At 65.1% G+C, this 115,343-nt stretch carries 100 protein-coding genes and 1 pseudogene (2 of these 101 only partly in view); 35 read left to right on the top strand and 66 right to left on the bottom strand.

Annotated elements, in window-relative coordinates:
• From OG716_RS05895 to mobF, 3 genes are all read left to right on the top strand, one after another.
• On the top strand, positions 1-78 hold the end of the coding sequence (locus OG716_RS05895) for a tyrosine-type recombinase/integrase (RefSeq protein WP_405132932.1). Its footprint begins 2,415 nt before the window's first position; the window shows 78 of its 2,493 coding nt (coding positions 2,416-2,493); its start codon lies beyond the left edge, outside the window; it ends in the stop codon at positions 76-78.
• A gap of 23 nt (positions 79-101) precedes the next feature.
• Complete coding sequence (locus OG716_RS05890) at positions 102-383, top strand: hypothetical protein (RefSeq protein WP_405136678.1); 282 nt, start codon at positions 102-104, stop codon at positions 381-383.
• Between the two features lie 619 nt (positions 384-1,002).
• Positions 1,003-5,625 carry a MobF family relaxase gene (gene mobF, locus OG716_RS05885; protein ID WP_405136677.1) on the top strand — a complete coding sequence of 1,541 codons (4,623 nt, stop codon included), beginning with the start codon at positions 1,003-1,005 and terminating at the stop codon, positions 5,623-5,625.
• Between the two features lie 392 nt (positions 5,626-6,017).
• On the opposite strand, the gene OG716_RS05880 is transcribed toward mobF, so the two are convergent.
• The 8 genes from OG716_RS05880 to OG716_RS05845 are packed head-to-tail and all read right to left on the bottom strand — an operon-like array spanning position 6,018 to position 18,323.
• Positions 6,018-7,442, bottom strand: coding sequence for an aldehyde dehydrogenase family protein (locus OG716_RS05880; protein ID WP_405136676.1), 1,425 nt, complete (start codon positions 7,440-7,442; stop codon positions 6,018-6,020).
• Between the two features lies 1 nt (position 7,443).
• Complete coding sequence (locus tag OG716_RS05875; RefSeq protein ID WP_405136675.1) at positions 7,444-8,301, bottom strand: SDR family oxidoreductase; 858 nt, start codon at positions 8,299-8,301, stop codon at positions 7,444-7,446.
• 35 nt (positions 8,302-8,336) lie between these two features.
• Positions 8,337-10,049, bottom strand: a complete 1,713-nt coding sequence (locus tag OG716_RS05870) for a GMC oxidoreductase (protein WP_405136674.1) — start codon at positions 10,047-10,049, stop codon at positions 8,337-8,339.
• A complete protein-coding gene (locus tag OG716_RS05865) occupies positions 10,046-11,506 on the bottom strand; it encodes a flavin-containing monooxygenase (protein ID WP_405136673.1) in 1,461 nt (486 codons plus the stop codon). Before OG716_RS05865 ends, OG716_RS05870 begins: the two co-directional genes overlap by 4 nt.
• 2 nt (positions 11,507-11,508) lie before the next feature.
• Complete coding sequence (locus tag OG716_RS05860; protein WP_405136672.1) at positions 11,509-13,287, bottom strand: AMP-dependent synthetase/ligase; 1,779 nt, start codon at positions 13,285-13,287, stop codon at positions 11,509-11,511.
• The gene (locus tag OG716_RS05855; RefSeq protein ID WP_405136671.1) at positions 13,284-14,294 is read right to left on the bottom strand and encodes an alpha/beta hydrolase; all 1,011 of its coding nucleotides are present in this window, start codon (positions 14,292-14,294) and stop codon (positions 13,284-13,286) included. Before OG716_RS05855 ends, OG716_RS05860 begins: the two co-directional genes overlap by 4 nt.
• Before the next feature lie 38 nt (positions 14,295-14,332).
• Positions 14,333-15,478 (bottom strand): acyl-CoA dehydrogenase family protein, encoded by a 1,146-nt coding sequence (locus OG716_RS05850; protein WP_405136670.1) that lies wholly within the window; start codon positions 15,476-15,478, stop codon positions 14,333-14,335.
• A 13-nt stretch (positions 15,479-15,491) separates the two neighbouring features.
• Positions 15,492-18,323: a crotonase/enoyl-CoA hydratase family protein gene (locus OG716_RS05845; RefSeq protein ID WP_405136669.1), complete on the bottom strand. Its 2,832-nt coding sequence runs from the start codon at positions 18,321-18,323 to the stop codon at positions 15,492-15,494.
• A 102-nt stretch (positions 18,324-18,425) separates the two neighbouring features.
• Between OG716_RS05845 and OG716_RS05840 the strand changes: the two genes are divergently transcribed.
• On the top strand, positions 18,426-19,085 hold the full coding sequence (locus OG716_RS05840; RefSeq protein WP_405136668.1) for a TetR/AcrR family transcriptional regulator: 660 nt from the start codon (positions 18,426-18,428) through the stop codon (positions 19,083-19,085).
• Between the two features lie 750 nt (positions 19,086-19,835).
• Here the strand turns inward: OG716_RS05840 and OG716_RS05835 are convergent.
• Both OG716_RS05835 and OG716_RS05830 read right to left on the bottom strand, forming a co-directional pair.
• Positions 19,836-20,750, bottom strand: a complete 915-nt coding sequence (locus tag OG716_RS05835) for a tyrosine-type recombinase/integrase (RefSeq protein ID WP_405136667.1) — start codon at positions 20,748-20,750, stop codon at positions 19,836-19,838.
• 73 nt (positions 20,751-20,823) lie between these two features.
• Complete coding sequence (locus tag OG716_RS05830; protein ID WP_405136666.1) at positions 20,824-21,327, bottom strand: hypothetical protein; 504 nt, start codon at positions 21,325-21,327, stop codon at positions 20,824-20,826.
• Positions 21,328-21,606: 279 nt separating this feature from the next.
• Between OG716_RS05830 and OG716_RS05825 the strand changes: the two genes are divergently transcribed.
• Positions 21,607-22,767, top strand: coding sequence for an IS110 family transposase (locus OG716_RS05825; protein ID WP_405136665.1), 1,161 nt, complete (start codon positions 21,607-21,609; stop codon positions 22,765-22,767).
• A gap of 94 nt (positions 22,768-22,861) precedes the next feature.
• Here OG716_RS05825 and OG716_RS05820 read toward each other — a convergent pair whose 3' ends face one another.
• The 3 genes from OG716_RS05820 to OG716_RS05810 form a co-directional block, all read right to left on the bottom strand.
• Positions 22,862-23,911 (bottom strand): Gfo/Idh/MocA family oxidoreductase, encoded by a 1,050-nt coding sequence (locus tag OG716_RS05820; protein ID WP_405136664.1) that lies wholly within the window; start codon positions 23,909-23,911, stop codon positions 22,862-22,864.
• Between the two features lie 68 nt (positions 23,912-23,979).
• On the bottom strand, positions 23,980-24,909 hold the full coding sequence (locus OG716_RS05815) for an inositol monophosphatase family protein (RefSeq protein ID WP_405136663.1): 930 nt from the start codon (positions 24,907-24,909) through the stop codon (positions 23,980-23,982).
• 22 nt (positions 24,910-24,931) lie between these two features.
• On the bottom strand, positions 24,932-26,095 hold the full coding sequence (locus tag OG716_RS05810) for a helix-turn-helix domain-containing protein (RefSeq protein ID WP_405136662.1): 1,164 nt from the start codon (positions 26,093-26,095) through the stop codon (positions 24,932-24,934).
• Positions 26,096-26,793: 698 nt separating this feature from the next.
• Here OG716_RS05810 and OG716_RS05805 point away from each other — a divergent pair.
• The 4 genes from OG716_RS05805 to OG716_RS05790 all read left to right on the top strand — a co-directional run bounded on the left by OG716_RS05805 (position 26,794) and on the right by OG716_RS05790 (position 31,597).
• Complete coding sequence (locus OG716_RS05805) at positions 26,794-28,254, top strand: DinB family protein (protein ID WP_405136661.1); 1,461 nt, start codon at positions 26,794-26,796, stop codon at positions 28,252-28,254.
• A gap of 69 nt (positions 28,255-28,323) precedes the next feature.
• The gene (locus tag OG716_RS05800; RefSeq protein ID WP_405136660.1) at positions 28,324-29,751 is read left to right on the top strand and encodes a KamA family radical SAM protein; all 1,428 of its coding nucleotides are present in this window, start codon (positions 28,324-28,326) and stop codon (positions 29,749-29,751) included.
• A 23-nt stretch (positions 29,752-29,774) separates the two neighbouring features.
• On the top strand, positions 29,775-31,184 hold the full coding sequence (gene cysS / locus OG716_RS05795; protein WP_405136659.1) for a cysteine--tRNA ligase: 1,410 nt from the start codon (positions 29,775-29,777) through the stop codon (positions 31,182-31,184).
• Between the two features lie 233 nt (positions 31,185-31,417).
• Positions 31,418-31,597 carry a DUF6374 family protein gene (locus OG716_RS05790; RefSeq protein ID WP_405136658.1) on the top strand — a complete coding sequence of 60 codons (180 nt, stop codon included), beginning with the start codon at positions 31,418-31,420 and terminating at the stop codon, positions 31,595-31,597.
• Positions 31,598-31,671: 74 nt separating this feature from the next.
• Here the strand turns inward: OG716_RS05790 and OG716_RS05785 are convergent, their stop codons facing one another.
• Together OG716_RS05785 and OG716_RS05780 are read right to left on the bottom strand one after the other, a co-directional pair.
• Positions 31,672-31,866, bottom strand: coding sequence for a DUF397 domain-containing protein (locus OG716_RS05785; protein WP_405136657.1), 195 nt, complete (start codon positions 31,864-31,866; stop codon positions 31,672-31,674).
• Complete coding sequence (locus tag OG716_RS05780) at positions 31,853-32,761, bottom strand: helix-turn-helix domain-containing protein (RefSeq protein ID WP_405136656.1); 909 nt, start codon at positions 32,759-32,761, stop codon at positions 31,853-31,855. Before OG716_RS05780 ends, OG716_RS05785 begins: the two co-directional genes overlap by 14 nt.
• 617 nt (positions 32,762-33,378) lie before the next feature.
• Between OG716_RS05780 and OG716_RS05775 the strand changes: the two genes are divergently transcribed.
• Positions 33,379-33,633 (top strand): hypothetical protein, encoded by a 255-nt coding sequence (locus OG716_RS05775; protein WP_405136655.1) that lies wholly within the window; start codon positions 33,379-33,381, stop codon positions 33,631-33,633.
• A gap of 326 nt (positions 33,634-33,959) precedes the next feature.
• On the opposite strand, the gene OG716_RS05770 is transcribed toward OG716_RS05775, so the two are convergent.
• The 18 genes from OG716_RS05770 to OG716_RS05685 all read right to left on the bottom strand — a co-directional run bounded on the left by OG716_RS05770 (position 33,960) and on the right by OG716_RS05685 (position 56,008).
• Positions 33,960-35,267 (bottom strand): hypothetical protein, encoded by a 1,308-nt coding sequence (locus OG716_RS05770; RefSeq protein ID WP_405136654.1) that lies wholly within the window; start codon positions 35,265-35,267, stop codon positions 33,960-33,962.
• A gap of 18 nt (positions 35,268-35,285) precedes the next feature.
• A complete protein-coding gene (locus OG716_RS05765) occupies positions 35,286-36,878 on the bottom strand; it encodes a hypothetical protein (RefSeq protein WP_405136653.1) in 1,593 nt (530 codons plus the stop codon).
• Positions 36,797-38,176 carry a DUF1173 family protein gene (locus OG716_RS05760; RefSeq protein WP_405136652.1) on the bottom strand — a complete coding sequence of 460 codons (1,380 nt, stop codon included), beginning with the start codon at positions 38,174-38,176 and terminating at the stop codon, positions 36,797-36,799. The genes OG716_RS05765 and OG716_RS05760 overlap by 82 nt, the downstream gene beginning before the upstream one ends.
• Positions 38,177-38,181: 5 nt before the next feature.
• Entirely contained in the window at positions 38,182-38,628 is a 447-nt protein-coding gene (locus OG716_RS05755; RefSeq protein WP_405136651.1) for a hypothetical protein, read from the bottom strand.
• Positions 38,629-38,665: 37 nt separating this feature from the next.
• Positions 38,666-40,066, bottom strand: a complete 1,401-nt coding sequence (locus tag OG716_RS05750; protein WP_405136650.1) for a type IV secretory system conjugative DNA transfer family protein — start codon at positions 40,064-40,066, stop codon at positions 38,666-38,668.
• Positions 40,063-40,563 carry a hypothetical protein gene (locus tag OG716_RS05745; RefSeq protein ID WP_405136649.1) on the bottom strand — a complete coding sequence of 167 codons (501 nt, stop codon included), beginning with the start codon at positions 40,561-40,563 and terminating at the stop codon, positions 40,063-40,065. The genes OG716_RS05750 and OG716_RS05745 overlap by 4 nt, the downstream gene beginning before the upstream one ends.
• On the bottom strand, positions 40,560-42,068 hold the full coding sequence (locus OG716_RS05740; protein ID WP_405136648.1) for an ATP/GTP-binding protein: 1,509 nt from the start codon (positions 42,066-42,068) through the stop codon (positions 40,560-40,562). The genes OG716_RS05745 and OG716_RS05740 overlap by 4 nt, the downstream gene beginning before the upstream one ends.
• A gap of 11 nt (positions 42,069-42,079) precedes the next feature.
• Positions 42,080-43,654, bottom strand: a complete 1,575-nt coding sequence (locus tag OG716_RS05735; RefSeq protein ID WP_405136647.1) for a hypothetical protein — start codon at positions 43,652-43,654, stop codon at positions 42,080-42,082.
• Positions 43,651-45,855: a hypothetical protein gene (locus OG716_RS05730; protein ID WP_405136646.1), complete on the bottom strand. Its 2,205-nt coding sequence runs from the start codon at positions 45,853-45,855 to the stop codon at positions 43,651-43,653. Before OG716_RS05730 ends, OG716_RS05735 begins: the two co-directional genes overlap by 4 nt.
• Positions 45,856-45,869: 14 nt before the next feature.
• On the bottom strand, positions 45,870-46,622 hold the full coding sequence (locus OG716_RS05725; RefSeq protein ID WP_405136645.1) for a hypothetical protein: 753 nt from the start codon (positions 46,620-46,622) through the stop codon (positions 45,870-45,872).
• A 25-nt stretch (positions 46,623-46,647) separates the two neighbouring features.
• The gene (locus tag OG716_RS05720; protein ID WP_405136644.1) at positions 46,648-47,043 is read right to left on the bottom strand and encodes a hypothetical protein; all 396 of its coding nucleotides are present in this window, start codon (positions 47,041-47,043) and stop codon (positions 46,648-46,650) included.
• A gap of 33 nt (positions 47,044-47,076) precedes the next feature.
• The gene (locus tag OG716_RS05715; protein ID WP_405136643.1) at positions 47,077-48,453 is read right to left on the bottom strand and encodes a MinD/ParA family protein; all 1,377 of its coding nucleotides are present in this window, start codon (positions 48,451-48,453) and stop codon (positions 47,077-47,079) included.
• A gap of 153 nt (positions 48,454-48,606) precedes the next feature.
• Complete coding sequence (locus OG716_RS05710) at positions 48,607-49,824, bottom strand: peptidoglycan DD-metalloendopeptidase family protein (protein WP_405136642.1); 1,218 nt, start codon at positions 49,822-49,824, stop codon at positions 48,607-48,609.
• Positions 49,824-51,719, bottom strand: coding sequence for a cutinase family protein (locus OG716_RS05705; RefSeq protein ID WP_405136641.1), 1,896 nt, complete (start codon positions 51,717-51,719; stop codon positions 49,824-49,826). Before OG716_RS05705 ends, OG716_RS05710 begins: the two co-directional genes overlap by 1 nt.
• A gap of 621 nt (positions 51,720-52,340) precedes the next feature.
• Positions 52,341-52,517, bottom strand: coding sequence for a hypothetical protein (locus OG716_RS05700; RefSeq protein ID WP_405136640.1), 177 nt, complete (start codon positions 52,515-52,517; stop codon positions 52,341-52,343).
• A gap of 438 nt (positions 52,518-52,955) precedes the next feature.
• Positions 52,956-53,492, bottom strand: coding sequence for a hypothetical protein (locus OG716_RS05695; protein WP_405136639.1), 537 nt, complete (start codon positions 53,490-53,492; stop codon positions 52,956-52,958).
• Between the two features lie 134 nt (positions 53,493-53,626).
• Entirely contained in the window at positions 53,627-54,718 is a 1,092-nt protein-coding gene (locus tag OG716_RS05690; protein WP_405136638.1) for a GAF domain-containing protein, read from the bottom strand.
• A gap of 222 nt (positions 54,719-54,940) precedes the next feature.
• The gene (locus OG716_RS05685; protein WP_405136637.1) at positions 54,941-56,008 is read right to left on the bottom strand and encodes a GAF domain-containing protein; all 1,068 of its coding nucleotides are present in this window, start codon (positions 56,006-56,008) and stop codon (positions 54,941-54,943) included.
• Between the two features lie 142 nt (positions 56,009-56,150).
• Between OG716_RS05685 and OG716_RS05680 the strand changes: the two genes are divergently transcribed.
• The 3 genes from OG716_RS05680 to OG716_RS05670 are packed head-to-tail and all read left to right on the top strand — an operon-like array spanning position 56,151 to position 59,465.
• Entirely contained in the window at positions 56,151-57,047 is an 897-nt protein-coding gene (locus OG716_RS05680) for an alpha/beta hydrolase family esterase (RefSeq protein ID WP_405136636.1), read from the top strand.
• 42 nt (positions 57,048-57,089) lie between these two features.
• Positions 57,090-58,646, top strand: coding sequence for an AMP-binding protein (locus OG716_RS05675; RefSeq protein ID WP_405136635.1), 1,557 nt, complete (start codon positions 57,090-57,092; stop codon positions 58,644-58,646).
• A 9-nt stretch (positions 58,647-58,655) separates the two neighbouring features.
• A complete protein-coding gene (locus OG716_RS05670) occupies positions 58,656-59,465 on the top strand; it encodes an alpha/beta fold hydrolase (RefSeq protein ID WP_405136634.1) in 810 nt (269 codons plus the stop codon).
• A 58-nt stretch (positions 59,466-59,523) separates the two neighbouring features.
• Here OG716_RS05670 and OG716_RS05665 read toward each other — a convergent pair whose 3' ends face one another.
• Together OG716_RS05665 and OG716_RS05660 are read right to left on the bottom strand one after the other, a co-directional pair.
• Positions 59,524-60,123 (bottom strand): maleylpyruvate isomerase family mycothiol-dependent enzyme, encoded by a 600-nt coding sequence (locus OG716_RS05665; protein ID WP_405136633.1) that lies wholly within the window; start codon positions 60,121-60,123, stop codon positions 59,524-59,526.
• A gap of 702 nt (positions 60,124-60,825) precedes the next feature.
• Positions 60,826-61,554, bottom strand: coding sequence for a TetR/AcrR family transcriptional regulator (locus OG716_RS05660; RefSeq protein ID WP_405136632.1), 729 nt, complete (start codon positions 61,552-61,554; stop codon positions 60,826-60,828).
• A gap of 529 nt (positions 61,555-62,083) precedes the next feature.
• Between OG716_RS05660 and OG716_RS05655 the strand changes: the two genes are divergently transcribed.
• On the top strand, positions 62,084-63,535 hold the full coding sequence (locus tag OG716_RS05655) for a lipase family protein (RefSeq protein ID WP_405136631.1): 1,452 nt from the start codon (positions 62,084-62,086) through the stop codon (positions 63,533-63,535).
• Between the two features lie 127 nt (positions 63,536-63,662).
• Here the strand turns inward: OG716_RS05655 and OG716_RS05650 are convergent, their stop codons facing one another.
• Positions 63,663-64,610: a TIGR03619 family F420-dependent LLM class oxidoreductase gene (locus OG716_RS05650; RefSeq protein WP_405136630.1), complete on the bottom strand. Its 948-nt coding sequence runs from the start codon at positions 64,608-64,610 to the stop codon at positions 63,663-63,665.
• Positions 64,611-64,674: 64 nt separating this feature from the next.
• The gene (locus tag OG716_RS05645) at positions 64,675-65,358 is read right to left on the bottom strand and encodes a FadR/GntR family transcriptional regulator (protein WP_405136629.1); all 684 of its coding nucleotides are present in this window, start codon (positions 65,356-65,358) and stop codon (positions 64,675-64,677) included.
• A gap of 179 nt (positions 65,359-65,537) precedes the next feature.
• Between OG716_RS05645 and OG716_RS05640 the strand changes: the two genes are divergently transcribed.
• The 4 genes and pseudogenes from OG716_RS05640 (at position 65,538) to OG716_RS05625 (ending at position 68,984) form a co-directional block, all read left to right on the top strand.
• Positions 65,538-65,750, top strand: coding sequence for a hypothetical protein (locus OG716_RS05640; RefSeq protein WP_405136628.1), 213 nt, complete (start codon positions 65,538-65,540; stop codon positions 65,748-65,750).
• Positions 65,751-65,993: 243 nt separating this feature from the next.
• Positions 65,994-66,365, top strand: a pseudogene (locus OG716_RS05635) (hypothetical protein); the annotation flags it as partial.
• 804 nt (positions 66,366-67,169) lie between these two features.
• Positions 67,170-68,123: an alpha/beta hydrolase gene (locus OG716_RS05630; protein WP_405136627.1), complete on the top strand. Its 954-nt coding sequence runs from the start codon at positions 67,170-67,172 to the stop codon at positions 68,121-68,123.
• 21 nt (positions 68,124-68,144) lie between these two features.
• Positions 68,145-68,984 carry an alkylmercury lyase family protein gene (locus tag OG716_RS05625; RefSeq protein ID WP_405136626.1) on the top strand — a complete coding sequence of 280 codons (840 nt, stop codon included), beginning with the start codon at positions 68,145-68,147 and terminating at the stop codon, positions 68,982-68,984.
• Positions 68,985-69,203: 219 nt separating this feature from the next.
• On the opposite strand, the gene OG716_RS05620 is transcribed toward OG716_RS05625, so the two are convergent.
• The 3 genes from OG716_RS05620 to OG716_RS05610 form a co-directional block, all read right to left on the bottom strand.
• On the bottom strand, positions 69,204-70,172 hold the full coding sequence (locus OG716_RS05620; RefSeq protein WP_405136625.1) for an SDR family NAD(P)-dependent oxidoreductase: 969 nt from the start codon (positions 70,170-70,172) through the stop codon (positions 69,204-69,206).
• A 290-nt stretch (positions 70,173-70,462) separates the two neighbouring features.
• Positions 70,463-72,265 (bottom strand): hypothetical protein, encoded by a 1,803-nt coding sequence (locus OG716_RS05615; RefSeq protein WP_405136624.1) that lies wholly within the window; start codon positions 72,263-72,265, stop codon positions 70,463-70,465.
• Between the two features lie 77 nt (positions 72,266-72,342).
• The gene (locus tag OG716_RS05610) at positions 72,343-74,064 is read right to left on the bottom strand and encodes a hypothetical protein (RefSeq protein WP_405136623.1); all 1,722 of its coding nucleotides are present in this window, start codon (positions 74,062-74,064) and stop codon (positions 72,343-72,345) included.
• Between the two features lie 1,022 nt (positions 74,065-75,086).
• Between OG716_RS05610 and OG716_RS05605 the strand changes: the two genes are divergently transcribed.
• The 4 genes from OG716_RS05605 (at position 75,087) to OG716_RS05590 (ending at position 77,315) form a co-directional block, all read left to right on the top strand.
• Positions 75,087-75,371, top strand: a complete 285-nt coding sequence (locus tag OG716_RS05605; protein WP_405136622.1) for a WhiB family transcriptional regulator — start codon at positions 75,087-75,089, stop codon at positions 75,369-75,371.
• Entirely contained in the window at positions 75,358-75,780 is a 423-nt protein-coding gene (locus tag OG716_RS05600) for a helix-turn-helix domain-containing protein (RefSeq protein WP_405136621.1), read from the top strand. The genes OG716_RS05605 and OG716_RS05600 overlap by 14 nt, the downstream gene beginning before the upstream one ends.
• A gap of 415 nt (positions 75,781-76,195) precedes the next feature.
• Positions 76,196-76,477 carry a hypothetical protein gene (locus OG716_RS05595; RefSeq protein ID WP_405136620.1) on the top strand — a complete coding sequence of 94 codons (282 nt, stop codon included), beginning with the start codon at positions 76,196-76,198 and terminating at the stop codon, positions 76,475-76,477.
• Positions 76,478-76,544: 67 nt separating this feature from the next.
• Complete coding sequence (locus OG716_RS05590) at positions 76,545-77,315, top strand: GntR family transcriptional regulator (protein ID WP_405136619.1); 771 nt, start codon at positions 76,545-76,547, stop codon at positions 77,313-77,315.
• Between the two features lie 93 nt (positions 77,316-77,408).
• On the opposite strand, the gene OG716_RS05585 is transcribed toward OG716_RS05590, so the two are convergent.
• The 12 genes from OG716_RS05585 to OG716_RS05530 form a co-directional block, all read right to left on the bottom strand.
• Positions 77,409-77,786, bottom strand: a complete 378-nt coding sequence (locus OG716_RS05585; protein ID WP_405136618.1) for a hypothetical protein — start codon at positions 77,784-77,786, stop codon at positions 77,409-77,411.
• 127 nt (positions 77,787-77,913) lie between these two features.
• Entirely contained in the window at positions 77,914-78,882 is a 969-nt protein-coding gene (locus OG716_RS05580; protein WP_405136617.1) for an MlaD family protein, read from the bottom strand.
• The gene (locus OG716_RS05575; protein ID WP_405136616.1) at positions 78,879-79,952 is read right to left on the bottom strand and encodes an MlaD family protein; all 1,074 of its coding nucleotides are present in this window, start codon (positions 79,950-79,952) and stop codon (positions 78,879-78,881) included. The genes OG716_RS05580 and OG716_RS05575 overlap by 4 nt, the downstream gene beginning before the upstream one ends.
• Positions 79,949-81,049: an MlaD family protein gene (locus OG716_RS05570; RefSeq protein ID WP_405136615.1), complete on the bottom strand. Its 1,101-nt coding sequence runs from the start codon at positions 81,047-81,049 to the stop codon at positions 79,949-79,951. The genes OG716_RS05575 and OG716_RS05570 overlap by 4 nt, the downstream gene beginning before the upstream one ends.
• Positions 81,049-82,074, bottom strand: coding sequence for an MlaD family protein (locus OG716_RS05565; RefSeq protein ID WP_405136614.1), 1,026 nt, complete (start codon positions 82,072-82,074; stop codon positions 81,049-81,051). Before OG716_RS05565 ends, OG716_RS05570 begins: the two co-directional genes overlap by 1 nt.
• On the bottom strand, positions 82,062-83,075 hold the full coding sequence (locus OG716_RS05560; RefSeq protein ID WP_405136613.1) for an MlaD family protein: 1,014 nt from the start codon (positions 83,073-83,075) through the stop codon (positions 82,062-82,064). The genes OG716_RS05565 and OG716_RS05560 overlap by 13 nt, the downstream gene beginning before the upstream one ends.
• A complete protein-coding gene (locus OG716_RS05555) occupies positions 83,072-84,157 on the bottom strand; it encodes a mammalian cell entry protein (RefSeq protein WP_405136612.1) in 1,086 nt (361 codons plus the stop codon). The genes OG716_RS05560 and OG716_RS05555 overlap by 4 nt, the downstream gene beginning before the upstream one ends.
• Positions 84,121-84,984: an ABC transporter permease gene (locus OG716_RS05550; protein ID WP_405139551.1), complete on the bottom strand. Its 864-nt coding sequence runs from the start codon at positions 84,982-84,984 to the stop codon at positions 84,121-84,123. Before OG716_RS05550 ends, OG716_RS05555 begins: the two co-directional genes overlap by 37 nt.
• Positions 84,981-85,838 (bottom strand): MlaE family ABC transporter permease, encoded by an 858-nt coding sequence (locus OG716_RS05545; RefSeq protein WP_405136611.1) that lies wholly within the window; start codon positions 85,836-85,838, stop codon positions 84,981-84,983. The genes OG716_RS05550 and OG716_RS05545 overlap by 4 nt, the downstream gene beginning before the upstream one ends.
• Positions 85,835-85,978: a hypothetical protein gene (locus OG716_RS05540; RefSeq protein ID WP_405136610.1), complete on the bottom strand. Its 144-nt coding sequence runs from the start codon at positions 85,976-85,978 to the stop codon at positions 85,835-85,837. The genes OG716_RS05545 and OG716_RS05540 overlap by 4 nt, the downstream gene beginning before the upstream one ends.
• Complete coding sequence (locus tag OG716_RS05535; RefSeq protein WP_405136609.1) at positions 85,975-86,316, bottom strand: hypothetical protein; 342 nt, start codon at positions 86,314-86,316, stop codon at positions 85,975-85,977. Before OG716_RS05535 ends, OG716_RS05540 begins: the two co-directional genes overlap by 4 nt.
• Positions 86,317-86,338: 22 nt before the next feature.
• Complete coding sequence (locus tag OG716_RS05530; protein WP_405136608.1) at positions 86,339-87,736, bottom strand: ABC1 kinase family protein; 1,398 nt, start codon at positions 87,734-87,736, stop codon at positions 86,339-86,341.
• A 188-nt stretch (positions 87,737-87,924) separates the two neighbouring features.
• On the opposite strand from OG716_RS05530, the gene OG716_RS05525 reads away from it, so the two are divergent.
• From OG716_RS05525 to OG716_RS05500, 6 genes are all read left to right on the top strand, one after another.
• Positions 87,925-88,719: a methyltransferase domain-containing protein gene (locus tag OG716_RS05525; protein ID WP_405136607.1), complete on the top strand. Its 795-nt coding sequence runs from the start codon at positions 87,925-87,927 to the stop codon at positions 88,717-88,719.
• 130 nt (positions 88,720-88,849) lie between these two features.
• A complete protein-coding gene (locus OG716_RS05520) occupies positions 88,850-89,434 on the top strand; it encodes a hypothetical protein (RefSeq protein ID WP_405136606.1) in 585 nt (194 codons plus the stop codon).
• Positions 89,435-89,924: 490 nt separating this feature from the next.
• The gene (locus OG716_RS05515; protein WP_405136605.1) at positions 89,925-90,728 is read left to right on the top strand and encodes a hypothetical protein; all 804 of its coding nucleotides are present in this window, start codon (positions 89,925-89,927) and stop codon (positions 90,726-90,728) included.
• A gap of 46 nt (positions 90,729-90,774) precedes the next feature.
• Positions 90,775-92,367, top strand: a complete 1,593-nt coding sequence (locus tag OG716_RS05510) for a flavin-containing monooxygenase (RefSeq protein ID WP_405136604.1) — start codon at positions 90,775-90,777, stop codon at positions 92,365-92,367.
• 74 nt (positions 92,368-92,441) lie between these two features.
• Entirely contained in the window at positions 92,442-94,046 is a 1,605-nt protein-coding gene (locus tag OG716_RS05505; protein WP_405136603.1) for a flavin-containing monooxygenase, read from the top strand.
• A 103-nt stretch (positions 94,047-94,149) separates the two neighbouring features.
• Complete coding sequence (locus OG716_RS05500) at positions 94,150-95,055, top strand: SDR family NAD(P)-dependent oxidoreductase (RefSeq protein WP_405136602.1); 906 nt, start codon at positions 94,150-94,152, stop codon at positions 95,053-95,055.
• A 20-nt stretch (positions 95,056-95,075) separates the two neighbouring features.
• Here the strand turns inward: OG716_RS05500 and OG716_RS05495 are convergent, their stop codons facing one another.
• The 5 genes from OG716_RS05495 to OG716_RS05475 all read right to left on the bottom strand — a co-directional run bounded on the left by OG716_RS05495 (position 95,076) and on the right by OG716_RS05475 (position 99,538).
• Entirely contained in the window at positions 95,076-95,729 is a 654-nt protein-coding gene (locus OG716_RS05495) for a TetR/AcrR family transcriptional regulator (protein WP_405136601.1), read from the bottom strand.
• 103 nt (positions 95,730-95,832) lie between these two features.
• The gene (locus OG716_RS05490) at positions 95,833-97,200 is read right to left on the bottom strand and encodes an ABC1 kinase family protein (RefSeq protein WP_405136600.1); all 1,368 of its coding nucleotides are present in this window, start codon (positions 97,198-97,200) and stop codon (positions 95,833-95,835) included.
• 22 nt (positions 97,201-97,222) lie between these two features.
• Positions 97,223-98,173: a hypothetical protein gene (locus OG716_RS05485; protein WP_405136599.1), complete on the bottom strand. Its 951-nt coding sequence runs from the start codon at positions 98,171-98,173 to the stop codon at positions 97,223-97,225.
• Positions 98,174-98,179: 6 nt separating this feature from the next.
• The gene (locus OG716_RS05480) at positions 98,180-98,395 is read right to left on the bottom strand and encodes a hypothetical protein (protein WP_405136598.1); all 216 of its coding nucleotides are present in this window, start codon (positions 98,393-98,395) and stop codon (positions 98,180-98,182) included.
• Positions 98,396-98,479: 84 nt separating this feature from the next.
• Positions 98,480-99,538, bottom strand: a complete 1,059-nt coding sequence (locus OG716_RS05475) for an alpha/beta hydrolase (RefSeq protein ID WP_405136597.1) — start codon at positions 99,536-99,538, stop codon at positions 98,480-98,482.
• A gap of 142 nt (positions 99,539-99,680) precedes the next feature.
• Here OG716_RS05475 and OG716_RS05470 point away from each other — a divergent pair, with 142 nt between their 5' ends.
• Positions 99,681-100,328, top strand: a complete 648-nt coding sequence (locus OG716_RS05470; protein ID WP_405136596.1) for a TetR/AcrR family transcriptional regulator — start codon at positions 99,681-99,683, stop codon at positions 100,326-100,328.
• 183 nt (positions 100,329-100,511) lie between these two features.
• Here OG716_RS05470 and OG716_RS05465 read toward each other — a convergent pair whose 3' ends face one another.
• From OG716_RS05465 to OG716_RS05455, 3 genes are read right to left on the bottom strand one after another with little or no spacing between them, the layout of a single operon-like run.
• A complete protein-coding gene (locus OG716_RS05465) occupies positions 100,512-102,053 on the bottom strand; it encodes a flavin-containing monooxygenase (RefSeq protein WP_405136595.1) in 1,542 nt (513 codons plus the stop codon).
• A complete protein-coding gene (locus tag OG716_RS05460) occupies positions 102,050-102,928 on the bottom strand; it encodes an SDR family NAD(P)-dependent oxidoreductase (RefSeq protein WP_405136594.1) in 879 nt (292 codons plus the stop codon). Before OG716_RS05460 ends, OG716_RS05465 begins: the two co-directional genes overlap by 4 nt.
• Positions 102,925-103,782 carry an SDR family NAD(P)-dependent oxidoreductase gene (locus OG716_RS05455; RefSeq protein ID WP_405136593.1) on the bottom strand — a complete coding sequence of 286 codons (858 nt, stop codon included), beginning with the start codon at positions 103,780-103,782 and terminating at the stop codon, positions 102,925-102,927. Before OG716_RS05455 ends, OG716_RS05460 begins: the two co-directional genes overlap by 4 nt.
• 191 nt (positions 103,783-103,973) lie before the next feature.
• Here OG716_RS05455 and OG716_RS05450 point away from each other — a divergent pair, with 191 nt between their 5' ends.
• The 4 genes from OG716_RS05450 to OG716_RS05435 all read left to right on the top strand — a co-directional run bounded on the left by OG716_RS05450 (position 103,974) and on the right by OG716_RS05435 (position 107,070).
• Positions 103,974-105,032, top strand: coding sequence for an alpha/beta hydrolase (locus tag OG716_RS05450; protein ID WP_405139549.1), 1,059 nt, complete (start codon positions 103,974-103,976; stop codon positions 105,030-105,032).
• The gene (locus OG716_RS05445; RefSeq protein ID WP_405136592.1) at positions 105,029-105,808 is read left to right on the top strand and encodes an NADPH-dependent F420 reductase; all 780 of its coding nucleotides are present in this window, start codon (positions 105,029-105,031) and stop codon (positions 105,806-105,808) included. Before OG716_RS05450 ends, OG716_RS05445 begins: the two co-directional genes overlap by 4 nt.
• A gap of 72 nt (positions 105,809-105,880) precedes the next feature.
• Positions 105,881-106,330 carry a nitroreductase family deazaflavin-dependent oxidoreductase gene (locus OG716_RS05440; protein WP_405136591.1) on the top strand — a complete coding sequence of 150 codons (450 nt, stop codon included), beginning with the start codon at positions 105,881-105,883 and terminating at the stop codon, positions 106,328-106,330.
• Between the two features lie 14 nt (positions 106,331-106,344).
• Complete coding sequence (locus OG716_RS05435) at positions 106,345-107,070, top strand: DJ-1/PfpI family protein (RefSeq protein WP_405136590.1); 726 nt, start codon at positions 106,345-106,347, stop codon at positions 107,068-107,070.
• 86 nt (positions 107,071-107,156) lie between these two features.
• Here the strand turns inward: OG716_RS05435 and OG716_RS05430 are convergent, their stop codons facing one another.
• Both OG716_RS05430 and OG716_RS05425 read right to left on the bottom strand, forming a co-directional pair.
• On the bottom strand, positions 107,157-108,767 hold the full coding sequence (locus tag OG716_RS05430; RefSeq protein WP_405136589.1) for a flavin-containing monooxygenase: 1,611 nt from the start codon (positions 108,765-108,767) through the stop codon (positions 107,157-107,159).
• Positions 108,768-108,772: 5 nt separating this feature from the next.
• Positions 108,773-109,405, bottom strand: coding sequence for an SRPBCC family protein (locus OG716_RS05425; RefSeq protein ID WP_405136588.1), 633 nt, complete (start codon positions 109,403-109,405; stop codon positions 108,773-108,775).
• Positions 109,406-109,715: 310 nt separating this feature from the next.
• On the opposite strand from OG716_RS05425, the gene OG716_RS05420 reads away from it, so the two are divergent.
• A complete protein-coding gene (locus OG716_RS05420; RefSeq protein WP_405136587.1) occupies positions 109,716-110,381 on the top strand; it encodes a TetR/AcrR family transcriptional regulator in 666 nt (221 codons plus the stop codon).
• A gap of 50 nt (positions 110,382-110,431) precedes the next feature.
• A complete protein-coding gene (locus tag OG716_RS05415; RefSeq protein WP_405136586.1) occupies positions 110,432-111,847 on the top strand; it encodes an ABC1 kinase family protein in 1,416 nt (471 codons plus the stop codon).
• A 32-nt stretch (positions 111,848-111,879) separates the two neighbouring features.
• On the opposite strand, the gene OG716_RS05410 is transcribed toward OG716_RS05415, so the two are convergent.
• From OG716_RS05410 to OG716_RS05395, 4 genes are all read right to left on the bottom strand, one after another.
• On the bottom strand, positions 111,880-112,548 hold the full coding sequence (locus OG716_RS05410; protein WP_405136585.1) for a response regulator: 669 nt from the start codon (positions 112,546-112,548) through the stop codon (positions 111,880-111,882).
• A complete protein-coding gene (locus tag OG716_RS05405; protein WP_405136584.1) occupies positions 112,545-113,711 on the bottom strand; it encodes a sensor histidine kinase in 1,167 nt (388 codons plus the stop codon). The genes OG716_RS05410 and OG716_RS05405 overlap by 4 nt, the downstream gene beginning before the upstream one ends.
• Positions 113,712-113,857: 146 nt before the next feature.
• A complete protein-coding gene (locus tag OG716_RS05400) occupies positions 113,858-114,196 on the bottom strand; it encodes a hypothetical protein (protein WP_405136583.1) in 339 nt (112 codons plus the stop codon).
• 251 nt (positions 114,197-114,447) lie between these two features.
• A protein-coding gene (locus OG716_RS05395; RefSeq protein WP_405139547.1) for an alpha/beta fold hydrolase crosses the window boundary here: on the bottom strand, positions 114,448-115,343 show its 3' portion. 1 nt of this gene lie beyond the right edge of the window; 896 of the gene's 897 nt are visible here — the last part of the coding sequence; the start codon is cut by the window's right edge — 2 of its three bases fall inside, at positions 115,342-115,343; the stop codon is at positions 114,448-114,450.

Here is a 115,343-nt window from a genome sequence, read left to right as displayed (position 1 = left end):
GAACTCGGCATGCCCAGCTTTCACGTCGCCGCCACCAACTCCATCGACCCCGACAATCACCCACCGCCCAGCAGCTGAACGCTCGCAACCAAGTTCAGACAATGTTGTTGTGGTGGGTGTTTCCGTTCCTCGCCCGCCTGGTCGGATTCTTCATCATTTTCAACTCACTACTCGCGATCGTCCTGACCCCCGCCCGAGCGATCCCCGCCCGGTTGCCCTGGCTCGCTCTGGGTTTCCTCGTGTGGCTCGTCGGGCAATGGGCGTGGGCATTCAAGCACGGGTTCTGGGACTCGCGGGTGGCGCTGCGCGTGTTCAGTCTGCCGGGACTGCGCCGCGCCATCCCGCGCTTCACACTCGTCCACTTCGACGCCAACTCCCGTTGAGGAGACCGGTCTTTCGTTGACGGTCTCCGGGGAGCCGGACCCCTGGCGCAGGTGCAGAAGTCGCCGCACCCGCGCCGGGCTCAGCCCCGTGATCTCACACAACTGCGCCTCCGCCATTCCTCGCCCGTGCAGCCGCCGCAGTGCGGCTGCCGCGCCCGTTTCGGCTTCGGCCTCACTGTGTCGGTAGCGCGCATCCACTGCCGCGATCGCGGCATCTCGCCGTTGCGCCGCTCGTTCCCATCGGCTGTGCTGCTTGCGGAATTCCGTCAGATCGGTTTCGTTCTCCCGCAACGCACATGCCTGCTCGGCCATCAGCCGCGCTGTCACCTCCCGCGCCCACTTGCGCGCATTCGGCTTCTCTGCCATCTCACACCATCCCTTCCTGTCCAGCCGCCCGGCGGCCCGGACCTTGCGCTTTCACGCATTCAACCTTCTTCCATAATCCTCATCTCCACTTCCCAAGATTCCATCTCCACACCATTACCTGCAACCTTCCAATTCCCATTCCATCAGATCCCATATGGGTTCTTTTATCCATTTCTACACACCTCTTGCATTTTCAATGCTACTCACGGGTAATGTCTTATGTAGTGCGGTTTTTCGCGCTACTTTCGATGAGATGATGACCCTTCACCGCTTACACGCCGGAGACGGCTACGAGTACCTGACCAGGCAAGTGGCCAGCGGAGATCGCCTGCGCGACCGCACCCGCGACCTCACCGACTATTACACCGAGCACGGCACTCCACCCGGAATATGGATGGGCCGGGGCGCGACCGAACTCGGCCTGTCGGGAATGGTGACCGAGGCGCAGATGAAAGCGCTCTTCGGCGAGGGTTTGAATCCGGACGCCGATACCATCATTGCCACTGCAATAGCGGACGGAAAGACCGTGAAGCAAGCCATCGAGGCCGCGCAGATCGGCCGAATGTTCTACGAATTCTCCACCGAACCCTCACCGATTCGCGACATTCTCGACCGCAAATTGGCCGAGTTCACTTTCGTGCAGCGGCGGCGCCCGGACTGGGACGAGCGCACGATCCTGCACACCGACGCCGCCCGCGAACACCTCACCACCGTGCTCGGCCGCGCTCCCAGACGCGCCGAAATCGACCACGCACTCGCCGCCGAGAAAGCCGAGACCCGCAAGGCGGTGGCCGGGTTCGACAACGTGTTCACCCCGCAGAAGTCCATCAGCATCCTGTGGGGACTCGGGTCGCATGCGGTGCGCCGCGAAATCTGGCAATGCCATATCGAGGCCGTGCGGGAGGTCCTGGAATTCGCCGAATCCCGGTACGCGGTGACCCGCCGCGGCGCGAACGGGGTCAGGCAGATCGATGCGACCGGGCTGATCATCGCCGCGTTCACCCACTTCGACAATCGCGCCGGGGACATGAATCCCCACACGCATGCGGTGATTTCGGGAAAGGTTCTCGGCTCCGACGGCAAGTGGTCGGCGCTGGATGCGCGCGCGTTGTACGCGGCGACAGTGTCGCTCTCGTGCCGCTACAACGCGACCATCGTCGGGAAATTGAAGCGGCGCATGGGGTTACGGTTCGAGGAACGCACCCGCGGCCGAGGCAAACAACCTGTCCTGGAAGTGGTCGGTGTCGGCGAGGAGATGGTCGCCGAATTCTCCCGTCGCGAGGACATTCTCGTGCGCTTCGAGGACCTCGTCGCCGACTACCGCAGCAGCCACGGTTGCACCCCGAGCAAGGTCACCCAGTACAAGCTCGCCCAGCAGGCCACTCTGCAAACCCGTGCGGGCAAACCATTGCCGAAGGCGCTGCGGCAGATGATCGGCGAATGGGATGCCCGGTTCCGCTGTGTGTTCGGCCGCGGGCGCGGTGGGCAACAGTTCGTCGAGGACCTGTTGTGGGCTCACAACCATCCCGACGCACCCCGACCGTTCGATCCCGACGACGCCATCGTGCAGATCGGTATCGGGCTCGGTGGTGTCGCCGAACTGCTCACCGCCACACCACTACAGCTGCAGCAAGCAATCACTAACCAACTCAGCCGATACCAATTCGGCACACCCCAGGCTATCGCTGACGCGGCCCGAACTCTGTCGGCGCGGCTGACTTGCGACCCTGAGGAGGCGCTGCTCGACCGCATCGACGCCACATGCCTCGCACGGCGTCGCGCAGTCTACGACCCGGCGGCGATCGCGGTCGAGGTCACTGACACAGTGGGACGGCGCCGCGCGACCTGGACCGAAGCCAATATCCGCTCTGCCGTCGAAGACCGGGTCGGGCTGTGTGATTTCGGCAGCGACACCGCGCATCGCGCGGCCGTGGAAGCGATCACCGTCGCTGTGCGTGATCACCATTCGATTCTCCTGACCATCGATCCCGATCCGGTTCCCGCCGCCATGGCCCGCGCCTCGGGGGAAAGTATTTTCACCGCCACCGGCACTGCCCGCTGGACCAGCCGGGCTGTCCTGGATGCGGAAACCCGACTCCTGGAGGCCGCCCGCACCCCGAGCACCGTCGCTGTTCCCGCCCGAAAAGTCGACGCGGCGATCGCACGAATCCAACGCGGTGGTGGACGTGTTCTCAATCCGGGGCAGCGCGCCATCGCGCGTCATCTGTGCACGGCCGCAACGAAATTAGCGGTCGCGATCGGACCCGCCGGCAGCGGCAAAACCACCGCGATGAAGGCCGTCGCCACAGTGTGGCGTGCTAGCGGGCGTGATGTTATCGCCCTGGCGCCGTCAGCGTCGGCGGCCCGGGAACTGTCGGCCAGTCTCGGCGTTCCGGCCCGGACCATCCACAAACTCCTCGCCCAAGCCAGCTACGGTGTGCCGACCGGGATCACTCCTGGCGCAATGCTTCTCATCGACGAGGCCGCCATGGCCGCCACCTTCGACCTCGATGACCTGCTCGCCCTGGCCGACACCCACGGCGCGGTCATCCGCGGCGTCGGCGACCCCGAACAACTCTCTGCGGTCGAATCCGGTGGCATCATCCGCACCATCGCCCGCGACACCCGCTCACCCACACTCACGGAGTTGGTGCGCTTTGCCGATCCCGAGGAAGCCGAAGCAACCCTGGCAATGCGGGCGGGAAACGCGCAGAAAGCATGGGAGTTCTACGACAGCCATGGTCGCGTCACCCACGGCCTCAACGACGAACTTCGCACCGCGATCCTGTCCGCTCACTTGGCCGATACCGACGCCGGAATCTCCTCGGTCATGATCGCCGCGACCTTACTGGACGTCTCCGCGCTCAATACGGCCGCCCAAGCAGCCCACCTCACCGCCGGCCGGGTACGCACAGACGGCGGCCGAATATTATTGTCCGACAGACACACCGGGTACCTCGGCGACACCGTCGTCACCCGCCTCAACAACACCCGCCTCAAGGTCATCGGCGGGCACCGCCAAGGCACCGGAGTCGACAACGGCGACCTCTGGCACATCGGCCGGATCCACATCGACGGCTCGATCACCGTCACCGGCATCGGCCATCACGGACACCTCACCCTGCCACCGGACTACATCGCCGAGCACGTCGAACTCGGCTACGCCAGCACCATCCATCGCTCCCAAGGCATCACCGTCCGCCACGCCTACACCCTGCTCAACGACACCCTCGGCCGCGCCTTGGCCTACGTCGGCCTGACCCGCGGCACCGACCTCAACCAACTCTTCCTCGCCACCGACGCCCTCATCGATATCTCCGGCGACCAGCAACCCGACGACCCGGGGGAACCCTTCCGCTGCTTCGCCCGTGTCCTGGCCCGCGAGGACGACAACCGCTCCGCGACCGACATCATGCGCGAAGAACAAACCGCCGCCGACCACCGTATTCGCGTCAACTACCAGCACGCCTACCAACTCCTGGCCGATGCACGCGCCGAACATCTACTCAACCGAGCACTCCCCGCCGTGTTCCTCCACGAGGCCAAAAACTCGCCGAACTACCAAGATCTGCTCGACACCATCGCACTCGCCGACGCCCACCACCTCGACACCAGCGCACTCGTCACCGCCATCGCTACCAACAACCTCGAAGACCTCGGCGAATCACTGGTCACCGCCCGCGACACCGCCGCCCTACTACGCTCCCGCGCCGACCGCTGGATCCAACAACACCTCTCACCCGTACCCAACCCGATCACCATTGCCCCTGTCGAAACCCTCACCACGACAGACTTTTCCGCTATCACGAACCTCATCGCACGACTCAACGCTCTGCCGATCCTGACCACGCCTGCAGCAAAACGCTTCCGCGCCTTGCGCGATGCCCCCTACCCAAGCCCGTTCCTGCCAGTGCCCAGACCATGGCGCGGCATGGACACCGCACTGCGCAACTACGCACACGAACTTCGGCGAAGGCTCCTCGGCCCGAACGCCGACACCACCCTCCCCGACACCGAAAATCGTCAGAACGTGCCGCCTGCCTCGCCCGACAATCTCCCGAATTCCGACGAAATCCAGCGCCCGGATCTTCCCAGTAGTGTCCCCCGGCATGCCGAAACTCTCGCTGCAACAGATAGTTACGACTCAATCGCGTTCATAGCACGGCTCAACGCCGTTGAAACTCTCACCATCGAACTAGTGCCCCTAGCGGAAGCCGATACCGATCGCCGGCCTCCATCAGTCAGCGCGGAACGGCTGGCGCGCATGCACTCCGACTACCACGACTATGTCAAACAACTCGCCGACACCCACACCGATCGCGCGCTCTATCTCGCGATGCCTGCGGTTCTCTACCGGCTAGCGGTCAACTCCCGACACTGGAATGCCCTGCTGGACACCATCGCTCTCGCCGACGCCTACCAACTCGACACCAACACATTGATCGCAGCCATTGCCACCGACAACTACAACGACCTGGGCGCTTCCCTGCTTCTCGCCGGCGATCCCGCACGCGAGCTACGCGACCGCGCCGACATATGGATCCACCACCGTCTACCTCACTCCGAACCCACCCACGCAGCCGTATTCCGTGCCCTCACCGACAGCCCCTACCCCGACCAGTTCAGGCCGATCCCCGACTATCCCGGCCGCGATGAACAACTCGCCGATTTCGCCAGCGAACTCCGCACACGAATCGACACCGCACAATCGCATCACCGCACCCCAACCACAACATCCACGACCACACCCCCGCCCCCCACCGCGCTCCCGGCCACACCGCCGCCACGTTCACCGGCCCCCCGAAAGACGGCCGCGACCACGCGCCGCCGCATCAAACCTGCCTCACCCGGGAGACCGCATCGCCTCGGCATGTGAAGCCCACGAACCCAGAGCGGAGCATCTTGGAGGGCTTACCTATTCTGAACTGGCACTTTTCTCCTTCTGAACTGGCAATTTTCGCCAACGCAACCCATTTACTCTTCCCAATTTCCACCGTTTCGGCTGGATCACCTGTACGGGCGTCAACCGCGATCCGGCTGCCCCGGCTCGGACACAGCAGTCCGACTTGCGACCTCTTGGTTATGAGCCAACGAGGACCCGTCCCGCGCCGTCCCGCCGTGTTCGCCGGAACCCGTTCTGTGCTGGTCAACGGGGTTCCATTCGTCCGCCGTGTCCGCCGCGTGCCACCCGGCCCGGTGGATTTCGCCGTGTCCGGTTGCCGAATCCGTTGCCAATCAGAACGGATTCGGCGTGCTGACGGTGCCGGGTTATCCGAGTCGACGACGGCCTGTGGCCGCTAGGGCGCGTAGGAGTCGGCCGACGAGTTCGGTGCGCTTGCGGGTGTAGGGATACCAGAGCAGATGACGCTGGTAGGAGACGGAGACGCGGGGTTTGGTGACTGTTTGGGGGCGGGTGTATTTGAGGATGCCGGCCGCGCCGCCGAGGCGACCGCCCATGCCTGAGTTCTTCCAGCCGTCCATGGGTGCGGTGAAGTAGAAGATGTTGGCGTGGGCGTCATTGATGTTGACCGCGCCGGCTTCCAGTCGGGCCGCGAGGTGTGCGCCGTGGCGGCGGTCGCTGGTCCAAATGCTCGCGGACAGGCCGTAATCGGTCGCGTTGGCCGCTGCGACGGCTTCGTCCTCGGAGGAGACGCGAATGACGGGGATCAGCGGGCCGAAGGTTTCCGCACACACGCAGGCCATGGTGGAGTCGACCTCGGCCAGGACAGTGGGCTCGATCCAGCGGCGTTCAGGGTCGGTGCCACCGCCGACCATTACGCGCGCACCCGCTGCCCTGGCGTCGTCGAGCTGGCCTGATACCAGTGCGAATTGGTCCTCGGTGACCAGCGGGCCGACATCGCTGTCGCGGCGCAGGCCGCGGACGTGGGCGGTGAGTTTGGCGAGGAATTCGTCGTGCACGGTGTCAAGGACGTAGACGCGTTCGACGGAGGTGCACATCTGCCCAGCGTTGGCCAGGGCGCCCCAGGCGATGCCGCGGGCGGCGTGGTCGAGGTCTGCGTCGGCGAGCACGATGGCCGGGTCCTTGCCGCCGAGCTCGAGCCCGTAGGGGATCAGGCGCTCGCCGCAGCGCTGGGCGATTTTGCGGCCGACCTCGGTGGAGCCGGTGAATTGGATGTAGTCGGCCTCTTCGACCAGCGCTCGACCGGCGTCGTCGCCCTCGGCGATCACCGAGAAGACCGGTGGCGCACCTATTTCGGCCCATCCTTCGACGGCCGCCCGGACCGCGCCGGGGGTGGCGGGCGCGGGTTTGACGACCACCGCGGCACCCGCGAGCAAGGCCGGAATGGAGTCCATCAGGGACAGGCCCAGCGGGAAGTTCCACGGCGTGATGACCGCGACCACCGGGTAGGGACGATGGGTGACGGTGACGCGTTTGGCGCGGTTGAGCAGGTTCGGTGGTGCGGGATGGTTTGGGCGGAGATATTTTTCGGCGTTGCGGGCGTAGTACTTGATGATGTCCACCGGCACTGCGAATTCGATTTTGGCTTCCACCAAGGGTTTTCCGCCCTCGGAGGCGAGTATTTCGGTGATGCGGTCGGCGTTGTCGAGGAGCCAGTCCGCGTAGCGTCGCACCCAGCGGACCCGGCCGCGTACGCCGAGTGCTTCCCAGTCCGGTTGTGCGGCACGCAGTTCGGCGACGTGCTTGGGCACGTCGAGGGTATCCGGTGTCATGTCAGCCCTTCCTGTTCTCGGCGCGGCGCAAGTAGTCGGCGCGTGCGGTGGTATCGGCGGAGAGGATCACGTCGTGTGCGCCGAGCAGGTGTGAGAGCCGGTTGCGCAGTTCCTCCGGGAGCGGGGCGAGTATGGCGGCCGCGATGCTGCTGCGCGTGGGTACGACTCGGCGGCCACCACGACCACTGGCGACGGCGGTGACGATGGCGCGGGAGACATCGTCGGGTTCGATGAAGGCGATCTTGCGGCTGAGCCAGTTGGGGGCCAGGCCTTCGATGAGTTCGGTGTTGACGAAGCTGGGACAGATGGTGGTGACCGCGACCCCGGCGGGGGCGAGTTCCTGGTGCAGGGCGGTGCCGAGCCCGACGACGGCGTGTTTGGTGGCGCAGTAGGTCGCCACTCCCGGCGAGCCGATCAATCCGGCCACGGAGGCGATGTTCACGATGTGCCCGCGGCGCTGGTCGCTGAAGCGCCGGCCCGCCAGTTTGGAACCGATGAGTACGCCGCGCACGTTGATATCGAGTTGCCGGTCGGACACCTCGAGAGGTTCGTCGAGAAACGGCCCGGTGGGCATGATTCCGGCATTGTTGACCAGGACGTCAAGCCCGCCCAGGTCGGTTTCGGCGGCGTCGAGGAACCGCTGGAACGAGTCCGGGTCGGTGACGTCCAGCGCGAGGCCCACGGCGCGACCGCCGGTGTGTTCGGCGAGTTCGGCCGCGGTCTTCGCCACCAGTGTGCGGTCGATGTCGCCGAGTGCGACCGTGGCGCCGCTGTGCAGGAATGCCTGCGCGGTGGCGCGGCCGATGCCGCGGGCCGCGCCGGTGATGGCGACCTTGCGGCCGGTGAGGTCGAGGTTCATGTGCGGGTTTCTCCTCCTGCGTGGGAACAACGCGGTCACTGGGCCTGCGGCTGTTGGGTTTTCGCCTCCGTGAGCACTGTCAGCGGTAGCAGTCGCAGCGCGCCGGGGGCGGCGGCGGGGACGACGGGCAGCTGCGGCGCGGTGGGTTCGATACGCCGATATGGTTGGCCGAGTGCGGGTCTGGGGTCGGGCTGTCCGTTGTTCGGCCACAGGGCGCAGGCGCGTTCGGACATGGCGGTGATGGTCAGCGAGGGGTTCACGCCGAGGTTGGCCGAGACCGCGGAGCCGTCGATGACGTGCAGGCCCGGGTAGCCGTGGATGCGGTGGTACGGGTCGATGACGCTCTCGTTCGACGCGTCGCCCATCGGGCAGCCGCCGATGTAGTGCGCGGTGGAGGGGACGTTGAACACGTCCATGACCATGCCGAAGGCGTCGCCCTCGATCTTGTCGGCGTAGAGGCGATTGGCCTTGTGGCCCATAGGTATCCAGGTCGGGTTGGTTTCGCCTTCGCCTTGGCGGGTGGAGAGCCGGTAACCGAACAGGCCCTTCTTGCCGAAGGAGGTCAGTGAATTGTCCAGTGACTGCATGACCAGCAGGATCACCGAGCGCTCGGATGCCCGGCGGATGTTGATCGAACGCAGCAGTCGCAGCGGGTGTGCGAGCACCAGCAGCAGGAACCGCAGCCAGCGCAGCGGGCCGCCGTCGATCATCGGGGTGGTCATGGGGAACAGCGCGTTCTGTCCCTTGCCGTAGTGGCAGACCTCGATGTGGGTGTTGGGTTCGGGGTGGATCGAGGAGGTGATGGCCACGCCCTGTGCGAAGTCGGTTCGGCTGCGGCTGGTCGCGGTCAGGACCGCTTCGGAGTTGGTGCGGGTCAGCTCGCCCAGTCGTGGTGAGAGTGCGGGTAGGCGTCCGGTGTCGCGCAGCTTGTGCAGCAGCTGGTGGGTGCCGCGCGCGGCGGCGGAGAACACCACCTGTTCGGCGGTGAAGTCGGTGCGCTGCTTGCGAATCAGGGCGCCGGAGCGTTGCGTGGTGACCGCGTATCCGCCGCCGGACAGGGGGCGCAGGTCGGTGACCGTGGTCATCGGATGCACCTGTGCCCCGGCCTGCTCGGCCAGGTACAGGTAGTTGGTCGTGGTGGTGTTCTTGGCTCCGTGAGGGCAGCCGGTCATGCAGTTGGCGCAGTGGATACAGCCGGTGCGCTCGGGACCGGCGCCGCCGAAGTAGGGGTCCGGCACGGTCTTTCCGGGTTCGCCGAAGAACACCCCGACATTGGTCGGGTGGAAGGTGTCCGCCACGCCCAGTTCGACGGCGACCTCGCGCAGCGCTTCGTCGGCCGGGGTCATGCGGGGATTGGCTGCCACGCCGAGCATGCGTTTGGCTTGGTCGTAGTAGGGGTCGAGTTCGTCGTGCCAGTCGGTGATGTGCGCCCAAGACGGATCGCTGTAGAAGTTGGGCAGCGGCTCGTACAGGGTGTTGCCGTAGATGAGTGATCCGCCGCCGACGCCCGCGCCGCTGAAGAGGGTGACCTTGCCGAGCAGGCTGATGCGCTGTGTGCCGGTGAGCCCGAGTCGCGGCATCCAGATCGATTTGCGCAGATTCCAATTGGACTTCGGATAGTCCGAACCGCTCCAGCGGCGGCCGGATTCGAGGACTCCGACCCGATATCCCTTCTCGGTCAGCCGGAGTGCGGTGACGCTGCCGCCGAATCCGGAGCCGATGACCAGCACGTCGTAGTCGAATTTCATGATGCTCCTAGCGAGACGATGCGGTAGTCGCCGGGGTCGGGGTGGCGGGTGCGGCGGGAGTATTCCGAGACCAGGCCGGGCCAATTGGTGGAGACCCGGCCGCTCTCGGCGCGGTACCAGCTGGCGCAGGAGGTCCAGGCGCTGCGGTCGAGACGCTGCTGGATCTCGGTGTCGTAGCGCTGTTCGACCTCGGTGCGAACGTCCAGGTATCGGCGCGGATGGGTGTCGAGGTATTCGACCAGCCGGCGGATGTAGCGGGCTTGGCGCTCGTGCATGTAGATGATCGATCCCGCGCCGATATTGGTGTTGGGCCCGTACATCAGGAACATATTCGGGAACCCGGGCACGCTCATGCCCAGATACGCTCGGGCTCCCTCGGACCAGTTCTCCCGCAGGTCGCGTCCGCCGAGACCGGTGACCTTGATGGGGGCCAGGAACTCCTGGGCGGTGAAGCCGGTGCCGTAGACGATGACGTCGGCGTCGTGGTGCACGCCGTCGGCGGTGCGGACTCCGGTCGCGGTGATCTCGGCGATGCGGCCGGTTTCCACGTGCACGTTGGGCTGGGTCAACGCGGGAAAGTAGTTGTTGGAGAACAGCGCCCGTTTGCATCCGGGCGCGTAGTCGGGGGTGAGTTTCGCGCGCAGGGCCGGGTCCGGCACCTGTTTGCGCAGATGCCCGAGCGCGACTCGCTCCCCCGCCCGCGCGATGGCCTTGTTGCCGAGGATCCCGAGGGTGGAGATCTCGAAGAACGACCAGAACCCGAATCGTTCGGCCTTCTGCACGGCCGGAACCAACCGGAACAGGCGGTGCTGCCATGTCCGGTAGGTCGTATCCGGCTTCGGCGCTATGTAGGGTGCCGATCGTTGAAAGAGGGTCAGCCGCTGCACATCCGGCTGAATCTGCGGAGCGAACTGGATGGCGCTCGCGCCCGTGCCGATCACCGCGACGCGCTTGCCGCGCAGGTCGATATCGTGCCGCCAGCGCGCCGAATGGAAGGCGCTGCCGGTGAAGTTGTCCCGGCCCGGAATGTTCGGAATCGAAGGCCGCGACAACTGGCCGACCGCGGGCACGAAAACGTCGGCCTCGTAACGTATTCCGGTATTGGTGTCCACTGCCCACCGGCCGTTGCCGGTGTCGAAGGCCGCGGCGGTCACCTCGGTGCCGAACCGGATGTGCGGGCGCAGCCCGTACTCGTCGACGATCTCGCGGATGTAGCGCAGGATGTCGGCTTGCCGCGAAAACCGTCTGGGCCATTCGAGATTCGGCGCGAAGGAATAGGAGTAGTACGGGGAGGGGATATCGCAGCCCGCACCGGGATAGGTGTTGTCGCGCCATACCCCGCCCACCTCGTCGGCCTGTTCGAGGATGGTGAAGTCCTCAAGTCCGGCGCGTTTGAGTTCCAGTGCCATCGCCAGGCCGCCGAAGCCGGTGCCGATGATCAGAACCGAGGTTGCCATGGTCATTTCCCGCTGTAGAGGGCGGCAATGTCATGGGCGTACTTCTCGGCGATGGGCTTGCGTTTGAGCTTCATGGTCGGCGTCAACTCAGCGCTTCCCGGCTCCCACGTCACCGGCAGCACCGTGAACTTCTTGACCTGCTCGACCCGCGCCAGCTTCGTATTCGCCTCGCGCACACCGGCATCGATGGCCGCGATGACGCCGGGATCGGCAGCCAGCACCGCAGGGGCCGGATTCAGGCCGTGCCGGTCGGCGTAGGCCGCGGCGGTATCCGGTTCGAGGGTGATGAGGGCGGTGACGTAGGGCTTGTTGTCGCCGATGGCCACGACCGAGCCGACCAGCGGGCACGCGACCTTGACCAGACCCTCGATCTTGCTGGGCGACATGTTCTTTCCGCCCGAGTTGATGATGAGTTCCTTCTTGCGGTCCACGATGCTCACGTAGCCGTCGGCGTCGATGGTGGCGATATCGCCGGTGTGCATCCAGCCGTCGGCGTCGACGGCCTCGGCGGTCTTGACCGGATCGTTGCGGTACCCCTTCATCACGATGGGGCCGCGGACCAGCAGCTCACCATCGTCGGCGAGCGCGACCTGCACGCCCAGTCCCGGCGTGCCGACCGTACCGAGGCGCATCTTGCCGCGCCGGTTGATGGTTGCGATCGCGGACAGCTCCGACATGCCGAACACCTCGCTGATCGGCAATCCGAGGCCGAGAACGAACTCGTGTGCCTCGCGTGCGATGGGTGCGGCCCCGGTGGCGCCGGCGATGAGCTGGTCCAGGCCGAGCGTGGCGCGAATCCTGGACAGCACCAGCCGATCTGCCACCAGGTACTGTGCTGCCAGCAGCGGTGAGACGCTGCCGCCGGTGGTCTCCGCGCGTGCCTTGTCGCGGCCGATGGCCACGGCCCAGTTGCCCAGGGTCTTCTTGATCGGACTCGGCTCGGCGGCCAGCTGCGCGTCGATCGCGGATTTGATCTTGTACCAGATCTGCGGCACGGCTACGAACGCCGTCGGCCGCACATCGGTCAGCGCGGTGACGATCTCTCTCGGGTTCGCCAGATCGGTGACCACACTGCCGTCCACCATCGGGAAGTAATGGCAGGCCCAGCGGTTGACGATGTGCGCGTCCGGCAGATACGACACCAGGCGATGGCCGATACCGGGCGTGACGACCTCACGCGCACCGTCGATATTGGCCACGATGTTCGCGTGCGTCAACTCGACGCCCTTCGGGGTGCCCGTGGTGCCGGAGGTGTAGATCATGGTCAGCACGTCCGATGCTTCGACCGCACGCCAGGACGCCTCGAAATCGAAGTCCGGCAGCGGATTGCGCTCGACCTGCGCCAGTGTCGCCGCCTCGGGAGCCGAGCCGTCCACGAGCACCACGTGCTCGACCGGTCCGCCCGCCGCCATCGCAGCGGTGAGCTGCGGCAGGAACTGGGGTTCGGTGATCACCACCCGGCTGCCGGCATTGCCCAGCAGGTAGGCGATGGTCTCGGGCGGGTTGGTGTTGTAGATCGAGAACGGCACCGCACCCAGGTGCATGGCCGCGGCGTCCACCAGATGGAATTCGGGCCGGTTGGTGAGCATCAGCGCGACGGTGTCGCCGTGTCCGACACCGAGATTCGCCAGTCCGGCGGCGATGGACTCCACTCGCCGGGCGTACTCGCCCCACGTGATGGATTGCCCGTCACCGGGTGTGCGCAGCGCGACTCGATCGCGCAGGCGGATCGCGGTGCGCTGGAAGGCTTCACACAGCGTGCTCGCGGCGGGTTCGGTCATGACAGACTCCTTCGAGTCGACGGGGCGGAGGCGCCCGCCAGGTTGTTCAGGAAGACGGTGGTCTCGGCGAACGCGGCCCGCGCTTCGGGCAGCATCGCGGCGAAGGCCTGGAACACGTGCACCTGCCGCCGCCACAACTGCAGCTCGGCCGAAACGCCTTGGGCCCCCAGCCGATTCGCCATCTGCATATTGGCCTCGCGGAGCGGCTCCTCCGCGCCGACCTGCAGCAGGACCGGCGGTAGTCCGCGCAGATCCAGCTCCAGCGGACGCACCTGTGCGGGCAGCTGCTCCTCGGTGCGCAGCAGGCGCACGGAACGACCGGCGAACCGCAAGGAGAAGAAGGCGTCGATCGGGGCGCGACGCGGATGCCGGTGGGTCAGGTCCAGCCAGGCCGACTGCGCCAGGGCCGCCGACGGCATCGCCAGTCCGGCATCGCGGGCGGTGGCGAGGGTGCCGAACATGAGGTTGCCGCCCGCCGAGTCGCCGGAGGTGACAAGGCGTTGCGGCGCGGTGTGTTCCAGCGCCCAGCGGTAGACGTTCAGGCAGTCCGCGCTCATATGGTCCACGTCGGCGTGCGGCGGATGCCGGTAGTCGAACAACACCACCTCGGCGCGGGCCGCGACCGACAGGCGCAGCGCGAAATCCCGGTACATGTCCGGGTTACCGAAGACGAATCCGCCACCGTGGAAATGCAGGACGGTGCGTTCGGGTGCCTCGATCGCCGGTGCCCGCACGATGAGCGCCGGTATTCCGGCGATCGTGGTGGTGCGGAAGTGTTCTCGCGTTCGCCGTCCGTGTAGCCGTCCGGCGGCGCGACCGGCGCGGGCGGCGATGCGGTCCACGGTGGCCAGCCCGCGCGGGGTGTGTGGCCAGCGGTCGGCGACCGGGCGCAGGGCGGCGCGTGTGAGCCCCGCCAAGCCGTAGGATTGCCAGCTCGTCCGGGGGAATTCCACGATCACGGGCGCGACCGGCCTCGGTGCCGCGGCGCTGCTGGGGGGTGGTGTCATCTTCCTTCTGCTCCGTTGCAGTCGTCGACGAGTGGGTCTCAGGCGGTGTAGCCGAAGATCTTGGCTGCGAGGTCGGACAGGACTTCGCTGGCACCGCCGCCGATTCCGGTGATGCGCGCATCGCGGTAGTGCCGTTCCACTTCGCTCTCGCGCATGTAGCCCATGCCGCCGTGCAGCTGGACCGCCTCGTCGACCACGTACTTGCAGGCGTCCACGGCCGCGTTCTTGGCCAGGCACACCTCCCCGATAACCTGCTCCCCCGCGGCGTAGCGGGCCGCGACGTGGCGGGTGTAGGTGCGGGCGAGCTCGACGCGCTGGCGCATCTCGACCAGCTTGTGTTGCACCACTTGCCGTTTGATCAGCGGCTTGCCGAAGGTGGCGCGCGCCCGGGTGTAGTCCACGGTGAGGTCCAGGGCGCGTGCGGCGATGCCGTAGGCGTGCACGGCCACGCCGAGTCGCTCGGCGGCGAACTGCCGCATGAGCTGCGCGAAGCCGCCGTTCTCGGGCCCGATCAGATTGCGGGCGGGCACCCGGCAGTCGGTGAAGGTCAGCTCGGCGGTGTCCGAGCAGCGCCAGCCCATCTTGTCGAGGGTGCGCGAGACCGCGAATCCCGTTGTGTCGGTGTCGATCACGAGCAGGCTGATGCCGGCGTATCCCGCGTCGCCGGTGCGCACCGCGGTGGTGACGAAGTCCGCGCGGGTACCGGAGGTAATGAAGGTTTTGGCGCCGTTGACCACATAGTGGTCGCCGTCGCGGACCGCGGTGGTGCGCAGGGCGGCCACATCGGAGCCCGCTTCGGGTTCGGTGACGCCGAGCGAGCCGATCTTCTCCCCCGCGGCGGTAGGCCGCACGTAACGGTCGATCAGATACTCGTCGCCGGAGGCGACCATGTGCGGGGTGGCGATGCCGAGGGTGAACAGCGCCGACTGCGCGCCCGAGGAGCCGCCGGCTTCGAACCAGGCCTCGGTGGCCACGACGACGTCGAGGATGTCGCCGCCCTGTCCGCCCATCTCCTCGGGGATGCCGATGCCGAGCAGACCGGCGTCGGCGGCTGTGCGATGCAGCTCACGCGGCAGCGCGCCCGCGCTCTCCCAGTCCTGCAGGTGCGGGTAGACCTCTTTGTCGACGAAGCGGTGCACGGTGTCGCGCAGCAGCTTCCGTTCGGGGGTGTCGAATTCGTTCATGGGTGTGGTGTCCTTACCGTCCGTGCCATACGGGGGCGCGCTTCTCGGCGAATGCGCGCACGCCCTCCGCGGCGTCTTCGGAAAACAATGCGAGGGAAGCGATGTCGTGCTGGCGGGTGAAAGCCTCGGCGCTGCTCCAGTCGGTGGTCTCATCGATGATCTGCTTGCTCGCCAGCAGGCTCAGCGGCGCGTTCTCGCCGATGCGCGCGGCGAGTTCCAGCGCTGCCGCCAGTGCTGCGCCGGGTTCGGTGAGCACGTTCACCAGCCCGAATTCCGCGAGCCGGGTCGCGGGCAGGGGATCGCCGGTCAGCGCCAGCTGCATCGCGATATTGCGCGGCAACCGCTCCCGCAACCGGTACACACCGCCCCCGGCGGCCACCAGACCGCGCTTGGGCTCGGGAATGCCGAACTGCGAATCACGTGCCGCGACAATGAGATCCGCGGCCAGCGCGATCTCGCAACCACCGGCCAGGGCCGGGCCCTCCACGGCGGCGATCAATGGTTTGCGCGGTGGCCGTCCCGCGATACCCAGCGGCCCTCGACCTTCGGTCATAGGCACTTCACCCCGCGCGGCGGCCTTGAGATCCATTCCGGCGCTGAAGTATCCGCCCGCGCCGGTCACGATGGCGACCTGCGCGGTCGGGTCGGCGTCGAAGGCATCGAGGGCACGCTCCAACGCGGTGGCCATGGCAAGATTCACCGCGTTGCGAACCTGCGGCCGGTTCAGCGTGATGATCGTGACCGGGCCACGCCGTTCCACCAGGACCGGAGCGGGCGGCGGTGCGGGCAGATCCACCGAATCGGTTCCCGTGAAAGTGATGTCATCGCCGTCGACGGTCACCGGGAGTCCCAAGGCGTCACCCTCGATCAGTTTCCCCAGGACCGCCTGCTGCGTGGTGCGCACCAGCACCCGCGCGCCATCGGAGGCGATGAGGCTGACGATCGCCGCCTCCGGGTCACCGGCCCGGTCGTACGGCAAGGTGTACGCCTCGATGACTGCCGGACCCTGATAGCCGGTGCGTGCCGGGCGCGATGGGGGGTTCTGCACGATCGGGGCCAGATGGGCGTACGGACGGGCAGGTGGGAACGCGGAGTAGACGCCGATCGCGTGCTTGGTGGCGTACCAGCCCAGAGAGGTGGTGAGACCATAGGTTTCAGGATTCTCGCGCAGCCGCTGCACCATGGTGGCGACGGCGTGGCTGCCGTAGTTGTTGCCCGGCCCACCCCCGAAGGTCAGACCACCGGTCACTGTCAGCGGTCGATCGGGGTCGTCAGCGGATAGCCCCAGTTCGTGAGCGGCGATCTGCACCGCCGCCGGGAAGCAGGCGTACAGATCCACCGGTCCGATCTGATCGACGGTGATCCCGGCGTGCCCGAGCACCGCGTCGCCGAGCGTGCGCACCGCCGGTGACTCCGCCAGGGCCGCGCGCTCGGAAACGAACCATTCGTCGTGGCCGGACGCCCCCGCGTGCACGAAGACCCACTTCTCCTGCGGGATACCGGCAGCCTCGGCGGCCGCCGCGCTGCACAGGATGAGCCCGCTGGCCATGTCGACCTGCAAGTTCGCACACAGCAGCTTGGTGTAGGGCGCGGAGATCATGCGGTTATCCGTAGCCGGGGTGATCAGCTCGTCCGCGCCGAACTCCTTGGGCAGCCACGCATTCGGATTTTCCGCGGCCACCGCCGAGAAGCCCGACCACAGTTCGCCGACCGCCCGCAGATGCTCCTTGGGCGCGCGGCGCAGTCGATGCCGCACGGCCGATTCCAGCAGTCCGTACATGTAGATCGGCACGCCCAGCCCGACGGCGGTTTCGGCGTCGTTGTTGGCGGCCTTGTCCACGCCGATAGTCCGGGTCGGCGACACCTGCGAATCTTGTTCGGGCCAGAGGACTTCGGTGCTCGCCCGGCGCGCGGCGGCAAGCGTCGCTCCCGCTTCCGCACCGGTGAGCAACACGATCTCGTAGTCGCCGTCGGCGACGGCCTGCGCCGCGACGTTCACCAGTAACTGGCCACCATCACCGCCGAAGGGACTGGACTGCACCGTCTCCGCGTGCATCGCGCCGATCTCCGCGGCGACCAGTGCGCCCAGATCGCGGTACTGCCAGGAGGTGCACGCGACCGCGAACACCGCATCCGCGGCAGCCAATAGGTCGGCCTCGGCACCGGCATCGACGGCGGCCCGGCGCAGCGCGGCCACCGCCAGCGTCGACGGATCCTCCAGTGCCGCATCCGGTTCGCGCCGCACGATCTGCCCCGCCCCCACCAGCACCGGCGTGTTCGGCGGCAACAGCGTTCCGGAAGCCTTGTGCAGCACCGGTTTCCCGGCCCGGTGAGGGGTGTCGGCACCGGCCGCCGCCAGCGCGTCGGGCAGACCGTCGAGCGAGCGTTGCACCTCCTCGCCCAGACTCCGTGCCAGCGATGCCCCGAGCGGGCCCGCCACCGGCTCACCGGAAATCCCGGCGTCGAAACGCGCGGTCGCCCCCTCCGCGTCCGCGCGTACGCCGAGCCGGAAGCCCAGTGTCATACCCATCGGGCCCACGCCGTGCAGTTCCAGGACGCGATCGCTCACCGCGATCACGGTCCAGTCGACGTCGGCCGGAATTCCCATGAAGCTGACCCGCTCGGCGAACGCCATCCCCGGAAGCGCCCCCGCCGGCGCTTCGCCACGGAAGCCCCCGTGCAACGTCAGCCACTCACCGAACCGACCCGGATCGGTGAGGTATGCCGCGACGGTCTCGGCGGCGACATCCATCCGCACACTCGCGTGCACGTGCTTGGCGAACTCCGTCGAGAACAGTGCCGCACCGCCCTCGGCCTGCGCGTCCGTCGTGCCGGAACCACTCACGGTGACAATCACCTCTCGTCGTCGAGATGAGACTACTAGTCCATCATTAGTCTCGAATGAGATTATTAGACCGATAGTCGTCTCACGTGTCAAGATGTGCGTGTGACGAGACCAGGCGCACCGCTGTCCAACCTGCTCACCCGCGCGGTGAGCCACGTCCTGCGCGCCGGATCCGCCACCACCGACCGGGACGATCAGGTCTTGGACGCGGCTCTGACCGTCCTGGCCCGCCGCGGCACCCGAGAAGCCACCATGGACGAGGTCGCCGCGGAATCAGGCGTCGGGCGCGCCACACTTTTCCGCCGCTTCGGCGGCAAGGATCAACTGTTCGAACGCGCTCTCGCCCGCGAATTCGCCCGGCTCCTGGACACTCTCGCCGAGCGCTTCCAGACCGTCACCGACCCCGCCGACCAAGTCGTCGAAGCCTTCGCCGCCTGCCTGCACCTGATGGATCACCCCCTGTTCGCCACCGACGACCCCCACCGCCGCGGCGAACTCATCCAAGCGCTCGGCCACGGCGACCCGTCACCGATGAGTCTGGCCCACAAGGCATTCCGCGCGAATATCGCGCACGCACAAGCCACCGGGACCCTCCCACCCGGCGACCCCGACCTCCAAGCCGACGCGCTCATCCACCTCGCGCTCGGCTATCTGGCCGTCCCCAGCCTCACCATCGACCTCACCGACCCCGCCGCCGTAGAACGCCTGGCGCGCACCGCCATCGCCCCCATACTCACCGGCTCAGCACTCCCCATCGAATGATGCGTGCCACCCCATAGATTCACACCGACACGACGGCGGCCAGCCAGTGTCCAGCCTCAACCATAACCACTACCCACAGACGGCTTCGCGTGATCGCCGGGTCGGCACCCCAGCGATCGCACGGTCCCACCGCGTCCCGCTCGATCCACCAAGAATCACCTGGTACCAAAGCATTTCACAGTTTTCACGCGCCGAGCGGGCGCAGGCATGTCGGGAAGTTGCCAAAACCGGTGCCAAGAACCTCGACAAAAGATGAGGGCGGTCCTGAGACCTACTGGTCAGGACCGCCCTCGTTTGTAGCGGGGACAGGATTTGAACCTGCGACCTCTGGGTTATGAGCCAACGGGAAACAGTCCTGCACGTACCTAGACGTACCGCCCTGTCCCATCTGTGCAGGTCAATGCGATTCCAGTCGTCCGTAGCGTCCGGCTGGTCCCGCCCGGTCCGATGGGTTACGCCCCGTCGTGATGCCAAATTTGATGCCAAATCCCTACCAGTGACCAGCGCTTTCGCAAATTGCGACGGCACCCGACCAATCGTCGCGACCGCTCGCTGTGTGTCTTCGCCATCGCAACACAGACCGGCGGGACGCCTATCGCGGCTATCCACGGCGCGGCGGAATTCGGTGCCGTACAGGCCCTACACACGGCAGGAAACCGGGCCTATACCTACGGGTCGGCACCCGGCGGCAGGGCAGGTGGGCTCGATCGCTGGACGCTGACATCGCCTATCGGCCAATTCGTTGAGATGTCATGTTGCCGAGGCCATGTAGGCCGCGAGGATGTAGTTCGGGTGCCGATCGAGGTTAGTGCGGGCACGGTCGTAACGCATCGTGGTCCGCGGGTCCGCGTGCCTGGCTGCGATCTGCACGTCACGCAGGTCGACGCCGGCGTCGAGCATGGTGGTGACGAAGGTGTGCCGCAGCATATGCGGATGCATGTGCGGCAGCCGCACAATCGACGCCTCCGAGAGGCGCCGCAACCGGCGGGTGGCGCAGTGACGGTCCATGCGGCGGCCGCGCCGGTTCAGCAGGATCGGGCCGCGCACCCGGCCGTCGATGGCACGGTCGATCGCCCTGCCGACAGCGGGCGGCAACGGCACGAGTGCGATCTTCGAGCCTTTGCCGATGGTGTGCAGGACCCGGTGGCCGTGTTCCTCACCAAGATCGGTGGCATCGCAACGACAGGTTTCGCTGATCCGCAGCCCGAGCAGGCCGAGCATCGCGACCAGGGCGAAGTCTGCGGGGTTGTCGGAGTCACGGGCAGCGCACAGCAGTGCCTCGAACTGCAGATGCGAAAGCCCCAGCGTCGGTGACTCGTTCGACACCCGCGGGCGGCGCACGTACTCGGCGGGTGAGCGCTCCAGAAGATCGTCGATGACGCAGGTGCGGTAGAAGCCCGCGACCACGGCCAGGCGCCGGGCGACCGTGGCGGGTTTGAAGCGGCGGATCTCCTGCATCCACCGCATGTACCGTTCGACCTCGGCGCGGGTGACGGCCAGCGGAGTGAGGTGGTGCTCGCTGCACCAGCAGAAGTACAGGCGCAGATCAGATTTGGTGTGGATGCGTGAGACTGCGGAGAAGCGGGCGAGGTAGGCGAGGGTCGCCAGTCGGAGCACGAGGTCGTCACCGGCGAAGGTGACATCGAGGTCAGAGGTGGGAGCCATCTCTCACGATGCCCCGTCCCAGGCGAACCGCCAGAGCAGAACGCGCGGGTCGCGGCATGACCGGAAGTCTTCGCTAGTCGTCTGCTGCCACGATAAGCGTGAGCACTCGATCCGCTTGATCGATCGCTACTAGTTCATGAAAGCCGTCGACGCCCACAACCCAACCCCAGTCATGCTGGGCATCAGGGCGAAGGTCGGGCAGTTGAAACAACTCCGGTGCCTCCAACAACGGAAACACTTGCGTGTCCAACTCGGCTTGAACCTCCCCGGACACCGGCACTCCAGCATTGTCCGCCCAGTCCTGCAACAAGGTCCGTGCCGACGAGGAGTTGATAGACCGGAAGGTATCTGCCGTGATGCACTCCACCCGGTACGGTCCGTGCAGCGTGTGGAGGCCTTGGGTTTCGAAGGCGGACGCGAAGTGGTCGCGGTAACGCGGATGTGCGACAAGCGCGGACAGCAGCTCCGAGACCGGCCGCGCTGAGTCAATCCGGAACCTCTTCAGGCTCACCCAACGGTAGGTGCCCCGATCCAGCAACACCAACCGCCCGGTGTCGAAGGTAAGCGCGCTGTCCATGCCGTGAGCTTGCCATGGTGAACGATCCCGTCCCGGGAGGCGTGATCCTGAACTCGGCTACTTAGCATTGGCCTCAGGACCAGTTCCCGGCCAGGATCGGGTCCAGGTGCCCGGTGGGCCGCTCTCTAATCGGCTGCCCGCCTGCAAGTTGACGTGGCTCTCTAATGGCTTGCAGCCCACCGGGTGCCGTGCGGGGCGTGGCTGAAAAGGGGCGTGCCCTGGCTCGAAGTAGCAGTGCCTTCCCGCACGATACCTACCCGGTTCGACGGAAGGACACCGATGACCGTCATCATCGGCATGGACCCTCACAAACGCTCGGCCACCATCGAGGTCATCGATGCCGCGGCAAAGATTCTGGCCATCGGCCGCTACGACACCGACGCCGCCGGTTTCGCCGAAATGCTCACCGCGGTAGAACGTTTCCCGGACCGGGTATGGGCGATCGAAGGCTGCAACGGCATCGGCCGCCACCTCGCCCACCGCTTGGTTCACGACGGAGAAGTCGTCATCGATGTGCCGGCGAAACTGTCGGCGCAGGTACGGGTGTTCGCCACCGGTAACGGCCGCAAGACCGATCCGGTCGACGCGCATTCAGTGGCATTGGCCGCGTTGCGGGCACCGAATCTACGTCGTGTGCAGGCTGATTCAGAGCTGGAGGCGTTGAGGATGCTGGTCGATCGTCGTGAGGAACTCGGCCGAGCCCGTGCAGTGGCGGTCAACCGGATCCATCGACTGCTGCTCGAGCTGGTGCCCGGCGGGGCCAAACGGTGGCTGTCCGCGCGCCAGGCCCGGGCCATGGCCGAGGAGGTGGTCGCCGGCGATCCCGCGACGCGGATGCGGTTGCGGGTGGTGTTGGAGTTGATCTCCGATATGGAGGTCGTCGATGCCCGGATCAAGGTTGCGAACAAAGAGCTACGCGAGTCGGTCACCGCGACCGGCTCCACGCTGATGGAACTGCCCGGGATCGGCCCCGCCGGCGCGGCCCGCCTGCTCGCCGAGGTGGGCGATATTCGCCGTTTCGCCACCCGAGATCGGTTCGCGTCCTGGAACGGCACCGCGCCCTTGGATGCCTCGTCAGGCGACCAGAAGCGCCACAGGCTCTCTCGCACCGGAAACCGCAAGATCAATCGGGTGTTGCACATCATGGCGGTCGTTCAACAGTGCGGTTACGGCGGCGGCCGCGTATACGTCAAGAAACGCAAAGCCGAAGGCAAAACCCAGAAGGAAGCACTGCGAGCCCTGAAACGGCGCCTGTCCAACACCGTCTACAACCGGATGGTCGCCGACCAGCGGCGACGGGAGAAGGCAAGCCCGGGAGGGCAATCGGGGGCGTCTGCTGACTCCTGCGCGACCGGTTCGACCCCGCATACCGGCCCTTCGGACAAGCCACAACCCGGACCCACCATCTATCAGTTTAGCGAATGCCAAACTCCCTCTTGACGCTAAAGGGGCGCCATGAGCGCGCACTTGAGCGGACTAGAGCCAGCCGGGCAGGTACAGCTAGCTATGCCTTACCGAGGCGTGTCAGCCGCTTTCACTGCCCGGTTACGGTTCGATCGGCGGCCCTGAATCCCTGCTCCAGAACCCTGAGTGTCTCGAGCGCGTCGTGAGGATCGACGGGAACTGGCGTGCCATCGTCTAGGGCGGCGGCCATCGCGCGATAGAACGCGGGGTAATCGCCAGGCTCGGTGGGAATCCGATCGCTATCGCCGTCGGTCCCCAATCGGCCCCAACAGTCGGGTTCGACCGCACCCCAGCGATGTCCGCCATTGGGGCGTCGGCCAGCGCGCAGAGCGGCTTCTTGTGGATCAGTTCCGTGTAGGACAAAAGCGCCTTCGGATCCCAGAACACGGAACCGGGGACCGATCTGTGCTGATACTGCACTCATCCACAAATGAGACCGGACACCTCCGGTGTGGGTGAGGGCAAGGAACGCGTCGTCATCGGCCTGCACCCCGGCACGTCGGCGGTCGAGTTCGCAGTAGACCTCGGTGACCAGGCCGAACAGGGTCAGCGCTTGGTCTACGAGGTGGCTTCCGAGGTCGTAGAGGTATCCGGCGCCGTCGGCGGCTGCGCCGAGCTCGCGCCAGCCGCCTTTGCCCACTGGTCGCCACCGCTCGATCCGCGACTCGAACCGTCGTACTTCTCCCAAGCGGCCGTTCGCGATCAAGGTTTGGACGGTGCGGAAGTCGCCGTCCCACCGTCGGTTCTGGAACACCGACAACGCCACCCCACGCCGGTCGGCGGCGGCGATGACCTGCTCGGCCTCGGCCGAGGTGACGGTGAACGGCTTGTCCACCACGACCGGTATCCCGGCCTCGATCGCCGCCAGTGCGATCGAGGCATGGCTGCGATTGGGTGTAGCGATCACCACAAGATCGATTCCCGAGGGATCGGCGAACAGCTGCTCGGCTGAGGCGAGGACGCGTACCCCTGGATGTTCCCGGCGCGCCTGTTCGGCGCGTTCGGCCGACGAGGTGACTACCACGTCCAACCGCATGCGTTGTTCGGCGGCGATCAGTGGTGCATGGAACACTGCTCCGGCCAGCCCGTATCCCACCACTGCCACTCGAAGTTCCGCCATCTCACTCCCCTTGACACCGAAGATCCGGCCTTCCGCAGCTGCGGTCCGGCTATGCCGGGAACTGTGATTCACGCACGCAATGTGGACTGGATTTCGCGAGCCAGGTTGCGGTTTCCGGCGGCAATGAATTTCTGACGTGTGTTCATGGCTTTGTTGATGTCGGACATCGAGTTCAAACGGTAGTCCAGTGGGATATCTCTGCCGTCGAGGTCGGTCACGATGCCGCCTGCGGCGTGCAGGATGTAGTGCCCTGGCGAGAGGTCCCAGATGGCGAAGCCTTTGGCGAATTCGATCATGGCATCGGAGAATCCGGCCGCTACGTGACATAAGCCGATCGATCCGAAATCGACTCCGATGCGTCCGTTCGCTTTTCCGCCCTCGGCCGTGGCGCTCAACGCTTTCAGAAATTCTTGCTGTTGGGCCAAGGGCTGGAATCGTTGCGCAGGTCGCATGAGGTAGTTGGTGACCAATGCGTCGGGCAGTGAGGCGTGCGATGGTCGGTCGAGAGCGTGCCGGGCTCCGTCTGCGGTGATCATGTGTGCTCGGTCGTTTCCTGCTTCGTCCATCGCGGCGAGGTAGATCTGGATGTGGTGGAAGATGTCGCCGACCACCGCAACCACGGGCCGGGCGAAAGTACGTGAGTAGATCAGGACGTGGGTGTAACCGTAGAGGCCGCGTACGGCCAGCTCGCTGGTGTCCAGGGGGTCGACCAGCACGCACAGGTCGGGGTTAGGGTCCGGGCCGATGACCTCGGGGTCGGCTTCCTCGGAGGCGTAGACGAATGAGGGGATCTTTTGTGCCAGTAGCTCTTTGTAGCGGTGGTGCATCCACAGGTCGTAGTCGGACAGGAAGTTGTCGCTGTGGCGCAGGTTCTCGTTCTCTGCTCGGTGACCGGTCAGGGCGGCGTCGATGAGGCGGGGGCGGATTTCGGTGATCATCTCGCGCACCAGGTCGGCGATGTGGTGTGCGAGTTCGGTGTTCGTTGCCCCAGTGGTCATTCCGGGTCACCTTTCGACTGTGTCATCGCAGCTCCATAGGGGGTTCGATTCCCGGCGGGTTCATGGTGGCGGCGATGAAGATGGCCTCGAAACCGGCGGCTCGCATGATTTTCGCACCGGTCAGGTCGTCGAAGCTTTCCACCGTCAGGCCACGGCTCTTGGTCATTGCACCGAATACCGCGAAGTACAGTTCGGCGTTCGGGTATCTCACACGCAGCTGACGGGCGAGGTAGCCGACGACGTCGGCGTGTTTGACCTCGAAATCGCAGATAACGATCGTCGGGGTGGCCGGTGCGTCAGGGAAGAAGGAGGCGTCATCGAGGTCGATGCCGTCGCGGATCTTGTTGCAGCGCAGGTAACCGATCTTGCAGCGCGAGAACCGCGATGATGCCATGAAGGTTGCCATGACGAGGCCGGCCTCGTTCACACCGAAGCACACATCGACATCGAGGCGTCGTCCCACATTCTTGATCTGGACCGAAAGCTGCTCCAGCCCGTACCCGAACGTCTCCCACGTCAGATCCAACAGCTGGCCTGGACGTGGGTTGGGTAGGGCGAAGACACAGATATCGGGATTGCCATGTTCGACGGTCGGCACCGACAGTACGAACTCCTCGCCTACCTGACCGGTCGATCTGCCCGACGGGGTTGCGAGCAGTCCATGAGAGGTTGCGGTCGTTCTCGGCGGCCGGTACGCAGACTCGGGCTGGGAGCCGAGGGTGAACTGTTTGAGGGACAGTTGGTCCTCGATCGGTAGGCGTTCGTAGGCTTCGGCGATGAGCTCGGTGGGCGAAATATTCTCTTCGGCCACGCCGAAGGGGCCCCGGCCGTACGCGGCGCACAGGATCAAGATGCTCGATAACGAGGGCGGTGAGCCGCGCCCGCGCCCGCGGGCCCAGGTTTCCCAGGCGTTGATGGAGGTGCCCCCGAGGCTGGTCTGGTTGCCGGTACTCTCGTTGTACCTCTCAGCGGCCTGATCCTGCGACAGGCCGGCGGCGTATCGGTATGCCTGCAGACTCGGCACATCCTGGTACAGGGCCATCAACTCCGTCGCTGCGCGCGTGACCGACCCCAGGGTGGTCCAGAGCTTCTTGCCGACGGCGGCCATCTCCCGGCCCCGTGCCTGCGGAGTCGGGGGCTGGATCATCTGCGCGCTCGTATTCGACTGCCCCGATGAAGCTTCCACGGCACCCACTCCTGCACACCCGGAACCTGCACGGCCCTCAGATTACCCATCGCGATGGGCAAGACCGGCGCTTACGCGAAAACTGCAGGTCAGAGTAGCCCAAGAATCCGACGGCTGTCGCACTGTCAGGCAGGTGTCAGGGGCCGGTGCGAATGCGACGGTTGGTGAACACCAAACAACTCACCCGAAAACCAGTGCAGGAGATGACATCCCATCCGGAGGTGGCATGTGAACGACAACGGACGACGCCTGATTCCCCGCCGAGCACGCTCGCAGGACAGGCACGTCGAGGTGGAAGCGATCTTGCGCGATGCCAGCCGCGCGGACCCCGGCACGTTGGCCGACATCATCAGCGAGCTACGAACGCAACCCGGGAATGCGGGAACTCAAGCCGAAATCGACGGCGTGATAGCCCGATTCCGTGCAGCGCACCCCGAACGGCGCACAGGAAACGAACCCACCGCCGTCACAGGACCCGGAGAAGGCAGCGGAGACGAGCCGCCACAACACCGTTGAACGAAATCACCAAGAGATTCTCGAATCTTTCCCGAATTCCCTTGCCCTGGTATGCAACTGGTGAATAGACAAGCGACGGCACGCAAGGCGCTCGATCGGTCGCACTCGAAGGAGATGAGACCGGTCGATTCCGGCCACTGGACAGCGTCCGCAAACGGACTCACGCCGAATGGATTAGTAAATTGATAGTTCAATGGGCAAATCAACACGATTTTCACACGCTATTGAAGCGATCCGAGGTCGAAGACAAGCCGATTCTTCTGGATTTGCACTCATCGGAATGCTCGGGCTGCCTATGTCACGATCGAAATATCTACTCCGATCCCGACGTTGCCCGCGACATCGCCGAGCACACCTTCCCGGTTCGGGTAGTCACCACCGCTCCGGACCAGGCGGCCACGGACATCATCAATAACCACATCTACATCTGGTCACCGACCATCCAGTTGCTCGCCCCCGACCAGACGCGATACCACGAATGGAACGGGGCACCGCGGCGCACGCGGTTGTCCGTCGGCTACCAGACCGTCTTCCACGACACCCCTGGTCATCTCACGCCGGAGAGCTTCAAAGCTCAGTTGCTCGTCGGACGGGGCAAAGCGGCGCTGCGGAAGAAGAAGCACGGCGAGGCAATCAGGCTCTTCGACGAGGCGATCACGCGCCACTCCACCGATCGCGTCACGGTGGATGAAGCCACACGGTGGCGCAAAGTCGCCCGCAACGGCGGCGTGATCGAATCAACGTGGGACCGTCATCGTCAGGTGACAACGTCTCCCCTCGCGATCGCTGTGGAGCGCTTCGCCCAGACGGTCGCCACGGTGCCCGACGAACTTCTGATGAAGGACTGGGTAGGAAAACCTGGGGCCGGCGACTGGCAGTGGTACTCGGACTGTTTGCGTGAAGTTGTCCTTCAGGGCTATCAGGAACTGTGCGATTTCGCGGTCACCGCCGAGCGTGAACGGGCAAAGCACGGACCACAATTCACCGACACGTACCGGCTGCTGGGCCAGCACCGGTTCGCGTACCGCGAATTCCAGTCGCTGTTCGTCGGTGTCCCGGACGCGTTGCTGGATAACACACCACTGCGTTCCGAGCGCTCCATCCGTGAAAACCTCGCCCACGTGGTCATGGCGGAATGGTGGGCCTACCGGCCTCAGATCTTGCACGCCTTGGATCGAGGCCGCAAAGGGCTACCGCCACAAGCGGTTCCGGCTGCGGACACTGTTGCCCAGCACGGTGAACCGCCGGGCAACCACGAAAGTCTGCACGAGCTGCTGGCGCTGTATGAGCGCGTTCATCTGCGCAACACGCAGGACTACTCCGCCATCACCCACGATGAACTCGGAATCCGTTCCGCATGGTGGGAACTGGGCCCCGTCGAGCTGCGCTTCCGACTCCAGCGCTACATCTGGCACCCCCGCGACCATGCCGTGTCGATCGACAAGATTCTCGACGCTTCCGGACACAGGCACACGGCCAACCACCGCTTCGCCTCACGGTTGTTCAGCGGATTGGGAACGGCCGAAGCCGCACTGATCGGTGCCGACGGATTCTTCACCGACCAGATCGACTCTCTCGCAATCACCATCAATCAACGCGCCGACGAAGCTGCCCGGCTGCTCAACCAGGTCACCGATAGCTGACACCGGTCGCAGCCAAGCGCCACCAGCGACGGACACGTGCCTACCCCAGCGAAAGCACTGCGAGGACCAATGCCTCCCGATCTGCTCCAGCCCTACTCCTACCGACGGCGAATCACGCAGGAGCCCGACCACCGGCGATTTCCTGGCTGGCGTAAAACGACTGAGCGGGAGTGGAATTCGCCGCAGTGGCAACGAGCCCATTGCCTCAAGAGCCTCGGTCAACTCCGCGATGTCACCGCGGACCTTGTCAGCGACTCCTTCTTCGAGGATCTGGCACGTGATCAACGCGAGCACGCCACCATGTCGATGCTGATCACCCCGCACATGGTCAACACGATCGCCGCCGAGGCCCCGGTCAGTGGACCTGGGAGTCTCACCGATGCCTTCCGCCGAGATCCGGTCCGACGCTACATGCTGCCGATATTCTCCGACCGGCAGACCGATTTCGTGTCCCATCCTCGTGCTGAACGGGACTCGCTGCACGAGCGTGATATGTGGGCGGTCGAGGGCTTGACCCACCGGTATCCGACCAAGGTGCTGGCCGAGGTGGTATCCACCTGTCCGCAGTACTGCGGACACTGCACACGGATGGATCTGGTCGGCACCTCCACCGCGCAGATCAGCAAGGCCGGTTTCACGCTCAAACCACAAGCGCGACTCGATGCGATGCTCACCTATCTGCGAGCGACACCGACCGTGCGGGACGTGGTGGTCTCTGGCGGAGACCTCGCCAACATGCCATGGCCGCGGGTCGAAGCATTCATAAACGAGCTGCTGGAGATCGATTCCATCCGCGACATTCGCCTTGCGAGCAAGGCGCTGATCGGCCTGCCCCAGCACTGGGCCGACGAACAGATCCTCTCGGGTATCGCACGATTGGCTGTCACCGCGCACCTTCGCGGAGTCCAGCTGTCCCTGCACACTCACGCCAACGCCGCCCAGCAGATCACCCCGAGCGTGTGTGCTGCGGCCCGCCGCCTCTTGGAAGCAGGGTTACGGGACATTCGCAATCAGGCAGTGCTGCTGCGATCGGTCAACGACAGCGCGCAGGCTCTGCTCGATCTGTCCTTCGCGTTGCTCGACCAAGCCGCGGTGATGCCCTACTACATCTACATGTGCGACATGATCCCGTTCAGCGAGCACTGGCGAACCTCGGTAGCCCAGGCGCAGGCCCTGCAACTGGACATCATGGGCTATCTCCCAGGCTTCGCAACCCCGCGGATCGTGTGTGACGTGCCCTTCGTCGGCAAACGATGGGTGCACCAGCCGTGCTACTACGACCGGATACGGGGAATTTCGTACTGGTCCAAGAACTATCGCACCATGGCAGAAGCCGATGACTCCGAGGCGTTGACCCGTCTGCACGAGTTCTACGACCCACTCGACACGCTGCCACCGGAAGGCCGCCGATGGTGGGCGGGCGACCATGACGACGGCCGGGTTTCCGTACCCGGGAACACGATTCGGCATTCACCGATGGCAGCGACGGACCGGTGATAGCACCGGTAACATCCTCGGCCATGACGCTGCGCCTGTTCGACACCGTGACGCGGACCCTGCGCGATTTCACCCCGATCATCCCTGGCCGTGCGTCGGTGTATCTCTGCGGCGCCACCGTGCAGGGCGAACCGCATATCGGGCATGTGCGCTGCGGGGTCGCCTTCGATGTGCTGCGACGGTGGTTGCAGGCAGGCGACTACGAGGTTGCCTTCGTGCGCAACGTCACCGACGTCAACGACAAGATTCTGGACAAAGCCGCCGCCGCCGGACGCCCCTGGTGGGAATGGGCCACCACCTATGAACGTGCCTTCGACCGCGCCTATGACGAACTCGGTGTACTGCGCCCGTCCGTGCAGCCCCGTGCGACCGAGCACATCACCCAGATGATCGAGCTGATGGCGCGACTCATCGATGCCGGCCACGCCTACTCCGCCTGTGGCAACGTGTATTTCGACGTTCGCAGCTATGCCGATTACGGCTTGCTGTCCGGGCACAAGCTCGACGACGTGCAGCAAGGCGAGAGCGCCGGTATGGGCAAACACGATCCACGCGACTTCACGCTCTGGAAGGCAGCGAAACCCGGTGAGCCGACATGGCCGTCGCCCTGGGGACCGGGACGACCCGGCTGGCATGTGGAATGCTCCGCGATGGCCACCACATACCTCGGTGCCGAATTCGACATCCACTGCGGTGGAATCGATCTGATATTCCCCCACCACGAGAACGAGATCGCCCAATCCCGAGCCGCCGGCGACGGTTTCGCCCGCTACTGGCTCCACAACGGGTGGGTAAGCCTGGGCGGAGAAAAGATGTCGAAATCACTGGGCAACGTCCTCTCGGTACCCAACATGCTCACCCGAGTGCGCGCAGTGGAACTTCGCTACTACCTCGGCAGCGCGCACTACCGCTCCATGCTCGAATACTCCGAGCAAGCACTCGACGATGCCGCCACCGCCTACCGACGGCTGGAAACCTTCGTGCACAAGGTCCGCGACATCGCAGGAGACGTGCCACTGGGTAAATGGACCGGCGCGTTCGCCGTTGCGCTGGACGACGATCTCTCAATACCCAAGGCATTGGCCGAGATACACAACCTGGCAACCGAAGGCAACAAGGCACTCGACAGCAACGACACTGCCGCGGCCATCGACATCGCCGCACAGGTGCGCAGGATGCTCGACATTCTCGGGGTAGACCCCTTGGACCCGCATTGGGACCGACGCGGAGCCGACAACGTCGACATCACCAGTCATGCACTCGAGGTACTGGTTGCCGCCCAACTCGAGCAACGCGACACCGCTCGCGCCGCCAAGGACTGGCTCGCCGCAGATGCAGTGCGAGACCGTCTGGTCGCTGCTGGTATCGGCGTGACCGACACACCCGACGGTGCGAAATGGACACTTCACCCGGATCAGGATGATCGCAAATGAACGCAGCGCCTCACGGCGCGTACGGCTGGGTTGGTAAATCCGTTGAGAGGCAACCGGACTCTGCTGGGTCACGCGATACGCGGCCCGGCGGCAAGGCGATGCCAGGAGCTGTTCCATCAGGGGTTGGCGATCCAGGATCGCCCAGCGGGTGCCCTAGTCCGATCAAGACAGGTTGATTGAAACAGGGACCATTCGGTTCGAACATAGGTTCGACTCGAGATAGTCTCTCGGCCATGCCTGAACTGATGCCTCGCGACTGGGCCACAATAAACCTGGAACGGGTCCGCAACCAACTTCTCGATGCTGCAGCCTTCGGCAAATACCTCACTCCCGAGCAACTCGAGAATGCCGCTGGGAAGATCAATGAGGGGCTGCGGGTCTTCCTCAGGCTATCGACCGACGGAAGCGACTAGGACTCAAGCCAAAGCGACCCACCCCAGATACGTGGGGGGCGGGTCCTTTTGGCGGTCGACGGTTATGGCCGGCGTCAGTGCTTCCAGATACCGTTCGCGAGGAAGCTGTTCCACTGCTCTGGGGTGAAGAACAACTCTGGCCCACCAGGGTTCTTCGAGTCGCGCACTCCGACCGCATCGCCAGCATGGCAAACCTCGACACACTGAGCGCCGCCCTCGCTGTAGGTGCTTTTGATCCACTTCGCCTCGGACAGATCAATGTTCGCCACGCTCGTACTCCTTCGCCACCTGCCGCAGCAGGTTCCTGCTTTCTACCTCACCGAGGCATGTACCCCGGATGGCCGCGGCCAGCTCACTGTAGAGCCGAATTTCCTCGGGCTTCTCGAGGTAGACGTCCTGAGCCGCTCCCCCTTCTATGAATACCACCGGAGGCTCGACCGGCTCATTCCTCGCAGTGCGACCGAAGTCCAGAATGATAAACGAGCCGTGAGGAATTCCCCAGGTGAGGCCGGCGCGGAAGGGCTGGATTCGGATCGCGATATTGGGCCGCTTCGATACCTCGGCCAACTGCCGCAGCGCGACGGCCATGGTGTCCGGTCCTCCTATCATGCGGTAGAGCACCGATGCGTGCAGCAGCACGTCCAGTTCGACAGGGTTGGTCCTGCGGGTGATGAGCGCTTGCCGCTTGAGCCGGTGCTCGACGCGACGGTCGATTTCTTCGGGGTTGGTGAACGAGGGGAAAGCATTGATGATCGCCCGGGCATAGTCGGCCGTTTGAAGCAGTCCAGGGATGTGCTGATCGTGGCAGGTAGTCAGCCTGCGAGCCGCCGCTTCCAGGCCGACGTACATGTTGAAGGCGGTACCGTACAGGCCGCCGTAGACGTGATGCCAGCTCTTCGCTCTTGCTTGTGCGGCGAGGTCGACCGCAGCCTGAGTCTCGTCTCCCCCCACGTCGTACACACTGCACAGCGCCGCGACGTCTTGCCTTCGAACCTTCTGAATCTGTCCGGTCTCGATGCGCTGGAGCACAGCTCGCGACAGGTCGACCAATTTGGCGGCCTCGGAGATGGTGAATCCAGCGGCTTCTCGACGTTCGCGAAGAAACCGGCCGAGCTGGCGGCGCGGCAGTGTTGACGAGGGTCCATCATCTTCAGTGCTGGTCACAGGGCTCTCCTGGAAATCGAGTCACGTCGGAACGAAAAGCGAGTCGGGGTCTGCCTCACAAGCGAGTTCTGTCCTGCGGTTCTAGAGCAATCATAATCGGGTTCTCGTTTTCGCTGGTCTCTATCCAGCACCGGTGATGTGCTTTTAAGGACAGTCGAGATGAGAGCCACCAGGTACACACGACATCACCATTCGGCCGATCCCCGACCCTCCCGGTTCGATCGAAGCGAACCTCCGATTAGCGCATAGCACCAGAGAAAGACACCGGTGCCGAGGCCAAGCATCTCAGTACCGGGTGGAAGATCCGCAACCAGCTCTCTGGCCCAGAGGGGGAAACGAAATGCTCTGGTTAGCAATAGGTTTCGCAGTACTTGCACTGTTCGCCTTGCACTCCGCTCGGCAAGAGCGGCTTGCGGCCGAGCGCCACCGAAGCACTCATAGGCTGACCTACCTCGACGGTAGCGGCTACGTCGAAGTGCCGCGGCTTGCCGGTGTCCACGGACGCCACCGCCCCAGCCACCTCCGAGAGGTGGTGAAGCACTGACCGGCGATCCTAAGCCCCCGAGCACAGACGACCCATAGACCAAGACGAGAACCAGATAGCAAGGAGTAGGCCCGTGGAATTCTACGGTCCGCGCTTACAAAGACTCGAAGACTGCCACGTCCGCGATCACGATATCGAGATGACCGCCGCTGAGGCACTGGAAGCCATCATCATTCATCGAGAGTGCCTTCCGTCCGAGTGCAGTCGGCAGGTCGAGGCCACTCGAATCATCGGAGTTGAAGTGGATCAGTACGTCGATGACGCGAAGGTCATCCCACTCAGGACCCGGCATTTCAAGGTGGTGGGCCATGGCAGCTGCGATCCGTAATCGGCATCCAGCACCCACGCACCGGTCGATGACCCTCGCTGAGGCCAGGGCCGGATTGCACAGTCACGCTTGTTGCGACAAGGCATGCGAGGCAAGGCAGTACTACAACAAGGCGGTCAGAGAGATCGCCCGAGGGCCATCCCTGGGGTGGAACGTCTGGACTCACCCGAGAGGCACCTGAAGGCCTTCCCAGCTTCGTAGCCACAAGGCCCGGCCCGGATGACCGGAGACCCTTCTCCGCCCCTTGGTACTCGGACCCGACACCGCCGCTGATTGTTCTGACCAAACTGCCACCTGCTTGTGCGAGTCCGTGAACTCACCCACCTCTAGTGCCGAAGTGTGCGCGGCCGCGCCACCGCGGTGGGCTGACGAGTCATCGCACGCCGACGCTCTTGTGCAGCGGCTCTTGCTTTTTCGCGGGCACTCTCGACCAATTTCCTACGGTGATCGATCGAGGGAACGCTAGCTTCCGGTTTCGTTGCTGACCCACCGCGTTCGGCTGACGCTGGCCCCTGCCTGGTGCCAGATTCGTTGGCTACGTCCGAACTTTGGGCTCCATCCGATGAGCCGTGTGTTCTGGACTCGCCGCTGGCGCTGCGGACCTCCTCACCGTACTTGCGGTGCGCTGGTTCAACACTGCCCGGTTGGACCGCCGATCGCTGATAGCGCGGATCGCAGTCGAAGCACAGTCTTTTGCTTCCGGATCCGGGAGCGAGTTGACGGTATTCGCTGCAGCCTTCGCACCACCCATTGAGATCGGGAGTTTGATTGGCGCGCAGGGTTGTTCGACGGTCCGGATCTGGGCTGGTGTGGTCTTTCACCCAGGCGGTGATGATCGGCCGGGCACTTTCGTCGGCGTAGCGCCATTCCTGGCGGAAGATGCCACGGTCGCCGGTGGGAAAGTGTTCGGCCACGAAGTCGAGCCGAGCATGTACCTGGTCGGTGAGGGTGTGGCCCGGGGAGAGTTCTGGAAGACCCGGCCGGCCCAGACTGCGGCATTCACCGCAGAGGCCGTCGTCGCCGAGTCCGGCGCGGACACGATCGGTGTGCCGGTCGATGGCTGCGCGTTCGAGTCTGCACGAGACACACAGCGTGGTCGGCACATGGGTGAGAGCTTCGGCGTCGTAGTCGCGACGGCCGACAATCGGCTCCTCACGAGCTATACCCGGGTCGTCACGTTCGCCCTTGGCCAGGGAATCTTCATAGTCCTCGATGATCTTTTTGTTGGGGTTGCGGCGCCTGTTCTGCGGTGCGACGCGTTTGTCCGGGTCGATGTCCTGGCGGACTTTGCTCGCTCGCGGGACGATCGGTCCGTTATCTGCCCTCTGGGATGGGGATTCGGGAATGTGTTGGTGTTCTTCGGATTTCGGCGCGCAGGCTTCGATGAGCGGCCGGAATGGTTCGTTGTTGCGCCAGAGGTTTCGCAGTTTCGTGACCGCGACGGTGTGGGTTTTGAATCGCAGGGTATTGGCGATCTCGACGACCATGGCCCATGTCGCGTCGTCTGTGGTGGCTTGGAGTTGGCGCAGTTGTTGTTTGGCTGCCCGCAGGTCCTTGGCTTCGACCAGGCTGCGGATCGCGTGGATGGCGTTCGCCTCAGCGGGGTCTCTGGGTGCTGGGGTTGGGTTGCTCATCGCGTCCTCCTTCCTCGGTCACAGCCCTCGCCGGTGTGGTCGTCCGCCTGGTTTCGGTGGCTGCAGGCGCTTCGTGCGCGGTTCCTTGGCCGGTTGTGCTGGGGGCGTGGGCTTTTCACTATCGGGCGTGTGCAGGGTGATCCGGTTGGCGTCGCGACTTATCGCGGTGCCGGTCCGTAGCTGTGTGGGGGTGTGTTCGATGGACGGTTGGTGCCGATGCATCGTGTAGGGGCTGCCGACGCGGATGGCGTCGTGGAGCTCACGCACAGTGGCAAGGTCCCGGTGCAACGAGGTCAACTCGCTGTCGAACGTGCGTAGCTCGCTGACGATCGATTCCGGGATCGAGGCATCGGGTGTGGGCGAGGGGTCTGATGCAGCCACGAATGCGGCGGTGCTGTCCAACAATTCCTCGCATGAGGAATACGGGGTCGGCGGGGTGTCGTAGAGCAGTGTTCGGCCGTCTGCGCTGGTGTGGGCGTGCTGGATGTACCACTGGTTGTCGTCGAATCCGATCTCGGTGACGTGGCCGGTTTGTGCGGGATCGGGGTAGGTGAGTGTGAGGCCGCCGCGGGTGAGGTCGTCGAGCCGGTGCTGGGCCTGGTCGAGGGCTTCGTCGAGCCAGGTGCTGGTGCGTGGCGCAGTGTCCCAATCGATGTCGTTGTGGCGAATGTCGTTCCGGATGTCGGCGAGGCGGTATTCGACGGTGTCGTGCCGCTCTTCTCCGGGATCCAGTCCTTCGCTGTGAGGGAGTCCGGCCCGGTCGGCGTAGTCGACGATGTCGGTGTAGAGGTCGTCGGCGCGCAGGTAGTGTTCGAATCGGCGGCCCACTGCCCACGGGTTGGCGTGCTCGGTGAGGGTGTCGCGGTAGGCGTCGCACAGCACCTCGTAGCGCAGGTCGTCGAGCCAGGACTGTGCGTGGGGGTCGACGGGAATTGCTGCGGTGCCGAGCAATTGGTCGAGGTGGCGTAGTTGGTCGCCGAGTTCCCGGGCGGTCAGGCCGGTACCGGTCATGAGGGGTCGTGCCGCGGCCCCGCTGAGTGGGTCGGGTCCGGTGATGGTGATGTCGACACCGGTCTCGGGCGGGGTGGCTGCGGCTTGGTCGATGAGCCAGCGGCGTGCGGTCGACCAACTCGGCAGCGATCGCCACGTCGTGGTGCTGCCTGTGGAGCGGTAGCTGGTCAGATACCCGTAGACGAAGTCGACATGATCTGGGGCACCCGGATCGTTGAAGAGGCCGAGGTCAGTGCGTCGCGCTTCGGCCAGTTCCCCTGCCAGCAGCAGGTTTCGGACCTGGATAGGGGTGGCGAGATCGGTGCTGCCGGTGCGTTCGTAGTCCGCTGCGATGCTGTCGAGCATCAGTTGCGTGGTTTCCGGGTTCTGTTCCCAGCGTTGCGCCGCGGTGATCAGGTGATCCCAGTGGTCTTTCCAGGGGCTCGGGGCGGCCCGCCAGCGGTCGGTGAGGAGGTTGGCCTGTTGGGTGAGCTGCTGTTGTTCGGGTTCGGAGACGATCGCCCAGCTCTGCATCCCGGTCAGCTGGTGGTATTGGCGGAAATCCTCGTGCAGGGCGTGTTCGTCGAATGGTCGGTCGGGTGCGGGCTGGGTGTCGGGCATGGTGGTGCCTCCTGGGTGGGTGCCTGGTCGGGTGCCTCCTGGGCGTTCTCGCGTGGGCTCGGGGTCCGGGCGGGTCCGGTTCTGCGGGTGTGGCTGACGGTCGTGGGGATGGCGGGGATGGGGTCGACGGAGGTGTTCCAGATCCATTGCTTCAGAGGAAGATTCGCATCTGTGAGAGCGGGTGGTCCGGAGGTGGCGCCGGTGGTGAGGTAGCAGGCGGTGGGTGGGTCGGTGTCGGTGAGGACCAGTGACGCCAGGGGGCTGGTGACGGGCTGGTTGTAGCGCAGGGATTTGGTGAATCGGCGGCCGTGGCCGACCAGTGCGCTGATCAGGGTGTGCTCGAAGACAGATTCGAACGGGATCCAGTCCGTACTGACGCTCATCAGGGCGATGCGGTCCGCGATGGCGACACCGGCGGCGGTGACGCCGAAGGTGAGCAGGGCGATCAGCTTGGAGTCCGGAATCCCCTGGCGCAGTGCGAGTTCGGTGGCGAAGGTGCGGCGCAGGTGGGTGAGGGTGTCGGGTTCGATCATGAACGGACAGTCGGGGGCGTGTTTGATGAGCAGCTTGTGTCGTCCGAATCGGGCCGGGGCGATGTCCTTGACTTCGCCGAGTGCGAGCATGAGCTCGCGGTGCTTGCCGGGACCGAGCAGTGGCGCGAATGCGGCAGTGCGGCGTGCGGCGATGTCGGCTTTCTGCGCGAGGGTGAACGGTTCGGGCAGCCAGAGCAGTTCCGGCAGCTCACGCGATCTCGTTGTCTTCGTCTGCGTGGCCAGGAGTATGTGTCGCCGGATGGCGGGCCAGTTGCGCCGTCCCGCCATGGCAGGTACCCAGCGGACGAATCCGGCTTCGTCCCACAGGAAGTGGAGAAGGGCACGCAACGTCAACCTGTTGCCGTCCACGTCCGCACTCCCGCTGTCCGGAGCGAGATCGGTGGATTCGCTCCTGCGCCGTGACGAGTTTCGGGTCAGGGGGAAGCTCAGCGTGAGGCGGGTGAGTCCAGTGCTGGGTTGTTCGCGGATCGCGGTGCCGAGCAGTGCTGCCAGGCCGGTCAACTCGGCGGGCGGGGTGTAGGAGGAGCATGCCGGGGCGTGGTGGGGTCCGGTTCCGGGCATGCGTTTGAGCACATACCGTCCGCCGATACGGGCGACGTACATATCGACTCCCCCGGTTTCGCTTGCGCTGCACAAGCATCGCGGGCGCCGACGGGGGCTGCGGTGAAAGGCGGCGAGTAGTGGTTGCAGGTAGTCGTCGCCGACGCGGGCCCGGTCGATGAGCTGATCGTCGATCGCGTACATCTGCCCTACCCCTGTGTGCCCGAGGCTGTGCCGAGTGGCGGCGCGTGGGTGTCGATTTCGGCGGCGACGTACTCCTCGACTCCGGCATGCACAGGCTGCGGGTGGTTCTGGTAGCGGCAGTGATGGGGACGGCAGGCACTGAAATCGCTAATCCGAGTGAGGCGTTCGATCACCGGCCACAGCCATTGGCTGTGCCAGGCCGTCATGTCCTCACGGGGCAGGTCGGTGGTGACGGGGTCGCACCAGTACGCGGCGGTGTGCGCGGCCATCAGGGCGGTGAGTTCTTCGACGATGCCGTCGTGGCGGTACCAGCAGGCCGGTACGCGGGAGCCGAGCTGGTAGCGGTGGCGCAACCAGTCCACCCAGTCCAGAAGTTCGGCCCACAACCGGGCGGCGCCGCGCTGATCGATCTCACGCCAGCAATAGCGACAGGGCTGCAGCGGCGCTGGCACCGGACTACTCAAGACCGGCTTAGGTTGTGCCAGTGGGCTATTCATCGCAGATCCCTTCTTGCTTGTTCCGCGACGGGCTGATCTGGTGATGTGTCGGAGGTGGGCGGCGTCCGGCGACGATGTCGTCGAAGGCGCGAGTGGAGGTGGTCACGCTCTCGCGCCAGGTCCGGTGTTCCCACACGCTAGGCAGGCGTAGCAGCATGGCGGGGGCGTTGCGGTAGATCAGCAGTGCGTGGTCGGTGCCTAGTTCGCGGATTTCGTCGGTGCGTAGCACGGTGTCGTCGTGCAGGGTGTAGCTGCGTGATCCTTCGTGCAGGCTCGCTTCCCAGCGGCGGCGTTCGCCGATCAGCCGCGAGAGGGCGGAAAGTTCTTCGACGCCGCGCAGGCCGGGCAGGATGAGCATGGCGGGCGCGGATTGGGCGAGGACTCTGCCGCCTTCGGCGCCCCAGCGCAGTTCGTTCTGGTCCTGGTTGTGAGCGAACGCCCACACGGTGATGCCCTTGCCGCCCGAATCGGTCATGATCTGTGGCAGGTCGGGAATCGGTGCGACATTGTTCATTTCATCCAGCACCAACCGCACCGGCGGATCCAGGCGCTTGCCCGGCATCAACTGTGAAGCGCGATCGGCGACATGATGGACCTCGGAGGCCAGGGCCGCGACGAACGGTGCCATCGACCGGGAAGTACCGCGGGAGACGAGATACAGCGTGTTCGCTCCCCCGAGCACGAATTCGCCGACATCGAACGACTGCTCGACCGGTACATCGACTGCTGCTAGCAGTGTTGGGGAGGCCAGGGGCTCGAGCAGCCGAGATGCGGCGGCCAGAACGTCGTCGCTGGATTCGCTTGCCGAGGAAATGATTTGGTCGAGTTCGCTGGCCCAGTCGGGCAGTGTGTCGGCGAGGATGTCGACCGGGGTGTGGTTGGTGCGTGCCGAGACCCACACGCGGACTTCGCGAATCGAGAGCCCGCGCAGCGCGGCAGCGTGCAGGCAGCAGCGCAGCATGGTGGCGGCCTTCTGCTCGAAGTAGGCACCGTTGCGGGTGCCTTCCAAGGGCATGGCGCGGGCGAGGGCGTCGGCGCGGCGGATCGCGGTGTCGGGGTCGGTGCAGCCGGTCAGGATCGACCAGGCGAGGCTGTCGGGCCACCCAGTCAGGTGCTCGGGGTCGAACACCGCCACCCGCCCGCGCGAAGCCCGGTCCATGAGAGTGGCGGCGACCAAGTCGGCTTTGGTGGTCGTGGCCAGGACGAAGCCGGGTGCGTCGATGACGCGCTGCCAGGCCACCCGCCAGGTTTTGCCGGCGCCGGTGGGGCCGTGCACGATCACGCCGTCACGGTGCTGCAACCACACGTGCCGGCGCGGCTGCCCGATCAAGGCACCGACATCCACCGCCAACGGCGACTGCTTCGTTTGCCCCTGCTGTGCAAGCCTTTTCACCGCCGCCGCCTGGGCGGAGATAGCCTTCGACGGACCGGGTGCTGCTTGGCCAGCTGGGGATATTCGTAGGCGGCCTTGTGCGCGGCGGAGCGCTCGTCGAGTCCGAGGTGGTTCAGGTCCGCCGAGCCGGCGAGCCCGTCGCGGTGCCGGCGGCGCAGGCGGGCGTCGATTTCGCTGCCCACCATGGCGATCACCGTCCACCACAGGCCGGCGACCAGGCCGATACACAGCCACGTCAGCCAGGCAGGACCAGGTCTCGGGTCACTGGGCCACGCGGTAGCGGGATCGGCAGGCCGTGCCACCAGCCCGACTAGTGTCGCCGACATCTGTTCTGGCGCAACGATTCCGAATCCATGCCCTACGAGAACTCCGGAGAGCGCGCCGCCGCCGAATACCCCGACCACGACGGTGGCGAGAACGTAGAGCGCCAGTGTCATCCCGGCGGGCAGGATCGGTTCACGCCGCACCGGGCGTGGAATCGCGCGTCCCGCGTTCATGACGGTTCGCCTTGCTGCTCATCGTCTTCGGCGTTTGTGCGGGCGAGCGTGCGCAGCGACAGGATGTCCGGGTCTCCGGTGATGGCCGCGTCGGTGTCGGTGAGTGCCGCCTCGAACGGGGACCGGATATGGGTGATCAGGATCGGGTCCCGGGAGCCGATCTTGACCAGCGCCTGCCCGCGCCCGAGCCGCATCAACGTTTCTTCGGTCCCGGGCGGCAGCCGGTACAGGCGCGCGGTTTCGACCGCGTCGTCGGCGCGGGCTTGGCCGAACAACACGACGATCGAGGCTTCGGCCATCAAGGATCGCGCGGGGGAATCGGCGGGCGTGTCGGCGGGGTGGTGGAATGCCGACACGGTCGACAGTGCCAGTCCCCGAGAGAGTTTCAGATTCGACCGGAAGACTTCACCGGTGGAGCCGACCGCGACATGCCAGCCTTCCTCGACAACCAGGATGGTCTGCTCGTGCGCGGCCGAGCGGGCGGCGAGCTTGTTGGCCAGCCAGGTGTTCGCGGTGGTCATCACCACCCGCAATGCGGGCCCCTCGGTCGGCAGCGCGGACAGGTCCATATGGACCAGCGCGTGGGTGTCCAGGGCGTCGCGTACTGCGGGGCTGGTGGGTGCGTCGACCAGCCCGCGCAGGTCGCGGTCGGCCAGACGCAGCAGAGCCAAGCCGGGTTCCAGGCCCCATTCCAGGGCGCGTGCGCTCCAGCGATCCCCGAGGTCATGCCCGTCGTCGGGGTTCGGATCGAGTAGGCGCATCGCCAGTTCCCGGATGATCGGGTCGCGGCCGTGTGCGCGGGCGTCGGCGTTGACCAGTCCCAGGCCCGTGCCGACGGCGGCTTTTTCTTTCTCGTCGAGGGGGCGGCCCATGGCGTCGGTGAGCACGGCCAGTACCAGGGCTTCCTGTCCGGCGGGCACGACACCGTCGAGGCCGCCGTGGTGTTCCCCGCCCGTGCTGATGGCCGGATCGAGGAGATTCAGTCGGGCACCGGCGCCGCCGACTTTGAATCGGATGCTTTCTGCGCCAAGGGCTTCGGCCAAGGGGGTGTATTCGCCGCGTCCGGCTTGGGGCTTCTTGTCCAGGATGACGACTTGGCGGCCGGCGACGAGTTGGCGTAGGACGCAGACGGTTTTGATCCAGGAGGATTTGCCGCGTCCGATGTCGCCGATGACGCAGACGTTGATGCCGGAGGTTTCGTCGCCGTAGGCGGCGAAGGCGTCGACGATCTCGAGTTCCTGGGAAATGGTGTTGAGTCCGGCCAGCACCCCGTCTTGGCGGACGCGACGGCGGCTGGTGGCCAGATTCCAGGCCTCGGCTTGCCGGGTGGTGGTCCAGGCGCCCTCGTTGCGTGGCTCGTACCAGCCGTACCGGTCCAGCCACCGTGTGCGCCGCGGCGCACGCCGCCGCGATGGCGGTTCAGCGTTCTCCGCCAGGCTCTTGGCAGCGGTTGGGCTGTCCTGTACGGACGACGTTCGGGCGACGCTTGGCTGGTGTCGCAGCATGGGGGCACCTCCTACCGGGTGTGTGGGGTGGCCGCGAGTCCTCGGGCCAGGGGCAGGGTGGTGAAGACGGCGACGTCGTGATCGCCTACACACCAGTCGATTTCGGTGATCGCGGATTCGTTCGCGGCTTCGGTGACGCGCAGGCAGGCGCGGTCGAGGTCGTCGAGGTCGCGGCCGGTGACAGCGATGCTGGCGGTGTAGATGGCGCCGTGGTGTCCGGTACCGGGCATGAGGTCCTGGCGGCGGCGTTCAGAGGCGTCGGCGAGGACTTCGGTGGAGCCGTCGTCGAGTTTGCCCTTCTGCTGTTCCTTGGCCTTGCGCGCCTGATCGGCGGTGACGTCGCCCTTGGTGGCCGCGCGGGCACGATGGGCGGGAACGAAATCCAACCGGACGCTCAGGGTGCGGATGGTGGGCATCGGGGCGATGTCGTCGTCGCCGGGATCTGCCTCGACTCCGGTCAGCAGCGGGGCCAGCCACAGCGGACCGAGCGCAACGGGTTCGATCACCCGCGGGGGGATGTGTCCCACGCGGGTGCGCCAGTGCCCTTGCGGCCCGATCGCGACGCAGTCGGGGCCGCCGACGTAACTGGGCCAGCAGCTCGCCCAGGTGGCATCGCGGTGCCGGTCGATCTTGTAGCTGGCATCGAGCAACGCCCGGATGACCGCGCACACTCTGCGCTCGCCGAGCACATCGACCCGCCCCATGCCGGCCATCGCCAATAGTCGTGTGGCACGTTCGGTTTCGTCCCGCACGACTTGGGCGATGCCGCCGCCGATCGGGGCGTTCTTGTTGCGGGCGAGCCGGGCGGTTTCAGCCATGAACGCCTCGGTCTGCGGGAATCGCAGCACGAGGAAGGACCGGTGTTCCTCCGCGAGCGGTGTAAGGGTGTCGATGAGGGTGCCGTAGGACTGCACTGCCGGAAGCAACCGCGCATCACGCAATCGGGCGACCCGGGCATGGGCCCACCGGGTGTGGCGGGTCATATCGTGGGGGATGCTGCGGTGCAGCAACTGCAGGCCGCGCACGTGGGAGCTGGTGCGGGCCATCTGTGCCAGGAACGTCCCGAACGCCATCGACATTGCCGCGTAGGCGGCATCACCGCGGAGCCCGTCGGCGATCCCGTCGACGGCGATGACCACCGAATAGTACGGGCGCTCACCAGGATTGGCGGTCCGCAGAATGAACATATCGTCCAGGCCGGTGCCGGCGACCGGCAACGGTGCGGTATTGCCCAGCGGCGGCGGGAATTCCCAGCCCGGATCCAAGGCCGGGTCCCCGCACGCGGGGTCGCCGGGGTTGCGGTAGACGTGCTCACCGCGGCGACGGCGGGTCCAGGTGCGCAGATCGTGGGCGCGCCGCGATGCCCAGGAGGGTTTGTCGCGCCATTCCATCGTCGCTGCGAACACGCCGATCAGCCATCCGAGGGCGGTCGCGATGGCCCATGCCTGTCCGCCGCCGAGGATGTAGATCGCCAGTGCGGCACCGATACTCAGCGCCCAAGCGGTCAAGACGGGGCGTGAGAGTCCGAGCCAGCTGCGGCGGGCGATCTCGCCGCCGAGAATGCTGGTGCGCATCCCGGTACTCATTCGCCGCTCCCAGACTCGGCCTCACCGGGTGCGGCTTCGGCGGTACTGCGGGCTTTGTTCAACGCCCCTGATGCGGCTTGCGCCGCAATCGGTGTCGCGACCATCGCCGTTTTGCCCAGTGCACCTCCGACCGAGCCCAAAGCGCCCACCGAGGCGCGCGCGGCCGACCTGCCACGGCCGGACTTGGACCCAGCATTCGAACTCAAAGTTCCGGAGAACCGGGCGGCAGTAGGCGAGCCGGGCGAGCCGTCCCCACCACCGCTGCTGCTGCGCGGGCTACTTGACCCTGTCTCACCGGAACCATCGCGACCACCGCCGGTAGGCCGTCCGCCGCCTCCACCAGCACCGCCGCTTGCACCGTCACCGGCTGCTCGTTGCCCACTGGCTTCTTGTTGTCCACCGGCTTTCCCGCCTCCGGGGCTGCGGCGGCCGGTCCACCACATCGCAGTGCCGGCGCCGCCGACCGCGCCGGCCATGAGCGACCCCGATTGGCCGAATCCTGCGGCGTCCGAACGTGAAGGCAGCAATGGTGCGTAGCGCAGCAACGTCCACGGCGCCAGCCCGACGATGAGGAAGGCGACGACGACCAGGCAGAGCTGTCCGAGGGTGCCGAGCTGTTGTTGATCTCCCCCGCTGCCGGTCAAGGCGGAGTTCAACAGTCCGGTCATGGTGGCCAGCAGCAGAAAGAGCAGGGGTTTGGAGAACACGATCGCGATGAACAACAGCACCGGGCGCAGCGCCTTCTTGCGCCAGTTCGGGTGCACCCACATCCCGAACCCGATCCCGGAGGCCACGGCCAGCATCGGCAGGGCGACCTGGTGCATGAGCAGTCCGAAGAACACTGCCAGCGCCCCTGCGATCAACAGCAGGAACAAGATCAGCCCGACCAGCACCCCGCCCGCCAAGTTGCTCGCGGTGAGTTTTCCGGTGAAGGTCTGCAGGTTGGTGATCATCTGCCCCCTGTCCGGCCCGGAGCTGCGGGTGATCGCGTCGGAGGCGTCGTTGGCCAGACTCACCAGCAGGGTCGCGAACATCGGGGCGAAGAGCATCAGCAGCACCCCGGCGGGCATGTAGCCGAACAGGTCGGCGCTGATGGTCTTGAGGGTTTCGCCTTTCGCGGCGGCGCGCCAGAGCGCGAGCAGGGTCATCGCGCCCATGACGATCACCCCGATGCCGGTGCTCAGGGCGTACCAGTGCAGGAACCAGTCCGCGGTGGGGTCGAACTTGCCGACGCTGTCCAGTCCGTCCAGGACCTGTGAACTCAATTGCACGGCACTGTCTTTGGAGGAGTTGGCCCAGTCGTCGATGACACTTTGGGGGTTGTCGACGAATCGCAGCGTTGCCGCTCCGGCTTTCCACAACCATCCGAATCCCGACACTATCGCCGCACCCGCGGCGAAGTTCGCGCCGACTGCCGTGTCCACAGCTTTCTCGATCGTGTCGGTGAGGCTGGTGTTCTTGTCGAGCCAGTTGGCGGTGCCGCCGAAGAGCTTGCCGACCGCGCGATTCCAGATCAGGCAGGCGGTTTGATCGCCGGTGGCTGGGTCGGAGTTGGCGCAGTTGACGAAGTAGGCGTGTGTGCAATAGGCGAATCCGACGTGGCAGGGGTCGCTCCACACCTGGTCGGGGACTTTCTGACCGCCGAGCTGTGCGCGGATAGCGCTCAAGGATTGATCATCGGGGTGGGTGGCCCAGTCGAAGCCCCAGGCGTTGCCCGCCGACGATCCCGTCCAGCGTTTCAGGTCATCGGCACATGTGGGTGCCGGCATTCGGTAGGCGGGGTCTCCGGAGGGAAACACCTTGGGCAGCATGTTTTTCGGAGGTTCCGTGTGTTGGCTGATGATCGTTAGTGCTTCGGACTGTCTGCCGGTGACCGGGACGTCGGCCCCTAATAATTGAGCTTTCTGTGTGTCGTCGGCGGTCCAATACATCAGCCGGTCTTCGGCCGGCATCACCGCATTCACATACGCGCCGACGTCGCCTCCGCGGTTGGCGCAGGTGCCGGAGAACCACGCTGCTTCGAATTCGTCGGTGTTGGCGACGAATTGACGCAGATCCGCAGGGAACCCGTCCGGCAGCGATCCGGCCGAGGCCGGTGTTGTGGTATTCGGGTCGGCAGCGGCGATCCCTACCGAATGCAGGCACGCGGTGAATATGGCTGTCGCGGTGAAGATTACGGTGGCGAATCGTCGTAGAGGCATGACCTGTCCACCCCCTAGTTGATGTAGAAGCTGTAGTAACCAGACTCGAGGGCCCCGCTCAGCGGGGACTGCGCGCCGGGCGCCACGCTCTGCTCGGGTGTCGGGCCGGTCTGGGAGGTGAGTTCTTTCACCTTCCAGTCACCGGCTTCCCACACCAGCGACACACTGTGGGTGGCCCACGCGGTGATCACCGAGACCGGATCACCTTCGCTGATCGAGGACCGGGACACCGCGACCGTCCACACACTCACTTGCGCAGCCGACGGGGAGAACTCCACGATCGACACGGCCGCCGGAACGAGATTGACCACATCACGTCCGGGAGTGCGGTCCGCGCCGATGCCCAGCGAACGCCGCAAACCCGGGCCAGGATCGCGGGCGATGACGGCGTGCTCGACCGCGGACATCGGGATGCGTCCTTGGCCGGCCTGGGTCAGGGCCTGCACGGTGTTCACCGCCGCGGTTTCCGCGCCCGCCCGGTCGTGGGCGTATCCGACCGCGACACCGCCGGTGGTCGCGGTCGGGCCATGCGCGACCCGGATTGTCATCGCCGGGTCGTGGCCGCCCGAAGAGCTCGACCCACACGACTCCACAGCGAAAAGTACTGCGGCAGTGGCGCAGACCGCTGCCAGAGCTGCGATCAGCCACCGGCGCAGCGGCGTCCGGGCCCGGCGTGGGATGGTGGCCGGACTGTCCGAAGATGGTGGTGCGCTCGTCGCGGTATCTGGGGAGAGTTCGGCGAAGCGTGGGCCGTGGGTGCTTTTCACTGCGACCTCCTCAGGAAGGGGCGGTTCATCCGCCGACGACGAACAGAACGGTGGCCACGAGCGGGGAGGCGAGTCCGACCAGGCCGAGGGACACCAGGGCGTCTTGGAGGTCTTCACTGCCTTCGGCGAGATCGTTGGTGTAGCCGCGGGACTTGGCGCGTTTGACCTTGAACGCCCCGACGATCACCCGCACCGACGCACCGATCACCACCAACGCCCACAGGAACGCCACGATCCGCTTCCACGAGGAATCCAACGCGCCGTCAAAGAGCCCGAAGTCCGGCTTGATCCCGCCCAACGGGTTGGTGATCTGCGCGGACGCCGACGGAGCAGCCCAGACGACCACCACGGCGCCTGCCAGAGCCGATCCCACGCTCCGGCAAGCCCTAACTCCCAGCAGGACAATATGTTTCGTTTCCATAGCCGTTCACCTCATTTATGTTCGGATCGGTTCTCACCAGCCCGGGTCGAGGTCCTCGACCAGGGCGGGAGAGGCGGGAGCGCGGACGGTTCGACTACGCGAGAGCTGACCTTCATGCAGCGCATACGCCAGCAGCCGCTGATGAGTCGTCTCGTCGGCACCTGCCGCCCAGCGGGCATCGGGAACGAACCGGGTTTCCATCGGAAGGTGACGGGCGGCAAGGGTTTCCGCGACGCTGTCGGCCACCATGGCAGCGACTTCGGTCCAGGCACGCACCGACGGGCGGCCCAGTCTGCTGACGACGATGCGCTCGCCGCTGGCCAGTACCGGGTCGAACGGCACCGGCACGACACGCGTAATTCCCGCGGCCGCCAAGGTGTCCGCGACCTCCGTCTGCACAGGGCCATCACCGCACAGGGCGATCACCGCGCGGGCGGCGAGGTCTTCGTGACCGTCTTCGGCGATGCCGTCGAGCAAGCGCAGCGCGGACACGATCACATCCCGGCGCCCGATGACCGGCACCACCAACTGGGTGGCGTTGGCCACTGCCCACCGGAACCCCTCGGCGCGATCATTGTTGCCGGTATCGGCAACCACTATTTCGCGGTGGCGCCGCAACACTGCCAGGATCGCCGCGCATTCGTCGCGGCCGATGCACACGCTGCCGCCGGGCGTTTGGTCCGAGGCCAGGATCTCATCGAGGGTGGGCTGGCGTTGCAGGAACCGGGCCAGCCCGGAGGCGTCGGCGTTGGCCGTGCACAGTTCATGGGCGTGGCTCAGGACATCCCACACGGTATGGTCACTCGGGCAGCAAGCTGCGCGCGAGGCCAGACTTCCGCATGCTTCGTGGGCGTCCCAGGCCACGACCCGGCCCCCGCGATGCCGACCGAACAGCGCCGATAACAACACTGCCGCGGGAGTTTTGCCGCTGCCGCCTTTGGGATTGGCGACCAGCACGACCGGGGTGCCGGGCAGTGGCTGGCGGATGCGTTCCACCGCTTGCCGATACGCCACCTCCTCCCCACGCCGCGGGGGCCGCACCCGCAATCCGAAGGCGTTGACGCGCCCGCGCCACCCCCACCGGGCGGGGTCGGTATGCACGCCCGCCGCGGGTTTAAGCAGCATCGCCAGCCGTGCTTCCCGCACGGCCGCGACCTCGTCTGCGGACGGCTCCCCCGGTCCGGCCAGATTCTCCTCGCCGACGCCGTAGGGGTCGGGGTCGTCCTGCGCCAGCGCCACAGCATCCTCACTCTGCGCCGAGCCCACGTCGCTGTCTGTGTCCTCCCTGATTCCTCGGTTGCCGTCGTCGCTGCCAATCCGCAGTCGCTGCCGGCGCAGGTCCACCGGTTGTTCGGCGGTGTAGTCGTCACGTTCGACGGTGTCAGCACTCGTCTCGAGGTCGTTGTCCATCACGGCGCTCCCTTCCCAGTTTCTGTGCTGGCGTGTCTGTTTCGATGCCGCCCGCGAAGTCACGTAGCAGTGTGTGGACGAAGCACTCGCAGGCCATCGGCGATCGGATGGATGTCCAGCAGATATCGCGGGCGCCGGTATTCGGCTCGGCGTTCACGACGAGCCGCCCAGCGCCGCAGCGTATTTAGCGGCCAGTGCGGGGATGGCTTTCACGTAGTTCACGGTTTGCGAGTTCTGGCACACTCCCCCGGCTGCGAAAGTGCCTGCGGGGCCGCAGTTGTACATGCTCAGCCACAACTCGGTCAGGTCACCGTGCAAAGTTCCTTGCGCCAGACCAGTTTTCGCACTCTGCGCCAGGTCGCAGTCGTATTTCGCCTGCGACATCACCGCATCCGGAATCGAGGTGACGTCGGCATACCCCTTGCCTTCGACATCGATGCCGTAGTTCGCCCATGTTCCGGGCATGAACTGCGCCGGTCCCCGCGCACCGTCCGGTGACACTGCCTCGGTGTTGAACCCCGACTCCTGCTCCTCCTGACCGGCCAACAAAGGCCCGGTCACTTCCACGCAGGTGGTGGCCGCCTGGCGGATCCACGGTTCGAATGCCGCAGGCACAGAACCGGTCCGCAGGTCCCGGCCGCCGCCTATGCCGCTCGCGACGACCGGCATACATCCTGCGGAGAATCCAGCCGCTAGTGCGACACCGAATCTCGCTCGCGATGTCCTCGCGCCGCCCGTCGTCTTCACGACGCCCGTCGCATCGGCGGGCGTCGTAGTCGCGACTTGCTGCACCACCGCATCGGAGCTGTCGATCGCGGCGCCATGTTGCGCCAGCCACGGCACGGGGTCGATCTGATGACTGCCCTGCAGCCGTCCGCCCGGCACCACCTCGAAGTGCACGTGCGGGCCCGTGGCCTCACCGTTGCTGCCCACCGCACCGATGCGCTGCCCTGCCTGCACTTGTTGTCCGACAGTGACGTTCACGCCGTCGTCGAACATGTGCCCGTACACCGTCGAGAGCACACTGCCGTCGATCTGGGTGTCGATGATGATCCAGTTCCCGAACCCGTCGGCCGGGCCGGCCGCGGTCACCGTGCCGTCGGTGGCTGCCAGGATCGCGGTGCCCGCCGCGGCGGCCAGATCCACACCCTGATGTATTCCTCCGTCGCGTGGCCCGAAGGGCGAGGACAAGGTATAGGTTCCCGCTGGCAGCGGCACGACGACTTGCGCGCCCGTATGTGGTTGCGTGCGTGGCACATCCGGTAGGCAGCCCTGCTGAATGGGTGTGCGGTCCCCGGACCCGAGCAGCAGCGCCGCGCCGGCGATCGCGAGGGCGGCGACCGGGACGAGGACCACGGCCAGCGCGCCCATCAGACCACTCCGACGACGTGGCGGATGCGGTTGCTGAACCAGTCGCTGAGCCACTGCACCGCGGTACGACCGTCGGAATCCACGACGTAGTGGTCGTAGCTCTCGTGCACGCCCGAGGTCAGGAACGACACCGCGTCCGCGCCTTCGGACAGCAACTTCGAGAGCGCATCAATGCCGTCTCCGCTGGTCGTGCCGCTCTTGGTGGTGAGCGATTTCGACAAGCCGCTCAGATCGGTTGTGCTCTGCTCGCCCCCGGTCGAGGTCGACTGTCCTGTCAGGGTGTTCAGTGCCAGCGTGGCGAATCCAAGCGCGGTGGGTACGAAGTCGAGCAGGCGGGCACCGACTGCGAGCAGATCGCCTCCGCTGCTGATGGTTTGGGCCAGCGCCCACACCTTGTCCTGCAGCTGGCCGAACTGCTGTGCCAGCTGCGCCACATCGAGATTGGCCAATACACCGACGATCGCCGAGACGATTTGGGCGGTGCCGCTCGGATCCGGGATCATCGCGATCAGTCGGGAGGCGGTGTGTAGATCAACCCCGGCGGCCATCTTCACCAGCGGCTGGAACAGGTTGTTCAGCTGTCCGAACAGCTCGTGCAGCCCGTTCACCTTGGCGCCGGTGTCCATGGCCGGATTCGCGAGCAGCCCGATCATCCGGCCCAGCGTGTCCGCCAGGGTGGGGACGTTCTGCGCGAACGACAATCCGTTTTCCACGACGTTCACCAACTGGTTGACAATGACCGTGGGCTTGAGCACCGCAAGTACCTGCGCGGCCTGCGACGCCAGATCGGAGGAGGACGAGGACAGCGAATCCGTCAGTGGCGCTATGGCATTCGTGGCTGTCTTCGCGGCCTGCGCTCGGTCGGTCTCGTTGTTGGTCTTCCCGCTCTGTGTGCTGAGATCCGACAGCGCGTCCACTGCTTTGCTGACGTCGGAACGTCGCACCCCGTCGAGAACGGACCCGGCGAGTTTGTCCGCGGAGCCCTCCGGTGCATCCGAGAGCTTCTTCTGTGCGTCGGGGGTATCGGAGACCCAAGTGCTCAGATCGGAGAGGGGCTGAAGGGTTTTCGCCGCATCCGAGGCAGTGGTGCTCAGGGCGGACGAGTCCGTGCCGGTGGTCGCCTGGGTACCCAGACGGGTGAGGGTCGCGGGCAGATCAGCGATCTTGTCAGCCGACAGATCGGTCGAGAGCGCGTGCCCCAAGTCGTCCTGCTGGCTCGTACCGCTACTGCCGGTGCCCATTGAGTCGCTGGACTGGGTCAGGGCCCGTCCGATGCCGGCGGTGATCGGGTCTTCGCTCGAGTTCGTGGCGCAGTATTTGTCTTTGGTGGCACAGATTTCCGCGGTCACCGCCGACAAAGCACAGAACCCGCTCGCACGAGTGCCGGCGATGCCTTGCCCGTCGACGGTGGGACCGATCAATTTGCCGCCCGCAGTGCCCTGCTTCGGATCGGCCACCAGTCCCACGCCGAGCACCCGATCAGCGGTGAGCGGATCCCCATTGCATCCGATCGAGGCGGCGACGTCTCCCATCGCGTCGGCGCCCTGGCTGTAGCCGGCCAGGACGAATTTCGTTGCAGGACAGGCACTTGCGATATCGCCGACGACCCGCCGGACGGCCGCGACGCCGGTAGCCTTGCTGTCGCTGTAGGCCATGCCGTCGAACGCCTCGGCGGCGTACGCGGGGAACCGATATTGGAACTGGGAGCCGAACTGCTGTGCCAACGCCGTTGCCACCGGCGCGAACAAGCCCACAGCCTGGGTTTCGTCAGCGCCCGCGTGCGTTTCCCAGGTCCCTGGTAGGAACACACCTGTCACGGCCGGGCAGCCCGATGCCTCCACCGCTGACGGGGAGGCGTCCGCCATCGCGGTGCCCGAAGCGGCAGTCGCGGTCATCGCCGTCGCGCAAGCCGTAATCACCACCAGACCAGCGCAATAGCCCGATGCCCCCCGACCTCGGCGGTTGTCACGGATTCGCCGGTTCCTACCGGCGCCGGTCATCACCGGTTCCCCTGGGATTCTTTGCGGGCTCGCACCCATTCATCGACCACCGATGCTTCCAGCAGCAGCGGGGAATTCGCGGCATCACTGTTCTTCCACGCCCGCGAATACAGCGAGTGTCCCTGTGTCCGCAGGTGCCTGATCCGGTCCGGGGAATGTCCGGTCCGCTCACTTATCTGACGAATATTCAGCAATCGGTCACGGCACACGCGACCACAGCGACCACACGGATTTTCTGCCACGGAAACCTCCAATCCAACCGCCGAATTGCCAGTTCTGATACGAAGGGCACGAAGCCCTGGAGTACGGCGTATCGTTACTGGATTCGGCATGACTCAGCCGGTCCCAAAGCGCTGCGATTCGAACTACATGTGCTGAATCGGTCAGAGCTGTCGGGACTGTATTGATGATGAATGCCAGAAATCGCTTCGATTGGATCGCAACATGATGCAATCGAATAGCGACGACTAGACGGTCGAACTGCGAGTTTGCATATCCGCAGCGACCAGAGCTTCGCTATTCCTGATCGAGCATCCGGCGATGGCGAACACGCCGCCGCAGTCGCAGCTCGTCGTCCAGCATCTTGTCGTAGAGCCGCTCGAATCGTTCGTCAAGCGCCTCGTCCCATACCAGGACCGTCCGGCGCTCACCAGGCCGATGCGAACGCCGACAGGCGTGATCGAGGATCTTCATCTCACCCACTCCCTTTCGATCCGACGGAACCTCACCGAAATACGCGGAAGCCCATATTCGGAAAGCGCCAGAATCGCAAGGCCATACCAGGCTGTCCCAGGGCCCGAAGGCACCGATACTCAATCGATTGGTCGAGGTATGTGGGACGTCCGGCTTGTCATCCGGTTCCGCATAGCGGGTGCCGGGAATCTCTCAAAAGAGAGGTATGCATTAAATGTAACCGATGTCACATAGTTGCGCAAGGTTTTCCTCGACTACGGATCACAAATTCTGGCATCGAGAAACAGAACTAATGGCAGGTATGGGCATTTGATGTTCAGAGGTGGGCAATGGTGTCAGGCATTGCAGTCACATGAGTCTTCAAAACCCAGTCGGCCATTGTTGCGGAATTGGCCCACATGGACGGGGACGATCGGGTTGCTCGACATCATCCAGGATTCAGTGCCATGGATCCCAGCCCAATAGGGCTGTGATCTCGACATAGTCCACAGCCAGCTGTTCCATCCGAGACCACACCGGCGGCGGCCAACCAGATTCCTCGTGCTCGGCAGCACAGGTTCGAGCACGATCGAGGTCGATCCCCTCGCCGCCGATTTGGGCGGAACGCCGATCGGCCAGTTGCGGGTTGCTGTCCCTGTTGGCTTCGGCGGCCGCCCAGTGCGCGATCAGTTCCTGCAGCTGCCACTGCTGCTCCCAGCCGGCGCGATAGAGCTCGAATTCCTCATCGCTCATAGCATTCCGGCACCCGGGTTGCAGCAACTGGAGCCTGGCATCGAAGGAGGTGATGCGTTGCATGGCCGCCGCAGCGGATGTCTGGTTGTTCCAGCCCGCGGGATCGTATGGCCGAGTTCGATAGTGGTCCAGGGCAGACTGCGCGGCCCGCAACGCTGCACCAGCAGCATAGGTCCGGTCGAGCGGCACACCATCGATAACCGCCGGGGATCGGTCTTCGAGCCGGTAGACGTTATCTTTCATGACAGCCTCCTTCATCGATGTGCTCCGAATCCCTTCTCGTTGAACAGTTCTCGCCCAGCGCGGCCGAAGAGTGCGCCTCGGAAGGCTCCGCAACTGCGGGTAGGCAGCGCATGCGCGCTCGCAGGTCACCGGCGTCAGGCGGCTTCATCGGAAATCCCTTGACACCGAGCACATTCGTCGATAACAGATGCCGGCATCGGTGGAACGATCGCGATGTCCGCGATCACCTGAGGCTGATCGCCGGTGACGATTCGGGTCCAGCGCGAATCCAGGTGAATCCAGTCATCGGCCTGATCGAATCGGATCCGGGCACGCACCCTGGCGGTAGTCGAAGTGCCAGCAAGCATTTCGAGACCTGCGGCGACGATGCAAGCCTGGTCTTCCGGGTGCAGCAGGGGGCGATGGTGCACCCATCCTGCGATCCGGTCATGGTCGTTGGCAACCCAATCATGAATGATTAGCCCATTCAGATCGATGAGAGCCAAGGCGTGGCCGGGCGGTATCGGAACATGCCGCAGCGCACTGGAATACATGTCGGGAGCCACCGGTGGTTCGACATCGGTAATGTCACACACGACGGCACGGACCTTGCGGCCGATTCCGATACCGGAGGCGCGGGCAGCGAGGTGAAGCTTGTGCACAGTACCGTCATCGAAAGTCCTTGTGGCACAACCGACCCATTCATCAATCGGATTGTCTACGCTGAGCAGGGCGAGGAAATCGGACCGATCGTCGAAGCGATCGAAGTACGACAACATCTCCGGCAACATCAGTCGCTCCACCTGCTGGTCGTCGAGCAACAACGAACGCGCAGAAGCAGACGCGGACACCACGACCGTGGCATCCCACTCCACGATGCCAATGTTCGGAAGTGGCGGCAGTCCTTCATCAGCGTCACCTGCCCAGAGGGCAATCGCGCGGACGTGTCCGTACGGGCCGAGGACCGGGCTGGCGACGATACTGATCGATGCTCCACACGCCAGCTTCAATTGGTCACCGGTGACACGACGACTCGCCACGCATTGTTCGATGAGCGGCGGCAGCCGCCGTGCGATCGCTAGGTTCGCCACGATCGTGACGCGGTTGAGGTTGGCGAACCGGCGCGGATGAGGGCCGTCCACAACTACTGTGACGTCGTTGGTGTCGCCGAGTCTTTCCACCACCACCCAGCGCTTCGGCGAGTGCGTGCCGTTGGGATGGGAACATCCGGCAAGGTGCGGGGGCATGTCCGCCGGCGATACGAGCTGCGGAGTCCCGTCGCCCGATAAGCGCGGGGATGTAGTCATATCCGAGTTCGGGGCCGGTGATGCCCCTACCGGGATCTCAACCATCAGAACCACCTCCAGGACGCATTCAGCTGCGCGCATGCGCAGGCACCTAGCGACGCGGAGACGGCTGGCTTCACATCTCGCGTAACTCCCTGGAGGGAGTGCATTTTGTAGCGTAGATCACATCTGCACTGTCCGCAACGACTCAGCTATCCGCCCCACTGGCAAGTCACCAGCAGGTCGAATGAGCGACGTGAAGAACCTTGGCGATCCTTCCGCACCAGGAAAACCCGAAGGTAGAGGCACGGTGTAGATCTCGATCGGCAGCCAATCACGGTCGACCGTGAGCAGTCGAACGACGCTGTGAGCTCCCATTACTTTGCCTGTTGCCAGGTCCGCCATCATGCTCAGAAAGATCGCTTTGTCGTCGGGATGGACCAGATGCGTTGTCGCAAGGTTCCACTCACCGTGGCTCGTCGACGCGACCGTATCCCCTGACACTGGGTGGTGACGCCAGGCGATCTGCGGAAGTGGGGGCGTCAGCCACTCGATGATCTGCATGAGCCGCATATCGATCAATGCGGTGGTGCCGCCGAGCAACGCCACGGTCGCGTCGTTGTGGTAGGTGGGGAGCACGAGGCCGGGGTCGCGTTCATGTTCGACTTGCAGTAGAAGTCCACGCAGCCGATGCGGCGCGTGATATCGAAAGCAGCCTGCTACCCGTGCTGTGCGGGCATCGTCGGCGGTGAGGATCTGGATCGGACCTTGCCACTCGGTGCCCGGCTGTGGGTCGATAGCGGCGGTGATCAGCTGATCTCGGCGTTCGCACTCGATGATCCGGGACAGGAACCAGGCACCGTGCAGCAAATTGTGACTGGCCGGGAGCACCGATCCCCCTGCGCCAGCGCTGATCAGCGTCCACAACTGCCCATCCCAAACGAACGCGTCCACCTGCGGTGGATCCAGGAGCTCGGCCCCGTCGTCGCCAGCCCAGAGCTGCACGGCGAGGGTGCGCCCGTCCAACCCGTTGATCGGATTGGCCACCGCACTGTGCGCCGTGCCGCGAATAGTGATCGACCTGGTGCACGATGCATGAGTCTCGATTGCTCGCACGATCACTGTATGAGCAAGGTTCGCAAGGGAATTGGGGCGCACCGCCCGGTAGAGGGAACGCCACCGCGCCGCGCCCTCCTCGGGCACGTACCGCAGCAGTGCCTCGGGTTCGGCGGCGTCGATGAGATACCACATCTGATCCTTCCCTTCGATGTCGGGACGGCCAGTACCTACCACTGCCTGGCTTGCGCGCCAGCAAGATCAAGTTTAGTGACTATCGGTGCATCGTCAGCGATATCGCTGACATCCGACGTCGTGGCCAGCAACAATCGAGTCCGTGGATGATCCGCAGAAGCTGGCTACGAACGTCATCGTTGACCGATACGTCGTCGATCATGGAGGGCGCCGGCGCACCTCGACAGTGGTGTTTCCACGAAATCCGGTCGACAGTCCAGCGCTCGTCTTGGTGTTGCACGGGTTTCTCCAGACCGGGGATTCGATGCGCGAGTTCAGCACCCGGGCCTTCGATGCCCTGGCAGCCCGCGGACACGCTGTCGTCGCGTATCCGGATGCTGTCGGCCGCGAATGGAACGGCGCCCGGAAGGCGGTCATGCTGTCGGCAACGGCAAAAACCATCGATGACGTGGGATTTCTACGCCGATTGGTCGAGGATCTGGCCGACCAGCACGTGATCGACCGACAGCGGGTCTTCGCTGTCGGATATTCGCTCGGCGGCCAGATGACGATTCGGCTCCTGCACGATGCACCGGATGTACTCGCGGGCGCGGTACTGATCGGCTGCAACCTGCCCGCACCCGAAAACCGCTCGGTCTCGGATCAGCCGGGCAGGGCCGTACCTTTGCTCTCCATCCACGGGACCGCGGACCCGCTGGCACCGTACGAGGGCGGCCGAGTCAGCTTTCGCGGGCTGTTCCCCAAAGGAGTTCATCTGTCTGCCCTCGACACCGCGCAGTACTTCGCAGCCCGCAACGGCATCGACACTCCCCCGGCCGTTCAGTGGCTCGACCCCGACCGCCCGTCACGCACCACGGTCCGACGAACGGACTACACACATGCAGACCGGCCACCGGTCAGCCTCTACACGATCATCGACGGCGGTCACCAAATCCCAGGCGCCTCACAAGGCCCACGGTTCCTGTACGGCAAACCCAGCGACAACCCCGTCACGGTCGAGACCATGTCCACGTTCTTCGGATTGTTCCAAGATCGCTGAAGGTGCGCGCCAGTTCACACCGAGGATGGCAGACTTCGGGATATGAGCGAGGCGACTACAGCGTCGGACCCGATCATCACCTGTGGCGCTCGGACACGACGCCAATCAGAGACGCACCGGCGTGCCGGGAGACTCGCCGCCGCACTCGCCGATGCCGGAGTCGGTGCGGGTCAGCGCATCGCGATCATGGCCCGCAACGACATCGAGTTCCTCGAGGTCTCCCTCGCCGCCGCTACCTGCGGCGCGAACCCGGTGCCGATCAATACGCGGTGGCAGGCACCGGAAGTCGCGCACGTACTCACCGACGCCGACGTCCGAATGGTGTTCGCCCACACCGAATTCGTGCCCATCATCGAGAAGGCAGCCGAATCGGCAAATGCCAGTCCGGTCATCGTCGAGATCGCGATGCCGGAAGAACTGACGCGCGAGACCAGCGTTGGCGGATCATCGAATCAGCCGACTGGGCGGCACGCACTGTTCGAGGAATGGATCGACGCCACCAGCGAACCGCTGGGGTGGGTCGAGGGCGCGATCGCCGATTCCATGGGACTGATCTACACCTCCGGTACCACCGGACGCCCGAAAGGTGTACTGCGCCATCGCATGACACCACAGCAGTTGCTCTCGATCGCCGGCGCGACCGCACAAAGGATGGGACTGACACCCAGCGGCCAGATGCTGGTCGCCGGACCGCTTTATCACACCAGCCCCAACGCAGTGGCATTGTTGGCGTTGCGCATGGGCACCAACATCACCATAATGCCGCGCTGGAACAGCGAGCAATTCCTAAAGCTGGTGCACCAGAACCGAATTCAACACGCCAAGACCGTCCCGACGATGCTCTCGCGACTGCTGTCCCTTCCCTCGGGTACGCGAGCCCGCTATGACGTCACCTGCCTGACCCACCTCATCCATTCGGCCGCGCCCTGCCCGCCTGCAGTGAAACGAGCCGCCATCGACTGGTTCGGCGCGGCGCTGTGGGAGTTCTACGGCTGCAGCGAATCCGGTGCCATCACCTGGACCAGCAGCGCCGACTGGCTCGAACACCCTGGGACCGTCGGCCGCCCATTGGACGGTGCCGCCGTCGTCATCACCGACGAGCACGGCACCGAATTGCCACCGGGCCGGATCGGGCGGGTATTCATCAAAAGCGCCGACTACTGGCCCGATTTCGACTACCTCAACCAGTTAGCCCCGAAGACCACACCTCTGCCGGGCATGATCACCGTGGGTGACCTCGGTTACCTCGACACCGACGGATACCTCTATCTGACCGGACGCGCCAGCGAGGTGATCATCGCCGGTGGAGTGAACATCTACCCCGCCGAGATCGAGGCAGCGATCAGCGCCCTCTCTCAGGTGGAGGATGTCGCAGTCTTCGGAATAGCTCACTCTGGTGATCTCGGTGAGCAAGTCGCCGCGCACATCATCGCCCGGCCCGGCACGAAGCTCGACGAAACGATTATTCGTACCGAACTCGCGGGAGAACTCGCCGACTACAAGGTCCCGACACTCATCCGCGTTGTCGACGATTTGCCCCGCGACGACTCGGGCAAGGTATACAAGCGCCAGCTGCGTGCCCTCTACGAGCGTCGATAGAGTCCGCGCATGCCGACCATCGACGTCAACGGCATCACCCTCGCCTACACCGACACCGGAGCACCGCCTGGGCGGCCGCAGGCACAGACCATCGTCTTCGGGCACGGAACGCTGTTCGGCGGATGGATGTTTCGGCAACAAATCGACGCCCTGCGCGATCGCTTCCGCTGCATCGCCATCGACTGGCGCGCACATGGAGATACCCCAGCACCTCGCACGGGCTACGACATGGACACCCTCACCGCCGACGCAGCCGCGTTGATCACCACGCTCGAAACCTCCCCCGTCCACTGGGTGGGGCTATCCAGCGGTGGATTCATCGGACAGCGCTTGGCCATTCGGCACAGCGACCTTCTACGGTCCCTGGTCCTGATCGACACCTGTGCCATTGCCGCATCCACACGCGTGATACGCCGAAATACGCTACAGGCCAGCCTCTTCCGTATCATGGGACCCCGAATACTGCGACACACCATCGCACCGCTTATGTTCAGTCCCGCCTACCTCTCCCGCACGGAAGGCAAAGCGGCAGTCGACGAATGGCTCGATCGACTCGGCCAATGCAGTCAGCGTGGCATAGCGCAGGCGATGCGCGCCGCGATGATCCGCCCCTCCGTAGAAGGCGAGCTCAATCGCATCACCCTGCCTACCCTTGTCGTCGTCGGCGCGAACGACGCGATGACACCACCCCGACTCGCACGGCAAATGGCCAACTTGATCCCAAGCGCCCAGCTAGAGGAGATCCCCGGTTCAGGTCACTGCTCGGTACTCGAACAGCCGTCGGACATAACGCGCGCACTCGAGCAGTTTCTTCAATAATCCAAGTTAGATCTACTGACCCTCGACTTCACCGTTCGTCACGGCGAGCGGACCCCGGTTATGAGCCGCTTACCCGTCCACGCAGAATTTGCACGCCCGCGCCTTCGAGATCGTCGAGTGCCACCGACCGCCGGGCCAAAGCCAGGACTATCGCCTCACCTGGACCGCGGACGGCAGGCCCGTCACCGTGGTGCCAGTCGACATCGGTCGCGCTGAAACGCAACCCGCGCATGCGCGGACCAGGACGCAGGAACGGGTCGGGATGATCGAGCACCATACGCAGCCGCGCCGGTGCTATCGAACGGGCCAGACCGAGCGGCCTGCGAATGTCCTGGTGATGAATCATCGTGTCGGCCAGCACGATTCGTGGTGCGAGCCGGGAGCCGATACCACCGGCAATCGTGGTTTCGAAGGCGGCGATGAGGTCGGGGATCGTCATCTCCCGTCCGCGTCGCACATAGCCCGCGTTGATGCGGTCGCTCGACCCACCCGCGCGCAGGATCTCCACGGCGTACTTCAGCGGCGGAGTCGATTCGTAGAGCAGATGGGCGACAACATCACGAACCTGCCAACCGCGGCATAGTGATTCAGTGCTCCATTGCTCGGGCGTGAGGGTACGCAGCAGATCGGCGATCTCTTCCCGTTCCTGCATGACCATCGTGCGAGCGTTCCCTGACATGACACTCATCTCTGTCGGTACGGTGCAATTGAAGTGGGAATAGCGGGATGAACGGCTGGCTACCACTTGAACATCGGGAGCGCGTCGGCTCGGCGGAACACCTCCGGATACCGGCTGCGACTTGCACGGATCACGAGGTGTTCATCGACCACGAGCACGGGCAGCCGAGGCTCGACCCGACGCACGACCTCAACCCGGTGACTATCCATCACAAAGATCCCGGCCGCTCGCGGCGAGCGCTGTAACTGCACGCATTGACCATCGTCGACTCCATCCAGATGCCGCATCTTCCATCCTGGATATGCAGGATATCTGAATATGGCCACAATTCCGAGCTACACCAGCCCAGAATCGATCGCCGCCCGCATCTCTCGAACGAATGGACGCCGGTGTGCAATCCGGTCCGGTCAGCATCGGTGTGCCCACTCCGACTTCACACATTGCGATGGGTGCTGTTCATCGCCGGAGTGGCGATGGTCGGGTTTTCGCGGCCGCACTCGTGACTGTGGCCTTGGTCTACAAATTCATGGTCGACGAGAGCCAGGGATCAGCGGGGCCGCGAGGCAAACGAATAGAGCTGCGGCCGAGTCGAACTCGGGGAGTTGCAGTTTGCGCCGAATGTTGTACTGGATCACCGGGTGTCGCAAACTCACACGAGTGGGCGATATCTGCGACGGCACCTCAACTGCCCACTGTGCTCTGGTATCCCATTCCCGTCATGACTGTCGCAATATGGCTGTCGTACAGAGCGTCTACGTCTACGACCAGTGCTGACAAACTTCCGAACACTTCCGCTGAGACGAACCCCAGGATGGACGCCCACGCGTTCGCGATGATGCCGATGACGGCGGTGTCGAATTCAGCGTCCCCCGGAACCATCGAAGCGAGCAGCGGTCCTGCCGATATGGCGTGTACCGAAGTTCGCGCCGGGTCCGCGATGCCGGCGCCGACCGCCGCGAGGTAGGCGGCCCCCAATACCGCCACCACCCGCGCGGCCGCCGGGCCGGTCTGCTCTGGTTGCGCCTGGTATCCCGGGAGTGGCGTTCCGGAAATCAGAGCGTAGTCCGCAGGGTGCTGTAATGCCCACTCGCGCACCGCGATACACACCGCCCGCCATTGCGCGGCGGGGTCGGAATCGTGTTTCGATCGTGCGGACTCCATGGCATCCGCCTTGGAGTTGTAAGCGTCCACGCACAGCGCGGTGATCAGGTCGGCCTGGCTGTCGAAGTAGCGGAACAGCGCGGCAGAGGCCATCCGCATCTCGCGCGCGATTCCCCGTAGCGACAAGCCGCCCGTCCCCGCGGTGGCCAACTGCCGACGGGCAAGTGCCTTGATCTCGGCGACCGTGGCGGCCCGTCGCTCTTCTCGCCTGGTGGGTCGTACGTTTCCCTCCGGCATCGGCACAGACATTGCTATGGCACCTTCCGTCCAGCCGAGGCAGCGGACGCATCGCGCACCCCACGGCAAATGCGATCGGCGATCACTTTGTGAACGATCATAACGGCAGGGCTCACCATCAGGTCGATTGAGGCTGACTTCGAACCGAAGACGCTACGTGTGCACCTGGGATATCCCATGCGGGAGATGCCGCACCGCGTAGTGGGCACCTTTCCGGTCCTCCCGCCGGCCCGCAACCTGCGGCGGGTACGGACTTGTCGGCACTACCCGTCGCGGACGAGTACCCCGCCCCGACACGTTCCGGCTCCCCACCCCCGGCATCGCTCGCGACTGGAAGCGCAAAGGCCTCGGCCCTATTTCCGATTCCACTTGTGCAGGTGGCAACCGAGAACCCGACGTTAAGAAGTGGTCGCTATCCAAATAGCATCATTATGTGCATACTGACACAATCCATCCTGCGCTGATGCTGCCCGCTAGAGCAACGGTGTGGATACAACACCGCGGCCGCATCCATCAACGCAATCGAAGAGGACCCCAAGAAATGATCAGTCCCGCAGGATCGCCTGCTGTACAAGAAGCCGCCCCGAGGCCGCATCCGACGTGGACGCGCGCCTTCTTCAGCGGCGTGCTACTGATTGCCGCAGCAGCAATTGTCCCCGGATCGATTGCGGCCCATGCAGATCCGGCAACACCGCCGGTCGCAGTCCAGCCACCGCTGCCGTTCCCGATCCCTCCCCTGCCGCCGGAGCTGGATCCCGGCTTCTACCGGCCGGCACAGTCCGTGGTCGACAGCAAAGCCCCTGGCGAGATCATCGCGGCACGCCAGGTGCATCTGGGGTACCTTTCGGCGCTGCCGATCAATGTGGACGCGTGGCAGTTGTCGTTCCGCTCGACCAACACCCGCGGCGAGGCCATTCCGGCCGTCACGACGGTGATGCGGCCGCATGCGGCGAGCAACGGACCACGTCCCCTGCTGTCGTACGCCTCCGCTGAGGACTCCCTCGGGCAGTACTGCAAGCCGTCCTATCTCAGTCAGGTCGCCTCAGTCGGGTCGCTGGCCGGCGCCGGTGAGACATCGAGTCTGTTCGTGGTACCCCTGGCCGCCGCCGAAATGGGCTGGGGTGTCGTGATCAGCGATACCGAAGGCCCCGACGAAGCGTTCGGCGCCGGACCGCTCGAAGGACACATCACCCTCGACGGAATCCGCGCCGCCGAGAATTTCGAGCCCATGGCGCTCGACGGTGCCCAGACACAAGTGGGCCTGATGGGATACTCGGGCGGCGCGCTGGCGGCCGGGCACGCGGCCGAACTTCATCAGAGCTACGCGCCCGAGCTGAATATCGTCGGCGTAGCCGAAGGCGGCGTCCCGGCCGACGTCGGTGCCGCATTGAAAATGGCCAGCGGCAATGCCGGGGCGGGAATCGTGTTCGCGGGTGCGATCGGGGCCAGCCGTGAATATCCAGAGTTGGCGGACTTTCTCAACCAAAACCTGTCTCTGGCCGGGCACGCGCTCGTGACCGTCAAACAGAATCTCTGCCAGATCTACACCGCGGCAGCGGTGCCGTTCGTGAATATCAACGGACTGTTCACCATTCCCGATGCACTCGATGATCCCCGCGCCGCCGCCGTCATGGACAAGATCGCGATGGGCCACGCGGTTCCCGATATGCCGCTGTTCATAGCGCAGTCGAATCCCGACTGGCTGGTGCCGGTGGGACCGGTCAACAAACTCGTCGATACCTACTGCGCCGACCCCACCGCACGCGTGCAGTACCTGCGCGACCACTTCAGTGAGCACCTCAGCCTCGACGCGCTGTCGGTCCCACTGTTCCTGAACTTCATCAAGGACCGCTTCAACGGTGTCCCGACCCCGACCGGCTGCAACACCAAAGACGCCGGCTCGGTCGTGCTCGCCCCTGAACTCTGGTCCACCCTGCTCCCGGAAATCGCGCCGGTCATCCTGGACCTGCTCGGCAAACCCGTAGGCGGATAAGCTGTTTCACATACAGGGACTTCCCCCGTCGGCAAGAGGCCGATCGGGCGAAGTCCCTGTCACATCCCAGCGATACGGTGCCCACTACTGACGGTGCCCCAACCACTGATCGGCGATCCGTCGGGCGCTACAGCGTTCTCCCACGGATCGCCCCACCATCGGTGTCGATGATCTCGGAGGCGAGTTGCTCGACCGCATCCCATTCCCGGGCATCCTCAGCGGCGGTACGTGAGGGCGGCGCGTCGGGGAAGAAGGGGTGTTGGACGGGGTCGAAAACGATGGTCTCGATGGTGCGCGCCGCCAACTCGTGCAGGTCGGCGGCGATCTGTTCGACCGAGCCCACACCCAGTGGCCGTCCCGGCTCCGGCAGTGAGGTGGCCGAGATCGAGAGCCGAATTCGAGGTGCGATTCCCGGCGCAGGGACACCGCGCGATTCCGCCAGAACCGCCGCATCGCGGATTCCGGCGTCGAGACCGTCGAGTGTGGGAAACACCGGGTGCCAGGTGCCGTTGTGGGCAATAGCGCGGCGCAAGGCGGGTTTCGCGCCACCACCCACCCAAATCGGCGGCCCACCTTGCTGTTTCGGGACCGGCGTAGCGAGAAGGTCGTCGAAGGCGGCGAATTCACCGGCGAAACTGACGTGCCCGCCCGCCCACAGGCGCGTAATGACAGTCAGATATTCGTCGGTCATCGCGCCGCGGCGACGGAAGTCGACGCCCAGGGCCTGGTACTCCTGTTCATTGCCGCCGACGCCGATCCCGAAAATGATCCGACCGCCGCTGAGCCGGTCGATGGTCGCAATCGCCCGCGCGACGTGCACGGGATGCCGGAGCGGAATGACGGCGACCGAGGTGCCCAGCCGGATCGTCGAGGTGACGGCCGACAGATGCGTAAGTGCGGCGAAGCATTCGTAGAAGTCTTCCGGGTAGGCCTGGCGCACATCGGGCGGCTGCGCCAGATGGTCGGTCACCAAAGCCAGGTCGAAGCCCAGACGTTCACTGCCCTGTGCCCAGAAAGTGAGGCGTTCGGGCGAAACCGCCGCCCCGTAGTTGGGGATCGATACACCGAATCTCATGTGCGAGAGGTCCTTTCATTTCGAACTTGCAACTGCCGAACGAAAGCTGGTGCTGCGCGCTGGATCAGCGCACCTCATTGACGGCCGCGATCTGCAGGAGCCGCATCACCTCTTCGGCACGGGCAGGGCGGTTCGCGGCGATGGCATCGACCAACTCGGCGAGCAGAGACTTCCAACGCGCGAGATACTCGTCGCCGAAGTGGGTGAAAGGCTCGTCTGTCTGCGCGGCAGACAAATGCCGATACAGATCCGCGAGCAACTGGTTGCCGGCCACCGCACTCAAACCCTCGTAGAACGCGATTCCGGCCGGGAGCAGTTCGCTGAACGAGTTCGTTTGCGCTGCAGCCCCTTCGATGCCGGTCAGCAGTGCACGCAAGATTTCGGCGTCGGCCGGGGTACAGCGCTGGGCGGCCACGCGCACGGTGTATTCCTCGAGCATGGCGCGTATCTCGAGCACCTCACGGACCTGCGCGTGAGCGATTCGATCCAGTAGCGGAAACTCCAGGGTGTTGTCCGAACGGACGTAGGTGCCATCACCTCGGCGCGTCTCCAGCATGCGAACCTGCGCGAGCGAGCGCACCGCCTCCCGGAGTGTGCTGCGACTCACGCCCAGCGCCTTGACCAGCTCGGGCTCGGAGGGAATCTTCGTTCCGACCGGCCATTCTCCCGAGGCGATGCGGGCTCGCAACTCATCCGCAACTTGCTGCGCCAGGGTGATGTTCTGAGCAATTCTGGATAGTCCAGCCACGCTCAGCACCGCCTTTCCACCATATTGATCCGCACGTAACGACGCATTCGAGCATTCTTGACATACGTCTGATGTTTGAGTCTACTTGAACGAGTTGTCGAGGTTGGCAACTTATTGGCTAATGAACCTGGAACCGATTCACACATCCGCAGGGTGGATACGAACAAAGGACAGATGTCATGCGCAAGTTCCTCGGCACGACCCTCGTCGGCGGCGCGCTCGCCGCCGCCGCAGTCACTGCGACAGGTGTGGCAGATGCCTCCCCGCCCTCACCCTCGCCGGTATGCACAATCGTCGCCTACCCGCTGGTGTATCTCGTGGAAGCCACCGGAGGCAAGGCCAGCCCGTTCCTGCCCGTCTCACAGGCAATCAGCGACGCTGTCTGCCGCTGAACCGCAGAACTTCCATCCACACCGCCAACGGTGAGCAACAGAGACGAAGAGGAGCACCGGGTGAAGCGTTCTTTGACAGTTCTCGCGGGAATGGTCCTGATTCTGAGCGCGGCGGCGTGCTCCAACGACAGCTCGACGCCCGCTCCCGCCCCCAGCTCGAAAGTCACGGCCACCCCCACCTCGGCCCCGCATGATCAACCGACCACATCCGCGCCGCAGCCCCCACCCGCCCCGACGACGACCGGCAAACGCGGCGCCGACGGATCCACCGGCAACAACCTCAGCGACGAGTACTGCGCGAAGAATCAGGATCCGGGCTGCCCGCGAGGTTCGTATGTCGGACCCAACGCGATTCAGAACCCCAACGGGGATGGCACCTGGGTGCCGTGCGAAGGCACCATCTGCACCAATCCCAACCACGGTGCCGGACCCGAGACCGCGCCCGCACCGGGACCCGACACCACCACCGAACCACCGGTGACAACGACCGAACCGCCTGCGCCCGGGCCCGGTCCCGAAGGTGCGGCGTGCGGCACTGACGGTGACGGTCACTGGGTGCACCTCGACGGCGACAACGCCAAGCACTACGGCACCGAATGGCTCTGCCAGCACTGACCGCGCCAGCCCACCAAGACCCTCGACGACTTCCCGGCGATGTGAAGTTGTTGCAGGACAACAGCCTCGGCGAACGCAACCGGACTTTCGAGGACCGGCTTGTCGCTCGCCGAGGCTGTTGGCATTTCCGATGGTCCCAATTGGCAAACACTCAGCTCTTGACATCGTCCACAAAAAGAGAACACTGATCACATAGTAATCAATGAACTCCTCCGTGCCGGAGAAAAGCGCGTCGCGGCCATCTCACCGTCCGCAACGAGCTGCCCACCAGCAGCCGACCCCCGCCGGAGGCAGCTCTGCGGACATCGCTTCACCGATCACCAAGGACGTGGAACCCATGTGGCAACTCGCGATTTCCGCGGCGGCGCTCGTCGCCTTCCTGGTGTGGGCGCACGAACCCGACACCAGCAATTTTTACGGTGCCGAGGTGCGAGCCACCTACAGGCGACGTGCCGTCGAGCAACGATCCAGTCCCCTATCCGCCGGGATGAATCCGAGTCGGTGTAGGTCAGGCCATTTCCCATGGACCCGCCCGTAGAAGGCGAGCGGCACCCCACAGAGCGACTCACCTCGAGGGGGAACAGCGTGGACGCGAAAGCCGGGAAGGTTGGCATCTGATGTAGCCGTGAAATGCGCCGGACCATACTTGACATACGTCTGATGTTTACGTGTACTGATCAGTAACCAAGCAACTGGCAACTCAATGGTTACGATCTCGGGCCCCCAGGGTGGGGCGACCGCTTCGCGTCGAGCACGACGCTCGATGACCTCCCCGAATTACATCTCCCCTCTGGAGCAAATGACATGAACGCCATCGACACCACAACCACCGTCGATATCCGATTCGACAGCAACGGCTGGTCACTCGCCGGAACCCTTCGAATCCCCGGCAGCCACCGAGCCGGAGACCAGGCTCCGGCGATTGTGGTGTCACATCCGTTCGGTGGGGTCAAGGAGCAGACGGCCGGCCTCTACGCGGCCGAACTGGCGGCGCGGGGTTTCGTCACTCTCGCTTTCGACGCGTCCTATCAAGGCGAAAGTGAAGGCCAGCCAAGGGGTTTGGAGAATCCTTTCGCTCGAGTGGAGGACATCAAAAGCGCGGTGAGTCTACTGAGCATTCGCGCCGAGGTCGACCCGGAACGAATCGGAGCCCTGGGCATTTGCGCCTCGGGCGGCTATGTCCCCTTCGCGGCCCAAACCGAGCACCGCATCAAGGCGGTCGCGACGGTCAGCGCGCTGGATATCGGATCGATGATGTGCGAAGGCCTCGGCGGCACCCAGCCTCCGGAGGTCATCCAGGCGATGCTCGACGAGGCCGGAGCTGCGCGCACCGCCGAGGCACTGGGCCAGGCGCCCCGGCTCGAACCGATCCTCCCCGACACCGCCGAGGAAGCTGCCGCCGCACCGCCTATGGGCCGCGAGGGATACGACTACTACCGCACGCCCCGGGCGGCACATCCGCGGTCGACGAACCGATTCGTATTTCGCAGCATCGACCTGATCGCCCAGTACTCCTCCTACGAGGCGATCGCGCTGATCTCCCCACGGCCACTGCTGATGATCGCCGGCACTCGGGCCGACACCGCCTATTTCAGTCGCGGCGCGATCGAGCGAGCCCGCGAGCCCAAGGAGTTGTTCTGGGTCGACGGCGCCACCCACTTCGACCTGTACGACAAGCCCGAGTATGTGCCTCTCGTGGTCGGCAAGCTCGCCGAATTCTTCGCCCTCCACCTCACACCGTCGACTGTTCACAGCTGATCGGGGAACAAGGAACCCACCATGGCCGAACTCAGTGGCAACGCCCGCGCGATCCGGCACGAGATCATGACGCAGATCTGGAATACCGGAACAGCGCCCGCCATAGCGCAACTGCGCGAACGGTTTCCGGTCACCGATGACGAATTCACCGCGGATATGCGAGCACTCGAGGGCGCGATCTGCGTGGCGGTCCAGGACGAAGAACATGCGGGCAGCCCGACATTCCAGGACGAACCGTATCCGCAGCCACCGCTAGGCGAGCTCGTGTACGCCCGGCCGTTCGCCACCTTCCCCAACCACTACCGCATCACCGCCGACGGCGAGCAACGATGGTTCGCCGAATGTGCCGTCGAAGCGTGCGCGATCTCCGGGCAGTTTCCCGGATCGGAGGTGGTGGTCGAGTCGGTGTGCCGCCACACCGGGCAACCGGTACGCCTGGTCGGACGCGACGGGATGCTGGTGGACTACGAGCCCAAGACCTTGCGGGTGCACCTGGGATATCCGGTGCGTGAGATGGGCGCCCGCGTGGTGGGCTGGTGCGACTACAACAGCTTCTTCGCCTCCGAGGAAGCCGCCGATCAGTGGCGGCGCCAGCACCCCGAGATCCACGGAATCACCCGTGCGCCTGAGCAAATGGCCAATATCATCACCGAGATGCTCGGCATCGGCCGGCTCGATTACGACTATCAACCGGTCTTCCCACTGCTGACGATCACGCGCAACCTGCGCCGCTTCGGCATCTTCGGCCGTTCACTGGAGAGCTTCCCGCGCCCCGAACGTTTCTGGCTTCCCACTCCGGGCCTCCTGCGGACCATGAAACGAGCGGGCCGAGGCTCCTTCTTCCGCGTCCGCCTGCGCTGACCACAGCGCGAGCCCGCAACGTCCGGATCATTCCTTCCGGCGCGCCGATCCGACCGACGCGGGGGTCGCCCCCGCCGTGCTCGACGAGACCCTTATGCGTTGGGCAACTGTAATGCGCTGTGGTGCAACGGCAGCCGCGCGGAAGGACATGTTCACCGCGATGCTCGACACGACCGGGCAGATCGCCGAGGCCGTCCGCGGTCTCGGCCGCGACCAGCGCTAGCCCCGAGGTACGTCTGTCCCCGTTCGTCGCGCGGACAGGGACCACAGTCGTTGTGCGGAAACGGAATCGAGGGCATGCGGGCGTACGCCGGCATCGAGGTAGTCCTGGAGACCACGCGGGAAGGCAGTGGAGTGGCTCACCGCCGCGACCGCGCAATCCTCCAGGTAGATGCCTCCGCGCTGATCGAGTTCGGGTGCCGTGGCCGCCCAGACCACGGTAGCTGCGCCCTGCGGGACCGTTTTGGCTCGGTCCGATCCCGGCTCGTGCAATTGCGGGCTCAGTCCAGTGCCCGGAACATAGCCGGGGTGTACCGCGAATGCGCGTATGCCCGTGGATGATCCGAGCTGATCGAGGGCAACCGCGTGTAATGCGTTGGCGGTCTTCGACTGGCCGTAGGCGATCGCCGGATCATACGGTCGATCGGTGTTGTCGATATCGTCCCAGTGGATATCGCTGGCGATATGGGAGGCGGAGGACACGATGACGATTCGCGCGCCCGGCCGCACGCCCGGGTACAGCCCGGCGATCAATGCGAAGTGCCCCAGATGATTGACCGCGAACTGCTCTTCCCACCCGTTCGGTGTGCGCCGCAGCTCCAGATCGAAAACACCCGCATTGGCGATGATGTAGTCCAGCTCCACCGGCTTGCCGCGTAGATCACTGACTGCCTTGCGGATGCTGTCGAGGTCGGCGAGGTCCGTTTCGAGGACTTCAGTGCCGGACTGCACTCCCGCCGCGTGCAGCGATTGTGCCGCCCGCTCGGGACTGCGGCTCGCGATGATGACTCGCGCGCCGGCCTGGACCATTGCCCGCGTCGCCTCCAGGCCCATTCCCGCATGTCCGCCGGTAATGACAGCGGTCCTTCCGGACAGGTCGACGCCGGCGACGACATCCAGGGCGGTCGAGGCCGGACCGAACCTGGAACGCACCTGGCCGACGGCCGCGATTTGCTCTGCAAGTGCCATCGTGAACCACTCCTCACAGTGAGTACGCCGGAGCCGGTTCGTCGTTCGGCTCCGGCACGTCGGATGCGAGCATCCGCCGGGAGGCATCCCACGCGGGACGCCGCCCTAGAGCTGCTCATGGCGGAATCATCTCCGCGAACGTGCCGCTGATCGTTCAAGTCGCCGTCGAGTCAGTGTGTCGCGTCCTGAGCACACACCGCGGTTCAGATCCCATCGGTGTGCGAGACGGGTAGCCAAGCATGCGGACGATGCCGGCGCGGCACAGCGCCACACGGCATCGTCCGCACGGTTCACGGCTGGGTGAGGAAATTGGCGATGAGAGTGCTTGCCATTTCCGGCATTCCGTTGTTCTGCCGCTCCGCCGCAGTCACCACGTCATAGTGCCGGTAGCCAGGGATAATCTTGGCGTTCGCCGGCAACAGGCCCCCGTAACCTGCGTTCTGCAGCGGCGAATCACCCGCCAGCAGTGTGAGATTGCGCTGCCCCGCCGGGGTGCTCTGCCAGCGGTCACCGTGCAGCAGGAAGTTCAGGATGCCGCCCGAACGATTCTGCAGCTGTTTGAGCTCACCATCCCGGCCCAGGCCCAGCGCGAAGATCGTATCGGTGATTATCCGCAGCGGCGTGTACTCCTCGAAGTAGTCCGTCGGCTGCCAGCCCGGGTTCATCGCATGCGCGAATTGGCGGATGTCGGTGACCTCGTGATCGCGGTCGGTCGGCTGACCACGCACCGGATCGATACCGTCGATGGTGGATGCGGGCATTTGGTCGTAGTTCTTCCAACCGCACACCTGGTTGTGATCGACCGGGGTGTAGTTCTGCCCGTAGCCCACCCGCAGCGGGATGATGAACAGACTCGGTCCCAGCACCGGCACCGAGGCCAGGCCATTCGGCACCGGATAGGTCTTACCCACAGTCGGGCAGTCGTAGAAGCCGAGCCCGGCCTGCAGGACATATTCCGCGGAGTTCTGATCGAACAGCATGCCCAGCGCCGACATGTTGGTGAGCCGGAAATCGCGGGGCAGGTTGTTGCCGGTGAACAGGTCCAGATAGTCCTTGCCGTAGAACAGGCGCATCCACGGCTCGGTCCGCAGATCCACCGGCACCACAGCCTTGAGATCGCTTTCGTCCTCCGGCTTTTGATCCGCGGCCATGGCCGCGAGCTGGTAGGCGTTCATGATTTCGCTGGCCGCGATCACCGGCAGCTGAGCCACACTCAGACCGTTCTTCAGCAGCAGGTCCACACCATTCTTGACCGCACCGCCGACGGTCGACATGAACGCGTCCAGCGGTGGAATCCCGGAGAAACCGGCCGGATCGGTCATGGCGAACCCATCCTCCGGCACGCTGCCTCCGCCGCAGAGGTTGTAGCCCGCGTCCTCTGTTGTCGCGGGATTCTGGTCGAAGTCCCACGCCATCATCGGGCCGACCAGGAACGCGCCCAGGGAATGTCCACCGCAGAAACTCTTGTGCCGGTCCGCGGCGTCCGGGAGCAGGTACTGGATGACCACGCGCCAGTCGTCCATGGTCAGCGCCAGACCGTATTCGCCGAGGTAGTTCAGATCCTGCGGGGTCTGATAGTGATAGGACTTCCCGTCGATGCTCTTGCCGTGGAAGTAGTAGTCGGCCGCGATGTGGTAGTCCCCCGCCTGGTTGGCCGCTTCCCATCCGGTGTGGTCCTCGGCGCAGTTGGCGCGCCGATCCATCGAGATGTACTCGACGAATTTGCCGGTCGCCGCCGCCTTCCGAACCACCTGCGGCGCTTGGGGATTCAAGTTCGCCGCACCCGAGAAGGTGCCGGGCTGCATGGTCAGGACCGCATCCGCGTCCGAGGATTTGGCGGGCCCGTTCTTGGATCGATAGCGCACGAACGAGATCCAGTCGCACGCCTCGGGGTGCGCCATGGTGGAGTACGGGCTCGGGTAGTGCAGGCGCACGAAGGTCGCCTCGACATCGTCGCCCAGGGCCGGGTCACCGGTGATCGGTGTGATGGTTTCCTGATCGGCGACCCCCGAACCTGCCGGTGCGGCAGCCGATTCCGTGATGGTCAGGCCGGTGATGACAAGTGTGGCCGTGACGGCCAGGGGAATGGTCATGGACAGTAGCGGCCTGATCCGCCTGATGAACCGCATTGTTCTCCGCTTTCCGCGAGACGTGGTCGTGAGCTCGGTGGTCACGGGAGGCTCTTGACGAATTCGGCGAGGCTTTGCGCGCTCGCGTCCGGCTTCCCGTTGTTCTGCACCCGCGCGGCGCCGATGGTGTCCACATGGCTGTACCCGGGCAGCGTGACCACCTGCGCGGTCGACGGGGCCGGTACGGCCAGAGTCGCGCCCAATTGCACGAAACCGTCTCCCGCGTACGCGATATACAGCGGTTTCGTATCGGCCATATTGTGGTACCGGAGATTAGTCATATCGCCGCTGCGCGCACCGCCGTATCCCGCACCGATATCGATGAACAGCCGTGTCGGGAAGTACGTCTCCCAGTACGCGTACGGGCCGCCGGTGCCGAGTTGCCTTGCCGCATCTCGGATATCGGACACCTCGTGGTTCGGGGCGGTGTACGGCACACCCTGCACGTCGTCGTAGTTGCGCCAGGTGTACAGCACAGTGGGGTCGGTGGGACGCACCCGCCGCTGCGAACCCGCCACCGTGCGCAGGAATCCACCCAGCAGTGGCACCTGGGTGACCGAGCCCGGTACCGGGAAGCTCTTGTCGGACACCGGCCCCCCGGCCAGAGCACCGACGCCCTGCTGGAACAGTGCGAAATTGCCCGAGTTGTTGTCGATGAACTCACCCAGCAGCGCGGTGTTGGTGAACCGGTAATCCCGGATGTTGCCCGAACCGTCGCCGCCGTTGGTGGCGAATCCGGTCAGCGATCCGGAGAACATGTAGTCGAGCGTCGCGTCGATATCCAGATCGTGCGGAAGGTGGGACAGCAGTTGACTTTCCGCGTCCGGCTCCAGATGTGCGGCCAGCCCGGCGAGGCGGTAGATCATGAATGTGCGGGCGCCGACGATCGGCACCGAGACCAGCGAACGCGGCAGCACACCCGTGTTCTCGACCGCCTTCACCACGTCGTTGGTGGGCCCGACGATGGCATTGGTGAGGTCCTGCAGGAACGGGGTGTTCTGGATCGCCACCGGATCCGAGGAGATCATGGTGTCCTGCGCGGCGAACGCGGAGCACTGGCGGTAGCCGGCGTCGCGGGTGGTGGCGGGATTGCCGTCGAAGTCCCAGTCGGTGAAGAAGCCGGTGACCAGCCCACCGAGCGAGATTCCGGCGCACACGTATTTCTGCTGGCGCACAACCTGATCGGGGATCTCGTTGAGCATGATCTCGTACTGGTCGCGGATGATCCGCTCCATACCCATGAGATCCAGCACGGCCAGATCCTGAGATTCCTTGAAACCTCCGAACACCTGGCCGTCGATCGGCTTGTGGTTGAAGTAGTAGTCGACCGCGTCGAGGTAGTTGCCGGTGCGCAGGGCGTAATCGAAACCGGCGTTCTCATCGAGGCAGGAGCTGCGCCGCGCCAGGGCCCAGAACTCGATGTTCTGCCCCAGTGCACGCGCGGACACGACGGTATTGGCAGCGACGCTGTCGGAGTTCACCGCGCCACCGATCGCACCCGGCTGCTGCACGATCACCTTGTCGGCGTCACTGGACTTCTCCGGACCACCGACGGGCCGATAACGCAGATATCCCACCCGATCACAGGCGGCCGGATGCGGCGGCGCGCCCGCGGGCAACGGCAGTGAGTACGTGACATTGGAAACGACTATGCCGTCGCGAGTTTCGAGCACTCGCTCTTGACGATCGGTCGCGATACCGACGGGCGCCGGTTCCTCGGCGGCGGCGGTGCCCACCGGCAGCGCGGCCACGGTCGCCGTCACAGCGGCCGCGACCGCCGCGAACCGTCGCAAATTCCCAGTAAGGTCGCGCTGCCTGCGCGGACCATCAAGCCCAACCACGATGTCGGTCCCTTCATGACTTTTCGAACGATGGAGACGACCGGACGCACTCAACGGCGGACCACATCGTCTGAGACAGCACATCACCAACGAACCACCGCAGACAGTGTCAGCACCGAGAAAAACCCGGGGGCCGAATGTGCATGTGCATGAGCCCGAGCTCTTGAAATCCATCGCCGACCACCTACATGAAGGCCGTCCGGCCCGATGGCTGATCACGCGATTGCTGCGGTGAGCCGGGCAGATACCAGAACTACACATATCCTTACTATCCAAATATGCTCATTACGTGAATACTGATTCGATGCAGGATCGTAGCGGATGACCCCGTTCGGACCAACCGGCCCAGAGGAGTACCCGACGGACGATCGATCCCTGCCGGGCGGCACGCTTCCCGAGGCCCACCCCCCGGCGCTCGAGGCCGCGCGATAGTCCGACCGGCAGTGCACAGGCAGTAAGATCAGAGAATTTGCGAGCATTTTGCTCTAACGTGCAAAGTGCACAATTCAGCGGTGGAACATGCGTGCCATTTGCGAACATGCACAGTCGGACTGCCACTGCGGACCAGTTGCGATGAGCACACCAATCGACCGCGACACGGTGTGCGCAGCGTCCTACACCAGATCACGTTCGATGCCGGTATTACCGTTGCCACACAGCACTTTTCACCTCTCGCATCAGGGAACTCGCAAGATGCTGGACCCGGTGGACCCCGCCTTTCCGGAAGGCAGCAACGCTGACGAAGGCGTGGTGGGATACCCCCTCGAATGCCGAGACGCCATGGAGAACACAGAAGGCGTCCCCTTCGGTACGCCGATCCATCCGAGTTGCCGATAGTTAACCTTCGTTGTAGATTACTAGAATTCGAAGCAGTCACGGGGAATCGGGTTGGCCTGCAATCGATTCCAGAGTTCCCGCGGCATGGCGGCAGAGGCGGGCAGACAGTGCAGAGAAAGGTCAGTGGGAAATCGCGGGATAGTCACGCCGATTTCGCCAGTGAATCATGGCGTCGGCACGCGGTATGCGCCGAAATCGACCCCGAATTATTCTTCCCCGATGTAGGCGACTCCGCCCGCGACGCCAAGCGGATTTGCTGCGCCTGTGACGTGCGCGAGGAGTGCCTGAACTTCGCGGTGGCCTACAGGCAGCGCTTCGGCATCTGGGGTGGAATGACGCTGCGCGAGCGGCTGGAGTACATAGCAGGTACACGCCTTGATGCCTGGCAGTAGCAACATCTCCCATCGCCTCAACGAGCTGATCGATCGCCGGGAACAGCGGGACGGGACTCGATTGACGAACATCGCACTGGTGGCACAGTTGGGCGAACGCGGTCACCGCATATCGAAGCCGTATCTGTCCCAACTTCGAACCGGCAAGCGCCGCGAACCATCACAGCAGTTGCTGGCCGCACTGTCCGAGCTGTTCGAGGTTTCGGCCGATTACTTCACCCACGGAGACGCAGCGCCCGTCCTCGCCGATGCCGCGCTGGTGGATCACCTCCACGATCCGGTGCTGCGGCGGCTGCTCGATACCGCGGTGGGGTTGTCCGCCGAGTCCCTGAATGACCTGAATCAGCTGGCCGAGAAATTCCGCGATGCCGATCGCCTTCCCACCGCGAAACAGACCGCGACGTGGTGATGTGCTGAGCACCCGCCGACTGCGACGCCGCGTACACTGCCGCGACCGGACCAACACGTGAGCATCCTCGTAGTTGGCCTGGGTGCGATGTGCGTGGCCGCCGGTGCGGCCCTGTACGCCTATCAAGACGATCGCGCGGATACGGATCCCGCGCTCGCGCTCGTGGCCACAGGACTGGGAGTACTCGGGATAATGCTCGCTATATCCGCAGGGTTTCTGTAGCGACTGCGCATTCGCGTGCTGCGCGGCCGATGCGGGCCAGAGATCCCTCAGCCGTAGAGCGGCCAACCCGGGAATCCTAGTTCTGAATATTTACACTATCCAAATACATTGCTTATGTGAATAATGATGCGATGCAGAGCTGTAGCGGACACCTCGACTACAGCTCAACCAGCCGGCAGACCAGGAGCAGCGCATGACCCAGCCCGAGTTTCGACGGCGCATCACCGCGCGCATGCGGCGATTGCCCCAGCCGATACCGACCGTGTGGACCTTGGTCGACCGCCTGCATTACGCGATCGACGCTGCCATCACCTCGACCGAGCGAGTTCACCTCCGCCTGCACGAACGCATGACGCGATCACGCCTCCGGCGCGCGAACACCGTGCCGGAGGGCAGCTCGATGGAGCCGGGCCGGCATGCGCGGATCGCCCACCGCGTGTACGACACCGCACGTGCGGCCCACTGGTACGTCTGAGATCGCGATGGACAGCGCCGATCATCTAGCACCGATCCGAAAAACCCAGTACGGCAACCGATTCCGGATGCGCGCCGAGCGCACCATCACCGACGTGATCAGCGATGAGCTGGCCCGGCGAGTCCTCATCGGGATCCATCCCCCGGGTACCGCCGCACCCTCCGTCCGCGATCTGGCGGCCGAGTTCCGCACGACACGCAACACCGCCACACGCGTCCTGCACGGACTCGCGGCGCGCGGATTCCTCGAAGAACCTCGCACGACCGAATCGTTCCGAGTCCGCGACGTACGATTCGACGCGGGCATCGACTCGTACCGCTTCCTCTTGGACCCGGTCACGATGCCGGCCTCGGCCGCAGTGATCTTCACCGAGATGCTCGAGGCGCTCGAAGGCATCGTGACCGACGCGGTGATCGGACTCCTACGCGGAGAGCGTCCCGTGAGTCAGCAGTGGGTTTCCGAACAGCTCGATTGCCTTACCCTGCTCACCGCTCTCGACGAATCGGTCAGAATCCACACCCTGACGGTCGGAGTCGACGTCCTGCGCGAACTACTCGCCGAGCCGCGATTCGGATTTCAGCGGGCGATTCTCAATTCACTCGCCGAAGCACTTCTGAATGTGCCGGAGGCGGTCCGGGCATTGGTCCCCGAGCATCCCCGCCACTACGTTCCGCTGTTGCAAGCTCTGGCAGGCACGGCAGCGTTCGGCGGCCTGTCCGACGCCGGCATCACCCGGGCAACTACGTTGTGCCAGCTGTATCACCGCTCGGCGATAGCGCGTTTCCAAGCGGATATGCACCGGATTCAGAAGCCTTCCATACCGCTCGCGACGCCGTAACAGACGGCGGCCTTCGACCGCTGTCGACTCAAAGCGAACGCTGCATGGTTCGCCCCACCCGATACCGTCATCCGAACCGTATTGCCGAGCGCATCAGCGGATTTCGGCTTGCGCCAGGATCTCCGCGACCGCACCGATACGATCCAAGGACTCCGACGACAATCGACTGGCGTTCACGAATAGCCTGCGCAGTCGTTCGTCCCGCAGCGGTGCGGCGCCGGCGAAGTCGTCAGAGCAGTCGAGATAGTCGACCGGGACGTCGAAGAACAGTGCGAGCCCGGTCAGAAGATCTGCCGCCGGTCGTACACGCAATCCGGATCGAAGGTGCGACAGATACACCGGAGACACCACCTGCCCATCCCCGCACAAGGCCACCGCAACGGCTTGATCACTCAGCGGCCGGCCATGATCACGTTCCCAGCGCGCGAACAGAGTGCTCAGTCGATCCGCCAGACGGCTCTCGATCCTCACCGTGAAAATCCCCTCGGACATCCGAACCTCTCGGCAGTTGCTCGCTCGAGCCACAGGTCACTTCGCGCGGCCGCGAAAGCTGGCTACCGGAAGTGAAATACGGCGGTGCAGCCACCAGGCCCCGATTTCACCGGGGCGTGATCTGCAGCTGTATCCGGCCGTCGGGTGACACAGTGTTCACCGCCTGGCTGATCAGCGCCGAAAGATCCAGGCCCTGCACGGCCGTCCCGCCGCGTTCGATCAGCGGTCCGATGGCCGGGTACAGGCGCTTGGCGTCGGGGCCGATGCGGTTGAGATAGTCGTTCAGCTTGTTCAGGAAGGGCAGCAAACCGTTTCCTGTGCTGTACGCGTCCGGGACGGGGCGCGCGTCGAGCAGTACTTTCAGCGACGCGACCACCTGCCGCACTTTGATTCCGAATTGGTCCAATTGCATTCCGCCACTGACCATGTCGGTGCCCGCTTGCGCGACATCCGGTCCGGGCACCTGCGCATTGGCCAGCAGCGCACGGATACTCGGAATGCGCGCGATCAGAGTGGAGGCAAGCAGGTCGGTGGCGTGAGTCAGCTCCGGGATGACCGCGTCGGTGCCGGCCATGGCCTGGGAGAAGGTGGTGATGAGACCGGCCAGGGCCTGCGGGTCGAGTTGCTGCAGCAGACCGGTCACGGTGCGCGCGACCTCGGGGATCGAATGCGGTGTGCTGATCGACTGGGTGTGCACGAGCTGCCCGTCCGCGAGGTAGGGGCCTTCGCCTGTCGCCGAACGGAATTCGATGTACGGTTCGCCGAGCGCGGACAGCGCTTCGATGGTGACCGCGCTGTCGGCGGGGATCCGACGACCCGGGTCGATATCGAAGCGCACCTGGACGCCGTCGGCGACATTGCGCACCGAGGTGACTCGGCCGACCTTCACCCCGGACAGCAGGATCGGGGAATGCGGCACCAGGTTCGCCGCATCGGGGATGAGCATCACCGCGGTGTCGCGGTGTTCGAACCAGTCCACGCGGGCGACGCCGAACAGCAGGTACGCGACGCTGACGACAGCCACCACGGCAATCGATGTCAGGGACAGCACCGAGCCGAGCGCGGGCCGCCTCATCGCACCATTCCGAGCATCCGCAGGGTCGAGACAATGCTGTCGGTTTGGTCCGTGGCCGAGATCGGTTGCCCCGCAGTGGAATTATCGACACGAATGCCGAGCACGTTCACCGTCGGGCGTTGCACCCACGGAATCAGCTTGTCGTGCAAGAAATCCACCAGACGATTCAGGTTCGAGGGCGCCGACAGGTTCAGGGGCCGGCCGGTGTTCAGCAGCATCGGCACGAAGGCGCGTGCGGTCGCATCGCCCGCGGTGAGTAGCGGCGCGAGCCAGGCCAGCGCATGTGCGATACCACCGAGCGCGCCGACGACGCCGACGACGTGGATCAGGGACTGGGCGATCGCGGTGATGTCCACGACGCCCTGCGGCGTGAGGATTTCATCGAGCTGTGCCTTATCGTCCATCAGCAGGCTGGCATTCACGTTCAGCGAATCCAGGAATGCTCCGAGATCTTCGGTATGGGCGGCGACATCGATGAGGTCGTTCTTCAACACATCCGCCAGGCGCCGGGTCTCGGCGGGGTCGGCGGGCAGTGCGGCATTGATCTGATCGACAGTGTCCTGCACCGACCGCAGCGCACCGCCCGAGACGAAGGTCGCCAGACCCGAGAGCACGTCTTCGATCTGCAGCGCGGGTTCGGTCTGGGTGATCGGCAGCAGGTCCCCCGGCCGCAGCACCGGTCCCCCGGAGGCGGCGGGCAGGTCGAGCCCGATGTAGATGTCCCCGAGGATAGTGTCTTGACGCAGTTGGGCTTTCGCCGACGTAGGCACCGCGACGGACTTCCCGACCTCGACCTCGGCGATGACCGAACCTGGCGCATCGGAGGACGGATCGACCACCGTGACCTTCGAGAGTGTCCCGACCTGTGCTCCGTTGGCCATCACACGCGCGTGCGAGGGCAGATTCAGCGCGTTCGCGAATTGGATGCGAATCGCATAGGTGTCTTCGTGTACGCCCGACCCCGGCAGGGTCAGGCTCGCCGGATCGGCGCCGCATCCGGTGGCCAGCAGCACCGCCAGCGCGATCGTCGGTGCCACGAGCACACGGGAAATCCATGCGGGCGTGCTCATTTCGCACCTCCTGCGAGACCCAGCACCAGAGTGGTCAGATCGGTGGAGGCCAATCCGTTCCCGGACTGGGTGCAGCCAGTCGGGAGCAGGGCGTTGATCGCCGCACAGACCTGATCGGCTCCCGGCTGATCCAGGGCGACCCGGGGCGCGCTGTAGGACACCATGATCGCCCCGGTCGCCGGGTCGGTGACGGTGCGGAAGCCACCTGCGACCACGGGGATCAGGTCGATGATCTTCTGCAGTGAGCTTGCGTGCGCAGCGGCCAGATCCAGGAACGGGACCGTCTTGTCCAGCAGTCCCAGGATCGGCCCGCCGTACTTGGTGGTGATGTCGTTGAACCACGGCAGGATCACCACGACGGAGTTCACGATCTGCACGACCTGATCCCAGACGTTGTTGACCAGCTGCAGGATCGGCGACAATCCGCTGAGCATCTGCCGCAGACCGCCCCAGCCGTCGGCCACACTCTTGGACAGTGTGGTGAGGGTGTCCAGCAGCGAACCGATATGCGCGATGGAACTGTCAGGACTGCGCAGCGCGGCAGCGAGCTGGGTGATGATCGTGTTCAGCTTAGGGCCGGTGCCCGCGGTGGCCCGGTCGAACTCCGCCACGGCGGCACTGAGGGTGTTCTGGCGTGCGGGGTCGGTCCCGCCGTCGAGCTGGTCCGCGAGCTTGGACATCGCGTCCAAAGTCTGCGTAATACTCTTGGGCGTAGCAGTTTTCGTGACGCAGGTACCGGGATTCCACCTCGCGCCGGTACTCCCGTTCAGCGCCAACCGCCGGTCCGCCACAATGGTGTCCGACAGGGTGGTGGCGGTCGGCTCACCGCGCAACGGGTGCCCGGCGTCGATGCGAAAGTCCACTCGAACCTCGGATCCCTCGTTGCGCAGGCTGGTCACCGAACCGACCTTGATGCCCCGCAGGGTCACATCGTTGCCGACATACAGGCCGATGGCGTCGGGCATGATCGCGCAGTATCCGATCCGCGCCGCGGTCGGGCGCAGCAGCACGAATCCGGCCACTACGGCCAACGCGCCGACCAGCACCACCCCCAACGCGGAAACGAAGCCGCGGGACGCAAAGAGCTTGTGCAGCATCAGCATCCCTTCCCCGGCACCGGGACGCAGAGCGCCGGTGCGGTGATGGTGTCGCCCGACTGGTCGATGGGGATGCCCTGGGGTGTGATGAGGGCGCGCAACCGGTCCCCCGCCTGCGCCAGCTGGTCGGAGACATCGCCCAGCCGCTGTCCGAGTTGATCGAGTTGCGGAGCGGCGGCCAGAATCCGATCCGCCAGCGGTTCGAGCTGTTCGCGCCAGGCCGGCTCGACCGCGGCGATGCGCGCGAGCAGTTCGGTGACGACCCGCAGCGCTTCCTTGACATCGGCTTGGCGGTCCAGAATCTGCGTCTCCATCAGTCCGATCTTGGTGAGCATTGTGCCGATGATCGTGCGCGAGTTCCCGAGCATGCTCAGGTATTCGTCGGCGACATCGAGTGCGCGGCTCACGTCACGATTCTGCGTATTCAGCATCCCGACCATTGCTGTCAGGGCATCGGTGAGGGTGGTGACCGAATTCGGACTGTCGCGCAGCGAGGCGGTGAGGTCGCTCAGGTTGCGCCGCAGCGTGTCCCCGTCCACGCCGGCCAGTGGTCGCTGCGCATCCTGGATGGCCTGGATCAGGTTGTAGGGCAGGCGGACTCGGTCGGCAGGGATTGCCTTCGACCCCAGTGGCGTGGTGCCGGCCGGGGTGACGGCGACGTAATGACCGCCGATGGGGGTGAGCATGCGGATATCCAGGCTGGTGTCCGCACCGATCGAGATGTTGTTCTTCACGGTGAATCGCATGTGCACGGCGTCATCGGTCAACTCCAACGCGGTCACCGAGCCGACGGAGATACCGGCGATCCGCACATCGTCACCCACGTGCACCGATCCCGCGTCGTCCACCAGTGCGAGATAACTGTGCTTGCCCAGGGGCACCACGTAGATCACGACGCTGACCGCGAGGACGAGGCCGACCACGACCAGTCCGATCACGCCGAGCAGGCGTTGTGTGCTTTTGTCGGTATCGGTCCCGTACCGCAGATCACGCAGGAACCGTCCCGCACGCCTCAGCCTTTGCATACCGACACCCGTTGTCCGGCAATCAGAACGGCCAAGGCCGCCGGTACGTCGGCATTGCCCTTGGTACAGGTGCGATCGACCCCGGACGGGGCGGCCGGGAGCAGCGCGATCAGAGATTGCAGCAGTCCCGGCAATCGGTTGAGCAGATCGACGGTCGTCTGCGGATCGGGGAACAGGTAACGCAGATCCTGTTGCAGATCAGGGTTGTCCGGTTCGGTGAAGCCGAGCCGGGCCAGCAGGCTGTTGAGCGGCCCGAGCACCGACGGGGCCACGTTCACGAAATCCATCAGTCCTTCGAACTGTTTCTGCAGGTTCACGAACACATCGGAGATGCCCTTGATCAAGGTCGCGGTCTCCGGGGATTTCCCGCCCAACTGCTCGGAGACCTGCTCGAAATTGTGCAGCAGCAAGGAGATGACCGCCTGGCGATCCGAGACATAGGCGGAGAGTTTCTCGATCGCGTCGAGGGTCGCGCCCACCGCGGAGCCGTCACCTTCGATGACCGCGATCGCACTGGACATGAACCGATTCAGCGCATCCGGCGAGAAATCGGCCAGGACCGGCTCCATACCGTTGAACAGAGCGGTGATGTCGAAGGACGGAACCGTGTGGTCGGTCCCGATCGACGCGCCCGCGAGCAACCGCTTTCCCGGGCGATCGGGCTGCTTGATATCGACATAGCGCTGACCCGTCAGATTCTGATATCTGATGGCGAGGGTGCTGCTGTCGTAGACCGGGCGGTCGCGCTGCACGGTGAACCGCACCCGCGCCCGGCCGCCGACCAGGTCGATCGCGCTCACCTTGCCCACCGCGACGCCGAACATGCGGACATCGTCATTGAGGTGCAGCCCGCTCGCATCGGTGAACGTCGCGTCCAGACCGATGGTGCGGCCGTCGATCGGCCGCTGGATCGCCACGACGATTCCCGCCATCAGGGCCGCAATGAGCGCGGTGAACAACACCAGCCGAATTACCACGGCGCGAACACTTTTCGCCTTCACCGATTTCCTCCCGGTTGCGGCAGTGCGCTGCCGAGCAGCGGCACCGCAAGGCCCGGCATGCCACGCAGCACCACATCGACGCCGACCCGCGGGCCGTCCGGGGTGTCCTGGAAGGTGCGGTCGAGCCGATCGAGCAGTTCGGTCAGATCCGCATGCGAGCGATCCGGATCGGGCACCGTACTGGCCAGTTGCGTCAGCAGCACGGTGAGGCTGTCGGCATAGCCGCCGAGTTGGCCGTTCGCGGTGCCGAGCACCGTGCTGATAAGCGGGAAGAGCTGATCAGCCACCAGGGAGACGCCGACGTCGAAATGCGCGCGATCATTGCGCAGCACGTCGATGTGATAGATGTTCGAAATGAGCTTCACGAAACCGTCGCCGAACTTGGCGATGCCGGCGAAGAACGCGGAGTATTGCTCGATCAGGAACGAGGTCGGATAGCGCTGAGTATCGGCGATCGCCCGGCTCACCCCGACCATCGCCTGCACCAGCGGCGCGAAAGCTCGCATATCCGAACCGATTTGGTTCAGCACCTCGGTCAGCTGCGGGGTCAGCACGGTCAGCGTGGTCTGCGACAGCGACCGCAGCAGGGTGCCCATGGTGGCGTCGTCGACGCGGTCCGGCGCGGTGAGATCCACGATCGCGCCGTCGTGCAGCGGGTTGCCGCCATTGCCGCGTTGCAGCACAACCTCGCTGATGCCGAACAGGTTCGAGGGCGCGTACTCGACGCGCAGGCTGTCGCTGAGACCGTACAGCTGTGAGCGGTCCAGGGCCAGGGTGATCAATTGGGTTCCGCCCGTCGCGCTTTCGACCTGGGCGATGTGCCCGACCTGCACTCCGTTCAGGCGTACCCCGGCACCGGAGACCACACCGTCGCCGGTACGGCTGGTATGCAGTTGGATCTTCAGCTCATTGTCGCTGGGACGCGAGGAGACGGCGTTCCAGGTGAACGCCATGGCCACCACGACCACGAGGGTCAGCACGCCTACCAGCAACGCGGCGCGGCGTGTGGTGCGAACTCCGGATAGTCCGTATGCGGGCATCGCGCTCACCCCGAGAACGTGATCGACGAATTGATACCCCACAGCACGACGGTCATGAGCATGTCGAGGGTGATGATGGCGATGAAGCTCGCTCGCACAGCGCGCCCGCTCGCGATCCCCACACCCTCGGGTCCGCCGGTGGCGAAAAACCCTTGGTAGCAGTGGATCAGGATGACCACGACGCTGAATACCAGCATCTTGATCGTGGCGGCGACAATGTCGTGAAGGTTGACGAACTGATAGAAGTAGTGGTCGTAGATCCCGGTCGACTGCCCGTGCACGACCAGCACGACCGCCGCGCACGAGAAGTAGCTCAGCAGCAATGTCACCAGGAAGGTCGGCACCACCGTGATCGCGCCGGCGAGCACCCGGGTGGTGACGACGAACGGAATCGAGCGCAGGCCAAGGGATTCGAGCGCGTCGATTTCCTCGGAGATCCGCATCGACCCGATCTCGGCGGTCATCCGGCAGCCTGCCTGAGCGGCGAAGCCGACCGCGGCGGCGATCGGCGCGAGCTCGCGAGTATTGGCGAATGCCGACACCACCCCGGTCATCGGCCCGAGCCCGACCAGGTTCAAGGCCATATAGCCCTGGATGCCGACACCTCCGCCGATGGCGATGCCGAGGATCATCAGCACCGGTACCGTTCCGCCGCCGACGATCAACGAGCCACGGCCCCAGGTCATATCGGTGATCATGCGCATGGTCTGAGCCCGGTACCGGTGCAGGGTCACCGGGATCGACGCGAAGGTCTCCCACACGAACGCGATCGCGAACCCGATCGCCTCCAGCGGCGCCAGGGGTACGGCTCGGTGCGCCGCGCGCCGGGCCCATCGGAACCCGAAGGGGGCGTAGGGGGCGGCCATCAGGCCACCTTCGTGGGATAGAACATCGACAACAGTTGCGTCATACCGACATTGACCACCGCGATCGCCACGACCGAGAGCACCACCGAGGCGTTCACCCCGTCGGCGACACCACGCGGGCCGCCCTTGGCCTCCAGTCCGCGCTGGCAGCCGATGATCACCACCAGGAAGCCGAACACCAGGGCCTTACCGATCGAGATAATCACATCGGTGAGCGTGGAGAAGGCGCCGAAGGTGGCCCAGTAGCTACCCGGCGTCACGTCCTGCACACCGGTGGCCACCGCGTATCCGGCGAGCACACCCACGAAGATGATCAGGACATTGAGCAGCGGCGCCACGAAGAGCATGGCGACCAGCCGCGGAATGACCAGGCGATGCACGGGGCTGATACCCATCGTCCGCAGGGCGTCGATCTCCTCACGGATGGTGCGCGCTCCCAGATCGGCCGCAATCGTGGCGGTGCCCGCACCGCCCAGCAGCAGCCCGGTGGCCAGCGGCGCGCCCTGCTGGATGACCCCGAGTCCACCGGCCGCGCCGAGCAGTGAATCCGCGCCCAGCTGATGAATCAGATTGCCGACCTGCACCGACACCACGACACCGAACGGCACCGCCATGAGCACGGCCGGGATGGCCGTCACCGTGATCAGATACCAGGCCTGCTGCATCGTCTCGCGCCATTGGAACTTTCCCGACAGCAGGTCCGTAATCGCGCCGCGCACAGCCTCGAATGCCAGTGCGACCAGGCGGCCCAGCGTCTCCACACTCGACAGCACCGTGTCGGAGATATTCCGGCGGAGCACGGCGGGGAGTGAATCACGTTTCGCGGCAACTCTTTTCGCCGCCGGTGCGTTCGTCATCGAATCTCCTCCCATCCCCGCAACGTCGAGCCGTATCGAGTCCGCCGGAAGACCGCCAGCCCACGGTAGCCGGACAATTGCCTGGCCACCCCGGTCGACACGGCCGCGCCGGGTGGTGAATCGCGATCGGCTGTGCTCACAACACCCGCTCCGCGGCGGCGCCCGCCTCGCCCCTCGCCGCGAACCGCTCATCTATGCGCCGCAATGCCGGTGCCAGCGCGCGCACCTGGGCGGACGTTTCGTCGAGGGCGTCCTCGATTCCTTCGAGCCGCTGCGACATCGACCGCAGTCGCGTATCCAGCCGGGAGACATCCGACGCGGAGGGCAGGTTCAACGCCCCCAGCACCGCGTCCTGCGCGATCAGCGCGACATCGCGCAGATCATTCACCCGCCCGACGGCCTCCGCCGCCAATGGATGTTCGAGCGCCGTGCCGACCAGTTTCACCGTCGCACGCTGCACGATGTCCGCGAAATTCATGCTGATCTCCTCCTCGGAGTCGTTAGAGTGCGGAACTGAATGCGGCGCCGCGGAATTCGGCGTCCGCCCGGCCCAGTTCGGTGTTCGGTGCGGCGCCGTCGAGCCATTCGCGCAGGATGTTGTTCCAGTCGCCGGTGGCATTGAACTGACCGAGGGTGGCCACGACCATGAGCATCATCCGCAGCACCACGGCCTGATCGGCCGGCATGGCCTGTTTGCGGGCCAGATCGAAATGTGCCGAGGCCGGATTGATGCTGACCAGCACCGCCTCGTTGATCGCATCGGGCGCGAGAGCGACGTCACCCGGGGTACTGGCCCACCAGAACAGTGTTTGAATGAAATCGTAGGCATCGGAAGGCGATACGCCATCCGCGTCGGCGATCACACCGACTCGGCACAATTGCGCATGGATAGCCTCGGGCGAGTCCGTCTGCACGGCGCGCATCAGGTCACACTGGCGATCAGCCTCGTCCTGCGTCAGGTGTTTGTAGACACCGAAATCCAAAAATGCCACCCGGCCGTCCGGCCCGACCAGAAAGTTGCCCGGATGCGGATCGGGCGAGAACTGCCGGTGCAGATAGAGACTGCCCATATGGAAGCGAAAGACGATCTCCGCCACTCGATTACGCTCCGCGACCGCTGCCCTGTCACGGATCTCCTCATAGCGCCGGCCTTCGAAGAATTCGGTGACCAGCACATGCGGCGTACACAGTTCGGTGAGCACCTCGGGCACGGTGATGAAGGGGTGACCGCGATACAGGCGCGCCACCCGGCGCTGATTCTGCGCCTCGACCGCATAGTCGAGTTCTTCCTCGATCCGTTCCCGCAATTCCGTCGACAGCGCGGACCAGTCGACATTGGGCGCGATCGCCTTGCCCGCCTTCAAGACCAGGGACAGGTTGCGCAGATCGGCGCGAATCGCCTTGTCGACGCCCGGATATTGCACCTTCACAGCCACGCTGCGCCCATCGAGAGTCCGGGCTCGATATACCTGCCCGATTGATGCTGCCGCCAAAGGGGTTTCGTCGAATTCGGCGAAGAACTTCGAAATCCGGCCCCCCAGATCGCTCTCGATGACCGTGCGCATCTTGCCGAAGGACACCGTCGGCGCGGAGTGCAGCAACTGCGACATCGCCCGCTGCATGTCCTCGCGGATCTCTTCCGGAAACAGCCCGATATCGACCAGCGCCATCATCTGGCCCAGCTTCATCGCCGCCCCGCGCATGGTCCCCAACCCCGCGATGATCGCCTTGGCGGCCTGGACCTGGCTCTTCTCCATTTTCGCAGTGCGATATTCGGTGCTGCGTCCCGCGACCGCGACCTTCGTCCCCACATGTCGCACGGCTTGACCGGCAACGACCCGTCCCAGCATCGCGGTGCGTACGACACGCGAGGTGGGCAGGTTCTTCTCTTCCGACATCCTTGTCCCCTTACTAGCTACGGCAGATACTAGTGTTATTTAGATAGTGATGCAATCTACAGTTAGACCACCTCCGACAGTCCTCCGGTGGTGTATGTGACCATTGCCATGCCAGTCCAAATATCAGTATTATCCCAAGAAAGTCACTATTTGTTCTGCACGGTGCAGACGAGGATGCGGAGACGGCAATGACGAAAAACCTGGACCAGCGAGAGGGTGCGCTCACCACCCGCCCGACTGCGGCGGATCGTGCTCGGGCACTGCTGGATCCAGCGCGTTGCCGCGAACTCACCACCCATGCCGCGGGCTACCTGGAAGCCGCCGAGATCGAGATTCCCGCCACCCAGGGCTTCGGCCAGCAACTCATGCGCACTCGCTTCTACGCCGGCATCTACCAGCTGGGCCGGCCGTTGGGCATGCGTGTGGCCAGCGCCCTGCAGGCGCCGGGACGCGATGCCGACCGCGCCCGTACGGCAGCGGCGCTGCGGCTGCAACCTGGACAGACGATTTTCGATATCGCCTGCGGCCCAGGCAATTTTACCGGCACATACGGTCAGGTCGTCGGCCCGGACGGACTGGCGATAGGCCTGGACGCCTCGCACCCGATGCTGACGCGGGCGGTCGCGGACAACTCCGGCCCGGCCGTGGCCTACCTCTCGGGCGACGCGGAAAACCTGCCGTTCCGCGATGGTGTCGCCGACGCGGTCAGTTGCCTCGCGGCGCTGTACCTGATCAACGAACCGTTCCGGGCCATCGAGGAAATGGCGCGCGTCCTCAAACCCGGCGGGCGGATCGTACTTCTCACCAGCCTCGCGCCCGGCGGCCGACGCGATCGGTTGCACGTCACGGCGATCGAAAAGCTCAGCACCATGCGCATGTTCGGTCGCGACGAGATCACCGACTTCCTGCGTGCACTGGGATTCGGCGAGATCGAACAGGTGACCGCGGGCCTGGCTCAGACCATCACCGCGACCAAAAGCTGATTTTCGTTGTGTACCGCTCCGGCGTGGATCGCAGCTCCTGCGCAGCCCCACATGACAGCATGCGGAATCGAACACGGTTCCATGTTGCCCGCCACCCGATATTTCCCATCCGGACAAGGACGACTCACCGATGAGTTCCGATTCACCCACCCCAGAAGCGGCCCCCGAGACCGCCACCGCGACCCCCGCCCGCCGCTCGGTGTCCTTCTCGGTCTCGACGATGGCATGGACCGGGGTCACCACAGCCCTGGGGCTGACAGCGATCACGCTCGCGGGATTCCTCGTTTCCGCACACAGCGAGATCTCCGCACGCGATGCCGCCGACGCCGATAACAAGCACGCCGAGCAGATCGCCACCGACTACGCGGTCGGCGCCGCAACGGTGAACTTCGCCGACTTCAATTCCTGGGTCGGCAAGCTCAAAGCCAATACGACTCCCGCCCTGGCGAACAAGTTCGACACCACCGCACCGAAACTGCAGGAGATCCTCACCCCACTGAAGTGGACCTCCACTGCCGCACCGATCACCGCGACGGTCGCCTCCGAATCGGGCGGACTCTACAAGGTGAACGTCTTCGTGAACGTGACCTCCAGCAATGCCCAGAACCCCGACGGCGCGCAGACCACCGTCACCTACAACGTCGCGGTCGATCGCAATTCCGACTGGAAGATCACCGACGTGGGCGGCATGGACGGCGCACTCCCGCTCAAGTGAGCGATTCCCGGTCGAGCCCGCACGGCCGGCCGGGCAATCCGCACACCCTCCCACGCGCACTTCGAGCAGATTCCAGAGCCCGGGGATTCGCGTTCATCAACCGAACGATCGACACATCCCGCCGCCCTCCGCGGAACGCCGCAGTCGACGCCTTAACCGTCGACGCCGCCCACCGTCCGCCGTCGCGAGGGTTGGCCTGCACTGCCGCGAGTCGACCAATCGATATCGGCGAGCAAGTGCCCCAAGAGAATTCGCTCCCACCGGACATCGGCCCTCCAAACGGGCTCGTGAAGTCGCGCATGCCCAGGCGATCGACACGGCGAGGCTCCCGGCCAGATCGTCGAGCTCTCCCGAGCCCACCTGCGCGCATCAAATCGCAGGCATCCGGCGAGCCATTGCAATAGTGATACTATCTGGATATGCTCCTTATCCAAGGTAGGTCGATATTGCTGTCGGCTTGCGACTGGGTAGCTCACAAGGAGATTCTTCAATGTCGAAGGTCTACGGCCGTCAGGATTCCCTCCTCGACACCGCACCGGCGCCATCACCGTCACCGCCGAGCCGACTCGACAGGCTCGCGCTCGCGCTGACCGAGTCCGCCACTATCCGAATCTGGTACGCGATGGTCGTTGCGGTCTGCGTGGCGATGATCGCGGCAACGCTCCTGGTGCTGGTGTATGTCATGCCGGAGGGCTCGGATATCGCAGGCACCGTGGCGTTCTACGCGAAATACAACACCCTCCTGCGCGTGGTGGCCGCCGGGCTCGCACTGATGTTCCTGCTCGGAACCATCTGGTCCGCGGCGTTCATCAGCACCCTGTGGGGCGCCGATACCAGCCCCAACCGGATCTACACCTGGGCTGCGATATTCAGCGAAATTCTCGTTCTCGGGCTGTTTTTCACCGAATCCGGAATCTTCGCCGGCACCGTGCTGCTTTCCGGAAACGCCCCCGATTCGGTCATCCATGCCCTGCACGTCACGGTGCTCGTCTCGGCCGCCCTGCTGGGACCGGTATGGGTTCCCTTCGCCTTGGCGGCCCTGTTGATTTCCCGGCGTACCGGTTTGTGCCCGCCGTGGTTCAACAGGCTCTGCGTCGTGGTGATCGTCATCGATCTCTGCACGCTCACAGGCGTTTTCACGCTGTCGGGTCCGCTCAATGGCGAAAACGGGCTCGTCGGCGCGTTCGCCGGCGTGCTGAGCCCGGTCGTGTGGGTCGGCGGCGCCATCGCCTGGGAGGTCGTCGAGTGGGCCCGCGTCCGATCGCTGCCACTGCACGCCCCGTCGACCAATTGACCTACCCACCCACAGGACCGGACCACGCTCAGGAAGGCAGAACGTTATGACCGAGGGCATTCGACACCCGCAATTCGAGGTCGCCGTGATCGGCGCCGGACCCGGCGGCATCGCGGCCGCGGCGAAACTCCGGATGGCCGGGATAGACGACATCATCGTTCTCGAACGCGCCGACGATGTCGGCGGCAGCTGGCACGAGAACCACTATCCCGGGATCAGTGTCGACGTACCGTCGACGACCTATCAGTACTCCTTCGCGCGCAATCCCAATTGGTCGCGCTTCTTCGCGCCCGGGGCCGAAGTCAAGAAGTACCACGCCGAGGTGGCGCGCAAGTTCGGCCTGTACGAGCTCACCCGTTTCGAGACCAATGTCGAGCGCGAGGTCTGGGACGACGAAAACTGCTGCTGGACACTGCATCTGAATGATGGTTCGACGGTGACCGCCCGTTTCGTGATCAGTGCCATCGGCTCGTTCGTGCGCCCGAAGGAGGATGTCGGCATCGCGGGCGCCAAATCGTTCCGGGGCAAGGTCCAGCGCCCTTCCTCCTGGGACGAGGAGTACGACATGTCGGGCAAGGCCGTCGGCATCATCGGCACCGGAGCCAGTGCGGTACAGATCGTTCCGGCCATCGCCCCCGAGGTCGGCAGCCTCACGGTGTTTCAGCGCACCCCGGTCTGGTCGGTGCCGAAGCCGGACTTCGTGGTGCCCAAGGCGATGAAGTTCGCGCTCGGGGTTCCCGGCGTATCGGCCACCATAAACGGCGCCGCCTTCGTCGCGGTCGACGTGCTGCTGCGGTTTGTCAGTAAGACCCCGATCGGGACTTTCCGCCCGATCGCCGACAAATTCGACGCCTGGATGATCGCCGGGTACGGCCGATACGTGCGATGGGTGGTCAAGGATCCCGCCACCGCCGCCAAGCTGAGCCCGCAATTCGGCCTGCTCGCCAAGCGTCCGACCATGTCCACGGGATACCTGCCCGCCTTCAACCGCGACAATGTCTCGCTGATCACCGACCCGATCGAGAAGATCACCCCGACCGGGATCAAAACCCGCGACGGTGTGCTGCACAAGCTCGATGTGCTGATCCTGGCCACCGGGTACGAGGTGTTCTCCGATCCGGAGACCTACCGCGTGGGCACGGTGGTGGGCCGCGACGGATTCGACCTGGCCGAGTTCTACAACAAGGAGGGCCTGCAGGCCTACCAGAGCGTCTCGGTGCCCGGCCTGCCCAACCGCTGGACGCTCGTGGGGCCGTACTCGTGGAGTGGCACGAGTTGGCACGCCTTCGTCGAGATGACCTCCGATCACGCCGTGCGCGCCATCACCGAGACGCGCCGGCGCAGCGCGGCCACCTGCGAGGTCCGCAAGGAAGTTGCCGACGAGTACCACCGCACTGTGCACAAGAAGGCCGAGGGCGTGCGCTACTACCTCACCGAACTCAACGGGCACGTACCCACCTACTACCGGAACTCACAGGGCGACAGCACTTACATCCGGCCCGCCGGCTTCTTCGAGGCGCGAAAGCAGACGCTCCAATTCCCGCTCGACGACTACCGGTACGAACCCGCGCCGGCAGCCGAATCCGGCAAACCCGCAACACCTTCGAACAATTCGGTGCCCACTCCGGTCGCCCCGTAGCGCGCCGCGAACCTCACATCTGTTCACCGCCGGGTCACCCCGCGCCGAGTGATATCAAGAACGGAGCAACAACATTGAGTACGAACACCGTGGACAAGACCGCACCCGAGTCGCTACCCGAATTCGAGGCCGTGATCATCGGCGCCGGTGTGGGTGGCATCGCGGCCGGTTGCCAGCTGCATCGCGCCGGGATCGACAATTTTGTGATCCTCGACCGCCGCGCCGACTTCAGCGGAACCTGGATCGCGAACACGTATCCCGGTGTCGCACTGGATGTGCCGTCCACCTCCTACGAATTCACCTTCGCACCGAACCAGTGGTCGCGGGTCTTCGCCGAGGGCTCGGAGGTGCGTGAGTACTGCCAGCGCGTTGCGCGCGAGCACGGCCTCTACGAGCGGGCACGCTTCGGCGTCTCGGTCGAACGCGAAGTGTGGGACGACGAAAAGGGCTATTGGACAGTGCATCTCGCCGGAGGCGAGATTGTCACCGCCCGGTACGTGCTGAGCGCTACGGGCTTCTTCCTCGAGCCGCGCTCGAACGCGGGCATCCCCGATGTGGACAAGTTCACCGGAAAGCTCATGCTTTCCGCGGGCTGGGATCACTCCTACGACTACCAGGGCAAGCGGGTCGCCGTCATCGGCACCGGCGCCAGCTCGATGCAGATCGTGCCGTCGATCGCGGCCGAGGTGGGCGACCTGGACGTCTACCAGCGCACCGCGACCTGGTGTTTCCCCAAGCCGGACTTCGCATTCGGCACGATCGGCCGCCGGCTCATGCGGTCCCAGCGGTTCCACACCATCGCCTATATGGCCAACTGGTACGCCTACCAGGCTGTCGTCGTGGGCGCGGAGAAACTGCCCAAGCGCGCCTCGCTGGCGCTCATCGAGGGTATGGAAACCGCGCTGCGCGCCGCCTACCGCCTCTACCTGCGGGCCCTGGTCACCGACCGCGCCGCGCGCCGCGCGCTGGTGCCGCGCCACGGAGTGATGGCCAATATGCCGACCTTCGGGCGTGGATTCCTGCAGGCATTCAGCCGCAGCAACGGACATCTGGTGACCACGCCGATCGAGCGCTTCACCGAGAACGGCATCCGCACCACCGACGGTGTCGAGCACCGCTACGACATGATCGTGCTGGCCACCGGCTTCAATCCCGCGTCCGAACCCGAATCGTTCCCGCTCGGAACGGTACTGGGCCGCGACGGCTTCGACCTGGGTGAGTTCTATCGCGCCAACGGCATGCAGGCCTACGCCGGTGTCACCGTTCCCAAGATGCCCAACCGCTGGTTCCTGTACGGCCCCTACGGCTGGAACGGCGTCACCTGGGTGAGCATGATGGAGAACTCGGCCCTGCACATTGCCCGCGTGATCGCCGCCGCCAAGGCGAACGAGGCCGAGGTCGTGGAGGTCACGCCCGCAGCGCACGATGCGTGGCACCACACCATGACCAGCAATCCGTTCACTCGGGTGGCCCAGGAGTATCTGGTCGAACGCCAGGTCAAGCGACACAACGTGCACAGCTACTTCTCCAACAGCCGGGGCGAGGCCCCGATCCTGCGGCCCTCGCTCGGATTCCGCGACTCGCTGTGGAACCACAGCGAAAGTTTCGACCCCGCAGCGGATTACACCTTCCGCACCGCCGTCCCGGCGCAGCAGCGGGAAAGCACCGACGCGGCATGACAATCCGGGCCGCACAGAGGCCCGGGAGTGGTGATCGCCGTACGCCGCGGCACGGAAAACCGTGCCGCGGCACAGGAATACAGTCGATTGATTCGGAGTAATGATGAGAATTCCCTTTATCGGCCCGGTGGCCCGCCAACGGGGGCGGATCGTGCTGGTGACCGGTGCCGGCAGCGGTATCGGCCGGGCGATCTGCCTGCGGCAAGCCGCCGCGGGCGACATCGTGATCGCGACGGACGTCGATCTGGCGGCGGCCGAGGAGACCGTCCGGCTCGCGCAGGGCTCGTGCCACGCCCTGACCCTGGACGTGCGTGAGCCGGAGCACTGGCAGCGGGTGCTCGACGAGGTCGTGATCCGGTTCGGTGTGCCCACCGTCCTGATCAACAATGCGGGCATCGCCCTGGGCGGTGCGTTCATGGACCAGTCCATCGGGGACTGGGAGAAGATCATGTCGATCAACGTGTACGGGGTCATACACGGCTGCAAGATCGTCGGCGCCAAGATGGTGGAGAGCGGGCGCCCCGGCCATATCGTGGTGATCGCCTCGGGGGCCGCGTGGACGCCGAACCGCGTCGCACCGTCCTACTCGACCTCCAAGGCCGCGGCGTTGATGATCGCCGAATCACTGCGAACAGAGCTGGCGCCCAAGAACATCGGCGTCAGCGCGGTATGCCCCGGCGTCACCAGGACGCACTTGGCGACGAACGCCATGCTGATCACCACCGATGCCGCTGCGACCGAACAGGTGCGGTCACAGTTCGCCGAGGCGCAATCGCGCTACAGCTTCGCCACACCCGATATGGTCGCGGGCGCGGTGCAGCTCGCTATCCGGTTCAATCTCGCCATCGTGCCGGTGAACTTCGATGCGTCGCTGGCCTGGATAGTGCACCGGCTCTCACCCGGCTTGATGCGCCTGATCTGCTCGATCCCCACCATGAGCAGGGCCGAGAGCGCTGCCAGGGTGGCCGCCGAACGTGTCCCGACGAGTGTCGCCTTTCATCGCGACTAGTGTCCGCAGGTCCCGAGGTGTCAGGCTCGCGCGGGCGCCTCGGACTCGCCGATGGACTCACCCAGCCGTCGCAACCAGAATTCGACCGTCGCGATGAGGATTCCGGTGGAACGATCCTTGGTGGACAACTCGGTGACATGACCGACGGCAAGTCCGACCGCCGTCCCCAGCACGCCGTAGACCGCGTCTTCGAGCACCTCCGGGCTGTAGGTCGTGCCTTCGGGCAGATGATCGAGCAGCAGCACCCGCCCGGTCTCCACGAAACGTTCGGACGCCTCGACCGCGGCAGCGCGCTGATCGCGGTCACGCACCACGCTGATGCCGTATTCGGCGGCCAGGATCAGAGCCGCGTTCTCGGTCATGAGCTGTGTTTCCCACCAGTTCGCGATGGCCGCGAGCCGCTGTTCGAGTGAGCCGTCGGTGCTCGCGATCGCGGTCGCCAGGCGGGAGAGTTTCTTACTGCCCCAGCCGCGCAGCACCTCCAGGCAGAGGTCTTCCTTGCGGTCGAAGTTGCTGTAGACCGCACCGATCGTCCGGCCGGCCTCCGCCGCGATCGCGGCCAGGGAGGTCGCGTGGTACCCATCGGCATAGAACAGCCGCTCGGCGGCTTCGATGAGTTCTTCCCGCGTCAGCGCCTGGCTTTCGGCCCGGGTCAGCACCTTACGAGCGGCCACTGGTTCCTCCGTTGTCGAATACTGTCGAGCAAATGCGGAACGTACCGGCATCGGCAATTCCACGTACTGACATTATCCAGATTTAGGCAAATGACCAAAGCCGCTACGCCGATGCGCGCTCGGCGAGTACTCGCCCGATCTCGGTGACCGGCGGATCGCCGTAGAGCCATTCCCGTGCGATGCGGTGCCAGTTACCGGTGACCACGAGTCGTCCGAGTACGCCGAAGGTCATGAAATCAGCGCGGCGCGAGAACACGTGCTCCGGCGGCAGCAGCTGATGACGCATGGCACTGAACTCGGTCGCGCGCGGATCGATGGCCGATATCAGTGCGCCAGTGGCCAGTTCGGAGGTGATCGTGACCTCCTCATCGGCGAGATTCCAGGCCGACGCCGACCAGATGTATTCCAGGCATTCGGCGGGCTCCACCTCGGCCGCAGGATCGATGATGCCGCGCGCGGCCAGCAGCGCGTACAGATCTTCCGCACGCCGTTCACTCGCCGCGCGCGCGACCTGGCGCTCGAATTCGATATCGGCGGCATCCATCCGGTTGTAGAGCCCGAAGTCGATGAACCCGACTCGCCCGTCGGAAGCCAGCAGGATATTGCCGGGATGCGGGTCCCCGCAGAACTCGCCGCGTTCGAACAGCGAACCGAGATAGAAGCGGTAGATCAGCTCGCCGATGCGGTTGCGCTCGGCGTCGGGGAGAGTCTTCATGTGGGAGAACGGCTTCGAATCCAGGTACTCGGTCACCAGGATCCGATCACGGCAGAGCTCGAGCACGCTGTCCGGGACCACGATGAACGGATGCCCGCGGTATTGCTCGGCGACCTGATGCTGGATGCGCGCCTCCTGCCGGTAGTCGAGTTCGGATTCGAGGTTCTTGCGGACCTCCTCGATCACCGCTCCCCCACTGAGCGCCGGCCACATCGACGTCCACAGCTTCGCGAACAGCGCCAGATTGCGCAGATCGGATTTGATCGCCTTCTCGACCCCCGGATACTGCACCTTGACCGCGACCTCCCGGCCGTCCTTCAGGACGGCGCGATACACCTGCCCGATCGAGGCCGCGGCGATCGGCTCCTCGTCGAATTCCCGGAATACCGTTGACAGCGAACCGTATTCGGCCTCGAGCTGACCGCGCATGGTCGAGAACGGCAGTGCTTCGACGTGATCCTGCAGGGCCGCCAGCTTGGTGCGAAAGCGCTCCCGATGCGACTCGGGAACCAGTTCCAGGTCGAGGACCGAGAGCATCTGGCCCAGCTTCATGGCCGCGCCCTTCATGGCCCCGAGCACATCCACGAGTTGCTCGGCGGCATCGAGGGTGGAGCGCTGTGCCAGGACCTCCCGGGCCCGCTCGGAACGGCCGATCATCGACAGGCGGGCGGTCGCACCCCGGGCGGCCTGTCCGGCCGCCAGCATGCCGAGTTTGCGCCCCCGCGCGACTCGGCCCTTCGGAATGCGGTTGGCCATGCTGCTCTCCCCTGTTGTTGCGCTAACCGGTAGCCGATTCCGGCAATGCCATCGCGGCGGCCAGCCTGCGCCAGGCGACCTGCCGTGGTTCGGTGGTCGCGACCTGCTCGAAGGCTACGGTATCGGACAGCTGCCCGGTGGCCACGAGCGCTCGCACCGCAGTGTCGGAGAAGTACCCCAGCACGTCGAGCAGTTCCGCGGTCGCACCGACGTCCACGATCAGCGCGCAGATGCGTGAAAGTTCTTCCTCACCACGGGATTCGAACAGCGCGTTACTCAGCGGGCCCGCGAACTCTGCCTCGATGCGGCCCAGCAGCGACAGCAGTGCCATCAGCGTTTCCCCGTCGCCGGCCACGGCAGTGTCTATCAACCGTCGCCGCCGTTCGAGTCCGGCCACCCGCAGAATTTTGTTCAGAACCTCGGTGCGCGCCACCATCGCTCCGGTGCGGATGATCGCCGCATCGTCCTGTACGTGGCGTTCGAACTCCCGGATGAGTTCATCGGTGGCGTGTTCGACGAATCGCGCCGCGGTCAGGTAGTCACGGCGGCGCAGCAGCTCATCCGCCGCTGGAACCAGCAGGGTGAAGGGCAGTTTCGGCGCGAAGAACGGAATCACCCGCGGGTCGACATAGGGCGCGGCATCGGCCAGATAGACCGGGGTCAGGCGCCTGATCAAGCTCGCGGCGCGATGCTGGTGATCCATACCGATCGCGCCACCGGCCCGCCCGGCCACCTCGGGTGGCACCGCGTTGACTGCCACGGTCGCGGCCAGCGCGTCCGGAACGAGCGGGGCGAGCTTGCTGACCCGTGCGAACACCGATGCCAGCGAGTCGAACAGCTCTGCGGACAGTGCCTTGCGCAGCTCATCCAACGCCGGTGCGCCGAGTCGCTCGAGGCTGCGCAACTGCTCGGATTCGACATCGAGCAACTGCGCCAGCATCGTGATCTGCGCACGGGTTACCAAGTCGGCCATGTCATCTCACTTTCCGAACAGGATCGAGCGGGCGGGAATCCGCACGAAACGCGGCAGCACCTTCAGGGCCTCGTCGATCGAGGTGTCGAGACTGCGGCGCTGGGCGGCCTGGGCTCGCCGCAGCAGGCCCAGCAGCTGCTCCGATTCCTCCGGCGTCAGGCTCTCCACCACATCACCGGACTTCCCCAGCGCGGCGCGCAGCGCTGTTCGATGGTCGGCCATCGGCACATCCCCTTCGTGATGAGGCCCTGTCGCGGGCCTGACGAATCGCTGTACTGCACAGCGGTTTTCGATACGACGCTCGAGTCAGGCCGGCGTCTTCTGTGACCATGCCGCCGGTGCGGCGACCAGCGCGCCGGCCAGCGCCTCGCGCATGTACATGCCGATCTCCGCTATCGCCTCACGCGCATCGGGAAGCACATCGGCGGCGACCTGGAACACGTGCACGGCGTCCTCCCAGATCTGCAGCTTGAGCGGAACCCCGGCTTCGGCATGGCGCTGGGCCAGCAGTTCGACGTCGGCCAGCAGCACCTCGCCGGAGCCGACCTGAATCAATGCCGGTGGCATACCGGCGAAGTCGTGATTGACCGGGGACCAGCGCGGATCGAGCCGTCCGTCCACGGCGATGCCCCACGCGGCCGGCATGGCAAATACGGCCCCGCGCAGCATGGCCTCGGTGTGATCGTTGGGATGCTGCTGTTTGCCGGTAGCGTCGTAGTCGGCCCAGGGCGCGATCGCCACGATCGCGGACGGCATGGGCAGACCGCGGTCCCGCGCGGCCAGCGCCAGCGAGAACGCCAGTCCCCCACCGGCAGAGTCCCCGGCAACGATGATGCGCTCGGCCGGGACGCCCTGATCCAGCAGGTGCCGGTACGCGATGACACAATCCTCGACAGTGTCGGTGACGTGGGCCGCGGGGATCTGGCGGTAGTCGACGTTGAGCAAGGGCACCCCCGCCGCGGCGGCGATACGGGCGACCAGGCGCCGATGGGTATTGAGCCCGCACGAGACCAGACCCCCACCGTGCAGGTAGAGGATCGCGGCCGGTTCCCGCATCCCGGCAAGATCCTGCACGCCGCGCGGTACCACCCATTCGGCTCGGAAATCCTCGAACCGGACCGGCGTCAGCCGGGTGCCGCGCGGCGGGCGCAGCGGGGCGGCCAGCAGGTCGAAATGGGTCGTCACGAAGAGCATCTGAGCGGGGGTGAGCCAGCCGCGCTCGTCGACCCGGACGCTCAGTTCGAAGAATCGGCGCAGCGTGGCGTAGGACAGTGCGTGCACGGCGCGCTGCCGGCGGCTCGCCCGGCGCGGTAGTTCGGCCATGACGGTCGTTCCGGGTACGGCGATCGCGTCATTGCTGATCATCCGAAGCTCCTCACATCTAAATCAGTATCAGAATACTGCCGCTATTCACATAGTAGTATTATCCCAAAAAGGACCGCCGTCAACAGAGGCGGCAACGAACGGGTGAGCTACGGGTCGCACCGCACAGGGAGGTCGAGAGATCGTGGCAAGTCGAAAAGTATTGACTCGAGCCGAAAGCCAGGCCCAAACCCGAGAAGATCTGCTCGACGCCGCCGAGCGGCTGTTCTTCGCCCAGGGTTGTCACGCCACGTCGATCACGACGATCGCCACCGAGGCCGGACGCACCATCGGCGCGCTGTACAGCAACTTCGACAACAAGGAGGCGCTGTGCCTGGAAGTGATCCAGCGCGCGCTGTCCAGAGAACTCGGGAAGCTGACGCCCGCGCTCATGGCGGCCCCGGAGGGCGATCAGGAGCGGCTGGCCGTCCTCGCGAACTGGTGGGCGCGCTCGTCCACCAATACCGAACTGCTCACCCTCGGCGCGGAGTATCTGACCACCATCTTCCGGCACGGCGAGCAACGCGAGACCGCGGCGCCGACCCTCGAACGGGTCATCGCATCGGGCCGAGTCCTGCTGGAGGAATTCATTCCGGCGGATATTCCGCAATCCGGGGCGCGCGTGGACGGCGCTGTGCGCGCGATCGCGGCCACCGGCGCGGGGCTGTCCATCGGTAGCGCGTCGGGCATCATCACCGCGGAAGAGTCGGCGCAGTTGCTCAGCGACACCATCACGCTGTGGATTCAACGACTCCGCGATTCCGTCGCACCCAGCGAGCATTCCGCGCCGTAATCAGGCTCTCACCGGCGCAGGAATGACGCGTGGCCCGAGGGACCTGAACCCGACGCTGACCGCGCAATTTCATCCCCACATACGGCGAATCACCGGCATCCGCGATGCCGGTGATTCACTCTTGTCGATCAATCTCCCCTGCTCACCACCCGCCAGCGGATACCGGGTCGCATCAGGTGTCCCTCACACCGATTCGAGTGTGCGATCTCCCGTCTCGGCGGCCACCATACTGCGAGCGTATCGATAGTCATCGAACGGGAAATGCTTGTTGCCCCACCACATTTCGAGGTGAGTACTGGGGCGGATCGCCGCCGCGTCACCCTGATAGTTCACGTAGTAGGTATTGGATCCCTCGCACGCCGGTGAGAGCCACAGCGACTTCTCCGACCGCTCCCGGTACTTGGCGTAGTACGCATCGTGCGGCGCCTGCTTGATCTCGATCCGGGTCGCGCCGCGGCGGCGGGATTCGGCGATCGCACGGGCGGCGTGGCGGCTCGTGCATTCGATCATCGCGAGGTAGCTGCCCGCGGCGAAACCGTACGGGCCGGTGATCAAGAAGGAGTTCGGGAACCCCGGCACCGAAACACCCTGATACGCCTGGAATTTGTGCTCGTCCCAGAACTCGTTCAGGTCCGCGCCGCCGACGCCGCGGGTCGGGAACGGCGGGGTCGTGCCCTTGCCCATGACCTTGAATCCCGTGGCGCACACCAGCACATCGATCTCGTGCTCGGTGCCGTCCTCGGTCATCACGCCGTTCTCGGTGATCTTGGCGATCGGCGTGGTCACCAGCTGCACATTCGGCTGGGTGAAGGTCTTCAGGTAGCGGTTGGACACCGAGGGGCGCTTACATCCCGGCGCATAGTGCGGGGTCAACTGTTCGGCCAGTTCGGGTTCCCCCCGCAGCCACACCTTGTACCCGGCTGCGCCGCCGCGCTCGAGCGCCTTGGCCAAGAACGGTATCCGCTCGTGGAACACACCGATGCCGGTGAGGCCGAAGTCGATGCCGACCGTTACGGCCGCCCGCACGGTACGGCGCAGTACAGGCACATTCAACAGCGCATCGCGGACGATCGCCGGAATCGGGAAGTCCGGCTTGGGCGCGACCCAGATGGGCGTGCGCTGAAAGACCGTCAGCTGCTCCGCGATATCGGCCATTTCCGGAATCAGTTGCAGTGCAGTGGCACCCGTGCCGATGACCGCGATCCGCTGACCCGAGTAGTCGAAGTCATGATCCCAGCGCGAGGTGTGCACCACCTTGCCGCCGTAGTTGTCGAAGCCGGGGATGTCAGGCAGCGCCGGCACCTCGAGCGCACCGATCGCGCCGATGATGTAGCGCGCCACCAAGGTTTCGCCGCCCACCAGCGCCACTCGCCAGACATTGTGCCGCTCATCCCAATCAGCCGAGAGGATGGTGGTGTTCAATCGTATTCTCGAGCGCAGGTCGAAGGAATCCACCACCTGCTCGGCATACTGCTGCACCTCCGCGCCCGGGGCGAACATGCGCGACCATTTCTTGGGCGGCTCGTAGGAGAAGCTGTAGTAGATCGACGGAATATCCACGGCCACACCGGGATAGGTGTTCGCCCACCAGGTGCCGCCGATTCCGGCGTTCTTGTCGACGATCAGGAAATCCTCGATACCGGCCTTGCGGAGTTGAACCGCGGCGCCGATACCTCCGAAACCCGCGCCGATCACGAGGACTTCGTAATCGAGTTGAACCGTCACGACAGGACCTTGCCTTTCGAGAGCCGATCGAGCAGCGGTTTGCCGACGGCGAGTAGTTGCTCGGCCCGTTCGAACGACAGCACCGAGGGCAGGACCCGGGCCAGTGTCGGCGAGAGCCGGATCAGCCCGTAGATGAACCAGGCTTCGGGATTGACCGGCACGATCGCCCAGTTGTGGCGCACCGAGCGTTCGATCACGCGGGCGACCTTGTCGGGTCCGGCGTAGGCGAGACCGGTCTGCGCGGCGTCGACCTGCACGCGCCACGCGCGCTGCTCTTCCTCGCTCAAGCCGTTGCGCTCACCATGTGCGAGCAGATTGGTGCGGATCACGCCCGGGCAGATGGCCGTCACGCCGATACCGTGCGCACGCAGTTCCACACGCAGCGATTGTGTGGCCATCAGGACCGCCGCTTTCGCGACGCCATAGGCGGGTTCGAGTTCCGAGGGCATGAAGGCAGCGCCGGAGGAGATATTGACGATGTGCCCGCGCACGCCGGCGTCGATCATCTGGCGGGCGAAGACCCGGGAGCCATAGACCACGCTCATCAGGTCGATATCGACCACGCGCTGCCACTGCGCCACAGAGGTGGCGACAAAACCACCGAGGTCCATGATCCCGGCATTGTTGACCAGCACATCCACACTGCCGAACTCGGTGCCGATCCAGCCGCCGAACTTCTCCCACTCCTGTTCGCTGCGCACATCGAGGTGGTAGGCGATCGCCTCGCCACCGTCGGCCTTGATCTCTTCGACGGCCGATTCCGCTGCCGCGTCATCGATATCAGCGATGACGACACGATGGTCCTTGCGTGCGAAGAGTTTCGCGGTCTCACGGCCGATTCCCGCGCCCGCGCCGGTAATGATGGCGGTCTTCATCGTGCACCTCCCAGGGCCTTGCCGGTGATCTCGATCGCCTTGTCCACCAAAGGCATGCGCACAACTCCGCTCACTCCGCGCACCGTGGCGGGTGAAAGCCTGCTGACGTACCACAGCAGCCAGGCCTCGGCACCGACGGGAACCGTCGAAAGGTTCCATCGCACGGCACGTTCGATCGCCGCCGCGACCCGTTCCGGGGAACGGAACATCCAGCGCTGACCTGCGGCCAGGCTGTCGGCCCAGGCATTGCTGCCGGAATCGTCGAAGCCGCCCCGGGTTCCGTTCGCCGCCAGGCTGGTTCGGATCACTCCGGGGCAGATGGCACTCACGCCGATCTTCCGGCTGCCGAATTCGGCTCGCAATGCCTGCGAGGCGAACCAGACCCCCGCCTTCGCCGTCACATACGAGGGCGCGACACCGGTGGGCAGGAACGCTCCCGCCGAGGCCACGTTGACGATATGCCCGCGCTTACCGGCATCGGCCATGCGCTGCACAAAGATTCGCGACCCGAAGATCGGGCTCATCATGTTGACCTGAATCATGCGCCGCCAGTCGTCGCCGGACTGCTCCAGGAAGCCACCGCCGATGAGGATGCCCGCATTGTTCACCAGCACATCCGGGACGCCGAACTCGCCGCAGACCCACGCCGCGAAGTGCTCCCAATCGTCGGGGTCCGCGACGTCCAGGCGGCGGAATACGGCCTTGCCCCCGGCGGCGCGGATCAGATCCACAGTCTCATTCCCGGTCGTGTCGTTGATATCAGACACGATCACGGTGGAACCGCGGCGCGCGAACCGCTGTGCGGTGGCGCGCCCGATCCCGCTGCCGGCGCCGGTCACTACGGTCACGTCCACGCGAACCGCCCGGCACGAGTGCTGGCTCTGTACAGATCGGCCATCGTCGACTCCCTTGTCGCTTCCTTGGGCTAGTACTTTCAGATAGTAGCGTTACGCGGATATTGCTGCAATCCTAGTCCTAGGAGTATTTAAGATTCGGGAAATTTTCTGGAGGACATATGGCCACGCGCTACAGCAGTGGGCACACGATGATCACGACGGAGACGACTCCGGACAACAGCACCGTCCGTGTCGAACTGGTCAATCGTGCGAGCGTGCGGATGCGGGTCGCGCATTCGGTGCTGAAGGCCACGGTCCGCCCCTTCGTCGACTGGTACTTCGGAATAGCAGAGAGTGGGCCGCTGCGTGGAGCCCGCGCGTTCCGGGTGGCGAATTTCGCCGATGTCCTTGCCGCGCCGTTGGTTCCACCGCGCGGAACGCTGCGCCGACCGGTCTCCTTCGATCAGTTCCGCGCCGAATGGCTGTGGCACCGCGACGATCCGGGCCCGGACGCGGTCGAGCGCGGCGCGATCCTGTACTTCCACGGCGGCGCGTTCGTCGCGGGCGGGCTCAACAGCCACCGGCGGCTCGTCGCGCGCATCGCCCGCGCCAGCGGCGTCGCGCTGCTGAATGTGGACTACACCCAGCTTCCCAAGGGCCACCTGCTCGACAGCATCGACGACGCGGTCGCCGCGTACGAACATCTGCTCGCGCGCGGGTTCACCCCGCCGCGGATCGTGTTCGCGGGCGATTCCGCCGGTGGCGGACTGGCTTTCGCCGCCGCCCTCGCCGTCCGCGATCGCGGTCTCCCGATGCCGGCCGCGATCGCCGCCATCGCGCCCTACGCCGACTTCGACTCCACCACGCGCAGTGCGCATCCCAACAATGAGACCGATGCCGTGCTCTCGGCGTACGGCTTGTCGGTGCCGCCCACGGTCGGCTTCGCCCGCGACGGCGACATCGATCCACGATGGTCGCCGGTGAACCGCGATTTCACCGGCATGCCCGCGGCCTTGATCCAGGTCGGCAACACCGAGGTGCTTCTGGCCGATACCGAGCTGCTCGCCTCCCGGCACCTGGAGGCGAATGTGCCACTCACCGTGCAGATCTGGGACAACGCCATCCACGTATTCCAGGCCGGCGCGGACCTGCTGCCCGAGGCGCGCACCGCGATCGCCGAGATCGGCGCCTTCGTGCGGCGTGCGCTCGATGACGCAAGCCTGGACATGACCGCACCGCCGAGCGTTCCCGAGGGAGCGCCCTCATGACGCGCACCATCGGCGTCATCGGCGCGGGCATGCTCGGCGGCACTCTTGCGAGGAAGCTGTTCGAGGCCGGATACAAAGTGCGCGTTGCCAACTCGGGACCTCCCGAAACCCTGAGCAGAATATTCAAGCCCTACCCGCGCATCGTCCCGGTGCGCAGCGAGGAAGCCGCGAGCGAAGCCGACCTCGTCATTCTCTGCGTCCCATACCGTGCGATTCCCGAGCTGGCCGCCACGGCGTTCGCCGCAGACGACGGACCGCCGGTGATCGACGCCGGCAACTATCGACCCCGCCGAGACGGGCCGCTCCCGGGGATCAAACCCGGCGGGATCGACAGCATCTGGGTACAACACGAGCTCGGCCGCACGGTATACAAGGCGTTCAACACCATTCACCCGTTCCCGCTCGAGCGCGGCGGGCGCACTGCCGGTCGCTCGGGACGGATCGCATTGCCGGTGTCCGGATCGCCCGGTGCGCAGAAGCGCGAACTCCTGTGGCTCGTGGAGCAGCTCGGCTTCTCCGCCGTCGACGCGGGCGAGCTGCACGACTCCTGGCGTCAGCAACCCGGACGGCCCGCCTACCTGGCCGATTTCGACGCGGCCGGGCTGCGGCGCGCATTGGCTCAGGCGACGCTGGAGCGCCGCCCCGTGCTCGAACCACGCACCCACACCGAACTCGACGAACTCGCCCGGCGGTGGTCTCCGTCGCATCGCCTCTACGACGCCGCGCACGCGGCGTTACCGGCGCCGGCCGTCTCACTGAAGCAATTGCATGCCTAGAAGTGCTGGGCCGCAGCCACAACCGTGCGTCGCGGCATGAACGACCCAGAACACACGACCGGAAGAGAAACAATGGGTACACGGGGAGCACGTCCCGCCGGACCGGAACGCAAGTTCAGAGTGGAACGCGCGCTCGAGCGGGCCTTGAATCCGGTGGTACTGATGCTGCGTCGCGCGGGCATCCGTTCGCGGTACGCGACCGAACTCGAAACCACCGGCCGCAAAACAGGTTTGGCCAGAGCGGTGGTGGTAACCGCGAATTTCGATGACAGTGGCGCGTGGGTCATTTCCCAGCACGGGACCCGTTCGGGCTGGGGCGCCAATATCACCACCCATCCGAAAGTCCGGATCCGCCAGGGCAATCGGTGGCGCACCGGCACCGCGGTGTTCGACCACGGCGACGACGTCCTCGCACGCGCCCGGTCCTTCGGCTCCGATCCGATCACCGCGGCGTTGGCGGTCTCGGCCATTCGCAGTCTGCAGACGACCCCGATATCGGTGCGGATCACCTTCGATTCCTGAGAAGGAGAACCACCATGCAGATCGCCATCGTCGTCTACCCGGGCATGACCGCCCTCGACACCATCGGCCCGTACGAACTACTGCGCACCCTCACCGATCCGGAGATCCGGTTCGTCTGGCACGAACCCGGCCCGATCGTCACCGACAGCGGCACACTGATATTGGCCGCGACACACTCGTTCGCCGAAACGCCCGCGCCGGACCTGATCCTCATCGGCGGATCTCTCACCTCCACCATGCAGACCACCTGCGATGAGAAACTGCTCGCGTGGCTGCGTCAGGCGCATGCCACCTCCCGCTGGACGGTGTCCTCGTGCAGCGGCTCGGTACTGCTGGCCGCGGCCGGCCTGCTTACCGGCAGACCCGCCACCAGCCACTGGGCCGCCCTGCCGGTATTGGCGAGCTACGGCGCGAAACCCGATGGGACGCAGCGGATCGTGCGTGACGGGAAGATCATCACCGCAGCCGGAGTATCGGCCGGACTGGACCTCGGACTGTGGCTCGTCGGCGAAATCGAAGGACGCGATCGCGCCGAGGCCGCGCAGCTGCTGATCGAATACGACCCCCAGCCACCCTTCGACAGCGGCCATCTCAGCAAGGCATCGGCCGCGACCAAGGCCCGCGCCGTGGCACTGACCAAACACATGGTCCCCGCCCGCGAGCTGTTCAGCGAAGCCCGTGCGGGCGCGAAAGTGTTGTGGTCCAACGCGATCGGCCGCGCACGCGGTAGCAGGCGCTGATCTGCTACTCCCCCACGACAACTGACCCCGAGCATGCAGCGCGCACTCAGGGTCAGTCATTCAGTTCCATCGGTACCGGTACGACCTCAGCCGCGAGCCAGTTCAGCTGCCGGTTCGCGCGCGGGCTCAACGGCTCGGACGGTGCGATAGCGGTAATCCTCGCGGTCGAAGCGAGTGGCTTTGCGATAGGTCTTCCACAGCGACCAGGGCCGCAGGTACGGCGACTTGCCCTGCGAATTCACGAAGTACGTATTGGAGCCCTCGCATCGGGTCTCCAAGTAGTACGACAGATTTCGCCCATTGCGGATCATCGCCTGATGGAACCGCTCCTGGGCCTCGGGGCGCACTTCCACCGCGACAGCACCGCGCCGGCGGGTCTCGTCGATAACCGTGGCGATATGGCGCATGGCGTTCTCCACGAAATAGTGGAACGCGGTGCCGGTCCAGGAGTACGGCCCGATCATGATGAAGCGGTTCGGAATACCGGCGACCGAGGTGCTGTAGTACGCCTTGAGCTCCTCGGTGTTGTAGAAGACGCCGAGGTCGAAACCGTCACGGCCGAGGACGGTTCCGGGTTTGTAGCTCTCCGGATCGGAGAACACCTCGTACCCGGTCGCCACGATCAACGCATCGATTTCCCGCTCGGTACCGTCTGCGGCGCGGATTCCGTTCGGGGTGATCTCCGCGATCCCCGTGGTGATCAGATCGACGTTCTCACGATTGAGCGTGGGCAGATACTCACCGCCGGCGCCACCTCGGATGCACACGATGCCGAAGCCCGGGCGCAGCACCTCGCGGGTCTTCTTGTCCTTCACCTTGAATCGCACCCAGCCCGAGTACGCATGACGGCCCAGGAAGTCCACCACACGCGCACCGGCTTTCCACGCCGGCGCCGGTGTGTAGATCGCGAATCGCAGCAGCGAATCGACCACCGCCTGCGCCAGTCCGTTGGCAACCGCGGAGCCACCCGGCAGCGCGAGCAGCCGCTGCATCCACGGGCGAAGTACGAAATCCGGTTTCGGCAGGTACACCTGCGGCGTGCGCTGGTAGATGTCCAGATGCGCGACCTGGGCGGCGAGTTTGGGCGCGATCTGCATGGTGCTGGCGCCCACCCCGATGATGCCAACCCGCTTACCGGCGAAGTCGTACTCGTGATTCCACTGCGCCGGGTGCATGGAAACCCCGGTGTAGGAGTCGAGTCCGGGAATGTTCGGCCGCGTCTTCGCATTGATGTACGCGCCCACGGCACTGATCACGAAGCGCGCCGTGATCGATTCACCCGACTCCAGATGCAGCCGCCACAGTGCGGCCTCGTCGTCCCACTCCTCACGCACGATCGTGGTGTCGAATCGCATCCGGCGCGGCAGATCGTAGTCACCGGCGACCTGCTCGAGGTACTCGAGAATCTGATCGCGCTTGGCGAAAAGCCTGTCCCAGTCCGGTTTACGAGCAAACGAGAACTGATACGTCGTGCTCGGTATATCGCAACCCGCATCGGGATAGCTATGGCTGTACCAGGTACCACCGAGCCCGCCGACGCGATCGACGATCAGGAAATCCTCGACCCCGATCTCCTGCAGCTTCACCCCCGCGCAGATACCGCCGATACCGGCGCCGATGACGACGACCTCATGCTGCGGCTGTTCGGCAGCGGATTCGGTGGTGGACTCGGTGGTGGCCATATTGTCTCGACTCATTTGGCTCATTTGGCGCCTTTCTCGGCCCGGTGATCACTCGGCCGCGCCGAAGTGTGTCCGTTGGTGTCGATCGACCGCAGTGCGGGCGCGGTCGAGGATGCGAGCGCGGCGACATGCCTGCTGAAAAGCGGGCCGATGCCGAAGAATCGGTACGCCGCCCGCCATACCGGTGGTGCCCAGGTCGAAAAACGCAGCGGTAGTCGCGGAGTCACCGCGATCGTCCACTCGACCTTCGTCCCGCCGTTCCCGAGGTCGGCGAACCGCATGTCCTCGGCGTATTGGCGCACCAGCAGGTATTGCAGCCAGTTCCCGCTCACGACACCGAAGGTGATGCGCCGGTTCGGTTCGTAACGCCAGAACTTCTCGCGCTCGACCCACAGCATGCGCGATATCCCGAACACCGAACCCATCTCGCGCACGACGCCGGCCCCGCGCGCGGGCGAGTCGTAGCGGACGCCGACACCGGGAAAGGGCAACCAACTCCACGCCCGGTCTCCGTCGACCGCGTCCCAGACCGCCTGCAGCGGTGCGTCGATAACGCGTTCGATGGTGAAAACCAGTGCGGCGGTGTCGAGAACGCTGTCGTCGACAGGTTGCACGGCGGCGTGCTGGGTGTGCAGGAACGCAAAGGTATTCATGATCGGCTCCAGATTCGGGGAGTGTGCAGCGGCGGCACTGTGCGATGTGCCGCTCCCGCGTCCGGCGTTCGTGGCCGTCGTCGGGTTCATCACTGACGGCCGCATCGGGCAATTGAGGTTCGATTTGTGCAGAGGCATCGGCAACTCCTGTGTCGCCACTCGACCGCGAACGAAGGATCGTGCTTCGATCAGCTCTCAATTAGCGGATGAATGTGTCATCAAACTAAGCCGTCCCAGACGCGAGCGCAAGAGTGGAGCCCACAAGGTGTGCTCGACCTGGCCGCGGAGGCGGGCGCATACGATGTGCTCGATGACCGAACCAGCCAAGCGTGGACCCGGCAGGCCCCGCGACGAACAGCACACCGAGCGACGCCGGCGCGAACTGATCGAGGCCGCCTATCGGGTGTTCACCACCAAGGGCTACGCCGCGTCGACGGCCGCGGACATCACCGCCGAGTTGGGAGTCGGATACGGCACCTTCTACCGGTACTTCGACAGCAAACGCGCGGTCCTCGACGAGGTCGTGAACTATGGACTCGACCGGCTGATCACCCAGATCGCCGGTGACGCATTCGATCCCGCGTCCTTCGAACGCGAAATCGACCTCGACGAGCTGATCCAGATCTGGACCGACGCGGTCGAGCGCATGTGTCACATCGCCGAATCCGACCCGTCGCTGATGCAGTCCATGCTTTTCGAACTGCCGGGCATCGACGACGAACTCAATACCCGCATCCTGGGCCTCGGCGGCATCCTCTCCGCCACCGTCGGCCGATTCCTCTCCCGTGCCGCCGACGCGGGCGTCCTGCGCGATGACGTCAACACCGAGGACGCGGGCTGGATGCTGCTGGCCCTGACCATCCCCCCGGTGATGAAAACACTGCAGGGACGTGGGCACGAGGACCGGCGTCGCTATATCGATACGGTGACCACCGTGCTCGCGCAGGGTCTGCGCGGCCCCGAATCGCCCAATTAGCGGACGTCTGCGTCTGCTAATCTCGGACAGCGGCTGAGGAGGCTGGTCCGATGACGAAGAAGATCCCGACTTCCCGGGCGCAACGAGGGGCTCAACTGGGCAAACTGGTTGCCGGACAGGTCGTGCGCGGGGCCGGAGTGTCGCTCGCGATGGTCCGCGACACCGAGGAAGAGCGCCATGCCCGCACCGAGCGCGCCCTCATCAACGCGGCCGAGGACATCGTCAATGTGCTCGGCTCCATGAAGGGCCTGGCCATGAAGGCCGGGCAGCTGCTGTCGATGTTCGACCTGCTGAGCGCATTCGGCACCGACGCCATTCCCACCCGCCAGCGCGAGCGGTTCCAGCAGACCCTCGCGACCCTCTTCGACCAGAGTTCACACGTGCCGTTCGACAAGATGCGCGCGGTCATCGAAAGCGACTACGGGCGTCCACTCGGCGAGGTGTTCGCCCAGTTCGACGAGCAGCCGATCGGGGCCGCTTCGATCGGACAGGTCTACCGCGCCCGGCTCGCGGACGGTCGCGCGGTCGCGGTCAAGGTCCAGTACCCCGGCATCGATATCGCCATCCGCGCCGATTTGAAGAACCTCGGGCTGGTGATCCGGATGCTGCGCGGTGTGGCCCCAGCGGTCTCCGATCATGCGCTGTTGCGCGAGTTGACCTCTCATCTGGCCGAAGAGACCGACTACCGGATCGAGGCCGAGAACCACCTGGCCATGGCCGGACTCTTCCGCGATCACCCGTTCATTCGAATTCCCGAGATCGAGATCGAGATGTGCACGGCGCGAGTGCTGGTGACCGAACTCGCTGAGGGAATGCCCTTCGAGGACATCGCCGCACTTGCCGCCACCGAACGCGACCGCGTCGGGGAAATCCTGGTGCGCTTCTACATGGGATCGATGGTGCGTGAGCGCCGCTTCACCGGCGATCCCCACCCCGGCAATATCCTGCTCGCACCCGATGGCAAGGTGGTCTTCCTCGACTTCGGCCTGGTCAAGCGGATGGACGAGTCCGCAGTGGCCTTCGAACTCGACTGCGCCCGGGCGGGCGCGGAATACCGTGGCGGCGATCTGCGTGCGCTGATGGTCGATTACGGTGTACTGGAACAGGATTCCCCTTTTCCAGCGGCCGACTGCCTGCGCCTGCTGCACGAGGTTTCCGGGTGGCTGCTCACCGACGCCGACATCCGCATCAGCGAGGACGCCGGCGCGAACGCGCTATTGGCATTCCTCGATCCGCGCCGCGGCTACTTCGAGTATTGGCGAGACGAGCACGCCCCGGCCGAACACGCACTCGCCCGCCGGGTGGAGTACGGAACCCTCGCGCTGCTGGGCAGGCTCCGGGCGATCGGGAACTGGCACCGTATCGGCCGGGAATGGTTCTACGGCGAGCCTCCGTGCACGGAACTCGGTGCACTCGAGCGTGATTGGCTCACCGTTCGACCGGATGTCACCGAACCTCCGGCGTAGGCGGTTCATCGCCACGCGTTTCCGCTCGCGGCTCAGACCAGTCCGTGTTCGTGGGCATAGACGACGATCTGTACGCGGTCTCGCAGGCCCAGTTTCCGCAGGATCGCGCCGACGTGGGTTTTCACCGTCGATTCGCCCGCGAAGAGCAGGCCCGCGATCTCCAGATTGGAATTGCCCTTCGCGACGGCGATGAAGACGTCTCGTTCCTTGTCGGTCAAGGTGCCGTAGGCGACGGGAACCGGTGTGCGAGTGCGGAATTGCCCCTCGAGAAGGGCAGCGAGATCAGCAGGCGCGAGGACCGCATTGCCGCTGTACACGGTGCGGATCGCCTCGCACAGCATGACCGGGGTGGTGTCCTTGAGGAGAAATCCGCTGGCGCCCAGGCAAATCGCGGTCGCGGCCCGATCATCGAGATTGAACGTGGTCAGGACCAGTACCCGTAAAGGCCTGGTACGCCGCCCCGCCCGATCGGCGGCGAACAGCTGGCGGGTCGCCTCCACCCCATCCATGCCGGGCATGCGGATATCCATGAGCACAACATCGGGTTCGAGTTCCTCGACCCGCTCGATCGCCTCGAGCCCCTCGGCGGCATGGCCTACCACCCGCATGCCGGGCTGGGCGTCGATGATCACCGCGACGCCGGTGCGGAACAATTCCTGATCATCGACGAGCAGTACCCGGATGTCCTGCGCCGCGCTCACAAGATCATCCTCCGTACCGGAACTGCCGCTGCGGCAACGAAACTGGCAGTACTCGCACCGGCCTCGGCGGGATCGTGACGGATCTCGAGCCGTCCGCCCACCGACTCCAGCCGCTGCCGCATGCCGTCCAGCCCACGGCCGCTTCCGCCGAGGCTGTCAGCAGCCCCCGGCTCGACCGGATTGACCACCTCGATTCGCAGTTCATCTGTACTCCAACACAGTTCGACTCGAGCAGGAGCGCCCCTGCTGCCGTGCCGGATGGCATTGGTGAGCATTTCCTGCAATGTGCGATACGCGACCGTCGCCAAGTCGGGCGCCAGCGCGCGGGCCGTCCCGAGGTTCTCGACGGTGATGGCGTACCCGCTGGCGCGCACGGTCTCGATCAGCGTGTGCAACTCCCCCGCCTCGGCACCCGAGGCCGACGCGGTGAGTACCCCGCGCACATCCTGCAGCGAGGAACGCGCGACCCGAGCGATATTCGCCATGGAGGAGCGCAGCGCGCCGATATCGGTATCGGGAAGGAATTGAGCAGACTCGGCCTGAGCCACGATCACCCCCAGCGAGTGCCCGACAACGTCATGCACATCGCGCGCGAGCTGGGCCTGCTCCGCACGAAGCTGCGCGATCTCCCGGGCCTGCCGGCTCTCGCGCTGCGCGGTCGCGGCGTCCTGCTCGGCAACTCGCTGCGAGGCCAGCGAATCACGCACGCGCACAGCCGATCGCCGCAACATCAGCCCCGCCAGCCAGCAGACACCGAAGAGCGCGGCGACCAGGAACCCGCTGTAGGTCCCCAATCCGAGGTACGCCAGCAGTGCCCCCATCGGCACCGACAGCAATCCCGCGAGGACGGTCGCCTCGGCGCCGGACCGGGCGGCGGCGAACAGCACCGCGGCCAATCCGACCTGCACCACCAGAATCGGTGCCCCGGTGACGATCTGATACCCGCACAGAACCCAGGAACACGCGAGCCCCAGCGCCGGACGGCGTCGGCCCACCGCCACCGCGAAGGCCGTCATCACGACCACCGGAACCACGGTTCCGCGATTGGGAAACAGATTGTCGTGTATCCCGATCACGACCTGAACCAGGCCGCCGATTACCACCAGCACAGCGAGCAGCACGCCGATGATCCAGTCACGCCGCTCGACCGACAAGACGCTCACCCGACCTCCCGTCCGCGACAATCCGCAGGTTGACAACGGCAGGTAATCCAATGCCGGCATGGCGCGCCATCAAGCTCGCACACGCGGCTTCGAATCGAATGCGGTTGCGAGCCCGGTGCACACAGCACCGCCGCGCCGCGACCAACTCAGCGCCGGTCGCCATTGCCTCCGCTCGAACCCGCCATGGCGCCGATGTCCTGCCGCGCGGCGAGCGTCATGAATCTGGACCGCACGAGCAGTCCGCCCATCAGAATCGTTCCGCCGATCGCCAGCGCGATCAGCCCGAGAACCCCCGCCGGCTGCCCGTTCCGGCCGGCAGCGGTGTCCGCGGCAACGGCCGCGATCAACAGCAGCACCGCCGCGGCGATCGCCAGCGCACCGGCGCTCCACACCATTCGGAACAGCCAAATCTGCGCAGGCGAGGCGATATTGCGCCACTGCGGCCGCGCGACGGTGCCGGTGGTAGGTGCACTCTGAGTACTCATGCTCATCTCCTAGGAAAACGTCCTGGTATCGAACGGCAACTCGATACCAGGCCTCCGCCGAGCAACTCGACGACGACCATCCCCCCACCGTCGTCGTCCGCAATCCCGGGCGCGTCCACCTCGAGTACCGATCAGTTCGCCACAGGTACCGAAGCGGTCCCCTCGGTGGTGACGATGAGCATGACTTCACCTGCGTTGTGCCGGTGCGACCTCTATCGCGATCCATTCAAGGTCGGTTATACCCGGGTTCCTCAGGACATTTCGAGCGCGGGGGCCGACGCGACGACGGGAGATCGACGCAGTGGCGGGCTCCCCAGGAATTCGTCGATGATTGTGGTGACCGCTTCGGGATTTTCCATCATCGGCAGGTGGCCACAGCCCTTCAGGAAAACTTCACGGTCGGGTCGCAGGGTTCGGTTGAGATCGCGACCGGCGCGTGGAGAGAGGCCGAGGTTGGCATTGCCCCAGACCGTAGCGAAGGGAGGGAACTGCGCACCGGGCCGCATCCGGTCGATCTCACTCAAAGCCGAAGTGTCTGCGAACAATTCAGCCATGGTTCGCAGACGGCCACGGGTATTCCAGCCCGCGCCGGCCCGGCTCGCACCGGGGAGGTTGGTAAACGTGCCGGTCTTCCAGCCCCGGGGCCCGTACTGGGCCACGACCACGAACCGTGTCAGAAGTTTGGGGACCCGGATGCGTGAGGCGACAGCCAGCGACAACCTGGGCAGACGGGCCGCGGCGGGCATCACAAGCCCGATGACGCCGCGCCGAGCGGTCTCGTGCGTGAGCGGATTGATCAGAACCAAGGCGTCGAAAACCTCGGGCCGACGCTGAGCCAGCAGCAGGGTCATGGCACTGCCCATGCAGTTGCCCACCACCGATACCCGCTCGAACCCCAGGTGATCGATGAACGCCGACAACGCGTCTACGTACTCGGGCATCGTGTACCCCGAGTCGGGCAGGTCCGATTCCCCGAAACCGAGATGGTCCAGGCAGATGACCTCGTACTTCGACTTCAACGCGGCGGCCTGGTGAGCCCAGATGTCCCGGGACGTTCCGCCGTTGTGCAGGAACAGGACCGGTTTGCCGGCCCCCTCCCGCGTGTAGGCGATCCGATTGCCTTGGTGCACAAAGAATTTCGTGGTCA

Origin of the sequence: Nocardia sp. NBC_01388, assembly GCF_045040085.1 — a bacterium.
Lineage (GTDB): Bacteria > Actinomycetota > Actinomycetes > Mycobacteriales > Mycobacteriaceae > Nocardia.
This window is presented reverse-complemented; position numbering and strand designations above follow the sequence as displayed.

Bases quoted from the DNA above. Each gene is read 5' to 3' on its own strand.
- OG716_RS05890 (WP_405136678.1), top strand. From the start codon at position 102: ATGTTGTTGTGGTGGGTGTTTCCGTTCCTCGCCCGCCTGGTCGGATTC.
- mobF (WP_405136677.1), top strand. From the start codon at position 1,003: ATGATGACCCTTCACCGCTTACACGCCGGAGACGGCTACGAGTACCTG.
- OG716_RS05880 (WP_405136676.1), bottom strand. From the start codon at position 7,442: ATGACACCGGATACCCTCGACGTGCCCAAGCACGTCGCCGAACTGCGT.
- OG716_RS05875 (WP_405136675.1), bottom strand. From the start codon at position 8,301: ATGAACCTCGACCTCACCGGCCGCAAGGTCGCCATCACCGGCGCGGCC.
- OG716_RS05870 (WP_405136674.1), bottom strand. From the start codon at position 10,049: ATGAAATTCGACTACGACGTGCTGGTCATCGGCTCCGGATTCGGCGGC.
- OG716_RS05865 (WP_405136673.1), bottom strand. From the start codon at position 11,506: ATGGCAACCTCGGTTCTGATCATCGGCACCGGCTTCGGCGGCCTGGCG.
- OG716_RS05860 (WP_405136672.1), bottom strand. From the start codon at position 13,287: ATGACCGAACCCGCCGCGAGCACGCTGTGTGAAGCCTTCCAGCGCACC.
- OG716_RS05855 (WP_405136671.1), bottom strand. From the start codon at position 14,294: ATGACACCACCCCCCAGCAGCGCCGCGGCACCGAGGCCGGTCGCGCCC.
- OG716_RS05850 (WP_405136670.1), bottom strand. From the start codon at position 15,478: ATGAACGAATTCGACACCCCCGAACGGAAGCTGCTGCGCGACACCGTG.
- OG716_RS05835 (WP_405136667.1), bottom strand. From the start codon at position 20,750: ATGGCTCCCACCTCTGACCTCGATGTCACCTTCGCCGGTGACGACCTC.
- OG716_RS05830 (WP_405136666.1), bottom strand. From the start codon at position 21,327: ATGGACAGCGCGCTTACCTTCGACACCGGGCGGTTGGTGTTGCTGGAT.
- OG716_RS05825 (WP_405136665.1), top strand. From the start codon at position 21,607: ATGACCGTCATCATCGGCATGGACCCTCACAAACGCTCGGCCACCATC.
- OG716_RS05820 (WP_405136664.1), bottom strand. From the start codon at position 23,911: ATGGCGGAACTTCGAGTGGCAGTGGTGGGATACGGGCTGGCCGGAGCA.
- OG716_RS05815 (WP_405136663.1), bottom strand. From the start codon at position 24,909: ATGACCACTGGGGCAACGAACACCGAACTCGCACACCACATCGCCGAC.
- OG716_RS05800 (WP_405136660.1), top strand. From the start codon at position 28,324: ATGCCTCCCGATCTGCTCCAGCCCTACTCCTACCGACGGCGAATCACG.
- cysS (WP_405136659.1), top strand. From the start codon at position 29,775: ATGACGCTGCGCCTGTTCGACACCGTGACGCGGACCCTGCGCGATTTC.
- OG716_RS05790 (WP_405136658.1), top strand. From the start codon at position 31,418: ATGCCTGAACTGATGCCTCGCGACTGGGCCACAATAAACCTGGAACGG.
- OG716_RS05770 (WP_405136654.1), bottom strand. From the start codon at position 35,267: ATGAGCAACCCAACCCCAGCACCCAGAGACCCCGCTGAGGCGAACGCC.
- OG716_RS05765 (WP_405136653.1), bottom strand. From the start codon at position 36,878: ATGCCCGACACCCAGCCCGCACCCGACCGACCATTCGACGAACACGCC.
- OG716_RS05760 (WP_405136652.1), bottom strand. From the start codon at position 38,176: ATGTACGCGATCGACGATCAGCTCATCGACCGGGCCCGCGTCGGCGAC.
- OG716_RS05745 (WP_405136649.1), bottom strand. From the start codon at position 40,563: ATGAACGCGGGACGCGCGATTCCACGCCCGGTGCGGCGTGAACCGATC.
- OG716_RS05740 (WP_405136648.1), bottom strand. From the start codon at position 42,068: ATGCTGCGACACCAGCCAAGCGTCGCCCGAACGTCGTCCGTACAGGAC.
- OG716_RS05735 (WP_405136647.1), bottom strand. From the start codon at position 43,654: ATGAGTACCGGGATGCGCACCAGCATTCTCGGCGGCGAGATCGCCCGC.
- OG716_RS05730 (WP_405136646.1), bottom strand. From the start codon at position 45,855: ATGCCTCTACGACGATTCGCCACCGTAATCTTCACCGCGACAGCCATA.
- OG716_RS05720 (WP_405136644.1), bottom strand. From the start codon at position 47,043: ATGGAAACGAAACATATTGTCCTGCTGGGAGTTAGGGCTTGCCGGAGC.
- OG716_RS05715 (WP_405136643.1), bottom strand. From the start codon at position 48,453: ATGGACAACGACCTCGAGACGAGTGCTGACACCGTCGAACGTGACGAC.
- OG716_RS05710 (WP_405136642.1), bottom strand. From the start codon at position 49,824: ATGGGCGCGCTGGCCGTGGTCCTCGTCCCGGTCGCCGCCCTCGCGATC.
- OG716_RS05705 (WP_405136641.1), bottom strand. From the start codon at position 51,719: ATGACCGCGACTGCCGCTTCGGGCACCGCGATGGCGGACGCCTCCCCG.
- OG716_RS05700 (WP_405136640.1), bottom strand. From the start codon at position 52,517: ATGAAGATCCTCGATCACGCCTGTCGGCGTTCGCATCGGCCTGGTGAG.
- OG716_RS05695 (WP_405136639.1), bottom strand. From the start codon at position 53,492: ATGAAAGATAACGTCTACCGGCTCGAAGACCGATCCCCGGCGGTTATC.
- OG716_RS05690 (WP_405136638.1), bottom strand. From the start codon at position 54,718: ATGCCCCCGCACCTTGCCGGATGTTCCCATCCCAACGGCACGCACTCG.
- OG716_RS05685 (WP_405136637.1), bottom strand. From the start codon at position 56,008: ATGTGGTATCTCATCGACGCCGCCGAACCCGAGGCACTGCTGCGGTAC.
- OG716_RS05675 (WP_405136635.1), top strand. From the start codon at position 57,090: ATGAGCGAGGCGACTACAGCGTCGGACCCGATCATCACCTGTGGCGCT.
- OG716_RS05670 (WP_405136634.1), top strand. From the start codon at position 58,656: ATGCCGACCATCGACGTCAACGGCATCACCCTCGCCTACACCGACACC.
- OG716_RS05665 (WP_405136633.1), bottom strand. From the start codon at position 60,123: ATGGTCATGCAGGAACGGGAAGAGATCGCCGATCTGCTGCGTACCCTC.
- OG716_RS05660 (WP_405136632.1), bottom strand. From the start codon at position 61,554: ATGTCTGTGCCGATGCCGGAGGGAAACGTACGACCCACCAGGCGAGAA.
- OG716_RS05655 (WP_405136631.1), top strand. From the start codon at position 62,084: ATGATCAGTCCCGCAGGATCGCCTGCTGTACAAGAAGCCGCCCCGAGG.
- OG716_RS05650 (WP_405136630.1), bottom strand. From the start codon at position 64,610: ATGAGATTCGGTGTATCGATCCCCAACTACGGGGCGGCGGTTTCGCCC.
- OG716_RS05640 (WP_405136628.1), top strand. From the start codon at position 65,538: ATGCGCAAGTTCCTCGGCACGACCCTCGTCGGCGGCGCGCTCGCCGCC.
- OG716_RS05630 (WP_405136627.1), top strand. From the start codon at position 67,170: ATGAACGCCATCGACACCACAACCACCGTCGATATCCGATTCGACAGC.
- OG716_RS05625 (WP_405136626.1), top strand. From the start codon at position 68,145: ATGGCCGAACTCAGTGGCAACGCCCGCGCGATCCGGCACGAGATCATG.
- OG716_RS05620 (WP_405136625.1), bottom strand. From the start codon at position 70,172: ATGGCACTTGCAGAGCAAATCGCGGCCGTCGGCCAGGTGCGTTCCAGG.
- OG716_RS05615 (WP_405136624.1), bottom strand. From the start codon at position 72,265: ATGACCATTCCCCTGGCCGTCACGGCCACACTTGTCATCACCGGCCTG.
- OG716_RS05600 (WP_405136621.1), top strand. From the start codon at position 75,358: ATGCCTGGCAGTAGCAACATCTCCCATCGCCTCAACGAGCTGATCGAT.
- OG716_RS05595 (WP_405136620.1), top strand. From the start codon at position 76,196: ATGACCCAGCCCGAGTTTCGACGGCGCATCACCGCGCGCATGCGGCGA.
- OG716_RS05590 (WP_405136619.1), top strand. From the start codon at position 76,545: ATGCGCGCCGAGCGCACCATCACCGACGTGATCAGCGATGAGCTGGCC.
- OG716_RS05580 (WP_405136617.1), bottom strand. From the start codon at position 78,882: ATGAGGCGGCCCGCGCTCGGCTCGGTGCTGTCCCTGACATCGATTGCC.
- OG716_RS05575 (WP_405136616.1), bottom strand. From the start codon at position 79,952: ATGAGCACGCCCGCATGGATTTCCCGTGTGCTCGTGGCACCGACGATC.
- OG716_RS05570 (WP_405136615.1), bottom strand. From the start codon at position 81,049: ATGCTGCACAAGCTCTTTGCGTCCCGCGGCTTCGTTTCCGCGTTGGGG.
- OG716_RS05565 (WP_405136614.1), bottom strand. From the start codon at position 82,074: ATGCAAAGGCTGAGGCGTGCGGGACGGTTCCTGCGTGATCTGCGGTAC.
- OG716_RS05545 (WP_405136611.1), bottom strand. From the start codon at position 85,838: ATGACGAACGCACCGGCGGCGAAAAGAGTTGCCGCGAAACGTGATTCA.
- OG716_RS05535 (WP_405136609.1), bottom strand. From the start codon at position 86,316: ATGAATTTCGCGGACATCGTGCAGCGTGCGACGGTGAAACTGGTCGGC.
- OG716_RS05530 (WP_405136608.1), bottom strand. From the start codon at position 87,736: ATGTCGGAAGAGAAGAACCTGCCCACCTCGCGTGTCGTACGCACCGCG.
- OG716_RS05525 (WP_405136607.1), top strand. From the start codon at position 87,925: ATGACGAAAAACCTGGACCAGCGAGAGGGTGCGCTCACCACCCGCCCG.
- OG716_RS05520 (WP_405136606.1), top strand. From the start codon at position 88,850: ATGAGTTCCGATTCACCCACCCCAGAAGCGGCCCCCGAGACCGCCACC.
- OG716_RS05515 (WP_405136605.1), top strand. From the start codon at position 89,925: ATGTCGAAGGTCTACGGCCGTCAGGATTCCCTCCTCGACACCGCACCG.
- OG716_RS05510 (WP_405136604.1), top strand. From the start codon at position 90,775: ATGACCGAGGGCATTCGACACCCGCAATTCGAGGTCGCCGTGATCGGC.
- OG716_RS05500 (WP_405136602.1), top strand. From the start codon at position 94,150: ATGAGAATTCCCTTTATCGGCCCGGTGGCCCGCCAACGGGGGCGGATC.
- OG716_RS05490 (WP_405136600.1), bottom strand. From the start codon at position 97,200: ATGGCCAACCGCATTCCGAAGGGCCGAGTCGCGCGGGGGCGCAAACTC.
- OG716_RS05485 (WP_405136599.1), bottom strand. From the start codon at position 98,173: ATGGCCGACTTGGTAACCCGTGCGCAGATCACGATGCTGGCGCAGTTG.
- OG716_RS05480 (WP_405136598.1), bottom strand. From the start codon at position 98,395: ATGGCCGACCATCGAACAGCGCTGCGCGCCGCGCTGGGGAAGTCCGGT.
- OG716_RS05475 (WP_405136597.1), bottom strand. From the start codon at position 99,538: ATGATCAGCAATGACGCGATCGCCGTACCCGGAACGACCGTCATGGCC.
- OG716_RS05460 (WP_405136594.1), bottom strand. From the start codon at position 102,928: ATGAAGACCGCCATCATTACCGGCGCGGGCGCGGGAATCGGCCGTGAG.
- OG716_RS05450 (WP_405139549.1), top strand. From the start codon at position 103,974: ATGATCACGACGGAGACGACTCCGGACAACAGCACCGTCCGTGTCGAA.
- OG716_RS05445 (WP_405136592.1), top strand. From the start codon at position 105,029: ATGACGCGCACCATCGGCGTCATCGGCGCGGGCATGCTCGGCGGCACT.
- OG716_RS05440 (WP_405136591.1), top strand. From the start codon at position 105,881: ATGGGTACACGGGGAGCACGTCCCGCCGGACCGGAACGCAAGTTCAGA.
- OG716_RS05435 (WP_405136590.1), top strand. From the start codon at position 106,345: ATGCAGATCGCCATCGTCGTCTACCCGGGCATGACCGCCCTCGACACC.
- OG716_RS05430 (WP_405136589.1), bottom strand. From the start codon at position 108,767: ATGAGTCGAGACAATATGGCCACCACCGAGTCCACCACCGAATCCGCT.
- OG716_RS05425 (WP_405136588.1), bottom strand. From the start codon at position 109,405: ATGAATACCTTTGCGTTCCTGCACACCCAGCACGCCGCCGTGCAACCT.
- OG716_RS05420 (WP_405136587.1), top strand. From the start codon at position 109,716: ATGACCGAACCAGCCAAGCGTGGACCCGGCAGGCCCCGCGACGAACAG.
- OG716_RS05415 (WP_405136586.1), top strand. From the start codon at position 110,432: ATGACGAAGAAGATCCCGACTTCCCGGGCGCAACGAGGGGCTCAACTG.
- OG716_RS05400 (WP_405136583.1), bottom strand. From the start codon at position 114,196: ATGAGTACTCAGAGTGCACCTACCACCGGCACCGTCGCGCGGCCGCAG.